This is a genomic window from Bradyrhizobium huanghuaihaiense (genome assembly GCF_007830635.1).
Lineage (GTDB): Bacteria > Pseudomonadota > Alphaproteobacteria > Rhizobiales > Xanthobacteraceae > Bradyrhizobium > Bradyrhizobium huanghuaihaiense.
Window position 1 is genome coordinate 1 of the sequence record NZ_VLLA01000010.1, and the last position, 111,961, is coordinate 111,961.

A 111,961-nucleotide genomic window follows, 5' to 3' on the forward strand; every position below is an offset into this window, starting at 1 on the left:
CGGTCAAATACGAAGAAGTTTATCTCCGCGCCTACGACAGCGTGTCCGAGGCGCGAGCGTCAATTGCCAAGTATCTGGCCTTCTACAATCAGGGACGCCCTCACTCGAGCCTTGACGGGCGCACGCCCGACGAGGCTTACTTCGGCACGCAAGCTATGGTGATGGCCGCATGACCGTCGCCGACGATTTTGTCGTCGCTCTGGTCGGGCTACGCCCTCCCGACGCAACGACAAAATCGTAAAGCCCCGCGTTCAGCATAACCCGGCAGGAATCCACTTAAATCCAGCGGGGCGCTGTCCAAACAACCGGGGCCAGCTCTGAAGGCAATGCCGTTGCCGCCATAGCCAAAGGCGGCGAAGATATTCCTGCAGCCGGGCACGGTGCCAGTCAACGGCAAGCCGTCAATCGCTGTCCAGCTTGGGAGCGATTGGGTGGTCCGGTAAGGCCGCCGCCTCACCGGACCGATGAAGCCTCTACCGTTTTAGTTGAATGTTTGCAGCCTCAATTTGAGCGATCCGTCGGCTTGGCGTTCGAAGACGTGCGTCGCTAAACCACTGAAGGGAGATGGCTTGCCCTCCTTGTCCTTACCCGTGGCGCTCCACTTGGCTGTGCCGAACACAATTTTGTCGTCTCCGCCGGCGTCGATCATCTCCAACTTGTGATCCGTCACACCGTTGGCGAAGAGTCCGGCAAAGAACTTCTCGATCTCAGCCGGACCCGACGCGACCTGATGTGTGGGCGGCATCAATTTTGCCGTCGCGACATAGGAGGCGCCGATGGCTTTCTCGTCGCGCTTGTTGAATGCGGCATCCCAGGCGGCGTAAGCCTTCTCCACGTCCCCCTTGGCGTCCGCGGCCAGCGAAATTCCCGGCGCGCCGAGCAGAAAAATGACTAGTGCTGATGTTTGAGCCAACTTCATAGGTTACTCCTCTGTTGGATAACGCCTTTCCCAATTGCTCAGATAATTAATCCCGTCGTCCGCCGCGGCTGCGCTCCCGCCAGCATGACGACACCGTCGCCGGTCGCGCTGTTGCCGGCCATTGGATCATTAGGGAAGAGGTGCGGGCGACGGTAACTTCAACGGCGCTATTCACCTCGGAGTCCATATCGCGCGCCATGACACCGCTAATGCAGCCGGTCACACATGCGCCGAATTTCAACCACCATGACCAGTTCTGCGAAGGCAAATTCATCATGGCTGGTTGCCGGAAGACTCCATCCAATAGTTCGCGGAACAGCAATTCCGGGCAATTACCGTCAACCACGTTGACAAATGGGAGAGCGACGCCGCACACCGTTGCCTAACCTGGGATTCCGTGCGCTGGTTACGCTGTAATTCGCCTTTTGGCCCAAATGCGAACTGTGAGCGGCGCTTCTTCCCCGCACAATCCGCTGCGCTGTTACTGCGTCAGAAATCTATATGCGACAATCAGTGCCACCATGCTCGCGAAAATCAGCAGTGCCGAAAGCGATTTTCTGATCATTGGCCTCGTCGAATGGCGCGCAGCCGATAGACCGGGCTGATGTTTAGGCCCTGTCTGGAACCGCACGCCTTTTCTCTCTGTCGTTGGTGTGCGAGCCTTTAGTTCCGGCGGCGCGCCCACGCCTCCCATCTCGCTGTAATATGCGCTGTAGATTTCGCGAACGGCCAGGGCCGTGGACTCGGCCTCGCTCATCGTCTCAAGTCGGGTTCGAAAGTTTGTCAGAAAACTCTGTGCGTTTGACGGAAGGTCATCGAAACCACCGAGCTTGGCCATCATGAGCCAGGTGGCAAAATCCGCCTCGGCCTTCGTGCGAGCTCTCTTGGCGATACTGGTGTTGGAGCTAGAGGACATGGTGGTCCGATTGGCGAAACCTGATAATTTGCACCTATCTCCTCAAGCTGAGATGAGGATTGAGTGAAACGTAGGGAATTTATAGCAGTACTGTGACGCCACTGGTTTGTCACGGCATTCGCGAGCGCAGGGGACGTCTCGCTTCACGGGCGACCAGCGAGACCGATGCTATAAGGGCTAGTCAGGAGCTGGGAGGCCACAATGGTTGATCTCCACCATTGGCAACTCGACGTGCGGCGGAGCTGTACGAAAGATACTTAGTGCCGGCGATTACATCGAAAATGGGCGCATGACCTTGTAAGTCGAGCCCAGAGATCTGCGACGCTCGTATCCAGAATTAACTGCTGATATTTGGGATCGGGTTCTTCGGCTCGGAGCTAGCCGTGGTCTCTTGAAGTATTGCTCTGGCAGTCTGTAGGTCCAGACTCCCAAAACCCTCGGTGAACTGGCTATAAAGTGGTGTGAGCAGGTCGCGAGCCTCGCCGCACCGCCCCTGCTGTTTCCATAGTCGTGCAAGATGTGTCGCTGCGCGCAATTCCCAGAGCTTGGCGCCTTGCTGGCGCGCCCTTGCAGCGGCATGCCCGAACCGTGCTTCCGCGGCGGTTGGGTCGGGCTTAGGCAACCGCAACATCAGCTCACCCATAATTCGATGGAGTTCGGCCTCGAACCATCCCTCGCCGGTTTCTTCCACGCGGTCCAGCGCCTTTGCAACCATCTCCAAACCTTCCTCCACTGCGCCCAAACAGCCGCACGCCTCAGCCTGCAGACCAAGGAAATACGGCTCATAGAGACCAGCCCCGGTGGCACGCCATCCGGGCAGGCCCTGCCGAAGCTGCGCGAGCCCTGTCTCCGCTTCCCCCGACTGGGTCAGAGCCCAACCCCGGATTACCATGGCGGGCGCTAGAAAATGCGGAAATCCCTGTTCGGTCGAGAGCTCAACCAGTGCTTCCGCTCGGTCCTTCGCTTCGCGCCACGCCAAACGATACTGCTCGAAGAAAGACGCGAACAAAAGGGCGTACGCCACTGTGCTGAGGTGAGCGAGCTCACGTGCCGCATCGAGGGCTTCGCGGCTCCGCGTCCGGGCCTGCTCCGGATAGCCCAGCGCAAACAACGTCCATGAGAGCCCCGATAGCGCCGCCACCCGCGGATCCTGCACGTAGAGCGAGGCGAGCGAGTGATGCTCCTGCCGATCGTAGAGGGCAAGCGTCTGCTGCAGATGGATGCGGGCAGCAGACAGCTCTCCGCGCCATAATGCACCGGTCCCGCAGATGCGGTGAGCAACTACCGCTGCGGACGTGTCATGATGGTCCTGCGCCCGGCGAAGAAACTCGTCTGCCACATTTTGCGCGGCGTTGTGCTCGCCCCGCACGCCGTGGAACACCCATTGACCGTAGAGCACGGGCCAGAGCTGGGCGGTGGCGCCGAGCTGCTCGCAGAGTTTGCGAGCACGGGCGTTGGCCCGCCCGGCTTCCGGCGCTGCCCAGCCTTGCGTGGCCATCAGCGCCACACCCGACGCCACCTGGAGGTCGAGTTCTCGCCGCGCGCGATCGACTTCCGGCAGATCCGCGAGCAGGTCCAACCCATTCCGCAACTGCGCCAGCGCTTCGGTCATAGCCGAGCGCGTGATGGCTCGCTGTCCCGCCCTCAGCCAATAGTCGATCGCCGGTTCGGCCAGTCCTGCTTCCATGTAATGGTGGGCCAGAAGTTCGGGCTGCGCCTGCACCCTCTCTGGAAAATGCTGCTCAAGCGCGGCAGCGATCCGGGCGTGCAAGCGCTGCCGCTTCGCGCGAACCAGTGTTGCATAGGCGGTGTCCTGCACGAGTACATGCTTGAAGCTATAGGTCGCTTGAGGTGGCGTTCCCCGCCGGAAGACCAGGCCCGAACCGACGAGGTCGTCCAATCCCGCCTGCAGATCGCTCTCCGGCAGCGCGGCCGCAATCGCGAGCAGTTCGTGAGAGAATTCCCGGCCAATAGCGGCTGCGACCTGGGCCACCTCCCGGGCCGGAGCTAGCCGGTCGAGCCGCGCCAACAGCGACTCCTGAAGCGTGGCAGGGATCGCCATCGGCGGCAGCGGCCCCGCGAGCGCGTAGTGATCGCCCTCATCGCGGAGGAGATTGGCCTCCAGCACGGTCCGCGTCAGCTCCTCGACGAACAGCGGGACGCCGTCCGTCTTGGCAACGATCTGGTCGAGCACCGCAGGAGGCAGTGCCTTGCCGCCACTCAGCCGTGCGACCATGGCCGCACCCTGCCGGCGGCTCAACCGGCTGAGGGTCAGCGCGGTGACATGGGCATGGCGCGTCCAGGGCGGCGCGAACTCGGGCCGGAAAGTGATGAGGACGAGCACGGGGGCGTCTTGCACCCGGTCGACCAGAAAATCGAGCAGCTCGAGCGAGGTTGGATCGGCCCAGTGCGCGTCCTCGTACATAGCAAGCACGGGCCGCCGTGCTGCGAGGCCGAGAACCTGATTGACCAGCGCCTCGAGCGTCCGCTCCTTCTGCCGATGCGGGCTCATCTCAAGCGGCGGGTAGCGCGCAGCCGTCTCGAGCGACAGCAATGCCGCAAGCAGCGGGGCCACCGCGATGACATCATCGGCCGAGAGCGCAAGCAGCGCCTCGAGCTTGTCGAGCCGCGTCGCGGCGGGATCGTCGGCGGCAAAGCCCGCCGCCCGCTCCAGCAGGCCGATCACCGGATAGAGCGGGCTGGTCTGATGGTGCGGTGAGCAGTAGTGGCTCAGCGCCGTATGCGGCTCATTTTCAAGTCGCCCGCGCAGCGCGCGCACGAGGCGCGACTTGCCGATACCAGGCTCGCCCGCCAGCAGCACCACCTGGCCCTCACCCTCCTTGGCGCGCTCCCAGTGCTCGAGTAGCAGGCCGATCTCATGCTCGCGACCGACGAGCGGCGTCAGGTCGGACCCGTGCAACGCCTCGAACCGGCTCTCCGCGGCGCCTTCCCCGACCACGCGCCACGCCCGGACCGGAACGGGAAATCCCTTCAAGATCTTCATGCCGAGCTCGGCGAGATCGAACAGCCCGCCAATGAGCTCCCGGGTCCGCGCGCCGATCACCACCGTGCCCGGCTCGGCCAGGGTTTGCAGTCGCGCCGCGAGGTTCGGCGTGTCGCCGACCACCGTTTCCTCGCGCGCTGCACCTTCGCCGATCAACTCGCCGACAACCACCGGGCCGGTCGCGATGCCGACTCGCGCCGCCAGCGTTTCGCCGGGCGGTGAAAGGAGGCCGTGCACCGCTACGACCGCGGCAAGTCCAGCGCGCACGGCGCGTTCGGCCTCATCCTCGTGGGCGCGCGGATAGCCGAAATAGGCCAGCACACCATCGCCCATACGTGCCCTTCGAACCGCGCGATCGCGCCCGCCACTGCACTCTGATAGGTCCGCAGGACCTCGGCCATCTCCTCCGGATCGAGCTGCCCTGCGAGGGCGGTCGAGTCGACCAGGTCGACAAACATCACTGTGAGTTGGCGGCGCTCGCCCTCAGGCGCAAGCAAGGCCTTCCCGGGGACCGCGGCGGACGACGGCGCAGCAGGTGCGGTCTCCGGAACTGAGCCGGAGCGCAGAGTGGCGATCGCCGCGAGTAATTTGCGACGGTGGCCGATCGAGGTGATGCCGAGCTCAATCAGATCGTCAGCTGTGAGGTCAGCGAGGACCCCGGCGTCGACGTCGTTCTCGCGGAAAGCGTGCTCGTACCGTCCCAGCCCCAGACCATGCAGCCAAGCCGCGACGTCCATGGGCTCCTCCCGGCTTACACTCTTCAGAGGCGCTAGGTGCTCCACCTTATCTCAAAACGGTATGGCGGAGGGCGCGGTGAAACGTCACGACGAGAGGAATGTCAGATTCCGGAACCAAGTCCGACTTGCAGCCGTGTCGGCTTCAGCGTCGCCCATCGCAAATGGATGAAGCTGATATCGAGTGTACGAGCGACGAAGCCTCCAGCGAAGTCACCTTACGCCGGCTCCGTTCAGTGCAGTCCGGCGCAAGGGGAGTGGCCAATTCAAAGCTGTCCGTCCGGCTGTCGCCAGACTGCGCTACTCCGCAGATGATCGACTGAGACTGGTCGCGCGGATGTCACTTACGCACATCCATACGCCAGTCGATCAGCCCATCAGAAATGCGCGCGCACAGCGGTTGACGCTCATTTGTTAGGATCAGGTCGCGCACTTCCAACGGTAGCCGGAATTTTGTACTCGCCGCGGAGTTCATCCCACAAGGCCGTGTCGCTGACGAGCACGACGTGATATTCACCGCGGCCCGTAATCCCTGCATATTTGCCCGTGCCACCAGTGAACTCGAAGGTACCGCGGAACTCTTTCGGCTTCGCGTCTTTCAGGACGTACTTGGCAAACACTTTAGATCCATCGGCCTCTGTGAAGGTCTTGTGGCCGCCGCTGGAGGTGCCAGCATCCGTTAGATCAACCACCTGATAGCGGGCTTTGTCGAGGAAGGGTTTGCCGTCGGCATTGAACACGGCGCCGTCGTATTCGGTGACCGACACCGCATGGTCAGCCCGGTCTTCCACCTTCACGCTCTTGCTGGACAGCGCGACCAGAACAGCTCGACCAAACCATTGACCCGATTCTTCCGCTTTCGCGGGGACAGCGGCCGACGAGCCTGCCAAAGCAAGCAAAACACAACCCGACATCCACGATGGATTGAGATGATACCTCATCGTTTCCTCCCAGATCAGTTGCGGGGTTACGCATCGTCGAGCAAAAACCTCCATCTTTGAATTTCCAATGCGTCTATTGGACGCGCAATCTCCATGCATCAATGGTCCGCTGCACTGACCCAGCGAGCGCCAAGCGCCGATACTTTCCATGGATCTGCAACTGCGATGGCGGCGCTCGGCGGCGTATTGCCGAAGCTTCTCTCGCCGGCCCGCTATCTTTGATTTGCGCCTCAATGTTCCCTGACAGGAACATTACAATTACTTCTTTAGGTCACAAGTGCACACAACGAAGTTGCCGATTGGACTTAGACTTCGCTCGCATGGCGCAACCATCCTCGCGCGCCAGCCGTCGGGCCGCCTGGCCCCGCACTCCCTCTCCGCAAGAGGGCCAGGCTGGCTCGAGGCGGCCTTTGCGCAACATCAAGGCGAAGTCCGGCTAACTCGAATAGACTGGAAGCGTAGCCGAATAACCTGTTGTCAGGCTGCTGAGGTTATGAGGCTCGGCCTCGTAGGCAGACCGAGCCTCGCCTAACTGCCGATCCGCGTCGCACATGCATTACGGAGTATTGGTCTCGCCGGACAAGCGCGCGACAGGAGGCCAGATATGTTCGCTAAAGATTACACCGACGAGCTTAGCGCCACCGTGCGGTATGCCTTGGAAACAACTCGTGCAATCGCGAGCTGTCCCTTTCACCCTGAAGTGATTATCCGCATAGGTGACGATGCGGCCGAGAGCCATGCCTTGGAGCGGGCGAAGAAGATCGTCAAGCGCGATGGCACCAACTGGGAGCCCGCAAATCTTAGGAAAGAGATCGGACGACAGCTCGCGGAAGCAGCAGATGGCGAATGCCCGCGCTGCGCGTCGCATTGAACCAGTGCCACGGTGCTGCAAGTCACACGCAACGATCGTCTTAAGGACCACTGCTATTGCAAGTAGGTTTATGCGACGGTCGCCCAACCTGTCGGTTCTTAAATAGTCGTTAGCTTCTCTGTGCCCAACTAGAAGCGTGCCGATTACCGCCGATGCGGCACATTGGAATGGGAATGCCGGCCCCGGCTGTTACCCCAATCCTGCGGCTGGGGCCGTTTTGAACTTTCACAGCATCGTTCAACCCGGACCACAACCATGTTTAGAGGCATTGCTATAGCACTATTTGGAATGAGCATTCTGTCTCAGTTTGACAAGTTGCTTTTGTATGGTCGCCATACCGACGCTGCACTCAGGTTCGCTCGGGAGATTGGTCGCGGATTTGGCTTCTAGTCCCGGCCCGCAAAGATTGTGGAGTTTCCTCTGAGCTTGGCTCACAAGCACAAGCATGCTTTTCCGAGATTTTTTCCCTCCCCCTCCCCCTGGGCACAAGAAATCATCCGCCTACCAAAGGCGCGCTGGGATGGAGGCCCTTCAAGGTCCCATGTCATTCGCTTGGCTCGCGGCCGACCGAGACGAACGGCTGATGGCGCTGGCCCGGTCTAAACTACCGGAGGAGACGCTCGAACAGGAGTAGACGGCTACTCGCCAGCGCATAGCGCGGGTACGCACGACGCACGTCCGTCGTAGCACGCCGTCGAACGCATCCTCGAGTTGGTGATGCGCTGACGGCGGCCGGAGTGCGGCTCAATCGCGGTTTCAGAAGAAAGAGGATTCCGAATTGCGTTTTCGTTCGCTAGACTCGCGGTGTTTACAGATAGACGTTCAATCGCTTGTAAACTTTGGGAGGAAGAACATTCTATGCGACCCGCCGTTTCCTACATCCGCGTTTCAAAACCCAAGCAAGGCCGCAGCGGTCTCGGGCTAGAGGCTCAGCAGGCTGCTATCAAGGCGTTCTGCGCGCAGCACGGCTACAGCATCGAAGCCGAGTATCGTGAGGTCGAGACCGGCAAGGGCGCAGACGCGCTGGAGCGTCGTCCTGAGCTCGCAGCAGCCATGAAGTTCGCCCGCAAGCTTGGCAAGGGTGGAAAAACTGGCGCCGCCCCGATCATCATTGCCAAACTGGACCGGCTGAGCCGCGACGTTCATTTCATCTCCGGCCTGATGGTGCAGCGCATCCCCTTCATCGTGACCGAGCTCGGGCCCGACGTTGATCCGTTCATGCTACACATTCACGCTGCTGTCGCGGAGAAGGAGCGCGAGCGTATTGCCCAGCGCACAAGAGAAGCCCTCACCGCGGCCAAGGCTCGCGGTCAGTTGCTCGGCAATCCTGGTATCGGAGAAGCTCGCAAGGCCGAAGCAGACCAGCACGCGGAGCATTTTCGTCCCATTATCGAGCCGATACGTAATCTGCCTGCGAAGCGGATCTCGATGATCCTGAATGATCGAGGCGTGACAACGCCAAGAGGTGGCAAGTGGCAGGCTACTCAGGTGATCAGGCTGCTCAGTCGCTTGCAGTTCTCAGGTGACGTGCCTAGCGTCAACTCGGATCGTCCGACCTGACCTTCGCCGGCGGCAGCAGCAACATCGTGTCCGGGCTCAGTCCCCCACCCGCCGCGATGCGATACAGCTCGGCATCGCTCAACTGGTCGATTGGCACGTCGCGCCGGTCAACAACCTGGACCGGCTTGCCATCCAGGCGATCAACAAGCTCGCGAATGTAGGCGAGATTGCCCTGCTCCGCCTTGTCGAGCAGCTGGTCCGCCACCCTGCGCAGCGCCAGGGGACGGTTACGCAGCGCGATCCTGAGCGCGTCCTGAAACGGCTTTTCCCTGTTCGGGCTTCCGAGCGGTCGTCCCATTGGCTCCTCGGCATTTTCGCCGGACGTAAGAACCTGATCTTATTCTGAAAGCCGCCCTCAATCTACAGACTTGCTACAGCCAACATCACCAGACCGCTCGATATGGAGCTTCAGTGAGGCGAGCGTGGTTACGGTGGTTACGCATGAGCACCTGCGCCGTGGCAGCTTACGAAGCCGCGTACCCACCCAGGTACGGCCCATAGCCGCATTCCGGATCTCGAGCGATATGAAGGGGATCGGTGTCGCGCAGCCAACGCTTCATCAAAGTGCTGGCGTCCTGTGCGATTGATCTACCCTCGGTCCGGCCGGAAACGTCCTGGATCAACATCTTGAGAAAGAGTTCAGCCGTAGCAACGTCCTCGCGGGGAACCGAGTCGGCAGAAGCCGCGCCGAGTACGTCGAGCAGCCGCTCGCCTACGAACTTGGGATCATAATTGACGGCAATCCACGTCAACTTTTCCAAAGTGACTGGCTGGATCTCATCGACCGTCGAGAGCAGCAAGCTGAGGTACTCGAGATGGCAGCGGCGCCAGATGCGCCACGTGTTGTCCGAGTAATCGTCTAGGAAGGCCTCTGGCGGCAATGCGTCCACCCGAAGCTGATCCAGCTCGATTGCCACGACGAAGCCCGCGAACAAATCCCGGATGTCGTCTTTCATAATGTCCGTTTGCATCGATTTCGCTCCCCTTATCGCATCATCTGCCCCTCAGAATGGCCGAGAGAACAGCGGCGGCCATAGCATTCCGGTTGCCATGCCATGCTGCCCAGCACCGTGAATGCAACCAGACGTGACCACTCAGCTCCGTACCGAATGGCACCAGTTCGTCGAGCGTGGCTTCGCTGCCGCCGCAGTGCAGACACCGTCCGGGAGGAGAGCAGACCGGATTGCGGTTCAGCCATTCGACGACGCAACATTCAAGAGCGCGCGCCTCGGCATCCCGACGCTCCATTCCGCCATCAAACTCGGCAATGCCCGCCCGCTCGTCGAAGAAAGCCAGCCAATCCTCCTCCGACCAGCGCTCGTGGGTGGACCGCAGCAGCGTGACGATTTCAGGCTTGTGGCGGGACAGCGCGCTGAGCACCTCATCCGGAGGTGCCTCGGCTGCCGTCAGCAAGAGATCGTGGCCGTCGAGCACCAGGCAAATGCCTGCGGCACGAGCCGCACTGAGAGCTTCGCAAACCGTCATAACCGCATCCTCCAGCCTGGTGCCTGCGACGGGCTGGGCTCAAAGTGCTGGGGAAGAGTTGCGTCCGCATCGTCCGTTGCGTCCTCAGCCTTGTCTTCGCGGGAGTTGTCGCGGACGATCTGATGATCGCGCTCACTGACATCGTCCGCATGCGGGCCTTCCGTCCGCGCCCCATCGAGGATCTCGTTGGTGATACCAGCGAGGTTGCCAACATAGGCTGACATGAACGTGCCGGCGGACCAGATCGCCGTCTCACATGCTGTAGCCCACAGGGCGAAGTCCGCCATGCGCGGCAACTTCGGCAGACGTGTCTCAGGCATGCGTTTCAGGCCGACCACAAGGGCATCGAGGAGAGCGCCGAGAATCTTCGGGCGCTCAGCCTCGAATGCAGCCCACAGCTCCCGTTCCGGCCGGCGGAGCTCCTCGGGGATCGGTTGCAGCGTCAAGAACAAGGCGCGGTCAGCGAGGTCGGGCCGAGTGACAATTTCCTCAATCCCGTTAAGGATCACCGGGCGGGTGGCGTCGAACAGTACCTCATCGTGATCCGTGTAAAGCTGGCGGACGGCAAAGCCACCGCCGGTCGCCAGCCGGCAGAGCGTGTCCGAGATCCAGGCCGGCAGACCTGAGACATTGTCGAAGGCCAACACGTGGCTGTTGCTGGCAGCAATGAAGAGGTCGCGATCCTCACGCGGCAGCGCGCGCAAGGGAGCGGAGTTGGGATCAAGCAGCGACCGCAGGATCGCCGAAAAAGTGGACTTGGCCGAGCCCTGCTCCCCTGCCAGCGCAATCACCGGATAAGGACCACGATTGCGCAGGCAGGCCAGCGCCCAGGACACGGCCAGAACGAAGTCCTTGTTGGAATGCACATTCAAGAAGCGCTGCAGCGCTTCGACCGACCCACCCCGCACAGGATCCGGCAAGCGTTGCATCCCGGTAGCGCGACGAAAACGCACCGGCGGGTCATTGACGATCCGCCAACCAGTGGAATCGATCTCGATTGCGCGCCACTCTTCATCACCAAGATCCAGGTAGAGACGACCCTCAAGCGCCCCTACCCGAATGCAGACGCACCTCTCGGGTGAACCGAAGTGTGCCCTTGCTTCCACAAGGTTCAGTGCCGACTGCATTGCTTCGGAGTTCGGCGCTCCTCCCTTTTCTTCGAAAAACCGACGCGTGAGCCAACGGCGAAACCCCTTGGAGCGGATCGGCCAAGTCTCGCGGTGACCATTGATGTCCAGATCGGCGTAGCCGGTTCCGTCGGGCGCATGAAACAATTCGGCGCTCTGCGCGACCTCGGCCAGAATATTGGCCTGCGTCGGTCGCGTCCTAACGGCAGTGTCCTGAGGCGCGCCGGCCCGTTCGAGCCCACCTTCCAAGGGGGCGTACACCTCCTCAGCGGCGGCAATCGTCGCCGCAATGCGACGCTGCGCAACTTGAGACGTTCCACGTGCAACATTGATCAGATCGGTGCGGAGCGAAAAGACTCCTACCGCGCGACCGTTTTGCTCGCACCGCTGGCAGAGAAACCGCGGGAGCCCGTGCTCGCAATTCACTGCGTGTACCAACATGGCATGTCCCCGTCACCGCGCAGACCGCTCGACGGTTCGCAAGCGATCAGCATGTCGTTGAAATCCAGTCCCGGCGGCGGGCGAGCGATCCGGACGCGGCGCCCTTCGAGCACCCAGCGGTGCGCCGCGTTTTTGGCCGCCGCCTCCCCTGCCCGGTCGGCGTCGGCAAGGATGACAATGTCCTGCTCGTCATCAGGCAGAGCGATCGTCCGCAGGCCTGAAGTCGAGAGCGCCGCCCACGTCCGGTGTCCTGTTGCCTGCATTGCCGAGAGGCAGGTCTCGATCCCCTCGCCAATCAGAAGGACGTTTCCCCAACCACCAAGGCGCACGATCCCGCCGCGGCAGGGTCCCAACATCATCTTGGTGGTCTGCAAAGGAGCCTTGGAGGTGCCATCGCGCGAGAGAAACGTGCGGTGGATAGCGGTCGGAGTGCCGCCGAGTGCGTCGGACACCAATGCAATCATTGCCGGCCAGCTCGACCCTTCCGGGTGCCTCAGACCATGGTGAAACCGAATGGCCGAGGGAATTGAGACCGTGAGGCCACGCCGCCGCAGATAGATCTCAACCAGCGAGCCTTTTGCGCAAGTTGAGGCATTCCAAATCCGTGCTGCCCACGAAGCAGAGCTGCAAACGCCGGCATCTTTCGACACCGGCGTTTTCGACACGTTGCGCGGCCCGACGACGTGCGGCCCCGGCCACACGCCGAGGCCCTTGAGCGCATCAATGACTGACGCCTGGCTGCAGCCGCCGAAGCAATGGACGAGGACGATCCCGTCGCGGCCGTATCCGAGCGAGAGACTGCCAGTCCTCTCCTCGTGGGCCGGACAGCGACACATGAAACCGCGAGCCGTCCGCTTAGCATGGCCGCAGGCCGAAGCGATCTGCTCAATAGAATTCACATGCGCTCTCCCGTTAGCGCCCGATCACTTTCAATCCGCCCGCTTCGTCAACCGCTCAGCATGCGTTCCAGCGCGTGCCGCGGCACGATCCAACGGCGCCCCACCCGGATCGCCGGCAACTCGCCGGAGTTCGCGGCGGCGTAGGCACTGCACTTCGAGAGGCCCAGGATTTCGCATCCCGCCTCTTCGACGGTGAACGTCGAGCGACCGTCCCAGCGCTGATCGAGGACGCGGTGGATGGTGTTTTCTGGACTATTCATTGCAGTTTAGGTTCCAATTGACCCTTAACTGCGTATCATTGTAAGGTCCTGAATATTAATAACAAGGGTCCTCTAGGTTGAAACAGCACCAGTTCAAGATCACCCTGGGTGATGAACTTCGCGCGAAACTTGATGACTCTAGTTCACGCAACTTCCGGTCGGTCGCGGAAGATATTCGCCAGCGCCTCGAAATGTCCTTCGACATCGAGGGTGACGGTCACACGCTCGATCTGATCTACGCGATCTTGTTTCTGGCGCACGAGACCATGCGCGATTTCGGCACGACGTGGTGGGGCGATGAACGCGCGCGCTCTGCATTCATGGCGGCCATTGCCGACCAGGTGATGAGCTATCCCATCAGCCCGTCCGACCTGGCTGCGAAGCCATTGATCACGTTGGGAACGCGAGAGCAGCAGGCCGGCCCCGAAGATCCTCCTGAGGCTATCGGACGCGCTATAGCCCGGAATTACCGTCGCAGGGTCAGACCGCTCGGCTTGCGATCTGACGAGTTCGATATCCGTCGTTTTCGACAATTAATGCGAAACGAGAAAAAGAACGACGACTGAGTAGCAGACCGGGCTTTGAGGAGGTTCGTAATGACCGCAGCAAAGCCAGCGCCCACCGAGATGAACGGAGAGCCCAAGTGCGCCCCCCGTCGCATGCTCAACGAGCAGCAGGTGTTGGAGATCATCCCCGTCAGCCGCACCACGCTCTACCGCATGGAGAAGGCTGGCAGGTTTCCGAAGTCCACGTACATCAGCCCCAACCGCCGCGTCTGGTACGAGGACCAGATCGTCACGTGGCAGAACGCAGTGAATGAATTCGACCCGCAGCGGGCTCGGGGTAAGGGGCGGCGCCGGCGCAGCGACTAGAGTATGACGAGGAACCGGTGTCCGGCCTGATCCAAGTGCGGCGACTTGTTGCGGACATTACTAACCGGCGGCCCGCCGGTGCGCGTGGTGGCGGCATGCCCCACCGCATTGTGAATCCCGGCGCGATATAGTCTGGAAACACTCCCTCATCGGCGCGAGGTTTCCGACGTGGCAGTTGACCAGGCGGAACAGACGAATGATGGCCTCTTGGCCCTTGTGATGCTGTAGAGGGCCGCAAACGCCAAGATCGAGCCCGCTTGCAGAATGGTCTTACTTCTTGAGAATGCCGATATCCGTGTTGCCTAAGTTCTTTATGGCGCGCTCGGCGGCGGGCGTATCCACCGCGTTGTCGTGGGAGGCTGGAGCCGGACTAACGGAGGAAGCATCCACGTCACCGCTCGCTGCGTGGCTGAGCGCATTGCCAACGTTGGGACCGGAGGAGCCCGCCGTGCCGCTTATGGCATGCCCGGTCGATAAGGTGCCGCCGGCATAACCTGTGGAGCCGGTGGCCGCGCTTCCACTCGCCGCGGAGCCGCCACTGCTCGATCCACCCGCACTTTGGCCGAACGCGAGCGAAGCGCCGCCAACGAGTAAGATCAAGATAACGGCGAAGTGGTTCACAGAGCGTCCTCTACGTGAATAACCGCTCAATAAGTTGCACGTTCCGAAGGTTCCATAGGGCCAGGCGTTCGAGATAGCAGTATCCAGCATTGAGCGCGTCGCCCAACGTCGGCGTCGGCTGCGCCGGACCCTTGAAGCCGAGCATGCGGGGTCCATGCCTCGCAGGCAAGCCGGTCGGCTCGCTTGCGTGCTTCCACCGCCTGCTCCGCAGCCGCCTGACCGAGCCGCGTAAATGGGTCTCACGTGATTTGGTGCCCATGCCAGCAGGGAGGATCGCCGGACCGCAAGCCGCTACAGACTGCGGTGGACAACGTGCCGGGCACAAACGGAGGGAGGCTCCAGAGCGCGCGGCCACGAGACCAGCACTTGATCGTTCGAGCATCGCGAACGCACACCAGGAGCTCCTATCCGGTTTCTGGTCCTTTGGGCCCGGCCCTCCGATAGGCCTGTTCGCGGGCGAAACATTCGCCCAGCTCATGTGCTTTATCGCCGCTATCTCTGCCTAGGAAGTGCGGATGTGACATTCGAAGGGAGCGTGCGGGATTTGCGCCTGAGATCGAAACGGTGTCACCTCTTCCGCGAGGACAGTTAAACGTCCTGGCCTGATTGAGGAGTGTTCTGATGCGCCTTCCAGTCCTTGAAATTCTCGTGAGCGGCGCACTCTGCGCCGCCACATCCGTGCAAGCGCAGACCTACGATCCCGCCTACCCGGTTTGCCTTCAAGTCTATACGGGCGGCTTCATGGATTACTATTTCGAGTGCGCCTACTCCAATATCGCCCAGTGTCAGGCCTCCGCATCGGGCCGCGCTGCATCATGCGTGGTCAATCCCTACTATGCCGGGAAAGGCGGAAAGCCCGCAGTGCGTCACAAGCGAACGCATCATCAGTGACGACGTAATGCCGTCTGCTCCCGGTGCGCGCCGCCTGCCGCCAGGTGACGCAGATCCAAATCCAATGGCTGTGACGGATTTGCCCAAGATCGTGACGCGGGTCGATGACGATGCCGCGCGATCGCCCGCTTCGCGGGGTACGCGCGACCGCGCCGTGTGAGGATATTTGCGGTTTTTGATTTCGCGCTTTCGTTTTGTACCAATTCGCACAGAAATGCGGTGCGCGGAGTGGCTTACGCACGCCGTGATCTTCACGGTTGGAACGCGGAGACCGACATAAGGTTTGCTTTTTGCGCATCATCGCGCTGCGCTGACGGACGCGCGCTGCATTGGAGGCGCCGCATGAAAGTCATCGTTGATGAAACCGGCGAGGTCATCGCCATAGCAACGGATGATCATATTCTGCTCGGGGGCCACCATCGCCTGGCGGTGGCGGGCAGCATGGGCAAAAGATTGTTCTGGCGAGATACCGGCGAACCCGTGAAGCTTGATCTCTTCTTCAAGCACCATCCGCATGGAAATTCCCGCCGTTCAGCCTGAGCCGTTCGCCCTAGTACCCTTTGAGTGGGTGAAGAACGCGAAGCATCCGGCATAGCGGCGCGTGCAGGATCAGTTCTGAGCCCGCATCCGGTTTGGCGGCTTAGGGGAACCGCCACAAGGCCACTAGACGCCTCAGAAGCTTCCAGACTGGCAGGAATGCAGACGCGTCCCCGCCGTTAGGAGCGATTGAGGGCGCGCCGCCGTCCAACTCGGCAAGCCGCTCGACCAAACCTTCCAGTCGCATCGGTAGCGGCTCGACATCCTCCGCGAGGGCACCACGAAGCCGCTCACCGATCTCCTTGCGGATCGCTTGGCATTGCTCTGGGTCTGGGGAATGGTCAGGCGTGAAGTAGGTTGCAGGGACCTCGACCATGACGGCCACCCTCGGCTTCGTGGGCTTCGTTGCCCGGACTTCCGCGCTCTTGCGCTCACAACGCGCATCGGACTTGCTCAGGTCCGGCACGACCGGATATTTTTGTCATAGGTAAATCTGCGTGGGCGTTAGGCACAATCCGCGTCCGCACAATTCGGTAAAACAGACTGATCTTTCTTCTAGGAACCTACTCGGTTCGGTCCTATTGTTATTCGCATCACCGGCCGAGGCACTGCCCGTAGGCGTCGGTGGCTGAGAGACCGATTGCGCTCCCGCCTGTACAATGAGGGGGATCGCATGCTGGCACACAGCGATATCAGCACTATCAGAGCTGGCTCTTCCGAGATCGCGGAAATCTGCGCGCGTACGCGTGAGACAGTGGCAAACTCTCGGGAAATACTAAAGTCGCCAGCGCCCGGCACTTTCGTTGGTCGCCAGCACTACGCGATCCTATCGCTGCCTGAGCGAGACGAGGATGACACGTCGGCCGTTTCCATCTTGCCCATTGCCAAGGCCGAGGAGCAGTGAGATGGCGATTTACCGCCTACTACAAAACTCCGGCATGAGGCCGGAAGAGATTAGCTCGATCACGGCAGCTTACGAGCAAGCCCTCCACAACCTTTGCGTCAAGGATCGCGATGATCCCCTGACCGAAATGATCGCAAAAAGGATCATCAAGATCGCGCAAACCGATGTCCGTGACCCCGCAGTGATATCGGCTCTGGCGATCAAAGAACTAAAAATGCGGTAGCGGATCGCCCGCGCAAGTAAGCCCTGCCGAAGGATCACCGGGTTTTTCGCTTGCGGCGTGTTTGTTTGCGGCTGAGCCGTTTGGCATTGGCCGCCACCTTCCTTCGATACTGCGCAACAATCTTGTCTCCGGATGCGCCAGCGATCAGGCTTTTACCGGCCTTCGCCGCCGCAAAGATTTTCTCGCTTACCATCAGTTGGGCTTCACGTTGAGCGGCTTTGCCGCCGCGCATTAGCTTCGCCATCCGCAGGCCGATCACGCGGTTGCTTTCCAGCCCGAGCATCATCCAGTTCCACATGCGGCGATATCCTAGCAAGCAATAGCCTCAGATCACATGAACGACCCCGGTGTGAGCAGGGTCCAATCAAAGCCACGTAGCTTATCGCGACGGCAATCGCTGCCGATCATTCTGCCGGTAATGCGCCTCCCTACGAGCTAAAGAGTTCCTTCACCTTGCTCTAGGGAACACCTGAACTGGTAATAGCTCGGCCCCATTTCGCGCCGAATATCAGACCGCTGCTGCTGGGGGCCAAACGGAGATGTCCGATGGGTGCGGCAGGCTTGCGTTTCGCGCAGCTGAAACGATCGTCCCGTGTTCGAGCGGCCGTTGTCGGCGTGCTCGAAGAGTTGCCGTTTGTCTGCCCGGTGGTCGTCGCAATCGGCTCGATGATCATGATCGTGATCAAACTCTGCAAGGATTTGCCGCAGTAACGCGGTCGGAGCTCGAGATCAAAAAAAGCCGAGATTGCGCGACTGCGTCTGGGACGATTGACGCACGATCACCCATGAGCGTCGCCAATCCCTGGGTCGATATGGACCGATGGGTTGCTCTTCTGCAGTGCATCGAGCGCGCGGCGAGCATGCTTCACGGCTTCCATGCTGCCAGCCTTTTCGATTTCTTCCAGGGCCCAAACCAAGAGCTGCACAGCAGCCTCGGCGTGGGGATTGGAAGGATCGGTCATGCTGACGGTGTGCACTGGATTGTAGCTTGGGTCGTCCTTTGCACGCGCATAGAGGACATGCACTGAGCAAGGGTCCGTGCCAAAGTGAACAGTTCACACGGCTAGAGGCCCCAAGCCCATCCGCGGGGCTGGTAGGGGACGAGCCGGGGCCGCCAGCGCACGCTAACCCGACGCATGCGCTGGCAGTAATCTCGGCCTTTGGATTTCTCTTCGTCTGTACGAAATGAACCGGATCGCAGATTAACATTCGAGGCGACCGACTTAGAGGAAAGACGGCCCCGGTTGACCCGGGGGACCCGAGCCGTCCCGCCAACCCTTCAGGCCAGCCCGCGAGAAGGGCCAACGAGCAACCAAATTTCACAGCCGGTGTGTTGTTCCTGCTGGTCCGTGATCAGCCGTGGGCTTCAATGTCGGCCGACCTAATCATTTAAAGCAAGTTGGGCGCGATCAGAACAAAGGCGATCGCGAAGCGTTTATGCCGCGCAACTCAAACCGGAGGTTGTCATGATCAAGAAGGCGTTTTTCGCTCTCATTGTCGCAGCGGTGCTTGCCATGGCGGCTTTCATGGAGGATGGCACGGCGGCGGTTGGCATGGCGGCGGTTGGCGCGGCGGCGGATGGCGCGGCGGCGGATGGGGTGCACCAGCTGTGGGCATAGGTCTCGGCCTTGGGCTAGCCAGCGCGGCAGCTTGGGGACCCGGCTGGGGGTGGGGAGGACCCGCTTGGGGACCCGGCTGGGGAGCGCCGGGTTGGAGTTACGCAGCGTATGGCGGTTGCACACGATGGCGTCGCGTCTGGACTGGCTGGGGTTGGAGGCTCAGGCCAGTGAACGTGTGTTGGTGAGAACTCGTTATTTGAGCAGCTCATGATGCCCGCGCCAAACTCCGGGCCGCTGGCCTTGAGCTGGTAAAGAAACGGCACGTTGATCTTCTCGATATGGATGCACTCGTCTGGACCGGCGGAATGCTGGCGGCGAGTTCGACCAGCTTGCGCGCGGCTGCCTCCGGTCTTGCCGTAGGCGGGGATTACAAGTTAGTCGCGCCCCGCCGTTTGTGAAATAGGGCCTAATAGGGCCCGGCAAGTTTCCGGAGGGCCGTCTGCAACTTCGCAAAAATCGAGAAATACCTTTATTTGAAAATACTTAATCGCACCTCCGCAAGATCGAAAAACAGCTGGCGGAAAGGACCACACGGTTTTGCCGTACGCGCGGCCCGCCATTTCCGCCGCAGTTTTTCCAGCCCCGTCGACGAAGCCGGAAACTTACAGACGAGACGAACCTGTCAGCGCCGTTCGTCCGCGCGCGGCCGCGGGCTCACCGGGGACTACCCTCCCTGCCCGCACCTTTCGCGCCCGACGCTGCCGCGTCCACCGCAAGCCCAGCTCGCGAAAATGACGACCTCATGATCGCCCCTCAAGAATGAGCCGGGATGGGCGACACATACGACATTTCCGAATTTCGGTAAAACGGAATATTTTGCACCGGTCGATTGACCCAGCGATCGCGTGTTTTGCCTGACAGGCAGCCCAAGGTCTTGTAGCCCGGGTGGGCGAAGCGATACCCGGGACAGAATCCACGCCGCCCCCGGATGTCGCTTCGCTCATCCGGGCTACAAGCTGGTCGCGCTATTCCAACGGCGCAATGTCGGCGCCTGCAGGACGTTGATGTGAAAGTGGGAATGCTGCGGACCTAGCTTCCCGACACGACTGCGAAGCGACAAACAAAAAGGAGTGGGTTCCGCTTTCGCGAACCCACTCATGGCAATCCCTGCGAAGCTGTCCGGCCCGACAGCCGCGTCCGAACTCAATGGTCGTAATTGCCGCAGACGGCCGAGGGGCCTCCGCCGGCACAATAGCCCCCAGGGATGTAAGGGCCCGAAGGACGGTTCGGCCCCCGGTAATAGTGGGAGCCGCCGTAATAGGCCGGACCACCGTAATAGCCAGGGCCCCGATCGTAATAATAACGATCCTCGTAATAGTCGCGGCGCCGGCTTTCGGCGATCGCGCCGATGGCCAGACCGGTCGCCGCGCCCATGATGCCGAGGGCGGCAGCATTCGGTCCGCGGCGATAATAACGGCGCCTGGCCGCGCTGAAATCGGTGGCGTCGGACGCAGCGTGGCCAGCGACGGCCGCCTTGGAAGGAGTCCCGGACGAGGCTGCAGCGGACGGCGTCGCGGAGGCCGCGACCAGGGCGAGGCTTGCGAACGCGGCCAGCACCGTATTGCGGCCGGCTGCTGAAATCATAGGGCCAATCATCTTAACCTTCCTCTGTTCTCGCCCAAAGTGACATGTGCAAACGAGCCATAACGCGCAAACCACTGAAATGGTTTCATGATCGCGGCAATCTGCCACGCTTTGAGCGATTGTAAACCGAACGATCCGATGCAGCTTGCGCCACTCAACCTGAGCGGATAATGAACGGCCGCGCCGTTTTTCGGTCGCCGTAAGCGTTTCACGTGAACCAACGCATCAACCGACGCCGTCGGGATCGATGCCAATTTTTGGGTTCAACGTGACTGACGCGTCCTATTCTTCAAGAGAAATCAGATGATTGCGGTTCGCAAACTGCCGGCGCGCTATGCGCCGTTCGTGATGCCATTCGTGCTGTCCATCCTCATGACAGCCGTGGTGTCGATCATTTCGACACTCCGGAGCCTTGGCGCAACGCCAGCGTTCCTGGCGACGTGGCCGGGCGCCTGGGGGCTGTCATGGCTCGTCGCCTTTCCGACGCTGCTGATGGTGCTGCCACTGGTCCGCCGGATCGTAGCCTGCCTTGTCGCGTCCCCATCTCAACCAGGCCGATAGAAGGCGCGGGCGGCGCGCATGAAGCACGCCGTCCCGCTTCCATGATTACTCGACACCTTGGATCGAGCTTCCACTCTCTCTACCCGTTGCCTTGTCGCGACATCGTCGACTGCTGCTCTACATCGCGTCGCGAACCCTGTCGGAATGCTCCTATCAAGTCGCTCACCGCGGCGATTGGCTGGCAGATCTGTGCACGAACCGGCAGCGCCTATTCTCTCGGCCTCGCAGGGCTCGATCATCACGCGGATGGCGATGGGCGCCATACGATCAGCGGCGTGACCGCCGTCTTACTCGGCGCGATGCCGGCGGTAGTTCTCGGCGGCGTCGGCACCATCGATGTGGGGCGATCGTTGTCGTGAATGCGGCCGCGACTACGGGCCCATATCGATCGCGACTATTGTCGCGCCGATTGCAGCAGGACCGGGGCCGCCCGTCGCACCGCGGCATGCGGTGACGACGTTGCCGGCGCCGGCTTGGGCGTCTGGGCCGCAGCCGGACGTGGCGCAGGCACTGGTGCTGCGCTCGTCTTCTGCCCCGCGTTCGACCGGTCGGTCGTTTTCCCGGCGATCTTGTTTTCAGACGCCTTGTCTTCAGGCATCTTGGCGACGAGCCGCGCCATTTGTTCCTGGCCTGCCTTCAACTCATCGGCAAGCCTGAGATTGTCGAGCGACATTTGCTCCTGGTTCGCTTTCAATTGCGCATGGCTCGCCTTGAGCTGATCGATGCCTTGCTGCACGTTTGCGAGATCGCTCGCTAGCTTCTGCAGCAATTCGGTCAACTCCGGCGGGAGCGTGCTGCCGGTTGGCGCGACTACCTCCGGTATGGTTTCGGCGGCAGATGCCGGTTGCGGCGATGCCTCGGCCAATTGAGCAGTCGGGCTCGTCTCAGCTTCGCGCGCCGGCTCTGCTTGCAACTGCGACGATGTCTCAGCGTGCAACGGCGCCCAACCTGCGATCATCTGCCTGACCGTATCACCGTGGGATGATTGCGAGACCAAGGCAGCGATGCCAATCCCCGCAGCCAGCCCGAGACCGACGAGGCCGCGCAGCGCTGGCCCGCCACGCCGCGGGCGACTGCGCACGGGATCGCGCTCCAGCCGGGCAAGCTGCTCGCTGGCGCGCGCGATCTCTTCATCCACGCTCTTGATTTTCTCGAAGGTATGCGTGAGCTCTGCGTCCATGCGCGCGGACAGCGCATAACGCGGCTCGATCGGTGTCGTTACGGAGTTCATTGGCGCTCCCCTTCCCAGCCCAATGTCGCCCGAAGGCGTCCGTCGCATTTGCTTGCCCTGATCATCGCTGACGCGGTTTGTCCAAAGCAAGACGCCTTCAAGGAAATTCGGAGGCCGGGTGACTACGGGTGCCATGGTCCCCTCCCCCAATACCTCTCTCGCCCCCGAGGCCGCAGACCCTTACGACAATGCCCCGAGCACGCCGCGCGTCGCCTTGTCGATCTCCTCGACATAGCGGCGGCGGGCGAAGGTCTCGGTGAGGAAGCCGACCACCTTGCGGCTGTCGGTGGAATCGACAACCGCCAGCATCTCTGCCTCGGCCTCGTCGAACACCGCCATCGCCGATTTCACGTTCATTTCCGGAATCAGCACGATGTCGATCAGCCGGGCCAGCTCGATCACCTGGATGTCGTCGGCGATGGTGTCGAGATCGCTGGAGTACAGGTCGGGCAGCAGGACGAGGCCGACATATTCGTCCGCGTTGTTGACGATGACTATACCGGGCCGCGACCCCAGCGCGAATTCGCGGCGCACGGCCGCGATCGTCGTGGTCGAAGGCACCTTGCCGACATCCGAGCGCATCAGGCGCTCGACCGTGAGATTGCGCAGCCAGCCGACGTCGTTGGCGCTGCGGATGGTCTCGCCGCGCAGATGCAGGCGCCAGGTCGAGAAGGAGTGGCCGAACATGAAGCGCACGCAGATCGAGGTGACGATGCAGCCGGCCAGCACCACGGCGGTGACGTCGACATTGCGGGTCATCTCGAGAACGAGGAACGACATCGTCAGGGGGCCGCCGACGATGGCGACGCCGAGCGTCGCCATGCCCGTCAGCATCGCCACCAGCGGATCGATCACGAAGTTCGGGCTGATCAGCTCCAACAGCTCGGCGAAGAACTTCCCGATCAGACTGCCGACGAACAGCGAGGCGAAGAACAGACCGCCGCGGAAGCCCGAGGCGAGCGAGATCAGGCAGGCCGTCACCTTCAATGCGATGATCAGCGCGATCAGGCCGATCGTCATGTCGTGAAACAGATCGAGCACCATGGCGCCGTGGCCGGCCGCCAGCACCTGAGGCGTGACAATCGCAAAGCCGCCGACGATGAGGCCGCCCGCCACCGGACGGAGCCAGACCGGCAGCCAGGCGAACAGGCGCTCGAACATCGGCGAGGAACGCATCACGGCGATGCCGACGCCGCTGGTGATGAGCGCAAGCCCGATCAGCGCCAGATATTGCTCGACGCCGACGGCGCTGACCTTGGGGATCTCCAATGAATACGGTGCGCCGCCGAGCCATTGCGCGGTCAGCGCGCCCGCCAGCGAGGCCGCGAGGATCGGCGCAGCGCTGCCGACCGAATAGACGCCGACGATCAGCTCGCAGGCGTAGAAGGCGCCGGTGATCGGCGCACCGAACGCCGCCGCAATCGCGGCGGCCGCACCGCAGCCGACCATCAGGCGCAAATCGTTGCGGCGCAGATTGAAGAACTTGCCGAGCAGCGAGGCGATGCCGGAGCCGATCTGGGTATAGCCGGCCTCGAGGCCGACCGACGCACCGCAGCCGTTGGAAATCAGCGTCTGGCTCGACACCACCACGCTGTCGCGCATCGAGAGATTGCCGCCGCGCAGCGCGTTGGCCTCGATCGGGTCGACCGCGTTGGAGATCTTCATGCGCCGCCGCGACCATTCCATGATGCCGAGCGCAAGTCCGCCGAGCGCAGGTGCGAGCAGCGCGGCCCAGGGGCTCACGCGCGCATTGGCCGACAGGCGAACGTCGACGGGGATGCCGTAGATCACCACATGGGCGATCTGCGCGATCTCGGCCATCAGCGTCACGATCGCGCCGGCAAGCGTGCCGATCACGAGCGCCAGCGGGATCAGGTAGAACTCGTTGCTGCGCAGCAGCGCGCGCAGCCGAACCATGGTGCGGTTCGTTCCCTTGCGATCGACGAGACGCCTGAGCCGTACGAACACCTTCTACCCGCCCCTACCCTTCCGACAGGCCGTAGCCGGTCATGCGCTGGCGGACCCGTTCGATCTCGTCGCTGGAAAGCAGCGGCGGTTGTCCGATCTGGAGGCAGCCGTGATATTGCCGCGCGAGCGTCTCGACCTCGACTGCGAGCCACATCGCCTTGTCCAGCGTCTTGCCGATCGCGATCATGCCGTGATGGTCGAGCAGGCAGGCGAGCCGCCCCTCCAGCGCCCGCACCGCATGCTCGGACAGTTCCTCCGTTCCGAAGGTGGCATAGGGCGCGCAGCGGATGCTGTCGCCGCCGGCAGCCGCGATCATGTAGTGCACGGGCGGGATCTCCATGCCCATGATCGCCAGGATGGTGCAATAGGTCGGATGGGCGTGGACGACGGCGTTGACGTCGGGCCGCGACTTCAGGATGTCGCGATGGAAGCGCCATTCGCTGGACGGCTTTTGATGGCGTGCGTGCGAGCCATCCATCGCCATGAACACGATCTGCTCGGGCGTCATGGCGTCGTAGGGCACGCTGGTCGGCGTGACCAGAAGCCCGTCCGCATGCCGGACACTGATATTGCCTGAGGTGCCCTGGTTGATGCCGAGCGCGTTCATGCGACGGCAGGCGTCGATGATGGCCTGTCTCTTGGCGAGTTCGTCCGCTGTCATCGACATCCCGATGTCCTGGCGCTGGTGAAAGGGGAAGTACGTCAAAGCAACGTGGCAGTGCAAGCGAAAGCGACCGGTCCGTCCCACCGCTGGACGGCGCGCATGCCCGCTCTCGAAATAGGTCGTAAAATCAACAAATTAACAGATTGTCGCAGGCCTAGGCGAGGCTCGCCCGGACGGCCGCTATGCCGTTGATCACGAACTGCACCGAATAGGCCGCGAGCAGCATGCCGAGCACACGCGAGAGCACGGCATTTCCGGTGCGCCCGAGGGTGCGGGCGATCAGGTTTGCGGAGAGGAAGCAGAGCATGCAGAGCAGGCACACCGCGAGCACAATCGCGATGATGATCGCGAGCCGCGCGCCGTAGCCGGCGTCGCCCGACAGCAGCAGCGTGGTCGCGATCGCGCCGGGGCCGGCCATCATCGGGATGGCCAGGGGAAACACCGCGACGTCGGAGGCATGCTCCGAGGTCGCCTTGTCGGCCTCGCGCGCCTCGCGATGCGGACGGTCGCCGAAGATCATCTGGTAGGAGACGCCGAACAGCAGCAGCCCGCCCGCGATCTGGAAGGCGGGGATGCCGATCCCGAGCTGGCGGAGCAGCCAGTTTCCGACCAGCGCGATCACGACCAGGATCGAGGCCGCGATCAGCGGCGCCCGCAGCGCGATCGTCCGCTTGACCTTGTCAGGCATGCCGGAGGTCGCGGCCAGGAAGGCCGGCGCAAGGCCGACCGGATCGACCACCAGCAGCAGCGTCACGAAGGCGGACAGGGCGAAGTCGAGCATTGGAAAGCGTCTCTGGCGTAGCTCAGGCAGGAAGCCATAGCGGCTCGCGGCCGCCTTCGCGAGGAACATTTGCCCATCCCGACTCTTGATCGCCTGTGGATTTGAGGAAGGCGACGCCTTCCCGTGTCACCTCAAGAGGAGGATGTATGGCTAGACGAGCGAAGAAACGCACGAGCAAGACCGCGGCGCGCCGGCCGCGTCAGGCGCCGAAGATGCTCAGCGACCTGTTCCTGGCAACGCTGAAAGACATCTATTTCGCCGAGAACAAGATCATCAAGACCCTGCCCAAGATGGCCAAGGCCGCGCAGTCGAAGGACCTCACGGCTGCCTTCAACAAGCATCTGCGCGAGACCCAGGGGCAGGTCAAGCGTCTCGACCAGATCTTCAAGATGCTGGGCAAGCCCGCACGCGGCAAGCCTTGCGAGGCCATCAACGGCATCGCGGACGAGGGCGCCGAGATCATGAAGGAGTTCAAGGGAGCCCCCGCCCTCGACGCCGGACTGCTCGCAGCGGCGCAATCGGTCGAGCATTACGAGATCTCCCGCTACGGCACGTTGCGCACCTGGGCCGAGGAGCTCGGCATGCAGGACGCAGCAAGGCTGCTCCAGGAGACGCTGGACGAGGAAGAGGCGACCGATCGCACGCTGACCGAGCTCGCCACCTCCGTCATCAACCTCGAAGCGGAAGACGAGTATCGCGCCGCTGCCTGATGCCGCGCGGCGCTCTCACGACAGAACGCCGCGGCCAGGCCGCGGCGTTTGCTTGTTGGATCGCACGATGGCGCATGGCACGTCAGCGCCACTGCACTGGATTTCCGGGGAACCAGCCCCATATGCAGGCTTTCCCAGCCCGAGTCCGCATCATGCAACCCAAAAATCCCCTCGACTGGATGCTGTCCGAAGCCCTGGACTCGCTGACCCGCGCCGAACGGCTGCGGCACCAGTTCGGCCGCCAGGAAGCCTGCTGGGAGCCGCCGATCGACGTGCTCGAGACCGAGCATGAGCTTTTGATCCTGGTCGCGCTTCCCGGCGTCAATCCGGACAATGTCGAGACCGTCATCCATGACGGCGTGCTCGTGATCTCCGGCCAGCGCACGCTTCCGCCGGAGCTTCGCAACGCCCGCATCCACCGGCTCGAGCTGCCGCAGGGGCGTTTCGAGCGCCGCATCGCATTGCCCCTTGGCCGCTACGCCATCAGCCGCTTCGTGATGGACGGCTGCGTCGCACTGCGCCTCGCCAAATCCTGAGGTCGATCATGGCCACCGAACAGATGAATACCGCACAGACCAATTCCCAAAACGGCTCCGACGTGAAGATCCCCGAGGACGCACTGATCATCATTCCCGTGCGCGAGATGGTGCTGTTCCCCGGCGCCATCGCGCCGATCGCGATCGGCCGCGCGAAGTCCATCGCCGCCGCGCAGCAGGCGCTGCGCGAGCAGCGCCCGGTCGGCATCGTCCTGCAGCGCAGCCCCGAGATCGAGGAGCCCGGCCCGGACGATCTCTACCGGGTCGCGACCATCGCCAACATCGTGCGCTACATCACCGCGCCCGACGGCACGCATCACATCGTCTGCCAGGGCGTGCAGCGCGCGCGCATCCTCGACTTTCTGCCGGGGACGCCGTTCCCGGCTGCGCGGATCCAGCAGATTCCGGAGCCGACCACGAGCTCGCCCGAGATCGAGGCGCGTGCGCTGAATTTGCAGCGCCAGGCCATCGAGGCGATCGAGCTGCTGCCGCAGGCGCCGCCCGAGCTGGTCGCGATGTTCCAGAGCACGAGCGCGCCCGGCGCGCTGGCGGATCTGGCGACCTCGTTCATGGACATCAAGCCGCAGGACAAGCAGGAGGTGCTGGAAACCATCGACCTCGCGCTGCGCGTCGAGAAGGTGTCGAAGCATCTGGCCGAGCGGCTGGAGGTGCTGCGCATCACCAATGAAATCGGCCAGAAGACCCGCGCCACGTTCGACGAGCGGCAGCGCGAGGCGATCCTGCGCGAGCAGATGGCGACCATCCAGCGCCAGCTGGGCGAAGGCGACGGCAAGGCCGCCGAGGTCACCGAGCTGACGGCCGCGATCGCCAAGGCCAACATGCCGCCGGAGGCGGAGGCGCATGCCAAGAAGGAGCTGCGCCGCTACGAGCGCATGCCCGAGGCGGCCGGCGAAGCCGGCATGGTCCGCACCTATCTCGACTGGCTGATCGAGCTGCCCTGGGCGCTGCCTGCGGAGAAGCCGATCGACATCAAGGAGGCACGCCGCATCCTGGATGCCGATCACTTTGGCCTGGAGAAGATCAAGAGCCGGATCATCGAATATCTGGCGGTGCGCAAGCTCGCTCCGCAGGGCAAGGCCCCGATCCTGTGCTTCGTCGGCCCGCCCGGCGTCGGCAAGACCTCGCTCGGCCAGTCCATCGCACGCGCGATGGATCGCCCCTTCGTGCGCGTCAGCCTGGGCGGCGTGCATGACGAGGCCGAGATCCGCGGTCACCGGCGTACCTATATCGGCGCGCTGCCCGGCAACATCATCCAGGGCATCAAGAAGGCAGGCAGCCGCAACTGCGTCATGATGCTGGACGAGATCGACAAGATGGGCCGTGGCGTGCAGGGCGATCCCTCCGCAGCCATGCTGGAGGTGCTCGACCCCGAGCAGAACGGAACGTTCCGGGACAACTACCTGGGCGTGCCCTTCGACCTGTCGCGCGTGGTGTTCATCGCGACCGCCAACATGCTGGATCAGATCCCGGGTCCACTCCTGGACCGCATGGAGCTGATCAGCCTCGCCGGTTACACCGAGGACGAGAAGCTGGAGATCGCGCGGCGCTATTTGGTGCGGCGGCAGCTGGAGGCCAACGGCTTGACGGCCGAGCAGGCCGAGATCGAGCCGGAGGCGCTGAAGCTGATCGTCAAGGGCTACACCCGCGAAGCCGGCGTGCGTAACCTCGAGCGCGAGATCGGCAAGGTGTTCCGCCATGCCGCGGTGCAGGTCGCCGAAGGCACGACTACCAAGGTCGTGGTGAGCCCGAAGGACATCGCCACCGTGCTCGGCCAGCCGCGCTTCGAGGGCGAGATCGCGCAGCGCACCAGCATTCCGGGCGTGGCCACCGGCCTTGCCTGGACGCCGGTCGGCGGCGACATCCTGTTCATCGAGGCCTCGCGCGTGCCCGGCCGCGGCGGCATGATCCTGACCGGCCAGCTCGGCGAGGTCATGCGCGAGAGCGTGCAGGCTGCGCTGACGCTGGTGAAGAGCAGAGCCTCGCAGCTCGGCATCGATCCGTCCGTGTTCGAGAAGAGCGACATCCACGTTCACGTTCCGGCGGGTGCGACCCCGAAGGACGGACCGAGCGCAGGCGTCGCCATGTTCACGGCGCTGACGTCACTGCTCACCAATCGTACGGTGCGCAGCGACACCGCGATGACCGGCGAGATCTCGCTGCGCGGCCTGGTGCTGCCGGTCGGCGGCATCAAGGAGAAGGTGGTGGCTGCGGCCGCCGCCGGCTTGAAGCGGGTGATGCTGCCGGCGCGCAACAAGCGGGACTATGACGACATCCCGCAGAGCGCACGGGACAATTTGGAATTCATCTGGCTGGAGCGCGTCGACGAGGCCATCGCCGCAGCGCTCGAGCCGGCGGAAGCCCAAGTCGATGCGAACGTCGAAGCGGCGGAGTGATGCGATGAAGAAACTGCTGGAAGAAGCGAAGAGATCGCGGAAGACGCAGCGGCTGCGCCAGCTGCTCGATCGCGCCATCGACCGGGTTCGCGATGCGCTCGCAGGCCCCGGGCCGCGGCTTCAGCCGGTCCCGGTCCGGGTGAAGCGCCGCAAGGGTTGAGCCCTCCGTCTCAGGCCCTCGCGGCTGCCCCAAATAAAAGGCCCCCTCGTTGCGAGGGGGCCTTTGCGTTTATCAGGCCACGGCGTCCTTGGCAGCCTTGACCGGGCGGGCGCGGACGATCTTCCGGGCCGGCTTGGCCTTGAACATCATCTCTTCACCCGTGAACGGGTTGGTGCCCTTGCGCGCCTTGGTCGCGGGCTTCTTGATGACCACGAACTTGGCGAAGCCCGGCACCAGGAACAGGCCGTTCTTCTTGAGCTCCTTGTGACCGACGTCGGTCAGCGTCTCCATGACGCTCTTGACGTCGCGCTTGGAAAGCTCGGTGGCGGTCGCAATCTTTTCGATCAACTGCGATTTGGACATTTGGGCTGGCATCGTGTCTCCTCTGATTCGTTGCCGGTTGCATATTAGACCAAGCGGCGAAGGCCTATAGCCTTCTGCACAGTTTTGTCGCGATTTTACGGGCTTTTTTGGCCCCCTGTGGCAAAAAACCCTGCTTTTTAGCTACTTCCGGAGCGGAAGAAGCCTCGGGCAGCGGATTTTACCTTGTTTCAAAGGCCCGCACGCAACCTTGCTAAAGCTGATTCGCGGCTTTCGACAAGCGACGACCGAACGTCAGCACGCGATTCACCCTGAAAAATAAGGGTGGATCGCACTGCAGCCGCTTTTTCTCCCCGTTTTTACGGGGAGAAGTGAAGAGGAGGAGGCTAGACGCGCTCGATGATGATGGCGGGCGCCATGCCGCCGGCGGCACACATGGTAACGAGACCGCGCCTCAAGTCGCGCCGTTCGAGCTCGTCGAGCACGGTGCCGATCAGGATCGAGCCGGTCGCGCCGATGGGATGGCCGAGTGCGATCGAGCCGCCATTGACGTTGACCTTGGCGCGGTCGAGCTTGAGGTCGCGGATATATTTTTCCGCCACCACCGCAAAGGCCTCGTTGATCTCGAACAGATCGATGTCGTCGATGGAGAGGCCTGCCTTGGCCAGCACCTTTCGCGTCGCCGGCACCGGCGCGTTGAGCATCAGGGTCGGCGAGTCCCCCATATTCGCCATCGCGACGACACGGGCGCGGGCTTTAAGGCCATGCGCCTTGGCATAGGCAGGCGAAGCCAGCAGGATCGCGGCGGCGCCGTCGACGACGCCGGATGAATTGCCGGCGTGATGCACGAAGTCGATCTTCAGGTCCGGATATTGCTGCAGGATCAGGCCGCGATAGGTGGTGCCCTTGTCGTCGAGCGCATAGTCGGCGATGGCAGGGAACGCCGGCTTCAGGCTGCTGAGGCCTTCCATCGTGGTCTGTGGGCGCGGATATTCCTCGTGGTCGAGCGCGAGGCTGCCGTCCTCGCGATGCACGGGCACGAGGCTCTTCTTGAAGTGGCCGTTCGCCATCGCGTGCGCGGCGCGCTTCTGGCTTTCGAGACCGAGCGCATCGACGTCATGGCGCGTGATGCCTTCCAGCGTCGCGATCGCGTCGGCGCAGACGCCCTGATGCGACTGCGGATGCTTTGCCCGCAGGCGCAGATTGCCGGAGTCCATCATCATCGGCCCGCCGCCGCGCCGTCCTTCCATCGACATCATCTCGCAGCCGCCGGCGATGACGAGGTCTTCGGCGCCCGCCATGATCGAGGATGCCGCCATGTTGACGCTGGTGATGCCGGAACCGCAGAAGCGATCCAGCGTCACCGCGCTGGCGCGCACGTCATAGCCGGCATCGAGCGCCGACATGCGGCCGAGATCGCCGCTTTGCGTTGCGACCTGCGCGCTGCAGCCCCAGACGATGTCGTCGACGTCGGCGGTATTGATGCCGGTGCGCTCGGCGAGCGCACGCAGCACGGTTGCACCGAGCTGCTGCGGATGAATCCCCGAGAGTGCTCCCTTGCCGGCCTTGCCGACGCCCCGCGGGGTACGGCAGGCATCGATGATCAGCGCGTCGGTCATGGGCGTTGTCCTCTTGTTATGAGTGTTGAGGACGTTTTGAATAAGGGGGAGAGTGGTGTCAATGCGGGACCCCTGCCCTTCGCCTCTCCCCGCTTGCGGGGAGAGGTCGGATTTTACGCGCAGCGGAAAATCCGGGTGAGGGGGAGCTTCGGCAAGGACGGTGACAGATGGACTCGCGGAGAGAGCCCCTCACCCCTACCCTCCCAGCGCGAGCGACGCTCGTCGCGCCCCCGTAAGAACGGGGAGAGGGAGAAGAGCTACACCCCCGCCGCGTTCTTCGCGATCACGTTGCGATAGAAACTCGCGCTCAGCTTTGCGGTGCGGACCTGGGTGTCGAAATTGACGTGGTAGAGGCCGAAGCGCTTGCTGAGGCCGAACACCCATTCGAAATTGTCCATCAGGCTCCAGAGGAAATAGCCGCGCACCGGCACGCCCTCGGCGGTGGCGCGCTGCAGCTGGGCGAGATAGTTGCGCAGGTACATGATGCGGTCGGTGTCGTAGATCTTGCCGTCGGGCGAGACCACATCGTCGCCGGAGGTGCCATTCTCGGTGATGTAAATCGCGTCCGTCTTCCAGATCTTCGCCGCAAGCTTCGGCACCCAGTACATCGTCTCTGGCGCGATGCGCAGCCAGTCCGAACTCATGTGCGGGAACGATTTCGGGATCGGCAGCGGCCTGAAGCCCGCACCCTCCTCGGACGGAACCACATAGTTCTGCGGCGCGTAGATGTTGAGACCGAGGAAATCGACCGGCGAGGAGATGATCTTCAACTCGGCGTCGGTGTATTTCGGCGCATCGGCGCCGGCATATTTCAGGAAAGCGTCGGTGTAACGGCCTTCCATGATGACGTTGAGATAGCCGGCATTCATCTCGCGCAGCGCGATCTCGGCGGCAACGACATGCTCGGGCGTGTCGATGGCGGGAACGCAGACGTCGATGTTTTCGGCAGGTCCCACCCTGGTGCCGTGGCGGCCATGGGCCCGCACCGCCTGCACCGCGAGCCCATGCGCGAGCGCGCTGTTGTGCCTGATCTGGTTGACCTCTCGTTGCGGCAGCGTCAGGCCGGGCGCGTCGATGCCGAGGCCATAGCCGAACTGCACGAAGCGGCCGCTCTCGTTCAGCGTGAACACGTTCTTGACGCGATCGGTCAGGTGCTCGGCGACATAGGCCGCATAGTCGCCGAAGATCTTGCAGGTCTCGGTCGAGCGCCAGCCGCCGAAGCGGTCCTGCAGCGATTGCGGCAGGTCCCAATGATAGAGCGTCGCCCACGGCTCGATGCCGTTCCTGAGCAGCTCGTCGATGAGGCGATTGTAGAAGTCGAGCCCGCCAGCGTTCGGCTTGCCGTCCCCATCCGGGAACACCCGCGGCCAGGCGATCGAAAAGCGATAGGCTTTGCAGCCGAGCTCCTTGATGAGCGCGATATCTTCCTTGTAGCGGTGGTAGTGCTCGTTGGCGCGGTCGCCGGTCGAGCCGTCCTCGATCTTGCCGGGGATGCGCACGAACTTGTCCCAGATCGAGACCCCTCGCCCGCCCTCATTGACCGCGCCCTCGACCTGATAGGACGAGGTCGCCGTGCCCCAGAGAAAGCCTGCCGGAAAGCCGCTCTCGCGCGACGCCGCGGCCGCCGCCTTGGCGTCGGCGCCGTCCAGAGGGTTTGCGATTGCTGCCGCGGACAATCCCGCCAGCGCGGCAAACTGGCGACGCGAGACCTTGTCCGACATGTGATGCTGCCCCGAAATGGTTGTTGCAGCCGCACAATGACCGGTCACGGGCAATTTGAGAAGCAGTGGAGGCAGGAGCTGACGATGCAAAAATGCAGAAGCGCGCCCCCGCGCCGCAGCGCACTATTCAGGCTCGATGCCGAGCCCCTGGATGATCTTGCCGGACGAGGCGAGCTGGTCGTCGAGGAAGCGTTTTGCGCCTGCCGTCGTGACGGCATCGCCGACACGGACATCGAAGCCGAGCGTCGGCGCGCGCTCGCGCACATCGGACGATTCCAGGGCGCGTGCAATCTCGGCGCTTAGTTTTTCGACGATATCGGCCGGCGTGCCGACCGGGGCCATGAACATGAACCAGCCCTGGAGATCGACGCTTTGCAGCATCTCCGCGATCGCAGGAACGTCCGGCAGGGAGTCGACCCGTTTGGAACCTGCAACGGCAACAGGTCGCAGCGTACCTGCCTTGATGAAGGCCTCGGCGATGGATGCCGATTGGATCGTCACCTGGATACGGCCGGAGATGGCGTCCTGCACCGCATTCGTGGTCGTATTGTAGGGGATGAGGACAAAACCGGTCCCGGCGCTCTTGTTGATGGCTTGAGCGATCAGGCCCGAGAGGTTGCGCGCACCGTCGACGGCGAGGCTCAGCGAACCTGGCGCCGATTTTTCGAGCTTGATCAATTCCGGCAGCGTATTGGCCTTCACCTCGGGATTGACGAGGAGGACGTGGTTGCTTTTGGCCACCATCGCGACCGGCACGAAGTCTTTCACGGGATCGTAGGGGAGCTTCTTGAATGTGTAGGGATTGGTGACGAGCGCCGCCGATGTGGCGAACAGGAACGTGTAGCCGTCTGGCGCTGCACGGGCGACCGCCTGCGTGCCGACCAGGTTTGCGGCGCCCGGACGATTCTCGACGACGAACTGCTGCCCGAAGGTCCGGGAGAGTTTTTCGGTGATGAGGCGACACATCACGTCCGGGCTGTTGCCCGCCGGCTGCGGCACGACGACGGTCACGGGCCTCTGCGGCCACGATTGCGCGAAGGCCGGAAGAGAGAAGCAAAGCGCAACGCCGGCGAGCAGCAGACGACGGGATAGTCCGGACATGGGTGTTCCTCCCTGAAAGATGCCGCTTTGCGGGCTTTATTGGTCGTTCGCAGGCCGCAGCCGTTGCCGGCTGCGGCTGATCGATCAGGTTTCGTCTGTGACGACATTCCTGAGCACGCCGAGGCGCTCGACCTCGATCTCGACGACATCACCGGGCTTCATCCAGAGCGGCGGCTCGCGCCGCGCACCGACGCCGCCCGGCGTTCCGCTGACAATGACGTCGCCGGGCTCGAGCCGGGTGAAGGTCGAGCAGTATTCGATCTGGCGCGGGATATCGAAGATCATCTGCTTGATCAGTGCTTCCTGCATGACCTGTCCATTGAGGCGGGTCTGCAGCTTGAGCTCACCGAGCGGACCGAGCTCGTCCGGCGTCATCATCCAGGGCCCGAACGCGCCGGTATCCGGAAAATTCTTGCCCGGCGTGAATTGATGGGTGTGACGCTGGAAATCGCGGATGCTGCCGTCATTGTAGCAGGAGTAGCCCACGACGTGGTCCATGGCGTCGACCCGGGAGATATAGCGGCCGGCCTTGCCGATGATGACCGCGAGCTCTCCTTCGAAATCGAGGTGGGTCGAGACGCGCGGCCGCACGATCGGCTGCAAATGTCCGGTCTGGCTGTTGGCGTAGCGCGAGAAGATGGTGGGATGATCGACCTCGGCGCGGCCGGTCTCCTTGCGGTGGGTCTCGTAGTTCAGGCCCACGCACAGGATCTTGTCCGGGTTCGGGATGACCGGCAGCCAAGTGACTTTTGAGGTCGGAACGGCAGCGGCGGAAGACTTTGCATCCGCAACGCCGGCGAAGGCGGCGCCGATGGCGGCCTTGAGATCGGCATAGCGCGCTTTGAGCGCAGCGCCGACATCAAGAAAGGTCTCGCCTTCGACGATGCCCCAGGTGGTGCGGCCGTCGATCGCTACGGTGGCAAGTTTCACGGTGTTCTCTCCATTTTCAGATCGGGAATCTTGTCTTGCTCGGCCGGGACGTCGCGACGACGCAACTCGACCTCGCGCAGGAGGTCGCCGAGCTCGGTGGCATCGCGCGCGGTTCCGAAGACGTAATGGTCGGGTCGAACGACCGCCGCGACGACAGCGTGACGGTCGAACCAGTTCGCGAGCACGCCCTCGGCCTCTTCGAGCGCATTCGGCAGACCTGCGCCGGCAGGCGCGACTGCCGTCGCCGATACGTCCGGGCACACGGCACGGAGTGCGAGCATCGAAGCGGCATCATTGCTGCGGCCGTCGATCAACACGCGCCAGCCGGGGCCGGTCACTTCGTCCAGCAAGCGAGTCGTACTGCCGTTCGCGATGCGCGGCTGCGGAAACAGAGTGCCGCGAGCCGGCGTTTCGTGATGCGACAGGCATCCTGCGCGGAGCGGCGGAATGATTTCCTGCCGCGTCAGCAGCAGCGGCTTGCCGCCACCTTCGGCCAGGATGTGCGCATCGCGCCGCCGGGCGGCGGCCGGATCGCGCTCGCAGATCGACTGGCCGATCGCCTTGATCTTGCCGGTCAGCTCGATGACGTGCTGCTTACGTTCGACCGTGTAGCTGTCGAGCAGGCTGCCAGAGGAGACGCCCTTGAGCACATGATCCAGCTTCCAGACGAGGTTCGTGGCGTCGCGCAGGCCCTGGCACATGCCCTGGCCAATGAAGGGAGGCTGCTGATGCGCGGCGTCGCCGGCAATCAGGATCCTGCCGCTGCGCCAGTCGGCGGCAACGAGGGCGTGGAAGCGATAGGAGGCTGCGCGCCACAATTCCCCGTCCTGCGGCGTGAGCCATGGCGCAAGCAGCTTCCAGACATTGTCGGGCCGTTCCATCTGCCGCGCGTCTTCGCCCGGCAGCAGCATGATCTCCCAGCGGCGGTGGTTCTTCGGGCCGATCAGGAAGCTCACGGGGCGCGCCGGATTGCAGAATTGTGCGGAGCATTGCGGCAGACGGGCAAGCGCACTCTCGTTCACGCGCACGTCGACCACCAGCCAGGGTTCATCGAAGATGAGATCCTCGAGCGCAAGACCTGCGATCTGACGCACGGTGCTCGAAGCGCCATCACAGCCGAGCACATAGCGCGCCGTCACGGAACGATGCCGTCCATCGCTGTCCTTCAGACGCGCCTCGACGCGATCGGACGTTTGCACGAGATCGAGCAGCTCGACGCCGAGCTCGGCCCGCACATTGGAAAAGCTGGTCGCATGGCGGCGCAGCTCGGCCTCGACCGCGGGCTGGCTGAACACCATGCTCGGCGTGTAGCCGAGCGGATAGGGCTTTGCGACCATGTCGATGCGGCGGATCAACTGGCCGTCGACGCCAAAATGCTCCGATGCGGTGAAAGGCTCGATATGGGGCGAGATCGCCTCGGTGAGGCCCATATTGTCGAAGTGACGGAAAATCTCGTGATCGAGCGCGATCGCGCGCGGCTTGTCGTACACGTCGGTCAGCCGGTCGATGACCAGCGTGCGATGACCGAGGCGGCCGAGCAGGCCTGCGGCAACGGCGCCGGTCGGCCCGAAGCCGACGACGAGCACGTCATAGTCAATGGCGCCAGCCGTATCCGTCATGCGCGCGCCGCCGCGAAGGGAATGGCGAGCTGCGCCGCTTTACAGGCCTCCGACTTCGGCGGGGCGATGCCCCATTGATCGGTTCGGCCGGGAGGCCAGACCCAATCGCTCGGACCTTTCGCGACATAGCTGTCGTCGATCTGCAAGACCTCGGCGGTGTATTCGATCACGCACCCGGCCGGATCGACGAAATAGGCGAACACGTTGTCGCCCGGTCCGTGACGGCCGACGCCCCAGCCGATCGGATGACCGTGATCAATCATGCGGCCGGAGCCGCGCATGACGGACTCCAGGTCAGGCATGAGGAAGGCCACGTGATTGAGGCCGTTGCGAGGGGCCTCCGCCAGCACGATCGCGTGGTGATCGCTGTTGCAGCACAGGAACGCCATCAGCTTGGACCGATCCGATAGCCGGAATCCCAAGGTCTCCTGGTAGAAGGCCGAAAGCTTTTCGATGTCGGCGCTGTTGATGTTGACATGTGCCAGCCGCTCGGGGCGATCGGCGATCACGCGCGCCGGCCTGGTGCGATCGCCATGAACGAACTCGATGACGCATCCCTGCGCTTCGCGAACCACGAAACTTGTCCCGCCCGACGGCGCTGGCGACGGCGCGGGTGAGCTGATCACCTCACAGCCGGCCTGCCGCGCACGCGCGAAAAGGTGGTGCAGATCATCGTGCGAGCGGGCGCGGAAGCTGATCTTGCGCAGCGATGTCGCCTCACCCGGCGTGAGCTCGAGGACGTGGAAGTCGCTGCCCGTCGCGGCAAGGTACACCGTGCCGCCCGCTTCCGCCGCGACGTCGAGGCCCCAGACCTTGCTGTAGAACTCGACCGAGCCGGCAAGCTGCGATGTCGTGACCTCGACGCTGCGCAGGGCCGTCACGGGAAAGTCGGGCATTGGGCGTCCTTATCAGGGGATGCGAACGTCACTTTCATTAATATGTACAAAATCGCACGTAAAGGAAAAATTTATAAATAATCACCGAGAACTCTGCTAATGTACATAAGTGCTGGAGATTCTGATGGATGCCCATGAGAACTGACATGAGCACTGACCTGCCAAGCCAGAGGGTCGAGCAACCGGCAACGCTGGCGACCACGATCTACGCACGCCTCAAGGCCGACATCCTGACGACGCGGCTCGAGCCCGGTCGCAAGCTCCAGTCGCGCTTCCTGATGGAGCAGTACAACGTCGGACAGACCCCGCTGCGCGAGGCGCTCAACCGCCTGACCACCGAAGAGTTCGTCGTCGGCATGGAGCAGCGCGGCTTCTATGTGAAGGAGGTCAGCAAGGAGGAGCTCCAGGAGCTGACCAAGACGCGGTGCTGGGTCGAGGGCCTGGCGCTGCGCGAGTCCATGCAGAATGCGACCCAGACCTGGGAAGAGGCTCTGCTGGTTGCGCATCACCGGCTCGATCGTACGCCGCGCTCGCTCAAGCCCGACACATTCGAGGACAATCCGGATTGGGAGAAGGTGCACCGCGCCTTCCACGCGACGCTGATCGGACTTTGCGGCTCACGGCCGCTGCTCGGCTTCTGCGAGCAGCTCGCCGACCGGCTCTATCGGTATCGCATGATGTCGATTGCGAAGGCCTATCCGGCGCGCAAGGTCGGCGCCGAGCACAGCGATATCCTCCAGGCGGTTCTCGCCAGGGACAGCGAGCAGGCCGTGCATCTGCTTCAGCAGCACTATCAGCGTACGGCCGACGTCATCTATTCCGATCTCGACGGATTGCTGGCCTAGCTTCGTCTTGGAGACATGGAGCGCTGCGGTCAGCGCGAGCGCTTCGGCAGCTTTGGAAGCTTGTGAGGATCGAACGCCGGCAGCTGTCCGGTTTGTTCGGGTACCGCCGGAGGCTGCTCCGTCAGAATGAGCGTGCCATGGAGGACCATTCCCGGCACTTGTTGTGCCGTCGCCGTGTAGGTCGCGATTTTGCCGGGGCAGCTTCCCTCGATGTCCAGCGTCAGCTCGTCCTCGATGCCGAAGACCGTTGCACGTCCGTCGGTATGACGCTTCGTCGACACGGTGGCGGTGAAGCGATCTCCGTCCACCTTGCAGGAGCCGTGATAGGTCATCAGGCTGTCGCGGCCTCAGATCTGGCCGTCTGCAACATGGACGATCCCGGTGCCCTGATCGATCGGCGTCTTGTACCAAGCCGCGTAGGTGCCGTCCTTCAGCATGGGAGCAGTCTCCCCTGGTAGTCCCACACAGACAATCCGCACGATCAGCGCTAAGAAAGCGTTAATCACGCGGCCCGTGACATTCCGGGACGTCCCTGCGCAGCTCCTCTTCAAGCTCCTCGATGATGCTGTGAAGCAGACACGCGGCAAGCGGGTCGGTCACTTCCAGCTCCAAACGCCGGTAACGCGCGATCTGGAATTGCCGCTCTTTCAACTGGTGCTCTGTCATCAGATGGGCCCTCCGACGAAATGACGCGGAGACAGCCCAGCAGTTTCGTTAAAGTTTTCGGATCATTTGACATGGTTTCCGATCGGTAAAAGCCAACGCGGCGCCGGCTTTCGCCCGCGCGCAGGAGCCTCTCAATCCTACGGCACCTCGCCGCTCCTGCGCCTCTCGCCGATGCTGTGTGGCTTGTTGAGGAAAAACTCCCGATTGCCGAGAGCTGCTTCCGCGTATTGATCGATCGCGACCTGGATCGCCTCGACGTGCATGCGGCACCAGCCTTCGAGGCAGGACAGGCGCCGCGCGTGCTCGAGAGCCTTCAGAAACTCCGGAGGCTCCTGCATGTCGGAGAAGTAGGTCGGCCTCTCTCCCTTCATGCCCGCGCCACCTCTCTTGGCGGAACAAGGCGGCGCTTCTCGACACCGATGCGCGATGGCGCCGGCCGCCGGCGGGGAACGAAGAGGCTGGCGACGACGATCGGGTCGGTGTCCCCGAGGGCAGCCCGCTCCTGGACGAGCCCGCTCATCACGGTGCGCATCTTCATGACCTCCTCGGCCACGAAAGTGCAGTCTTCGTCCCGATTGATTTGCTCATGCATGATGGCCTCGGCCTCACGCATGCTCACACGTAACGCCCTGATGATCTTGCGGATTTCATTGATGCGGTTGTCCATGGCTCGCTCCTTGGCTGGACGTGCAGCATAAGAACAAATCATGAACATTGAGTCAATCGGCCGGAAGTAGAACCCAGCCCGGCTCACGTCCCCTTACGGGAGGCGTCGCCGCGGCGAAGGGTGAGCCTCGCTAGGACGACAGTCGAAGCCAGACGTCCTTGCTCACCAGCGTACCGCTCGGCGTGGCGATCTCCATGTCCACGACATGCAGGGAGCCGGGCTCGTCTGCATAGATGTACCTGAGGTGCCACATGCGGCCGAGGTCCGGCGAAATGACGAAGTCGTCCAGTCCGTCGGTGATGGCCCTGATCGCCTCGCGGTGGGTCAAGGGCGCGGAAAACATCGCATCGATCAGGTTGGCGAGGCTCATGCCCTCGACGAGCATGAGGCGCGCGACCTCGTCACCGTAAATGTGTCGGAGCGCCGCGACGATCGCGGCGACGGCGTCCGGATTTTTCAATGACACGACAAAGCGAGCCTCCGGGCCCATGATGCCGGAGGCGGGATATTCTACGCAAGCTGTCTGCGCATGGCGGACGGAGTATGTCCGCCCTGAGCTCCCCTCCTCTCCGTCCGGGACCCTCGGCGCGCCTAGAACGTCACCCGCATCCCCGCATAGAACGCGCGCGGCCGGGCCGGGCTCAGCGAGCGCGGATCGGTGAAGTCGGCGCCGCCATTGGTGAAGTTGGGCAAGGCTTCGCGGTCGAAGAACTGTCCGTAGGTGGCGTAGCGCTTGTCGAAGATGTTGTCGACGCGGCCGTAGAGCTGGAAGTTCTTCGTCACCTGATAGGAGGTGTGGAGATTGAACACGGTGTAGGATGGCAGCTTCGAGTACTGGTTGGATTCGTCACCGACGAAATACTGGCTCGAGACGAACAGCGCGTTGCCGCCGACCTTCCAGACGTCAGTGACGTTGTAGTCGATACCGACCTTGACCCGGTGGCGCGGGATTGCGGGGATCTGATCGCCGGGCAGGACCTGGATCGTCTCGGTCACGGGATCCCTGAACGGGCTTTCAGAGCCGAGCTCGAAAGCGTCGAGATAGCGTGCGTCGACGAAGGCGTAGCTCGCCTGGAACTGAAGCGTGGGCGATTTGATGTTGACCTCGGCCTCGAGCCCCTGGCGCCTGGTGCGGCCCACGTTCGTGAAATAGCCGAAGCCGGTGCGCCCCACTGCGGGAACGGCGACAATGTCGTCATAGTTGGTGGCGCGGAATGCGCCGACCTTCCATCCGAGCGAGCCGATGTTCAGCTCCCTGGTGCCGCGGAAGCCGGCCTCCACGGTCTTGGACACGACCTGCTTCAGCGGCGGATCCGAAACCAGAAACGCTGCGAGCAGGCAGGGCCGGACCGGGTCGGCGCAGCCGAGCTCGAGCGGCGTCGGCACGCGGTTGGCCTCGGAATAGCCGGCATAGGCCGTCAGCTCCGGCGTGATCTTGTAGGTGCCGCCGATCACCGGATTGAAGCGGGTGAAGGTGTGGTCGCCGTTGAGGCTGGTGCCGAGCTGATCCTCCAGCGTGATGCGCGCCACGTTGAAGCGCCCACCGCCGGTGATGGCGAAGGCATCCGTGACGTTGAACGTGTCCATCGCGTAGAGGCCGTTATATTGATTGACGGTCCGCAGCGAGACGGGACCTGCGACGGTGTCAGGTACGCCGGTCGGCCCAAGGAAGATGCCGCTGCCGCTGACGACGTAGTTTTCTCCGATCGTGCCGATCTCGGCGGTCGCGTTGTAGCGCGTGACACTGGCGTCGTAGCTTGTGCCCATGACGAAACGGTTGTCGTGCCCGAACAGCTGATCGGTGTTGGTGGCCTGCCCCGACACGCCGAAGGTGGTCGAGCGTATCGAGCTGCGGTCGATCTCGCCGAGGATCGTTCCCGGCGCAAAAGGATTGGCAAGCTGCACGCCGTTGGTGCCGTTCGCGGGCGTCGTATCGTCGCCGAAGCAGAGCAGCGTTGGATCCGCACCGCATTCCTGCACGTCGGTCGGATTGCCGTCGACCAGCTTCTGCTCATATCTGCGCAGATGCGCGGTGCCTTCCAGCGTCCAGGTCGGCGTCGCATCGACTTTCCCGGTGAAATTGAGATAACCGACACGGTTGCTCGTGGTCTGCGGCGTCGTGTAGGTCGCGCCCCAATATTTCTCGAGCAGCTCGGCCGGAACGGTGGCGCTGGCGCCGAAATCGTTCTTGGCAAGGCCCATGTTGACGTGGAATTCGCTGTCGCCTTCCTTGTAGCCGACATCGCCGTAGAAGCGCCGCACGGTCGATTGGGAAAAATTGCGAAAACCGTTGTCGCGCAGGCCTTCGAGCGCGGCATAGACGCCGTAATTCTTGTCGACGGTCTTGCCCCATTGCGCCGAGCCCTGGACGCGGCCGAACGAGCCGCCCATCAGATCGAGCTCGGCACCCTGATAGGTGAAGCCGTCCTTCATCTGCAGATTGATCGCGCCGCCGAGCGCATTGAGGCCGAAAGCGGGGTTATTGGTGACGAGCGTTACCGACCTGATCGCGGCGGTCGGGATCAGGTCCCAGTTGACGGCGTCCGAGAAGGCCTCGTTGATGCGCACGCCGTTCTGGTACACCGCAAGGCCCTGCGGCGTGCCCGTCACGGGCGAGGCGACGAAGCCGCGGAATTCGACATCGGGCTGAAACGGATTGCCGGTGACCTCGGTGATGTTGACGCCGGCGATGTTGTCGCGCAGCGCGTCGGTGATGTTGAGCGAGCCGGTGCGCCTGATCTGGTTGGCATCGACCGCGTTGATGGCCGAAGGAACCTTGTCGACGTCGAGCCCCCTGCCGGTGCCCGGCGAGGTCGGGTAGACGTAGATTCGTGACTTGGGGCGATTCGACGACGAGGCTCCAGCTTGGGCCACCGGCCGCGTTGGCGTCGTGCGCCTCGCTATGGACGGCGACGGTGCCGACACTTCGACCGGCGGCAGGTTCTGGACGTTGGTTTCCTCGTCCTGCGCAGCCCCGGCAGGGCTCGCGACGACCAATCCCGACAGCAGCCCCGTCGACACCGAGGCCATCAACCAACGACGCTTGATCCGAAAACGCTTGCCCATCCCAGCCTTCCCACCCGTAACCACCGGCTGTTCTGATCTTCGCCGTTTGGTGCAGACGAGTGTAATCGGCAGCAGCTCACGCGCCAGCCACAAAAGGTCGGGCGATATCCGCACCCGTTTTCCCGACCAAATCGGGAATTTTTCCCGATCGTGTCGCGCCATCAGGCCGCCGCCGTCGGCACCAGCGCCTCGACGGTCAGGCCGCCATCGCCGGAGACGACATTGAGCGTGCCGCCCAGCGCCAGGATCCGCTCGCGCATGCCGACAAGGCCGAAGCCGAGCTTCTGGCCCGGCTCCATGCCGCGGCCATTGTCGCTGACGCGCACCCGGGCGCAGAGCCGGCCGTCGCGCGTGAGCTGCTCCGCCGGCTCGATGACGACATTGACCGCGGTCGCGCCGGCATGGCGGAACACGTTGGTGAGCGCCTCCTGCACCACGCGGTAGATGGTGAGGTCGGCGGTCTCGCCGGTCGCCCCAAGCCGCGGCGAGATCGTGGTTTCGATGGTGACGGCGGGATGCGACTCCCGCCACAGCCGGGACAGCGATTCCAGCGCCTGGCCGAGGCCGAGCTCGGCAAGGCCGACGGGGCGGAGGCGCTCCAGCACGCGGCGCGTGAATTGCTGGAGCGCGTTGATCTGCTCCAGGAGGGCGCTGCCATGCTTGCGCACCGCCTCTGCGCTTGGCGCCTTCCCGTCCGCGAGCTTTGCCAGCGCGCTGGCATGGGCGCGCAGCGAGAACAGATAGGGCCCGAATTCGTCGTGCAATTCGCGCGCAATCTCCTTGCGCTCGACGTCCTGCAGCGACACCGCGCGCTCAGCGAGGCGCCGCTTGTCCTCGACCGCCTCGCCGAGCGTCGCGGCAAGATGATTGAGCCTGGTGCAGATGGCAGCGAGCTCCGGCGCGCCGCCCGGCGCGACACGCGCCTCGTAGTGCCCGCCTTCGAGCTTCCCCATCACCTCCGTCAACGACTGGAGCGGTGCCAGCGCCCGGCCGACCACATTCATCATCAGGAAAAACAGCGCGAGCGCGATCACCGAGCCGACCTCCAGCTGGGTCACGATGCCGTCCCATATCTCGGCGATCTCGTCATCGGGATGCGAGGTGATCCGGAGCGAGCCCGGCCTGCCATGGATCGACGCCGGCACGCTCACCGCGGTCTGCTCGGGATGAACCAGGCTGACGAACCAGGCCGGCGGGGCGCGGGTGTCGTCGTCGGCATCGGGCCGCGGCGGCGTCAGCGGGTTCCCGCCGGCATCGTGAAGCGCGATGCTGACATGGCGCAGGCGGCTGAGATCGCGGGCGATCTGGTTCAGCCGCGCATCCGGATCGGGCGCCTCGTTGAGATCGGCAACGATCATCTCGATGAATTCGCGCGCGAGGCGGATCACGCTCTGGTCCTCGGCCTGCACGCGCGGGCCGGCCTCGGCGACCTGGCGGCCGATATTGACCGCGAGCCCCAGCGCCAGCAGCAGCGCCAGCAAGAGGTTGATGCGCCCGCGCAAGGATAGATTCTGCCACATTGATGTCGCCCATGCCTCGCGAAGGTTGGCCCGCGCCTGTCCGATGACGTTGACAGGGGCGAAGCGCCCGATATCTAATCGAAAGCGTACAGCAATCCCGACCGGGTTGCATGAGGCGACATGAGGGCGCGCGGCGCTCCTGTTCGGTATCATGCGGCGCGACAACAGGCCGGCGCTGTTACGGGGAAACGCCTATGCGCATTCTGATCGTCGACGATCATCCCATTGTCGCCTCCGGCTGCCGTGCCGTGCTGGCCGACGAGGGCGAGATCGAGATCCTGGAGGCCGCCGACGCCGAAGACGGCGAGAGCATCTTCATCGTCGAGCGCCCCGACCTCTGCATCATCGACATCAACCTGCCGACCGTATCCGGCTTCGAGCTCGCACGCCGCATCCTCGAGCGCGCGCCCGAGGCCCGCATCATCATGTTCAGCATGAACGACGATCCCGCCTTCGCCGCGCGCGCGATCGAATGCGGCGCCAAGGGCTACGTCTCCAAGACCGGCGATCCCGACGACCTCGTCGAGGCGATCCGCGCGGTGGGCGGCGGCGGCACCTATCTGCCTACCGCAATCGCGCGCAGCATCGCCTTTGCCGGACCGGCGCTGACGCAAAGTCCGCTGTCCAAGCTGAACGCACGCGAGATGGAGATCCTGCGGCTGCTCAGCGCCGGCAAGAGCCTATCCGAAATCGCCTGGCTGGTGCAGTCGTCCTACAAGACGGTGGCCAACACCTCCTCGATCATGCGACAGAAGCTCGGCGTGAAGACCTCGGTCGAGCTGGTCCGGCTCGCGATCGACAGCGGCGTCGCCTGACGACGCGCGCCGCCGCAAATTCGGTCACACAAGCGTTGCAATGTTGATGTGGTTAAGTGCCACTGGAGCTAAGGGCATGACGATTCAGACTGTCTCGACCAACAAATCCTACGGCGGCGTGCAGGGCGTGTATCGCCATGCGAGCCAGGCGACCGGCACCGACATGGTGTTCTCGGTCTATGTTCCGCCGCATGCCGACGGCGCCAAGCTGCCCGTGGTCTGGTACCTTTCCGGCCTCACCTGCACGCATGCGAACGTCACCGAGAAGGGCGAATTCCGCAAGGCCTGCGCCGAGCTCGGCCTGATCTTCGTCGCGCCCGACACCTCTCCGCGGGGGCCCGACGTGCCCGGTGATGCCAACAACGCCTATGATTTCGGTCTCGGCGCCGGCTTCTATGTCGACGCCACGCAGGAGCCGTTCGCGCGCAACTATCGCATGTGGAGCTATGTCACGGACGAGCTCCCCAAGCTCGTGGCGGAGAACTTTCCCGTCGATGCCAAGCGGCAGTCGGTGATGGGGCATTCGATGGGCGGCCATGGCGCGCTGACGGTGGCGCTGCGCAACCCGCACCGTTTTCGCGCCGCGAGCGCCTTCGCGCCGATCGTGGCGCCCTCGCAGGTGCCCTGGGGCATCAAGGCCCTGACCGGCTATCTCGGGCCGAACAAGGATGCCTGGCGCAACCACGACACCGTGGCGCTGATCGAGGACGGTGCGAAATTTTCCGGCTTCCTGGTCGACTATGGCGATGCCGACAATTTCCTGAAGGAGCAGCTCAAGCCGGAGCTGCTGGACGCCGCCTGCAGCAAGGCCAACATCCCGCTGACGCTGCGGCGCCAGGCGGGGTATGACCACAGCTATTATTTCATCTCGACCTTCATGAGCGATCATCTGCACTGGCATGCGGCAAGATTGACGGCGTGATCTTTCTTACCCTCCCCTGGAGGGGGAGGGTCGCTTCGCATCGAGCGAAGCGAGAGGTGAAGCGGGGTGGGGTGATCTCTCCACTCGGGCACCGCTTCAAGGGAGAGACTGTCACCCCACCCCGCTCGCGCTTCGCGCGATCGACCCTCCCCCTCCAGGGGAGGGTCAACAACCCCTACTCCGGCTTGCCGTAATTCGGCGCCAGCAGGCGGTTGCGGATCAGGTAGCTCATCGTGCGCGTCCAGGATTCGTCGGTGTTGCCGCGCATGTCGGCGCTGGCGGCGGTAATCATGTTGCCGGTCTTCACGTCGCGCAGATAGACGTTGAGATTGATGATCAGGTTCGAGACCTTCTGCACCATGCCGGTGATCTCGAGCTCGGCGCCGAGCTGGCCGGCAAGCTTGAGGTCGCAGCCGCCACAGGCCTGCAAATTGGCATGACGGGCGGCGTCCCTGACCGGCGCGATGTCGAGCACCTGGAACTTCCCCGACTCTGCCAATTCCTTGCGCAGCTGCTCGCTGATGCGCTGGAGCCGCGCCTCTTCCGGCTTGGAGCCGTAGAACTCGCCGGGCAGGCTGGTGTCGATCAGCTCGAAATCGAACACAGCAAGCTTCGGCGGGTCGGCGAACGCGGCCGAGCCCGTCAACAGCAAAGCGATGAAACATATCAGCGCTCGCATGATCGTGATTCCGCCTCCTCTCGCCGCGACGACGAAATGCGGGGTTGCATGCCCTGACAAATCGGTCATGCTTGAAGCAGAAACAATTCTCCACCGGCGGTCAAGCCGGGGAGAACGCCTGGAGGAAATATGATCCGATGGTTGGTCGGCCTGATCGGCTGGAGTCTTGCCGCGACGAGCGCGCTCGCGGCCGACCCTGTCACGATCGGCGTCGGCTATCTCGGAATCGCCGGCACCAGATCGACGCTGTCGCTGGTCGAGCAGCCCGCCGAAAATGACGGCGTCGCCGGCGCCCGCCTCGCCATCGAGGACAACAACACCACCGGAAAATTCACGGGCCAGCGGTTTACGCTGGAGGAGCGCCGCATCAGGGAAGGCGAGGACGCGGTGCAGGCCGCAACCGCGCTCGCCGAGAAGAATGGCTTCATCATCGCCGATCTGCCGGCCGATGCGCTCTTGAAGGTCGCCGACGCCCTGCGCGAGCGCGGCACGCTGCTGTTCAACGCCGGGGCGATCGATGAGCGGCTGCGCGAGGCCGATTGCCGCGCCAACGTCATCCACACCGCACCGACGCGCGCGATGCTGGCGGACGCGCTCGGCCAATATCTGGTGTGGAAGAAGTGGTCGCGCTGGCTTCTGGTGGTCGGCTCGCATGACGAGGACAAGCTGTTCGCCGACGCGCTCCGGCGCACCGCGACGCGGTTCGGCGCCAAGATCGTGCAGGAGCGGACCTTCGAGGACAAGGGCGGCGCGCGGCGCACCGACTCCGGTGTCACGCAGATCCAGCGGCAGATGCCGGTGTTCACGCAACAGGCGCCCGCCTACGACGTGCTGGTCGCTGCCGACGAGAGCGAAGTATTCGGCGCCTACCTGCCCTATCGCACCTGGGATCCACGGCCGGTCGCGGGCTCGGCCGGCCTCGTGCCGCGCAGCTGGGACGCATCGCAGGACCAGTGGGGCGCGATCCAGATGCAGAACCGCTTCATCAAGCTGAACGCGCGGCGCATGACTGCGCTCGACATGCAGGCCTGGACTGCGGTGCGCATGATCGGGGAAGCCACCTCGCGCACCAATTCCGGCGACGTCAAGAAGGTTACCGACTTCATCAAGGGCCCGGACTTCTCGGTCGCCGCCTTCAAGGGCACGCGGCTCACCTTACGCGACTGGAATCTGCAACTGCGCCAGCCCATTCTGCTGGTCGACGGCCGCATGGTGGTGTCGGTGTCGCCGCAGGAAGGATTCCTGCACCAGGTCTCCGAGCTCGACACGCTCGGCTACGACCGCCCGGAGAGCAAATGCAAGCTGAAATGAGCGATGTGATGAGATCGAGCCCTCGCCGCGACGACGCTGCGCTCCCTCCCCCGCCTGCGGGGGAGGGTTGGGGAGAGGGTGTCTCCACGCGCGATAACACCCAAGAGAAGAGAGCCCTCTCCCGTATCGCATCTAGCGATGCGATACGACCTCCCCCGCAAGCGGGGGAGGTGAAGACAGCTCGCGGACAGATGTCGCGCATGCTACGGGCGCCGTTGCTGTTGGCTCTCGCGCTCGCCGCCACGCCCGCGCATGCGTTCATCGCCTATGTCTCGAACGAGAAGAGCAACACGGTCTCGGTGATCGACACCGACAGCTGGACCGTGACCAAGACCATCAAGGTCGGCCAGCGCCCGCGCGGCATCGATTTCACGCGCGACGGCAAGTTCGTGATGGTCGCGGTCGGCGACGACGACACCATCCAGGTGATCGATGCGAAGACGCAAAGCGTGGTCGACAGCCTGCCCTCAGGTCCCGACCCTGAGCTGTTCGCGCAGGACGCCGCCGGCAAGATCCTCTACGTCGCCAACGAGAACGACAACACGGTGACGGTGATCGACCTCGAGAAGCGCGCGCGCCTCGGCGACATCCAGGTCGGCGTCGAGCCCGAGGGCATGACCATCAGCCCTGACGGCAAAACGCTGATCAACACGTCCGAGACCACCAACATGGCGCATTTCATCGACACTTCGTCGCGCCAGATCGTCGCCAATGTGCTGGTCGATGCGCGGCCGCGCTTTGCCGAATTCAAGCATGATTCTTCGGAAGTCTGGGTGTCCTCGGAGATCGGCGGCACCGTATCGGTGATCGATCCGAAGAAGCACGAGGTGATCGGCAAGGTCACCTTCGAGATCCCGGGCTTGCGGAAGGAGGCGATTCAGCCGGTCGGCATCGGCATGACCAAAGACGACAAGACCGCCTTCGTCGCGCTCGGCCCCGCCAACCGCATCGCCGTGGTCGATGTCGCCTCGCGCAAGGTGACGAAATATTTGCTGGTCGGGCAGCGCGTCTGGCACATGGCATTCACGCCTGACGAAAAATACCTGCTCACCACCAACGGCGTGTCGAACGACGTCTCCGTCATCGACGTTGCCGCGCAAAAGGTGATCAAGACCATTCAGGTGGGCGAACTGCCCTGGGGCATCACGATCGCGCCATGACCAGCCCTGCCCCCATCACCGAACCACGCGAGACGTCGAGGCCCGATCCGGCCACGGTGCCGGCGCTCGCGATCGATGGTGTCAGCCATTCCTATGGCCCGCGCCGTGCGCTGATGGACGTGTCTTTCAACGTGCAGCCTGCGAGTTTTACGGCGCTGCTCGGGCTCAACGGTGCCGGCAAGAGCACGCTGTTCTCGCTCATCACGCGGCTGTTCGGCATTCAGAGCGGCCGCGTCGGCATTTTCGGGCATGACGTCAGCAAAAGTCCCGGCGAGGCGCTGCGGCTGCTCGGGGTCGTGTTCCAGCCGCGCACGCTCGATCTCGACCTGTCGCTGACGCAGAATCTGCTCTATCACGCTGCGCTCCACGGCATTAGCCGCCGCGAGGCCTCAGCGCGCAGCGCCGAGTTGCTCGGCCGCATCGGGCTTTCCGATCGCGCCGGAAGCAAGGTCCGCGACCTCTCGGGCGGCCAGATGCGGCGGCTGGAAATCGCGCGTGCGCTCTTGCACCGGCCGCGCCTGCTCCTGCTGGACGAGCCGACCGTCGGCCTCGACGTCAAGGCGCGCGCCGACATCATCAGCCATGTCCGCCAGCTCGTGACCGAGCAAGGCATCGGCGTGCTCTGGGCCACGCATCTGTTCGACGAGATCATGGCCGGCGACGATCTCGTGGTGCTGCATCAGGGCAAGGTGCTGGCGCAGGGTCCGATGAGCCGCGTCATCGCGGAGGCCAGCGCGCAGGACGTCAACACCGCCTTCATGCGCCTGACCGGCGCGCAAACCATGCCGGGAGGCGGGGCATGAGCAGCATCACCACGCGCGATGCGCCGCGCGGCTTCTCGTTACAGGAGTACATGACCTGCCTCACCGGCATCGTCTGGCGCGAGGGACTGCGTTTCCTGCATCAGCGCGAGCGCTTCGTCTCGGCGCTGGTGCGGCCGCTGGTGTGGCTCTTCATCTTCGCCGCCGGCTTCCGCCAGGTGCTCGGCATCTCCATCATCCCGCCTTACGAGACCTACATCCTCTACGAGGTCTATATCGCGCCGGGCCTGATGGCGATGATCCAGCTCTTCAACGGCATGCAGTCCTCGCTGTCGATGGTCTATGACCGCGAGATGGGCAACATGCGCACGCTGCTGGTGAGCCCGCTGCCGCGCGGCTTCCTGTTGTTCTGCAAGCTGCTTGCGGGCACAGCGGTGTCGCTGCTCCAGGTCTATGCGTTCCTGCTGATCGCCTGGTTCTGGGACATCACGCCGCCGCCGTCGGGCTATCTCACGGTGCTGCCGGCGCTGATCCTGTCGGGGCTGATGCTGGGATCGCTCGGCATGCTGATCTCGTCGGGCATCAAGCAGCTGGAGAACTTCGCCGGCGTGATGAACTTCGTGATCTTCCCTATGTTCTTCGCCTCCTCCGCGCTCTACCCGCTCTGGCGGGTGCAAGAGGGCAGCCCCTATCTCTACTATCTCTGCGTGGCCAATCCGTTCACCCATGCGGTCGAGCTGATACGTTTTGCACTCTACGGGCAAATCAACTGGATTTCGCTGGCGGTGGTCGCAGCCTGCACAATCGTCTTCATGATCGGCGCAATTCTGGCCTATGATCCCTCGCGCGGGCTGGCGCGGCGAGGGCCCGCGGGAGGCGAAGGATGACGGTTCGGGTTCTGGCGACGGCTGTTCTGGCGCTTGCGCTTGCGAGCACGGCCGCGCGCGCGGCCGATCCGCGCTATCCGGACTGGCCGTGCACACAGGCAAAAGTGCCGGAGATCTCGCTTGCCGCTGTCTGGGCCGGTCCTGCGCTCGGTGACGCCGAGACAAAATGGAAGGACGACGCCAAGGTCAGCGCGCTGGTCTCGAAGCTGGCGGCGCGCAAGACTCCGCTGGATGAGGCCGAGAAATCAGTGAAGGAGTTCCTGAGCGGCTCCGCCGCCGACAAGTCCGCGAACGCCAAGCTGCTGTTCGCCGGCCTGTTCGACACGCTCAACGCCCAGCGCTCCCAGGTCATGCTCGGGCTCGAGCGCGTCAGCCGCAAGCAGCGCGACGCCGCCGACAAGATCCGCGAGGAAACGCTTCAGCTCCAGGCACTGCAGGGCGCGACACCGCGCGACGAAGCCAAGGTCGAGGCGCTCAGCAACGAGCTGATCTGGAAGACCCGCATCTTCGAGGACCGCCACAAGGTGGTGCGCTTCGTCTGCGAGGTTCCGACCTCGATCGACCAGCGCCTGTTCGCGCTCGGCCGCGTGATCCAGCAGGAAATGGAATAGCGTCAGCCAAGCTGACGGCTCACGAAAAGTTCCCGCGATCGCCTCGGGAGCGTTAACTTTTTGCCGCGCTATGTGCCGGAACCAAACCGATTTATGATGGCTTGTCGAAGTCAACTCCAGACGTCGGGAGACCTCGATGGGAACAACAAGATTCATTTTCGCGGGCGCCCTCGCCATGCTCGCATCCAGCGCTCTCGCTGACGACATGACCGGAATGGTCACGCGGATCGATCGGCTCAACGGCACGATTTCGATCCAGCAGACCCAGAAAGGCACGGTCGGCGCCAGCGCCGGCGGCGCCGGCGCGCTCCAGGAGTACAAGGCCAAGGATGCCGCAATGCTGGATGCGGTCCACGCCGGCGACAGGGTGACGTATTCCGCCACCGACACCAACGGCACGGGAACACTGACCAAGCTGCAGAAGCAGTAAGGTGATCTCTTCGCCTCTCCCCGCCGCGGGGAGAGGCCGGAATTCGCACGTAGCGCTCTGCCCACAACGTCATTGCGAGCGCAGCGAAGCAATCCAGCATCTTTCCGCGGAGGGACTCTGGATTGCTTCGCTGCGCTCGCAATGACGCGGAGAAGGCTGCGTATCTCTCTGACACCACCCCCGCGGAGACTCCCCTCACTCTGCAAGCGGCGCGAGGGAGCGGACTTGCAACGTGGCCACAGCCTCCTGCATCACTGCTCCGGCCGCGGTTCCGGCTGCGCCTCGTCCGTCGGAAGCTTCGCGTGCTCCCAGCCGTCGGTGCCGTCAGGATACCAGGCGATGTTGGAATAGCCGTAAGCCAAGGCGCGCTTGGCGGCGTTCCAGGACATCCAGCAATCGGCGAGGCAATAGATCACCAGCAGCGCGGCCTTGTCGCCGCGCGAGGCAGCCGCGAGGCCGCGCCGGAGATAATCGTCCATGGCCGGCGGCAAATTGCCGTAACCGGTATCGGGCAGCCACAGGCTGCCCGGAATGTTCCTGCGCGGCGCATCGCGCCACACCGTGCCTTCGGGCAGGTTCTTCGGCTTCGGCGGACGCGGCATCACGTCGATGAACACGCTGCTTTTCGCGCGCCATATGGCCTCGGCGTCAGCTGTGGTGAGCACGCGCGCGCCAGCGAGCGTCGCCGGCACCGGCGCGCGATAATTATCGGTGCGATAGCCCTCGGGCTCGAACGGCTCCTGCTGCTGCGCGAATGCCGGCGCCGCCAGAATGGCGGCAACCAGCACAGCGGCAAGACGCTGTCTCATGGCGTCTTCTTGGCGGTCTCCGCACCGAGCGGCCGGTCGCTCTCGTCCAGCAGCGGCACGCCGAAGTCGAGCAGGATCTTGTTGATCTCGCCCTGGTTCTCCTGGATCAGCTTGTTGAGCTGCCGCTTCCAGTTCTGATCGGCGGGCCGCACGCCCATGCCGATGCGATAGACCAGCTTCGGGCCCGTCGTTTCCTTCACCAGCGGCGTGACATGGAGCGAAGAGCCGGCCTTCTTGGCATAGTAGCCCGCCATCGGCCCCCACAGCACGCCGGCATCGATCTTGCCGGCGGCGAGGTCGTCGATCATCGCCTGCGCCGAATTGTCGAAGCGCGTATCGATCATCAGCGGATAGGGCTTTGCGTCGCCCATCAGGCCTGCAAGCGCCATGTTGGTCGCCGGCGGCGTGCCGGCGACGATGCCGACGTGCTTGCCCTTGAGGCGCGCGTCCTCGAGCGTGTCGACGTCCTCGAGCCCGCTGCCGGCCTTGGCGACGAGCGCGTAGGTCGTGCGGTAGTAGGGATTGGTGCCCTGCACGAGGTCGTCGCCTTGCGGGAAGCCCATGATGACGTCGCAGCGATGCGCGCCCAGCGTCATCCGCACGAAGCCGGTGGCCTGCGGGAAGAACACGTAGTCGAGCTTCTTCTGCAGCTTGTCCGCCAGGAATTCGGCGAGCTTGTTCTCGAAGCCCTCGCCCTTCTCGTTGGAGAACGGCAGATTGCGCGGGTCGGCGCAGACACGCAACACCTTTGGATCGACCAGTTCGAACGAGAGATCGCCGGTCTCATTCGTCTGCGCAACGGCGACATCGCCGAGTGTGCAGCATGCAACCAGGACCCATAGTGAAAACAACCAGCGACGATGTCGTCCGGCCTCCGTCATCGCGCTTCCTCCTCGTTTTGTTTGAATGTTATCCATGCAACGCATGACGCGCCATGTTTTGCCAAGCTTTGTGCTGGCTTCGCCTTGCTGCAGTGCAATGCGACAAACCTTTCGAACTGAGGCGGAAAAGTGTCTCGCATTGCTCTCGTGATCGCAGCCTTGTCCCTCGGAGCAGCGACGCTAGCACGCGCCGGAGCAGCCGAATTGCCTGTGAGCGAAGTCGCGCCGGGAATCTTCGTACACTCCGGGACCATCGCCCTGATGAGCCGCGAGAACGAGGGCGACATCGCCAATGTCGGCTTCATCGTCGGCGATGATGCCGTGGCCGTGATCGACACCGGCGGCAGTTTTCGCGAGGGCGAGGCGCTGCTGGCGGCGGTGAAGGCACGCACCACCAAGCCGATCCGGTACGTCATCAACACCCACGGCCATCCCGACCATGTCTTCGGCAACGCCGCCTTCGTAGCCGACGGAACCAGCTTCGTCGGCCACAGCAAGCTGCCGCAGGCGCTGGCCAGCCGCGGGCCGTTCTATCTCGACAATTTCAGACGCATCATGGGCGGCGAGCTGATCGATCCCGTGAAGATCGTGCCACCCACCCTGCTCGTCACGGACACACTGGCGCTCGACCTTGGCTCGCGCCGCCTGACCTTGCGGGCATGGCCGGCCGGACACAGCGACAACGATCTGACCGTATTCGATGAGACCACCAAAACCCTGTTCGCAGGCGATCTCGTCTTTCTCCGCCACATTCCGGTGATGGACGGCAGCATCCGCGGCTGGCTTGCCACGCTGAAGGCGTTGGAGGCCATCCCGGCACTGCGCGTCGTTCCCGGTCACGGCCCTGTGAGCGAGTGGCCTGCGGCGCTGAGTGATGAACGGCGTTACCTGTCAACGCTGTTGTCCGACGTCCGCGCACTGAACAAGAAAGGCGAGCCAATCCGGGCCGCCGCGGACAAGACGGCCGCTGAGGAGCGGCCGCACTGGCAGCTCTTCGAGGACTACAACGCCCGCAACGCAACTGCAGCATTTTCGGAAATTGAATGGGAGTAGCTGGCACGCTACGCTCAGGCTGAACTCTGCTTCGCGCGTAGGACCATGACCGGACCATAACCATGACGGGATGCACACGCCGCCTGCCCCTGATCGCCCTGCTCCTCGGCATCGCCTTCGCCCTGCCGGCGCAGGCTGAGGAGGCCTACGATCCCTGGCCGGGCCTGGTGCAGGACATCTTCAGCAACCGTCCGATGAACGACGGTGCCGACATCATCGGGATCGAGATGCCGTATCGTGCCGAGGATGCGGCGATCGTGCCGGTGACCCTGCGCAGCAAGCTGTCGCCGGCTGATAGCCGCCGCATCCGCTCGATCACCCTGGTGATCGACCGCAATCCGGCGCCGATGGCCGCGAAGTTCGAGCTCGGCCCGGAGGCCAATGTCACGGAAATCTCGACCCGCGTGCGCGTCAACAACTATACCGACGTCCACGCGGTCGCCGAGCTCAGCGACGGCCAGCTCTACGTCTCGAAAGTCTATGTGAAGGCCTCCGGCGGCTGCTCGGCACCGGCGGGAAAGAACATCGAGGAGGCCAGGAACCGTCTCGGCCAGATGCGCTACCGGCAATTCGTCCGTGAGGACGGTCCCGCGAGCCGCGTCCGCGAGGCGCAGATCATGATCGGCCATCCCAACAATTCCGGGCTACAGATGGACCAGGTCACGCAGCTCTACATTCCCGCCTTCTTCATCAACCAGCTGAGCCTGACGCAGGACGACAGCCCCGTGCTGTCGATGGAAGGCGGCATCTCGATCTCGGAAGATCCCAACCTGCGCTTCACCTACGTCTCCAACGGCGCCAAGCGTTTTCGCGCGGAAGCCAAGGACACGGACGGGCACGTGTTCCGGAATGAATGGGACGTGGAGAAGCCGGGGACCTAGCTGCGTTTCTTGCTGTCATTCCGGGGCGGTCCGCAGGACCGAACTATAGTGCGCAATTGCGCACCTGAGAATCTCGAGATTCCGGGTTCGATGCTTCGCATCGCCCCGGAATGACGGTGCAAGATCAAAAGCACCTCACCTCAGCTTCCGCCTGCGCCCGGCGCAAATCATTCACCGCCGAGTTCGCCTGCTCCGAGGTGCGAAACTGCACGCCGAGATTACCGCGGACCTGGGACATGCTGAGCGCAGTCTCTGCGGTCACATAGCGCTCGTAGGGCACGATCGAGGCGACCACGTCGATGGAGCAGGAACATTGCTCGATCGCTGACCGTGTCTCGCCATTGGCCTTCATGCAGCCATAGACATATTCCGCGCGCGCTGCGGTCGGATAGTCATTGGCCTCCCCGGCCCGCGCCACGCATGCGGTCGCCGCCAATACCGCCAATGCGGCGACAATCGGTCGTAGCTGCCCGGCCAGTTTCATGCGCGTCCTCCCGCTGGTTGCGACCAAAGCTATGCTATGCGTATTGTCCTGAAAAGCATTCTGTCAGAGGAAGCGGCTTACAAGGTGACGAGAGTTTTGGGACGACTATTAGCGCTCGCGGTGACGCTGGTGCTGACGCTGGCTGCACCGGCCCGCGCCGCGGATACCATCCGCCTTGCGGTGCAGAAGACCGGAACATTCTCCTGGGAGCTGGCCGCGATCCGCAGCACCGGCCTCGACAAGGAGGCCGACCTGTCGCTCGAGGTCACCGAGCTCGCGAGCACCGAAGCCGGCAAGATCGCGATGCGTGCAGGCAGCGCCGACATCATCCTGTCGGACTGGCTGTGGGTGTCGCGCGAGCGCGCGCTCGGCGCCAAGCTCACCTTCTATCCCTATTCCAGCGCGCTCGGCGCGGTGATGGTGCCGGCGTCCTCGCCGATCAAAACGCTCGCCGACCTCAAGGGCCGCAAACTCGCGGTCGCCGGCGGGGCGATCGACAAGAGCTGGCTGCTGCTGCAGGCGCGGATGAAGCAGGACGGCATCGACCTGAAATCGGACGCGACCATCGTCTACGGCGCCCCGCCCCTGATCGCGGCCAAGGCGCTCGATGGCGAAATGGATGCGAGCCTCAACTTCTGGAATTTCTGTGCCCAGCTCGAGGCCAAGGGCTTCAGGCGCCTCGCCGGCATCGAGGAGATTTTGCCGAAGCTCGGCGCCAAGGGCGCGGTATCTGCGGTCGGCTACGTCTTCGACGAGAGCTGGGCCGCGAGCCACAAGGATGCCGTCGCCCGCTTCATCGCGATGACCCGCAAGGCCAAGCAGCTGCTGGTGACGTCGGATGCCGCCTGGGACAAGGTCGCGCCGCTCACCGGCACGACCGATCCGGCCATGCTCAAGACCTACCGCGAGCGCTACCGCGACGGCATTCCGCACCGGAGCATCGACGACGAGGAGAAGGACGCGCGCGTGCTCTATCGCGTGCTGGCCGAGATCGGCGGCCGCGATCTCGTCGGCCCCGCGGCCGAACTCGATCCCGGCACCTTCTATCACGCAATCCCCGGAGACTGAGGTGCTGCGCCTTCTGTCGTTCGCCCTGTTTCTCGTGATCTGGTGGATTGCCGCGCTCCTCGTCGGCGGCGCAAAACTGCCCTCCCCGCCGGCCGTGCTGCAGGTGATGGTCGCGGAAGCATCAAGCGGCGCGCTGTTCCTGCATCTCGGGGCGACGCTGGCCCGCGTCGCGCTCGCCTTCATCTTGGCGATGTCGCTCGGCAGCGCCATCGGCTACCTGATGGGCCGGGTGAAGCTTGCTGATCGGCTCGGCGATCCCTGGCTGATCCTGCTGCTCAATTTGCCGGCGCTCGTCGTGATCGTGCTCGCCTATATCTGGGCCGGGCTCACCGAAGCCGCGGCCATCGCCGCGATCGCCATCAACAAGCTGCCGACGGCTATCGTCACCTTGCGCGAGGGTACGCGCGCGCTCGACCGGTCGCTGGACGAGATGGCGAGCGTGTTCGCGATGCCGCGCTGGCGCGCGTTCCGCCACGTCGTGCTGCCGCAGCTCGCGCCCTATATCGCGGCCTCGGCCCGCTCCGGCCTGTCGCTGGTGTGGAAGATCGTGCTGGTCGCCGAGCTGCTTGGACGGCCGAACGGCGTCGGCTTCGAGATCGGCATTGCCTTCCAGCTGTTCGACACGCCGCGGCTGCTGGCCTATTCGCTGACCTTCGCAGCCGTCGTGCTCGTCATCGAGACCTTGCTGGTGCAGCCATTCGAAGCCCGCGCAAACAGGTGGCGGCCCCGTGCGGCTTGAGGTCGATATCACAGGCAAGACCTTCAGGAGTGCCGCGGGCGGAACGCACGAGGTGCTGGCGCCGGTCAAGTTCGCGCTTCAGTCAGGCGAGGTCGGCGTGCTGATCGGCCCGTCCGGCTGCGGCAAGAGCACGATGCTGCGGATCATCCTGGGATTGGACCACGACTTTGCAGGCCGCATCGCGCGGCCGCCGGAGGCGCGGATCGGCATGGTGTTCCAGGAGCCGCGACTGCTGCCGTGGCGCTCGGTCGAGCAGAATGTGCGGCTGGCGGCGCCCGATGTCACCGAAGCCAAGCTGTCCGAGCTGTTCAGGATCTTGGAGCTGGAAGCCCATCGCAGCCACTTCCCCGGCGAATTGTCGCTGGGGCTTGCCCGCCGCGTCGCGCTCGCGCGCGCCTTCGCGGTCGAGCCCGATCTGCTGGTGCTCGACGAGCCGCTGGCCTCGCTCGACGACGCCCTCGCCGGCCGCCTGCGTGACGAGATCGCGACGCTGGTGGCGAGCCGTCCGGTGATGACGCTTTTGGTGACACACAGCCTGGACGATGCAGTGCGCCTGGGCGACCGGCTGTTCTTCCTGTCGCCACGGCCGGCGCGGATCGTGGCCGAGGTGCCTATCGGTATTCCGCGCGACAGGCGCGGCGACGCCGAGATTGCGGCGATCAAGACCGGCCTCGCCCAACGGATTCATGGCGACCGCACTGAGCGAGATGTCTCATAGCCGGTCGCCTGGCGGACGTGCTAGACAGGCCGGCGGCGGAGTTGACGATGACGCGAACGGCCACCCTCGCAACGCTTGGCCTTGCAGCGCTCAGCCTCGCGCTCGTCGCGATGACGGCGAGCGCGCAGGACATGATGCGCGACGTCGACCTCACCTCTCCCGCGATGGTCTCGGCCGAAATGACGAGGCCAGAGGTCGAGGCCGTGCTGGCCAAGGCGAGCGCCGCGCGGCCCGCCGATTTCACCGGCAAACGCCTGTCGGGCCTCGATCTCTCGGGGCTGGACCTGTCCAACGCAATTTTCCGCGCCGCGCGGCTCAACAAGACAATACTCCGAGACGCAAGGCTCGACCGTGCGATCCTCGATCAGGCGTGGCTGCTGGATGCGGATCTGACTGGCGCAAGCCTGAAAGGCGCCAATCTGTTCGCCTCGCAAATGGCCCGCGCGCGCCTCGACGGCGCGAACCTGTCGGGAGCGCGCATCGCTGCCGACCTCACCGGCGCCAGCCTGGTCGGCGCCTCGATCGCGGACGCGCATCTTGGCGCCGATATGCGTAACCAGTCGATGGGGCTGATGCGCGCGGTGCTGAGATCCGCCAACCTGGAACGGCTGAACGCGCGCAACGCCGATTTGTCGCGTGTCGACCTCGAATTCGCGGTCCTCAGGGGCGCCGACCTGAGCGGCGCATCACTGAAAAACGCCCAGCTCGGCGGAGCCGATCTGACCGGCGCCATCGTCATCGACGCGGACTTCGACGGCGCCGATCTCGTCTCGGCGAAGCTGATCGCACCGAACGGCCTTGACCGCGCCAAAAATTTCGACAAGGCAAAGAACCGCGAGCGCCTGATCAGGGAATGACGGCGCGCCTTTGGGAGGACTGGCTGATGCGTTGGGTTCTGGCTTTGATCGCGTTGTTGACGCTTGCGGGCGAAGCCGCCGCGCAGGCCAAGGGCAAGGGCATCCGGCTCTGGAATCTGACGACGGAAACGATCTCCGGCTTCCAGCTCTCGCCGGCCGGCAGGACCGACTGGGGACCGAACCAGTGCCTCAACGACAAGGACAAGGAGGTCGACCACGATGAGCGGCTGCGCATCACCGGCGTCGAGCCGGGCCGCTACGACGCCAAGGTCAGCTATCCCAATGCGCGGCAGTGCATCGTCCGCGACATCGAGATCAGGGCGGACGCTGTGTTCTCGATCGCCGACAAGGATCTGAAGGACTGCACGAAGTAGCGCGCCGCAAGCACTTCGCCTCATCCTGAGAGCCTGCGAAGCGGGCGTCTCGAAGGATGGCTGCGGGCGAGAGCCGGGCCTACATGGTTCGAGACGCGCTTCGCGCTCCTCACCATGAAGATCTTAGAGTAGCGCGCCCGACTTACGCCTTGTCGTTCGGGTGCGGATATTCGCAGCGCCAGCGCACCGCCTGCCATTTCGGATGCTCGCCGACCCATTGCGCGATATAGGGCGGCGCGGCCATCACGCATTGACGGGGCGACCCCGAATAGTTGAACACCAGATGCTGCTCCTCGCAGGTCGCAGGCGAGAGCACCGCACACACAGTCACCACTAGGTCAATCGGGTTCATGCCGGGATCCTGTCGCAAGGGGCGGTGGAGAATAGCATGAAGGGTTACGTTCCAGGGAGCGGGAAGTTTCAAACGGGGGTGAGAAACGGATGTTTCCCTCTCCCCGCACGCAAGGAGAGGCGAAGCAAGCACGCTAAAAATTCACGCCGAACACCAGTCGCGCCTGATGGCGCTCGAAATTGACGAGGTCCAGATTGCCGCCTGCGCCGGCCGGGCGACCCCAGGCCTGCATGCTCCAGCTCAGGGTCAGCCGCGACTTCTCCGATAGCTGGAAATAGGCCGTCGGCCCGACAAACAGAGCCTGGCCTGAGAACTCCCCGAGGCCGATGCCCTCATATTGTCGGAAATAGCGCATCTCGCCGCCGAGCAGCACGTTGGGGCGCACCCGCGCCAGGGCGGCAAACGCCGCGCCGATGGTCGAACTCTTCTCGGACGTCCCCGCCAGCTCGAAGCGTGCCCATTCCGGCTGATAGATCAAATTGAGCGCGCCGATGACGAAGTTCGGCACGAGCTCGCGGTCGAAGGCGAGCGTGAAGTCGGTGCCGTACATCCGCCCCTTGGCGCCGCTGGTCTCGTCGATACGGTCGCCATGGAGCTCGGCGGCGATGGTGAGACCGAACGGAGCACGCTCGCGATCAAGCAGGCGGTAACGCAGGTCGAGCGAGGCGCCCTGGAAATTGAACTGGCGGCGGTCGTCGATGTCGGGGACGCCGGTGATGTCGTGCAGGCTGGCCGTGCCGCCGAGCTCGATGCGGAAGTTCGGCAGCGGCACCACTTCGATCTCGACCTCCTGCGCGAGGGCACGATAGGCGCCGTCGCCCTTGCCGAAGCGGCCCGTGGTCTGGGTCTGAAATTCGCGCTCGCCGACGTTGCCGACATCGGTGCCGATCATGAAGCCGAAGATGTGCTCGGTATCAAAACCCTCTTCGGCGCCTGCGCATGCCGGCGCGAGCGCGACCGTGCACGCGACCGCCATCCAAATTGTGTGGGCTCCAATGCGCATCCGGCGAACACTACCACGGCTCCGATGGCATTCGCCACCGAAGCCGCGGCAGGTTCGTCAGTCTTACTTGCGCGCAGCGCAGGCGTACATGTTGATTTCCATGCCGACCGGCACTTCCACGATCTTCGGAGCTTTCCAAGCCATTCGGGGTCTCCCAAGGGATTGAGCGCGACATCGCGCGGGGCAAAACCTAGGGCTGCATCATGCACAGTGCAAGCTGGAATCGAACCGCTGTTACAGCGAACTGTCGAATATTGCTTGCGAATTTCGCTCTCGTGCAAATCGCCTTCGCTCCCAGTCAAGCGCTACCGCAGCAATCGCAGCAGCGCCCGGCCGGCGCGCGAGTTGAGCTCCTTTGCATCCAGCGTTCCGTCCTTGTCGGGATTGGCCGCATTGAAGCGCTGCTCCACCACGGACAGATATTCGTCGAGCGTGAGAGTCCCGTCGCGATCGGGATCGGCCGCGGCGAGCTCCTTCGCCGTTAACCGTCCGCGCAATTCGCGCGCGTCCAGCGTGCCGTCGTGATCGGGATCGAGCTTTGCGAACAGCGCGCTCGCAGCCTTCTTCACCTCGGCCAGATCGAGCGTGCCGTCATTGTCGGTATCGAACATCTTGACGGCGGATGCCGACCAGGCCGGGCCGGACAGAACTGCAAGCGTGAGCGCAAGTGCAACAGAGCGACGCGATATCATCAAGACCTCCCAGACCAAGAGCCCCGATTCGAGCGGGATCAGAGCAACATAAGTCGGCAAGGCGAGCCCAGGTTCAAGCAGAATTACAACCTGCGCGCCGCAACCTCAGGGAACCCAGGTGCCGCACCTGTGCCCGAGCACTGCGTCATGCCGCGGAATTTTTCCAGCGCCTGCACGCAAGTGAGAGTCGTCTGTAAGGTCTCCGTCAGGTGACTGGCATCCGGCGCTCAACATATCCGCGTCGCGATTACGACTTTCGTATTGACGCGTTTTGCATTCGGGCGGAGTGTTGCCGTCGCAGCGTCAAAAGGCGCGCATATTGGGAGGAACGGATGAAACGCTTTGCGATGGCCGCGGGCCTCGTCATGCTTGCATCGACGTGTGCGTACGCACAGACCACCGAGCAGCTGGTCAAGGGCGCGACCGATACATCGAACGTTCTCAACTATGGGATGGGCTACAATCTGCAGCGCTTCTCGACGCTGAACCAGATCAACAAGGACACCGTCAAGAACCTCGTCCCGGTCTGGAACTACTCCTTCAATGACGATCGCAGCGAGGAATCGCAGCCGCTGGTGTACCAGGGCGTGATCTACGTGACCTCCCACAACGCGACCATGGCGGTCGATGCCAAGACCGGCAAGCAGATCTGGAAATCCAAGATCGAATATCCCGCCGAGACGCCGCGTATCGTCTGCTGCGGCATCATCAATCGCGGCGCGGCGCTCTACGACGGCAAGGTGTTCCGAACCACGTTGGATGCCAACGTGATCGCGCTCGACGCCAAGGACGGCAAGGAGCTGTGGCGGCAGAAGGCGGCCGACATCAAGGAAGGCTATTCGATGACGGTGGCGCCGCTGGTCGCCGACGGTGTCGTCATCACCGGCATCTCCGGCGCCGAGTTCGGCACCCGCGGCTTCATCGACGGCTGGGATCCGGCGACGGGCAAGCATCTCTGGCGTACCCATTCGATTCCCTCGCCGGACGAGCCCGGCGGCGACACCTGGAAGGGCGACACCTGGAAGCTCGGCGGCGGCTCGACCTGGATCACCGGGTCCTACGATCCCGAGCTGAACACGGTGTATTGGGGCATCGGCAATCCCGGCCCGTTCAATTCGGCGGTTCGCCCCGGCGACAATCTCTATACCTGCTCCGTGCTGGCGATGGATCCCAAGACCGGCAAGATCAAGTGGCATTACCAGTTCTCGCCGAACAATCCGTTCGACTATGACTCGGTGGCCGAGATGGTGCTCGCCGACATGAACGTGGAGGGCAAGCCGACCAAGGTGCTGATGGACGCCAACCGCAACGGCTTCTTCTACGTGCTCGACCGCACCAATGGAAAGCTGCTCGCGGCCAACCCCTACGTAAAGGTCAACTGGGCGACCGGCATCGACATGAAGACGGGCCGTCCGATCGAGACCGATGTCAGCAAGGACGCGCGCGAAGGCAAGAAAGTGACGGTCTATCCGTCGATCCTCGGTGGCAAGAACTGGGAGCCGATGTCGTTCAACCCGCAGACCGGCCTCGCCTACGCCAACACCCTCGCCTTCGGCGGCAGGTACAAGACCGAGCCCGTTACCTTCAAGCAGGGTGAATGGTATCTCGGCATGGACCTCACCGACCTCTGGGAATGGGGTGACGGCGCGCGCGGTCATCTGAAGGCGATCGATCCCATGACCGGCAAGGCCAAGTGGGAAGCTCCCGCCGACATTCCGCGCTTCTCCGGCGTGCTGTCGACCGCGGGCGGCGTCGTCTTCACCGGCGCGCTGACCGGCGAGTTCGAAGCCTTCGATGCCGACACCGGCAAGAAGCTCTGGCAGTTCCAGACCGGCTCGGGCATCGAGGGACAACCGGTGACCTGGCAGCAGGACGGCGTGCAGTATGTCGCGGTCACGAGCGGCTATGGCGGCGTCTACTCGCTGTTCTCCGGCGACGAGCGGCTTGCCAAGGTGCCGCCCGGCGGCTCGCTGTGGGTTTTTGCGGTCAAGCAGTAACCACGGCACGATGCTGAAAGACGTAGCCCAGAAGACGGTGGCGACGATCGCCACCGTCGCGGTGCTGACGGTCGCGCTTGCGGCGACCGTCCGCGCCGCGGATGACGCAACCGGCAATCCCACCCAAATGCAGATCGACCACGGCAAGTCGACCTATGCTTCGAAATGCTCGCACTGCCACGGCCCGAACATGATGAACTCCGGCACCATCACGCCGGATTTGCGCGCCTTTCCCGACGACAAGACGCGCTTCGTCACCACCGTGAAGAACGGCAAGAACAACAAGATGCCGCCCTGGGGCGATATCCTGAACGACGACGAGATCGGTGATCTCTGGGCCTTCGTCTCGAGTCGGAGGAAGCCATGAGACGCTGGCTCGCGGTGTGGAGCGTTGCTGCGATGCTCGCGGCGGCCACCGCGCATGCGGCCGATGATCCGCTGAAAATCTGTCTCGACGAGGACCGGCCGCCGCTCTCGGTGCATCACAAGGGCAAGCCGGACGCCGGCTTCGACATGCTGCTGGCGCAGGCGATTGCGGAGCGGATGGGACGGCCGCTGAAGATCCAGTGGTTCGAAAGCAAGCTGGACGAGGATTCCAGCCCGCAGCTCGAGGCCAATGCACTGCTCTCAGACGGGCGCTGCGCGCTGGTCGGCGGCTACGCGCTGACGACGGATTCCCTCGTCAAGCCCGGCATGAAGACGGCGCGCCTGCCGGACTTCACTGGCGCCACCCGCGATGACCGGCGCCGCCGCGTCGCGCTCGGCGTGCTCACGCCGAGCCGGCCTTACGTCTATTCGCCCATGACGGTGGTGCTCGGGCCGAAGGCGCAGGGGCGCAAGATCGCCGACATCGGCGATCTCGCCGGCCTCCGCCTCGTGATCGAGAGCGGCTCGCTCGGCGATGCCATCCTGATGACCTTCGACAAGGGACGCCTGATCGACAGCATCACGCATCTCGTCCCCGGCCGCGGCGACCTGCTCGGCGCGCTCAACCGCGGCGACCATGACGCGACGTTGATCGACCTCGGTCGCTTCGACGCCTATCGCGCCGCGCATCCCGATACGGCGATCACCGCGTCCGGCTACTACTACCCGATCGGCGCCAATCGCGGCTATGTCGGGCTCGCCGGCGAGCCCGCGCTGATCGAGGCGGTCAACAAGGCGCTGACGGAGCTTGCCGCGGAAGACAAGATCGCAGAGTTCGGCAAGCAGGCCGGCCTGACCTATCTGCCGCCGCGCGAGCCGGCGATCCTGGGTGATGTCTGGATGAAGATCATTCAGCGGTGAGAGCTCTCGTGTCCCGGACGCGCTGCAACGCGCAAGCGTTGCTGCGCAGAGCCGGGACCCAGCAAGCTACGCAATTCGCTGCTGCGTAGGCCCCGGCTCTGCAGCGCACCGTCGGAGAGACGCTGCGCTGCGTCCGGGGCACGAGACCTGCGTTTTGCGCACGACTATTTCCGCATCGTCATTGCGAGCGAAGCGAAGCAATCCAGAGTCCGTTCGCGGAAAGATCCTGGATTGCTTCGCTGCGCTCGCAATGACGGCGCGTGGAGCCCGACATCGACTCGCCTAGCCCCGCCCTGAACGGCTATAATGTTCGCAATTCATTCGCCCTTTGTGTGCCCCGTGAATTCCCCCACCATGCCGCCTGCCGCCGACCTGCGCGACGTCCTCTCCCGCGAAATCAAGACCCGCGAGCTCTCTCGCGCGCTGATCGTCGTCGGCCCGATGGTCGCGGCCTATTTCATCGCGCGCGAGACGGCGCTGCTCAATCTCGCCCTGGTCGCGGTCTCGCTGCTCATTCCCGCGCTCAGGCTGCACCTGCCGCCCAAAGTGATCGCGTGGCACTACCTTGCCATTCTCGTCACCTTTTCCGCGCTCTTTCTCGCTGCTCCGATCAAGCCGTTGTTCGCGGTGCTGACGGCGCTCGCCGGCTTCCTGGCGGTGGCGGGGACGCGCTATGGCGAGCATTTCCGCACCCTCGGCAATTGGGTGTTCATTCCCGCCGTCTATCTCGCCTGTGAAGTGCGGGAGGGTGTCAGCGCGTCCGAGGCGCTGCGCCATGCCGGCGTGATCATCGTCTCCTCTCCGATCGCGCTGGCGCTGGTCTGCGCCATCCAGATTTACGACCGGCGCCGGCGCGACGGTGCCGCTTCGACCTCGTTCGGGTCGCCAGCGGACGCGTGGTTTCTGCCCGCGCTCGCAACCGCCATGGCGGTGTTCGCTGCGGCCGCGCTGGTCGAGATGCTCGACCTTGCGCAGGGGCAATGGGTGATGTGGTCGGCCGCAAGCGTCGTCGTCGGCGACCTCGCCGCCTCCACCGGCAAGCTGAAGCAGCGGGCGATCGGCGCCCTCGTCGGCGTGCCGCTGGGCTTCCTCGCCGGCATGGCGCTGCCGCAGAGCCGGGTCGGCTATGCGGTCGCTGTGCTCGCGGCCACCCTCACGCTGATCTCGTTCTCCCGCTACATCGTCGGCTTCGGCCTGCGCTGCTTCTTCATTGCGCTGGCTGCGTCTTTTGCCGGCGGCGCGAGCGGCATCGCCGAGGAGCGCATCGTCAACGTCCTGATCGGCGGCACCTTCGGCCTGATTGCAGTGGCGCTGACCGAAATCGTCTGGCTGCGGGTCGTACGAAAGGTGCGACCGTCCGGGTGACGCGCAAATGAGCAGCGCCGCTCTCTCGAATGCGCCAATCTGTCTCGCCCACCGGCCATGCCGGCGCCAGCCCGATGCAGTACCTTCGGCAAAAACCGGGAGAGAATCATGTCCGCCAAACTCGATCGCCGTCACTTTGTCGCCGCCGGCAGCGCCGCACTCGCGATGCCCTTTGTCTCGCGCAGCGCCTCGGCACAGGGCACATCGCAAGGCACCTGGCCGTCGCGGCAGATCCGCATGATTTGCAGCTATCCCGCCGGCGGGCAGACCGACCTGCTCGCACGCGCCTATGGCGAATTCATCTCCAAGCAGACCGGCAAGACCGTCGTCGTCGAGAACAAGCCCGGCGCCTCCGGGGCGATCGGCACCGCTGAGGTCGCCCGCGCGGAGCCCGACGGCCACACCATCCTGTGCTCGATCTCGACCACCTACATCATGAACCGGGTGGTGATGAAGAACCCGGGCTACGACATGGACAAGGATCTGACGCTGGTCAGCATCATTCCGGGCGCCGGCCTATTGCTGGTGGCGAACCCGAAAACCGGCGTCAAGACGCTGGAGGATTTCGTCGCCTTCGCGCGCAAGAGCGGCAAGGTGAATTTCGGCACCTACAGCGCGGGCTCGGCCCCGCACATGACGATCAACGAGCTCAACAAGCAGTACGGCCTCACCATCGAGCCGGTGCACTATCGCGGCGAGGCGCCGATGTGGACGGGCATGCTTGAGGGCACGCTCGATGCCGCCATGGGCAGCTACACGGCCGCGCAGTCGGTTCTGCAAAGCGACCGCGGCACCGTGTTCGCGGTGCATTCGAAGAAGGTCGATGCGATCCCGAACGTGAAGACGCTGCCCGAACAGGGCGCGACCTCAAAGTTCTTCACGGTGAGCGGTTTCTCGGGCTGGGCGGTGCCGAAGGCGACGCCACAGCCGGTGGTTGACCGCCTCGCCGAGCTCTGCGTCGCCGCCAACAACGATCCGAAGGTGAAGGAGGTTCTCGCGACCTTCGTGCTCGAACCCGCGATCGGCTTCAAGGAGACCAACGAGCTGTATCAGCGCGAGCTGCCGATCTGGATCGAGAGCGCAAAGTCGCTCGGGCTCGAGCCGGCCTGAACCTTGGGCAAGGCGCAGCGGAAAAGCGTCCGCTGCGCGGCCCGGCGTCCGACCAAAGCCTAGTGTTGGAAACGCATTTTCACGCTATGATTGTGCCGTTGCCGTGGGCCGCATGGGGCGGACAAGAAGGGCCGATCGCATGACACCGGATGCAGTCGCCGTCGCCGTTATGGTCATCCTGCTCTTTCCGATGGGCTATTTCACGCTGGCATCGCCCGCCTTCCTGCTGGTGAAGCTCGATATCCAGCCCGTCGCGCAGTTGCTGCGCGGAATGTTCAACGCCCATTTCCTGGTGATGCGCGTTGCCGGAATCATCGGAACGGTGATTCTCCTGCTCGACGGCCGCCTGCTTGCCGCGATGGGCGTCGGCGTGCTCGCGGCCCTGGCGATCTGGGGACGCCGCTGGTTCATGCAACGGATGGACGACCAGCTCAGCGCGAGGGACGCCGGCGATACCGAGGCTCCGCGTCGGTTGCGCCGGCTGCATTGGAGCGGAATGCTGGGCAACGCGGCGCTGCTCGTCGCTCTCGTGGCCAGCATTCCCTATATTGCGACGGCTGCGTAAGCGCGTCGGCCGACGCGCCGGAAGTTCTCCGGCGTGCGCCTAATGCTCGCCCGAGGCCGCCGTGCCCTGCTGGGCCTTGTGGATCGAGGACGGCACCACGCCGAAATACTTCCGGAACACGCGGCTGAAATGCGATGAGCTGGAGAACCCCCAGGAGAACGCCACGTCGGTGATGGTCTTGCCGGCGTGCGCCTCGAGCTCCTGGCGGCAGTTCTGCAGGCGCGCCTGCCAGATGTAGTCGCTCACCGTGGTGCCGCGCTCGGAGAACAGCATGTGCAGATAGCGCTTGGAGCAGCCGAGCTCGGCGGAGATCTGATCGATGCAAAGATCCGGATCGCGCAGGTGCTCGCGGATGAAGAACTGGGCGCGCACATACATCGCTTCGGGCCCGACGCGGTCGAACATCGTGTCGGCTTCGCGCAGCGGCAGCAGCAACAGGTCGATCAGCGAATCGGCGACGCCGACCGCGCTGTTCGCGGACAGTTTTGCCGCCTCGTCGAAGGTCGCATGGACGAAATCATGGGCGATCCGCCCCGTCCCCGTCTTCGCCGACAATTTGCACGCGGGCATCCGCTGCGAGGGGAAGCCGCGGTCGCGCAGCAGCGCCTTCGGCACGATCACCACATCGTGACGCGTGAAGGCGGGGCTGATGATCGAATGCGGGCAGGAGACGTCATAGGCGATGATGTCGCCCGGATTGATTTCGATGTGGCGGCCTTCCTGCTCGAAATAAGACACCCCGTAGGTCTGGAAGTGAATTTTTATGTACGGGTGTTCATTGGCCTTGGCGCGCGCCATCGTGTGCGCGATGCGATGCTGGCTGACCTCGATCTGACAGAGCTTCAGGCGCGAGACCGTGGTGTAGTCGATGCGGCCTTCGAGAGAGGACGCCTCCAGCGGATCGACGTCGAAATACCCGCACAGGCTCGTCAGCCCGTCGATCCAACTCTGGATCTGCCGCTTCGGCGTCATTCCAGTCGTCGAAAGCGTGTGAATGGTGTCGGACATTAATCCAGCCACTGGTTTGATCCGGAGATTCGACGCGAATCGCGACCAGCGCCACCGGAGCCCTCAGCCGTGATTGCGTGACGTTTACCTCGAATTTGAGCGGTCTTTTGCAACGAGCGCCATCGTTCCATTGCCACTCTTGAAACTTAATCCTCCGCCTTAGTTGCAGCGCCGTCAAGGGGAACCTGAGCGTTGAAGGCGGTGCAAAAGGCTTACCGAAGCCGCTGAATTCGCTACTGCAAAATCAAAATCTTCGCCTCCGTGCGCTGTCAAGCAAACCGCCTTCTCTCTTGGGCAAGTTTCCCGATGGCGAAGTGGTTAGGGATTGCGGCAGGAACAACAAGAACGGGCCGCTCCTGCACGTGGACCCGTGGCTCTCATCAGGAGGAGGAAACACCACAGCATCGTTTCTGGTCCCAAAGTGACCGCCCTGCACGAGCAGACGCCGGACGAGAAGCCCGGTGATTGAGCAATGCTTCGGAAACAATAAACGAGACCAACGGAGGAAATGACTATGCGCAAGGTGCTACTGGCGACCTATCTTGGCTCCGCGGCGGCTCTCGCCGTCGGCAGCGCTTCAGCCAATGACGAGCTGATCAAGATGTCGCAGAACCCGAAGGACTGGGTAATGCCGGCGGGGGACTACGCCAATACCCGCTATTCCAAGCTGAACCAGATCAACGCACAAAACGTGGGCAAGCTCCAGGTGGCCTGGACCTTCTCGACCGGCGTGCTGCGTGGCCATGAAGGCGGCCCGCTGATCATCGGCAACGTCATGTACGTCCACACGCCGTTCCCGAACAAGGTCTACGCTATTGACCTTTCCAATGAGAACAAGATCATCTGGAAGTACGAGCCCAAGCAGGATCCGAACGTCATTCCGGTGATGTGCTGCGACACGGTGAATCGCGGCTTGGCCTATGGCGACGGCAAGATCATCCTGCATCAGGCCGACACCAACCTCGTCGCGCTCGATGCCAAGACAGGCCAGGTGGCCTGGAGCTCGACCAACGGCAACCCTGCGAAGGGTGAGACCGGCACCTCGGCGGCGCTCGTCGTCAAGGACAAGGTCCTGGTCGGCATCTCCGGCGGCGAATTCGGCGTGCAGTGCCACGTCACCGCTTACGATCTGAAGAGCGGCAAGCAAGTCTGGCGCGCCTTCTCGGAAGGTCCGGATGACCAGATCAAGGTCGATCCGGCCAAGACGACGTCGCTCGGCAAGCCGGTCGGAGCCGACTCCTCGCTGAAGACCTGGCAAGGCGATCAGTGGAAGATCGGCGGCGGCTGCACCTGGGGCTGGATGTCCTACGATCCCGCTCTGAACCTGGTCTATTACGGGTCGGGCAACCCCTCGACCTGGAATCCAAAGCAGCGTCCGGGCGACAACAAGTGGTCGATGACCATCTTCGCGCGCGACGCCGACACCGGCATGGCCAAGTGGGTCTATCAGATGACGCCCCACGACGAGTGGGACTATGACGGCGTCAACGAGATGATCCTCTCGGATCAGCAGATCAACGGCCAGGCGCGCAAGCTCCTGACCCATTTCGACCGCAACGGTCTCGCCTACACCATGGACCGTGAGAACGGCGAGCTGCTGGTCGCCGAAAAGTACGATCCGAAGGTGAACTGGACCTCCGGCGTCGACATGGACAAGAACTCGCCGACCTATGGCCGTCCGAAGGTGCTCGACGCAGCTTCGACCGACAAGGCCGGTGAAGACCACAACGTGAAGGGCATCTGCCCGGCCGCGCTCGGCACCAAGGACGAGCAGCCCGCAGCCTACTCGCCGGAGACGCAGCTGTTCTACGTCCCGACCAACCACGTCTGCATGGACTACGAGCCGTTCAAGGTGAGCTACACCGCGGGCCAGCCCTATGTGGGTGCGACGCTCTCGATGTATCCGCCGCAGGGTGAAAGCCACATGGGCAATTTCATCGCCTGGGACGGCAAGACCGGCAAGATCGTCTGGTCGAACAAGGAGCAGTTCTCGGTCTGGTCGGGTGCGCTCGCAACAGCCGGCGGCGTGGTGTTCTACGGCACGCTCGAAGGCTACCTGAAGGCGGTCGACGCCAAGTCCGGCAAGGAGCTCTACAAGTTCAAGACTCCCTCCGGCATCATCGGCAACGTCACGACCTATGAGAACGGCGGCAAGCAGTATGTCGCAGTGCTCTCCGGCGTCGGTGGCTGGGCCGGCATTGGTCTGGCCGCAGGCCTGACCGATCCGACCGCCGGGCTCGGCGCAGTCGGCGGCTACGCGGCCCTCAGCAACTACACGGCGCTCGGCGGTACGCTGACCGTGTTCTCGCTGCCGACGAACTAGGCCCGTTCAGTATCGCTCCGGCGCGTGGATCAACTCCACGCGCCGGCTCGTCTCCACCGAACGCCTTCGAGGAAAAATCTCTTGCGTAAAATCTGCTTTGTCATTGCTGCGATGATCTTCGTTGGGTCGGGAGGAATTGCGACCGCGGACGGTCCGGGCGACCCGGCCGCCGTGAAGAAAGAAGACGACGGGAAATGGCTCGATAAGGAAGGAAACCCGACCTACAAGATTTCGGCCGACGGCACCGTGGACTGGTTCACCTATTCCGGCTACCGCCGCTATCACTCCGACTGCCACGTCTGCCATGGCCCCGACGGCATGGGATCCACCTACGCGCCGGCGCTGAAGGATTCGGTCAAGACGATGAGCTATGGCGACTTCCTTGGAGTCGTCGCCTCCGGTCGCAAGAACATCTCGACTGCGCAGGAGAACGTCATGCCCGCCTTCGGCGACAACCCCAACGTCGCCTGCTACATGGATGATCTCTATGTCTATCTGCGCGCGCGCTCCGACGAGGCGTGGGGCCGACAGCGTCCCTCCAAGAAGGAGGAGAAGAATGAGGCCTATACCAAGGCCGAAGACGCCTGCATGGGCAAGAAATGAACGTTGCGAGGACCGCCGAGACTACGTCCTGGCGTCTTACGAGAATTTGAGGAGCTACCAATGAAGACACGTGCCGCCGTCGCTTTCGAAGCAAAGAAGCCGCTCGAGATCGTCGAAGTCGACCTGGAAGGGCCCAAGGCCGGCGAGGTCCTGGTCGAGATCAAGGCAACGGGCATCTGCCACACCGACGCCTACACGCTCGACGGTTTCGACAGCGAGGGAATCTTCCCGTCGATCCTGGGCCATGAGGGCGCGGGCATCATCCGCGAGATCGGCCCCGGCGTGACCTCGGTGAAGCCGGGTGACCACGTCATCCCGCTCTACACGCCGGAATGCCGGCAGTGCAAAAGCTGCCTGAGCCAGAAGACCAATCTCTGCACCGCGATTCGCGCGACGCAGGGCAAGGGCGTGATGCCCGACGGCACCAGCCGCTTCTCCTACAAGGGCAAGCCGATCTACCACTACATGGGCTGCTCGACCTTCTCGAACTTCACCGTGCTGCCGGAGATCGCGGTCGCCAAGATCCGCGAGGACGCCCCCTTCGACAAGAGCTGCTACATCGGCTGCGGCGTCACCACCGGCGTCGGCGCCGTGGTCAACACCGCCAAGGTCGAGCCGGGCGCCAACGTGGTCGTGTTCGGCCTCGGCGGCATCGGGTTGAACGTGATCCAGGGCGCCAAGATGGCCGGCGCCGACAAGATCATCGGCGTCGACATCAACGACTCCAAGGAGGATTGGGGCCGCCGGTTCGGCATGACCCACTTCGTCAACCCGAAGAAGGTCACCGGCGACATCGTCCAGCACCTGGTCGGCCTCACCGATGGCGGCGCCGACTACACCTTCGACTGCACCGGCAACACCACCGTGATGCGCCAGGCGCTGGAAGCCTGCCATCGCGGCTGGGGCACCTCGATCATCATCGGCGTCGCCGAAGCCGGCAAGGAGATCGCCACCCGCCCGTTCCAGCTCGTCACCGGGCGCAACTGGCGCGGCACGGCGTTCGGCGGCGCGCGCGGCCGCACCGACGTGCCGAAGATCGTCGACTGGTACATGAACGGAAAGATCCAGATCGATCCGATGATCACCCACGTGCTCAAGCTCGAAGAGATCAACAAGGGCTTTGACCTTATGCACGAGGGAAAATCCATCCGTTCAGTCGTCGTGTTCTAGCTCGAAATCGTCACCCCAAAGGAGGATCGACCCATGACTGTTGCACTCCATCCCTCGATCGATAACGGCGTCAAACAGGGCAGCGGCAGCTTTGCCGGCGGCACGTTGGCCTGCAAATGCGCGGACCATCAGGTCAAGGTCGCCGTCAAGGGCGACGTCGCCCACAACCACGCGTGCGGCTGCACCAAGTGCTGGAAACCGCAGGGCGCGATCTTCTCGGTCGTGGCCGTGGTGCCGCGCCAGAACATCACCGTGCTCGAGAACGGCGACAAGCTTCAGATCGTCGATCCCTCCGCGGTGATCCAGCGCTACGCTTGCACCGGTTGCGGCACGCACATGTACGGCCGCATCGAGAACAAGAACCATCCGTTCTACGGCCTCGACTTCATCCACGCCGAACTGTTCCAGGAGCAGGGTTCGGCAGCGCCGCAATTCGCCGCCTTCGTCTCGTCGGTGATCGAATCGGGCGTGAAGCCGGAGCAGATGGGCGGAATACGGTCTCGGTTCAAGGAGCTTGGGCTTGAGCCCTATGACTGCCTGTCGCCTGCACTGATGGACGCGATCGCGACCCACGTGGCCAAAGCCAAGGCCGCCTGAACAAGGCAGCTTGAACTGAACGGGCCGCCTCAGCCGGCGGCCCACGCTCTCGCCACGCCCGTCCGATCGCTGGTTGCCCCACTCCCAGCGAACCGGACGGGCCTGGCCCTGGACGATCGCGGCGAAGCCGCCTCCTCGCCTTCGATGGACTGGCGAGAACCATCGGCTCCCTCAGTCCTGGTCTCTGAATGACTGCGCAGGGCCGCCAGCTTCCGTCTTGAAGTTTGCGGCGCTTGCGTTTCTCCCTCCCTCGACTGAGGCATCCTGCTTCGTCCGCGCAGTCTTCCTGGCGGACGAAGCCTTTTTTCGTTACCCATCCGCGGGCGCACGGTGCGCGTGGCGCGATGTCGCGCCCTGCTTTTGACAAACCATCGATGCAATCTTTTCCCGGTGAGAACACTCGGCTGTGAACGCCGGGCCGGTGCGATCTCTGCTAGGTTCGTACCGTCACGATGCCGCACGAAATTCAAACAATTAAGAACAACACGGGGAGGTATCGAGCACATCCAGACATCGCCATCGGCGTTCCTGCCTCCCTCCGGGATTTGCCCGCGCGGGATGATGGCGGGATGTGGCGCCACGACGCACGAACCACCGCCGACTCACGTCGGCGATTTGAATTTGGCATGCTTATGAAGAGCGAGGGACGATCATGATCAAGGTGAAGATCAACGGCCAGGAACAGAGCTGGGACGGCGACCCGGATCTCCCGCTACTCTGGTTCCTGCGTGACGAGGCAGGGCTGACCGGCACCAAGTTCGGCTGCGGCCAGGCCCTGTGCGGCGCCTGCACCGTCATCATCGACAAGCAGGCCGTGCGCGCCTGCATCACGTCGGTGAACGACGTCGCCGGACGCGAGGTCACGACGATCGAGGGGCTGCACCCGAGCGGCGATCACCCGGTTCAAAAGGCCTGGCGCCAGGTCAACGTTCCCCAATGCGGCTTCTGCCAGGCCGGCCAGATCATGCAGGCCGCCGCGCTTCTGATGGACAATCCAAAGCCGTCGCACGACCAGATCCGCGAGGCGATGGCCGGCAACATCTGCCGCTGCGGCTGCTATCAGCGCATCGAGAACGCGGTCCATCTCGCATCGACGGGAGTGTGACATGAATTTCATCGACAATCCCCGCAAGCTTCGCGGCTTCGAAAAGCATATCAGGGTCGAGAAGGTCTCGCGCCGCAGCATCCTGAAGGGGCTCGGCGTCACCGGTGGCTTCGTGCTTGCCGCGCCCGTGATGTCACGCCAGGCCCTCGCCTATGAGACAGGCGCCGGCAAGATGCCGCACGGCGTCGTGATCGATCCGCGCGTGTTCGTTTCGGTTGCGCCGGATGGCATCGTCACCATCGTCGGGCACCGCTCCGAAATGGGCACGGGCGTGCGCACCAGCCTGCCGCTGATCGTGGCCGAGGAAATGGAAGCCGACTGGTCCAAGGTCAAGGTGCAGCAGGCCCATGGCGACGAGGTCAAGTTCGGCAACCAGGACACCGACGGCTCGCGCAGCACGCGGCACTATCTGATCCCGATGCGCCAGATCGGCGCCTCCGCCCGCACCATGCTGGAGCAGGCCGCGGCGAAACGCTGGAAGGTGCCGGCGACCGAGGTCAAGGCTGTCAATCACGAGGTCGTCCACAGCGCCAGCGGACGCAAGCTCGGCTTCGGCGAGCTTGCTGCCGACGCCGCCAAGGAATCGGTGCCTGCTATCGAAGGCCTCAAGCTGAAGGACCCCCGGGATTTCCGCTATCTCGGCAAGGGCCAGATCGGCATCGTCGATCTTCACGACATCACCACCGGGAAGGCGCGATACGGCGCCGACGTGCGCTTGCCCGGCATGAAGTACGCGGCGATCGCGCGGCCGCCGGTGACCGGCGGCAAGCTGGTCAAGTTCGAGCCGGACGAGGCGCTGAAGGTGCCCGGCGTCGAAAAGGTGATGCAGGTGCAGGGCTGGCCGTGGCCGTCGAAATTCCAACCGCTCGGCGGCGTCGCCGTGATCGCGCGCAACACCGGCGCGGCGATCAAGGGCCGCGATGCGCTGAAGCTGACCTGGGACGACGGCCCCAACGGCAAGTACGAGTCGGCCGCCTATCGCAAGGAGCTCGAGGAGGCCTCGCGCAAGCCCGGCCTGGTCCTGCGCCAGGAGGGCGATGCGGACGCCGCCCTGAAGGGCGCCGACAAGGTCATCGTGGGCGAGTACTACATCCCGCACCTCGCCCATGTCAGCATGGAGCCGCCGGTGGCGGTGGCCGACGTCAAGGGCGACAAGGCCGAGATCTGGGCGCCGGTGCAGAGCCCGGGCGGCACGCGCGAGGATGTCGCCAAGACACTCGGCATTCCGGAAGCGAACGTCACCGTCAACGTGACGCTGCTCGGCGGCGGTTTCGGTCGCAAGTCGAAATGCGACTTTGCGCTCGAAGCCGCGCTCCTGTCGAAGGAGCTCGGCGCACCGGTGAAGGTGCAGTGGACGCGGGAGGACGACATCCACAACGGCTTCCTGCACACCGTCTCGGTCGAGCGGATCGAGGCCGGTCTCGACAAGAGCGGCAAGGTGGTCGCCTGGCGCCACCGTAGCGTGGCCCCCAGCATCGCCTCGACCTTTGCGGCCGGCACGGTGCATCAGGCGCCATTCGAAATCGGCATGGGCCTCGTCGACATGCCGTTCGAGATCGCCAACATCTCTTGCGAGAATCCGGAAGCGGCTGCGCACACCCGTATCGGCTGGTTCCGCTCGGTCTCGAACATCCCGCGCGCCTTCGCGGTGCAGTCGATGGTCGGCGAGATCGCGCAGGCCACAGGCCGCGACCAGAAGGAGACGCTGCTCGCGCTGATCGGCAGCCCGCGCATCGTCAAGCCGGCGGTGAAGGACCTCTGGAACTATGGCGAGCCCTTTGACAGTTACCCGATCGATACCGCGCGCCTGCGCAAGGTGGTCGAGCTGGTCGCCGAGAAGGGCGAATGGGGACGTCAGGTGCCGAAGGGGCACGGTCTCGGCATCGCCGTGCACCGCAGCTTCGTCAGCTACATCGCGACCATCGTCGAGGTCGCCGTCGATGAGAAGGGCAAATTGACGGTGCCGCGGGTCGACACCGCGATCGACTGCGGCACTTATGTCAACCCCGAGCGCATCGCCTCGCAGATCGAGGGCGCGGCGATCATGGGCCTGAGCATCGCCAAATACGGCGAGATCACGTTCAAGGACGGCAAGGTGCAGCAGAAGAACTTTGACGACTTCCAGGTCGTCAGGATGGATGACTCTCCTGTGGTGACCAACGTCTACATCGTGCCGCCTGGCCCGGACACGCCGCCGAGCGGCGTCGGCGAGCCCGGCGTACCGCCTTTGGCGCCGGCGCTGATCAACGCCATCTTCGCGGCGACCGGGAAACGCATCCGGAGCTTGCCGATCGGCAAGCAATTGGAGGCATAAGGGAACGGAACAGAGGCGGCCTCGCGCCGTTTCCATCGATCTGACAGGAGCAGATCGATGATCAACATCTCAAGGGCGCTCGCAGTCTCGCTGTCGGGCGCCTTTCTTTTGGCTGCCGCAGGCGCATCCGCCCAGAGCAGCGCCACGCCCCCGACCACAGCCACGCGCCCCACCGCGCCGGACCAGAACTCGCTGCCCAACGCCAACGCTCCACCGGCGTCGACGACCCAGACCACCGGGCAGAGCAGTCCGGATCCGAAGGTTCGGGAGATGAACCAGAAGGAGAAGGACAAGGTGGATCGCCAGGGGAAGTAGCGGTTTGGCGCCTGCGCATTGATATGTCCCTTCCGCTTGCGGGCAGGGCTGAAGAAGCGTGGCGGATAGCTCGCCCGCGGCCCATCCTTCGAGACGCCTGCCGATGGCGGGCCCTCAGGATGAGGACGGAGTGTGCGGCAGCAATCTCAGCGGGCCAATGCTGCTTAGCCTCATCCTGCCTTGTGGGGAAGGCGACGACGCTTGTTGCCAAGGGGAAGGACGCAGGCCCACGCAAAAATGCGGCGGACGTTGCCGTCCGCCGCATTCGCCACCCCCCTGCTGCTCCGCCTTCGTCGATCCGCCCGCGGAGCTATTTCTTCAGCGCGAACACCCAGATCACGCCGCCCTGCGGCACGTTGGCCTCGATACCGATGTTGTTGGTGACCAGCGCATCCTGGATGCGCTGCGCATCCACGCCCCATCCCGACTGGATCGCGATGTACTGGACACCGTCGACCTCATAGGACACCGGCATGCCCATGATGCCGGAGTTGGTCTTCTGCTCCCACAACAGCTCACCGGTCTTGGCGTTGAAGGCGCGGAAGTTGCGGTCGTTGGTACCGCCGGCGAAGACGAGATCGCCCGCGGTTGCCGTGACCGATCCGAACAGCTGCGACTTCGGGAAATTGTGCTGCCACACCTTCTTGCCGGTGACGGGATCCCACGCCTGCAGCTCGCCGAAATGATCGGCGCCAGGCTTTGTCTTCAGCCCGATGTCTTCGGGCTTGGTACCGAGCCAGAGCTCACCCGGCTTGAGCGCAACCTTCTCGCCGGTGAAGCCACCGCAGAAGTTCTCGTTGGCGGGCACGTAGACCAGCTTGGTCCGTTCGCTATAGGCGGCCGACGGCCAATCCTTGCCGCCCCACAGCGACGGGCAGAATTCGACGCGCTTGCCGATGACGGGCTTGTGCGCGGGATCGACGATCGGCTTGCCGCTCTCGGCATCGATGCCCTTCCAGACATCGGTCGAGACGAATGGCCAGCCGGCGACATAGTTGATCTTGGTCGGCGTGCGCTCGAGCACCCAGAAGATCGCGTCGCGTCCCGGGTGGACCAGGCTCTTGATGTTGCGGCCATCGCGTTGCAGGTCGATCAGCATCGGCGCCTCGACCTCGTCCCAATCCCAGGAATCGTTCTGGTGATATTGGTGATAGGTCTTGATCTTGCCGTTGTTCGGATCGAGCGCGAGCACCGACGAGGTGTAGAGATTGTCGCCGGGATGAGTCTCGCCGGGCCATGGCGCCGCATTGCCGACGCCCCAATAGATCGTCTTGGTGTCCTTGTCGTAATTGCCGGTCATCCAGGCTGAGCCGCCGCCGTTCTTCCAGTCGTCGCCCTGCCAGGTGTCGTGACCGGGCTCGCCTTCACCGGGAATGGTGTAGGTCCGCCACAGCTCCTTGCCGTCCTTGGCGTCATAGGCGGCGACATAGCCGCGCACGCCGAACTCGCCGCCGGAGCCACCGACGATGACCTTGCCGTCGACGATCAGCGGCATCAGGGTCATGTACTGGCCCTTCTTGTAGTCCTGCACCTTGGTGTCCCACACCACCTTGCCGGTCTTGGCATCGAGCGCGACGACGTGGTCGTCGGTGGTGGCGAGATAGAGCTTGTCCTCCCAGAGGCCGACGCCGCGGCTGGTCGGATGCAGCTGGAACAGATCATCCGGAAGTTGCCGCTTGTAGCGCCAGTATTCGTCGCCGGTCTTCGCGTTCAGCGCGATCACCTGCCCCATCGGGGTCGCCACGAACATCACGCCGTTGTTGATGATGGGCGGCGCCTCGTGGCCTTCGACCACGCCGGTGGCAAAGGTCCAGACCGGCGTGAGATTCTTCACGTTCGAGGCGTTGATCTGGTCGAGCGGGCTGTAGCCCTGCCCGTCATAGGTCCGCCTGTAGAGCATCCAGTTGGCGGGTTCCGGATTTTCCAGCCGCTGCGCGGTGACCGGCGTGTAGCTCTCGATCGGGCCGGCGATTGCGGCGGTCGCGGCAAGACAGGTGAAGGCGACGAAGCCGGACAGGTACCATTGCTTCCTGGTCATGGACGTTCCCCTTTTCATCCGTTTGAATTCTTGTGAATTCTTGTCGTTCGTCCCGTCGTCCGCCCGTCGGCGGATGCGGCCTCTCGTGACGCGGGCATACCCCGCACCGTCCATCATCCCGGCTGCGCGCCACCTACCTTTCCGACGAAGTTGCCGGCGACGCTGAGTGATCCATCAGCGAGCGCGAGCGGCAGCGCCGCGAGCCGCCGCGGCGCCGGTCCGAACACGACCTGCGCGCCCGCGCGAGGATCGTATTCGGAGTTGTGGCACATGCACTTGAACACCTCCTTGTCGCCGACATCGCTCTTGACCCAGGCGGTGACGGGACAGCCGGCATGCGAGCAGATCGCCGAATAGGCGAGGATGCCATCGACGGCACGCTCACGGGTCTTTTCGTCGAGCTCGTTGGGATCGAGGCGGATGATCAGGATCTCGTTGAGCCGGGATGCGCTGCGCACCACCGACGTCTTGGGGTCCTTCGGCCAGGCATGCACCGGCGGCCCGCCGGCCGCCAGATCGGCCAACGTGACCGGCTTTCCTTCCTGGTCGCCTTCGGAGAAGACGAGCACGTCACCTTTCTGAGGCCGTTCGTCGGAGCCAGGCGCATCCTCGCCGGCGCGCGCCTGGGTAGAACAGCCGAGGCATGCGGTGGTGGCGAGTGCACCGAGCAGCAGCGTTCGCCGCGTCTGCTCGGTGCCCGCGTCAACTTCAGGTTCCGCAGCACTCTCGGAGGGTGAAGATGTGGTGTTGAACGATGCGCGAGCCATGCCCGCTAGCAGGCGCTGGAACTCTGCCGAAAACAAGGCGAAGAATTGGCGCCGCAGTGCATCAATATGGCTTTGCTCGCGTTGATTGAATGAGAATGAACGCGAGCAAGCGTGTTTTCGCAAATTCTACTTCGCATTGCGCGAACAGCATGATGATTTTGCAGATCAGACCGATGCTACAGGAATTGGTGCAACGCGCCATCACGCGATGCGTGCTGCACATTTCTCAGGCACGCATTTTGTATTCACGACCTGAGCACGTGACGCGGTGAAGCGATGCGGCCTGCAACAGTTGCCGACGCCATCTCAAAACTGTCGGCGATACGACGGGCCTTGTCGATGAAGAGCGCGGCCGCCGGAGGCGGGCAGACTTCGCGTGCGGTCTGTTCGAACAGATCGAGCCAGCGATCGAAATGGCCGCCGACCAGGCTCAGCGGCAGATGCGCCCGCATCGGCGAGCCATGATAGCGGCCGCTCATCAGCACGACCGACGACCAGAAATCCGTGAGCTTGGCGAGATGCTCGTCCCAATTCTGCACGATCGCGAACACCGGCCCCAGCAGCGCGTCCTTGCGCACGCGCCCGTAAAAGCGGGTGACGAGCTCCCCGATCATCTCCTCAGTGATCCCGGTGCGCTCGATCGCATCCTGGGTCAACAGGTTCCGTCGCACAGCCGCAGCTTCGCGCTCGGCCTTCAGTCGATCCGACATGTCCTTTGTTTTCCGTTCCGTTGTTCCCGCAAGGCCGCCCGTTCGACATTGTCGGGCCAATCGCGCGCGGCGTCTTTGTCGCAGCGCAAATTGCGGGATCTGGCGGCGGACGCTCGACGCCCGCCGCCGACGCCTTGATCAGGCGTTGTAAGTGTAAAAACCCTGCCCGGTCTTGCGACCGAGATGGCCGGCATCGACCATCTCTTTGAGCAGCGGCGCTGGCCGATATTTAGGATCGTTGAAGCCTTTGTAAAAGACCTCCATGACCGAGAGCATGGTGTCGAGGCCGACGAGATCGGCGAGCGCCAGAGGCCCGATCGGATGGTTGCAGCCGAGCTTCATGCCGGCGTCGATCTCTTCCGCGGTCGCGATGCCTTCCTGGAGCGCGAAGATCGCTTCGTTGATCATCGGGCAGAGGATGCGGTTGACGGCGAAGCCCGGGCTGTTCTTGGCGGTGATCGCCACCTTGCCGACGCGCTGGGCGAAATCGAGCGCCTTGGCGTGGGTGTCGTCGGAGGTCTGCAAGCCCCGGATGAGTTCCAGCAGCGCCATCACCGGCACCGGGTTGAAGAAGTGCATGCCGATGAAACGGTCGGGACGATCGGTCGCCGCCGCGAGCTTGGTGATCGAGATCGAGGAGGTGTTGGTGGCAACCAGCGTGCGCGGCGACAGGTTGGCGCAGAGATCCTTCAGGATCTTGACCTTGAGCTCCTCGTTCTCGGTGGCGGCCTCGATGACGAGGTCGCAATTCGACAGCTTCGCGCGGTCGGTCGTGCCGGTGATGCGCTTGAGCGTCGCCTCGCGGTCGGCCGCCGACATCTTCTCTTTCTTGACTAGCCGCTCGAGGCTACCGCCAACGGTCGACAGGCCGCGGTTCACCGCCGCGTCGGAGATGTCGACCATCACGACCGAGAGCCCAGCCGCGGCGCAGATCTGCGCGATACCGTTCCCCATGGTGCCTGCCCCGATGATGCCAACGCTCTGGATCATTGCCTCATATCCTTCATCCTAGCGGGCCAGCCGGCTACCGGCCCGGCCCCATTGTTTCTGCATCAGGGTCTAGCACCGCCAAGGGGCGCCTGCGACCTGATCCTGCCTCTTCCTTAAAGCATCCAAGGAGGGAATAAAGCCGTTCGTCCGCGGCGAAAAGGCATGATTTGGCACCGTTGGAGCCTGTTTTGCCCGGGTTTGCACCACATCCCACCTCCGCCGACCCTCATCTCACCCGAGACGCAGCACCTTGCCCGGATTCATGATGTTGTCGGGGTCGAGCGCCCGCTTGATCGTACGCATGATGTCGAGCTCGGTCCTGGCGCGATAGTGCTGGAGCTCGTCGAGCTTCTCGATGCCGATGCCGTGTTCGGCCGAGATCGAGCCGCCCATGGACGTGATGAGGTCGTTGACGGCCCGTGTGATCGCCGGCGAATACTGGCCGAGCGTGGCGCGATCCATGCCCTTCGGACCCATGAAGGAGAAGTGCACATTGCCGTCGCCGATGTGGCCGAGCGGATAAGGGCGGATCGTCGGCAGGATGTCGAGCGCGGACTTCAGACCCTTGTCGATGAATTCGGGAATCCGGGAGATCGCGACCGACACGTCGTAGCTCAAACCGGGCCCCTCGGCGCGCGAGGCCTCGGCCACGCTTTCGCGGATGCGCCACATGTTGCGCGACTGCGTTTCGGTTTGCGCGATCACCGCATCGAGCACCCGGCCCGCATCGAGCTGATCAGCCAGAAACTGCTCCATCCTGTCCGACATGCCTGCACCGCCGTCCTGCCGCGGGCGGGCCGACGACCATTCGAGCAGGAGATACCAATCGGTCTCCGCCTTGAGAGGATCCTGCGCGCCGGGAATATGCCGCAGCACCATATCGATGCATGCGCGGCTCATGAGCTCGCAGGAACTGACATTGTCGTCGGAGGCCGCATGCGCCTCCGACAGGAGCTCGATCGCGGCGCTGGGATCGCGGATTGCGAGCCACGCCGCGCAGACGTCCTTCGGCGTGGGCCAGAGCTTCAGCACCGCCTTGGTGATGATGCCGAGCGTGCCTTCAGCGCCCATGAACAGGTGCTTGAGGTCGTAGCCGGTGTTGTCCTTCTTGAGCGCACGCAGCCCGTCCCAGACATCTCCGTTGGCCAGGACGACCTCGAGGCCCAGCACCAGATTGCGCGCATTGCCGTAGCGCAACACCTGCACGCCGCCGGCGTTGGTAGAGAGATTGCCCCCGATCATGCACGAGCCCTGCGCGCCCAGGCTGAGCGGAAACAAGCGATCATGGCGCGCGGCCGTGTCCTGAAGCGTCTGGAGGATGCAGCCCGCCTCCACGGTCATGGTGTAGCCGACGGAATCGACATGCAGCACGTGGTTCATGCGGCCGAGCGAAAGCAGGATGCCGCGATGCACGGGCCACGGCGTGGCACCGCCCATCAGGCCCGTGTTGCCGCCCTGCGGCACGATGGCAATGCCATTGTCGTGGCAGAGCTTGACGACCGCGGAGACTTCCGCGGTGCTGGCTGGTCGCACGACCGCTGCAGCCTGCCCGGTGAGCTCGCCGCGCCAGTCGGTCACGAACGGCCGTTTGTCGTGCTCATCCAGGATCAGGCCCTTGTCGCCCACGATGGCTCGCAGGCGGTCGAGAACGGCCGGCGTCACGGGCACGGTCGGAATGGAGGGAGCGGTGACAAGGGCAGCACCCGGCATGTGTTCCTCTCTTTGCGGCTCTTCTGCGCAGCCTTGGGCTGCGCCGGCCTTCTTTGTTGTTTTCAGGTCTTGCGTTTGCACGATGAGGCTAGCATGAAGGCCGCGCTTGGGGGAACGTCGCCCGACATGAGGCCCGCGCGGATCTGTCGAGGATGCCGACGGCAAGTGCCCTTCCTCCGAGGCCCCGCATCCCCTACTGTGCCGGATCAACCCGGATTGGAGATCATGAGCCGCTTCTGGAGTCCGGTCGTCCACACGCTTTCGCCCTACGTGCCGGGCGAGCAGCCGAAGCAGGACGGCGTCGTCAAGCTCAACACCAACGAGAATCCCTATCCGCCCTCGCCGCGCGTGCTGACGGCGATCGCATCGGCTGCGGAGCGGCTGCGCCTCTATCCCGACCCGCACGCCACCCGCTTGCGCGAGGCGATCGCGGCCTACAGCGGCGTTGCGCCCGAGCAGGTGTTCGTCGGCAACGGGTCGGACGAGGTTCTGGCTCACACCTTCCAGGCGCTCCTGAAGCACGATAAGCCGCTTCTGTTTCCCGATGTCACCTACAGCTTCTACCCGGTCTATTGCCGCCTCTATGGCATAGCGCATGAGGAAGTGCCGCTCGATGCCGCGATGAGGATCGAGACCGCCGGCTACAGGCGGCCGTCGAGCGCCATCCTGCTCTGCAATCCCAACGCGCCCACCGGTATCGCCCTTTCGCGCGAGGCAATCGCCGCACTGCTCGCGGAAAATCCGGACCGGCTGGTGGTGGTGGACGAGGCCTATGTCGATTTCGGCGCCGAGAGCGCCGTGCCGCTCGTTGCGCGCCACGACAATCTGCTGGTCATCCAGACCTTCTCGAAGTCGCGCTCGCTCGCGGGCCTCAGGGTCGGATTTGCCATCGGCCAGCGGCCGCTGATCGAGGCGCTGGAGCGCGTGAAGGACAGCTTCAACTCCTATCCCGTCGATTGTCTCGCCATCGCCGGCGCCGTCGCCGCCATCGAGGACGACGCATGGTTCCTCGAGACCCGCGCCCGCATCATTGCAAGCCGCGACGTGTTGGCGCGCGATCTCGGGCAACTCGGCTTCGAAGTATTGCCGTCGCTTGCGAACTTCGTGTTCGCACGTCATCGCAGCCGGAGTGGCGCCGATCTCGCGACCGCCCTTCGCCAGCGTGGTGTACTGGTCCGGCACTTCAAGAAGCCGCGCATCGAGGACTTCCTGCGCATCACCGTCGGAACGGAGGCAGAGTGTAGCCGGCTGATCGACGTGCTGCGTGGGTTGATCTAGCTCAGCGAAGGCGGCGGCCGCCGCTTGAACACAATGGCATTTGCAGGGACCAGTCCGTGACGCACCTTCGCCGCCTCGACATCGACGCCCCGGAGGCACGCGCTCGAACATCGAAGCGCGGGCGCGGATGAACGACTTCGCGCGATCCATCGGCGCCGCCTTCACGCTGATCGGCGAGGCCGACGCCGAGCTTCTCGGCATCGTCGCATTGTCGGTCCGCGTCAGCCTGACCGCAAGCATCGTCGCGCTGCTGATCGGCGCGCCGATCGGCGCACTGCTCGCGATCAGCCGTTTCCGCGGACGGCAGGTCATCATCGTGCTGACCAATGCGCTGCTCGGCCTGCCGCCCGTCGTGGTAGGGCTCGCGCTCTATCTGCTGCTGTCACGGTCCGGCCCGCTCGGAGCGGCCGGGCTGCTGTTCACGCCCACCGCCATGGTGATCGCGCAGACGCTGCTCGCCACGCCGATCGTGGTGGCGCTGGTGCATCGGCCGGCAAGCCTGCTCTGGGCGGAGTATGGCGATCTGGCGCGGATCGACGGTCTGTCGGCCCTGCGCAGCATGGCGCTCCTGCTCGCGCTGGGACGGACCTCGCTGCTGACGGCCTTTCTCGCGGCCTTCGGCCGCGCCATCGCGGAGGTCGGCGCCATCATCATCGTCGGCGGCAACATCCGCGGCTTTACGCGCACGATGACGACCGCGATCGCGCTGGAGACCAGCAAGGGCGACCTGCCGCTGGCGCTGGGTCTCGGGCTGATCCTGCTCGCACTCAGCGTTGCGGTGTCGACCGTCGCCTTTCTGCTAGTTGGCCGCGTTGGGGAAAAATAGCTGCTCGCCGCCGACCTTGTAGCCGGCAATCGCCTGCTGTCCTTTGGGAGACACCAGCCAGTCGATGAAGGCCTGCCCGTCCTGTGCCTTCACATTCGGATGCTTGGCCGGATTGACCAGCATGACGCCGTACTGGTTGAAGAGCCGCTTGTCGCCCTCGGTGAGGATGGCGAGTTCGCCGCGATTCCTGAACGACAACCAGGTACCACGATCCGACAGCAGATAGGCGTTCGAGGACGAGGCCATGTTCAGCGCGGGCCCCATGCCCTGGCCGATCTCGCGATACCAGCTGTCCTTGCCGGAACTGACATCGACACCCGCCTCCTTCCACAATCTCAGCTCGGCTGCGTGGGTGCCGGACTTGTCGCCGCGCGAGATGAACGGCGCCTTTGCCGCCGCGATCCTGCGCAGCGCATCGGTGACGTCCTTGCTGCCGGCGATCTGCGCCGGATCGCTTTTCGGGCCGATGATGACGAAGTCGTTGTACATCACGTCAAAGCGCTTCACGCCCTGCCCTTCCGACATGAACTTGTCTTCGGCAGGCCTGTCATGGACGAACACCACGTCGGCATCACCGCGCCGCCCGATGTCCAGCGCCTGGCCGGTGCCGACGGCAACGACTTTCACGTCGATGCCCTCGGCCTTCGAGAACAGCGGCAGCAGATGGCCGAACAAACCCGACTGTTCGGTCGACGTCGTCGAGGCCACCGTGATGGTGCGATTCTGCGCGAATGCAATGGTGGACCAGAGCAGAACCGCTCCGATGGCGACTATTCTTTTCATGCCTCGTCCTCACACCAGATGCCCGGGAGTTCCAAGTTAACCTTGAGACCGCACCACAGGGAACCCCCACATTCGGCACAACTCACATTGCTGCGACGCGCCACGCCCGAGTTTGGAACGCCCCCTCCACGCACAGGTTGTCTCGGGCAATGCAGGAGTACAACATGAAGAAGATCATTTTGGCATCGGCGTGCATCATGGCGCTGGCAACCGGCGGCGCCTTCGCGCAGACACAACCCGCTCCAAGCGCATCCAGTCAGGGCGAGGTCGGTCCCTCATCGCGAGGCCCTGCCACCAAGGGGATGACGACGGGGCGTTCCTCGAACACGCAGAACGAGGCCGCCGACAGCAAGGGCAAGCAGTCGCCTTCGGCCGGCGGCAGCAACACCAACAACATGGACAGCCAGGCCGGCGGTGGCGCAGGCTCCGGGAAGTAACCGCGATATCGTGAGAGGGGGCGGATGTTCCCTCCTCTCCCACGGGAAGGCAAGATCGATCGGCAGTGTCGCGCCGCGCCACAGATTCGAATCGAGAGGCTAGCCAGCGGCGCGCGCATGTTCTGCAATTGGTCCCACCTACATTGACATCGGTGTGACGGCCGGGGCAGTTTTTCACATTGCTGACGAATCAGCGATTGCCTCACGCCGAGTACCTCTTGGACAACTCCCAGTGCTTTCGAGACTGATATCGTTGCTGCACCGCATCCCTGCGGTGAAATGGGCGTTGACCCGGCTTCGGCCCACGCCGCACGGCGGCAGCATCGACGCCGCCCCGATTGCCGCAGAAAGCTCGCCAGTTCTCATCGTCGACGCTGCAGAAACTGCGCCGGCTCCGAGCATCAGCGCCGATCCACCGCCCAGCGCCGCAGTCGTCGCGGACGAAGCCGCGATCCCTGTCGTCGCGGAGAGCCCATCGGCCGCGCCGGCTGATGTGAACGTCACCGACAATTCATTGCCGGAGACGCCGACAGAAGCCGAGCCGGTCGTCGTGGCCGAGGCTGCAATCTCACCGGTCGACATCGCACCCGAGCCGACCGATGTCCCCGAGCTCATCATCGACAACGATCCGCCGGCGGAAGATTCGGCTGACGTTGCGCCCGACGAGACCGAGCAAACCGTGGTCGCATGTGGCGAGGCCGACGAAGAATCGGTCGACGCCGAGCCCATTGCTATCAGCAGCGATCCATCTCCCGAGCTTCCGGCCGGCATCGAGCCCGTCGTCGCGGAGGAGACCGAGGTCGTGTCCGTCGACGTCGCGATCGCGCCGGTTGACGCCCTCAGCGTCAACGACGATCACTCCCCTGGCATTCCCGCTGCTGTCGAGCCCGCCGTCGCCGACGCGCTCTGCGTCGCGCTTGGCGACAGCGAAGCCCCGGTGGAGGACGTCTCCGAAAGCGGCATCGACAACGCACCGTCCTCCAGCGTCGCGGTCGAGATCGAGTCGGTTCCCGCCAACGATCCTGCGCCGGTCGTCGCCGCAGTCGTCACTGAGACCTCCTCGGAGGACTCGCCCGGCGTCGTCGCGGACATCGCGCCGGAGCAGGACTCGGCGCCTCCAGCGCCGGAGGTCCGCAGCACACCGAAAGTTCGCGCCAAGCCCGCGGAACCGGCCGATCGTGCCGCGCTGATCCGGCAGCGCTGGGCCGAGACCGGGATCAGGATGTGGAATCCGCGGCTTCACGGCACCGGCGATGCCACGCTGAACATCCAGGGCAGCATCGAGCTGCTGCCGCCCGCCCCCGGCGAGACCCTGCCGCGCTACGACAAGCTGGAATTCAGGATGCTCGGCGGTCAGATCGTGTGCGAGGGCGTCATCGTCGAGGCGCCCGTGCAGGCGAGCCATCGCAGCTTCACCCGGCTCGCCGAGCCGCGAGTTCCGGACCGGGTCCGTGAATCCGTGCGGGAGCGCCAGGCCGCACTCGCCTGATCCTTTTCTACGAAGAATGCTTGCCATATGCTAGGCTGATGCCCCGGCTATGGGAGATCGCATGCGCGCGACATCGTTGCGATTGATCGTCATCGCGGCCCTCTGCTTCTCGCAAGGAGCCTTTGCAGCGTCCAGCAAACGGCCGCGTCACGTGCCGCCAACCGCGCATGCCGCCGATGTCGCAGCGAGCTACAAAGCCGACCGGCTCTCGTCCTCGCGTGGCGAGACGATCCTCAACACGCCCGGACAGACCACCGTGCTGACGCGAGAAGTCCTCGACGACAAGAAGGCGACGAGCCTGCGGGACGCCATGCGCTCGACCGCGGGCGTGACGATCGGGCGATAGGCTCCCGCTCCGCTTTCAGCAAACCCGCCGCTATTCCCGCAAGGCCCACGCATTTTTTGCGGACACAAGACTGTTGCCCTCAACGCCGGCCACGACGTAACTTGCGCACCGCCCGGGCCACGACGTCCGCGCCCGACCAAAATGACAAGAACACTGTGGGAGGCAGACTATGAGAAGGCTCGCGGCCGCGCTTTGTGCACTGGCCCTGCTCTCGACTGGCGCGCAGGCGCAGACCATCAAGGATTTCCTGGCAATCGCCATGAAGAAATGGACGGCGCCGTTCGAGCCGTTCCAGCTCATCGGCAACATCTACTATGTTGGCACCGACGGCATTGCCGTCTACGTCATCAAGACGTCGCAGGGGCTGATCCTGATGGATACGGCGATGCCGCAGTCTACCGGCATGATCAAGGACAACATCGCCAAGCTCGGCTTCAAGGTCGCCGACATCAAGATCATCCTCAACTCGCACGCGCATCTCGACCACACCGGCGGCTTTGCCGAGATCAAGAAGGAGACCGGCGCACAGCTCATCGCCGGCGAGCGCGACAAGCCGCTGCTCGAAGGCGGCTATTATCCGGGCGACGAGAAGAACGAGGATCTCGCCTTCCCCGCGGTGAAGGTCGACCGTACCGTCAAGGAAGGCGACAAGGTCACGCTTGGCGACACAACGCTCACCGCGCATGCAACGCCCGGCCATTCACCGGGTTGCACCAGTTGGGAGATGACCGTCAAGGACGGCAGGGAGGACCGCGAAGTGCTGTTCTTCTGTAGCGGCACGGTGGCGCTGAACCGGCTGGTCGGCCAGCCCACCTATCCCGGCATCGTCGATGACTACCGCGCGACCTACGACAAGGTGAAGGCGATGAAGATCGACGTGCTGCTCGGACCGCATCCGGAAGTCTATGGCATGCAGGCCAAGCGCGCGGAGATGAAGGACGGCGCACCGAACCCGTTCGTCAAGCCGGGCGAGCTCGTAACTTACGCAACCAGCCTCTCCGAGGAATTCGACAAGCAGCTCGCGAAGCAGACCGCTGCGCTGGAGAAGAAATAGCGGCCGGCAGGTGCTGCCCGCCTCTCCCCGGCGAGGGAGGGGGCGCGGCAACACGTTGTGCCGGCGCCATGGTTAGCAGAGCGTAGCCGCGGCTCTACAGCACTTCGCAGTTGATATGGCTCGCCTCCCCCGCCTCGTATCGTTAACGCAGCCTCACCAATGCACGCGGCCTGAAATTCCTGCGGCCGCGTGCAACCTGTGCTGGCCTTTTCGCATGGAACCCGTCTAACGCGCCCTTTACCCCCGCCGTGCAAGATCGTCCCCGTTTTGAAGGGACCCCGGGGCGCGTATTGCAATGCCTGTCGTCGATTTGAAGTCTCACCTTGCCGCCGCGATGCGGCTGTTTCGCGTGCCGGCCGACAATCCGGACCTGACGCGCGCGCAGTTCGACGCCTTCTCCAAGCAGATCCCGCTGCTCTACTTCATCCTCATGAGCAATACGATCGCCGTCGCCTACACCTACCTGAACGTGGCGCCGGACTGGCTGACGATGATCGTGCCGAGCGTGCTCACCGTGCTGGCGGCGCTGCGCACCTTCTGGTGGCTGCGGCAGCGCCATCTCGTGCGCAGCGACGCCGACATCCTGCGCAATCTGCGCGCCACCAACTGGATGACGCTGCCGATCGGCGCGGGCTTCACCGCCTGGTCCTTCGCGCTCTTCCCTTACGGCGATCCTTTCGCCAAGAGCCAGGTCGCCTTCTATATGGCCGTCACCGCGATCGGCTGCATCTTCTCGCTGATGCATCTGCGCTCCGCGGCGCTGATCGTGACGCTGGTCGTCGACGTGCCCTATGTGCTGTTCTTCTGGGCCACCGGCGAGCCGACGCTGAAGGCGATCGCGATCAACAACCTGCTCGTCTCCGGCGCGATGGTGACGGTGCTGGTCATCTACTATCGCGACTTCGCCGATCTCGTCGCCAGCCGCAAATCGCTGCTCGCACAACAGGCTGCGACGCAAGCGCTGTCGGACGAGAATTTCCGCCTCGCCAATCTCGATTCCCTCACCGAGCTGCCAAACCGCCGCCGCTTCTTCGCCGAGCTGTCGAGTGCCTTCACCGATGCCGAGCGCAGGAACGTTCGCGTCGCGGTCGGCATCATCGATCTCGACGGCTTCAAGCCGATCAACGACAATTACGGTCACTCGGTCGGCGATCGCGTGCTGATCGAGGCCGGCCGGCGCATCCGCGAGGTCTGCGAGGGTTTTGGTCCGCAGCGGGTGGAATTCGCCCGGCTCGGCGGCGACGAATTCGGTCTCGTCGTGTGCGGCGATCCCGATGATGCGGATCTGCTCCGGCTTGGCCAGCGCATCGGCGACCAGGTCAAGCTTCCCTATCAGCTCGACACCGCCCATACGGGGCTGTCCTGCTCGATCGGCTTTGCGCTGTTCCCGCAATCGGCAACGACGGCCGAAGCGCTCTACGAATGCGCGGATTATTCGCTCTATCACGCCAAGCGCCATCTGCGCGGCCGCACCGTGATCTTCTCGAGCGAGCTCGAGGCCGAGATCCGCAGCCGCGGCGTGATCGAGAATCTGCTGCGCACCGCAGATTTCAGCACCGAGATGGACCTGGTGTTTCAGCCGATCGTGGACGCCATGAGCGAGCACACCGCCGGCTTCGAGGTGCTCGCGCGCTGGCACAGCTCCCGCCTTGGCCTCGTGTCGCCGGCCGACTTCATCCCGGCCGCCGAGCGCATCGGCCTGATCCGGCCGCTGACCCAGGCGCTGCTGGTTCGCGCGCTCGCGGCGGCCAAGACCTGGCCCGACCACATCCGCCTGTCGTTCAACCTCTCCGCTCACGACGTCTGCGCGGCCGAGGGCATCCTGCCGCTGATCTCTATCATCGAGAAGAGCGGACTGCCGCCGCACCGGATCGATTTCGAGATCACCGAGACCGCCGTTACCTTCGACTTCGTGCGCGCACAGCAGTCGATCGCAACGCTGAAGGCGATGGGCTGCGGCATTTCGCTGGACGATTTCGGTACCGGCTACTCCTCGCTGAGCCACGTGCACCGGCTGCCGCTCGACAAGATCAAGATCGACCGCAGCTTCGTCGCCGACATCAACGACAATCCGGTGAGCCACAAGATCATCAAGTCGCTCACGGGCCTGTGCGACGACATGGAGATCGCCTGCGTCGTCGAGGGCGTCGAGACGCGCGCCCAGCTCGATACCCTGCGGCGGCTGGGATGCGACTTCATCCAAGGCTATTATTTCGCAAAGCCGATGCCGGGCGACGCGATCGGCGACTACCTCGCGAACGAAGGCCAGCGCCTCGGCGGCGCGGGAGCCAAGGTCGTGGCCTGAGGCGCGGCTACTTCGAAAGGCTCGGCAGATCGAGCCCCTTGTCGCGGGCGCAGTCGATCGCGATGTCGTAACCCGCGTCCGCATGGCGCATGACGCCGCTGGCGGGATCGTTCCAGAGCACGCGCTCGATGCGCTTTGCAGCCTCAGGCGTGCCGTCGGCGACGATCACCATGCCCGCGTGCTGCGAATAGCCGATGCCGACGCCACCGCCATGATGCAGCGAGACCCAGGTCGCGCCACTGGCGCAATTGAGCAGCGCGTTGAGCAAGGGCCAGTCGGACACCGCATCCGATCCGTCCTTCATCGCCTCGGTCTCGCGGTTGGGGCTCGCCACCGAGCCGCTGTCGAGATGATCGCGGCCGATCACGATCGGCGCTTTTAACTCGCCGCGCGCCACCATCTCGTTGAACGCAAGACCGAGGCGATGGCGATCGCCGAGGCCGACCCAGCAGATGCGCGCGGGCAGGCCCTGGAACTTGATGCGCTCCTTGGCCATGTCGAGCCAGTTGTGCAGCTGCTTGTCGTCGGGCATCAACTCCTTGACCCTGGCATCGGTCTTGAAGATGTCCTCGGGATCGCCCGACAGCGCGGCCCAGCGGAACGGCCCGACACCGCGGCAGAACAAGGGGCGGATATAGGCAGGAACGAAGCCCGGGAAATCGAAGGCGTTCTTCAGGCCCATGTCCTGCGCCATTTGGCGGATGTTGTTGCCGTAGTCGAGCGTCGGGATTCCTTGCGCGTGGAAATCCAGCATGGCCTGGACGTGCTCGACCATCGACGTCTTCGAGGCGCGCTCGACCGCCTTTGGGTCAGAGGCGCGCTTGGCTTCCCAATCGGCGAGCGTCCAGCCCTTCGGCAGATAGCCGTTGATCGGATCATGCGCGCTGGTCTGATCGGTGACGATGTCGGGCTTGACGCCGCGACGGACCAGCTCCGGGAAAATCTCTGCGGCATTGCCGAGCAGGCCGACCGAGACAGCTTTCTTCGTCTTTGCGGCGTCCACCATGATCGCGAGCGCTTCATCGAGCGTTGCAGCCTGTCGGTCGAGATAGCCGGTGCGCAAGCGCATCTCGATGCGGCTCGGCTGGCATTCGACCGCAAGCATCGACGCGCCGGCCATGGTCGCGGCCAGCGGCTGCGCTCCGCCCATGCCGCCGAGGCCGGCGGTGAGGATCCATTTGCCGGCGAGGCTGCCGCCATAATGGCGACGGCCGACCTCGACGAAGGTTTCGTAGGTGCCCTGCACGATGCCCTGGCTGCCGATATAGATCCACGACCCCGCCGTCATCTGGCCGTACATCATCAGGCCCTGGCGATCGAGCTCGTTGAAATGATCGAGCGTCGCCCAATGCGGCACGATGTTGGAGTTCGCGATCAGCACGCGCGGCGCATCGGCATGGGTGCGGAAGACGCCGACCGGCTTGCCGGACTGCACCAGCAGCGTCTGGTCGCCTTCGAGCTTGCGCAAGGCGGCCGTGATCCGGTCGAAGCTCTCCCAGTCGCGCGCGGCGCGGCCGATACCGCCGTAGACAACCAGCTCGCTCGGACGCTCCGCCACGTCAGGATCGAGATTGTTCATCAGCATGCGCAAGGGCGCTTCCGTCAGCCAGCTCTTGGCGCTGATGTCGCTGCCGCGCGGTGCGCGAATGGTGCGGTCATTGTCCAGTCGGCGGTTCATGCGGAACACCCTTTAGTCAAATCGCGGAAATGGATCGGTTGAAAGCTTGGTGAGCGCCACGGTCGGCAGCGCATCGGCTTCGATCAGCGCAGCGGCCTTGGCGAGATCGCCGGCCATGTAGCGGTCGGCGCCGAGTGCGGGCACCTGCTCGCGCAGCGCGGCGATGACGGCGACCAGCGGCGCGCTGGTCGCATGCGGCGCACGCAGCGTGATGCCCTGGGCTGCCACCAGCAGCTCGATGCCGAGAATGGCGGCGAGATTGTCCGCCATGTCGGAGAGGCGCCGCGCCGCATGCGCGGCCATCGAGACGTGGTCTTCCTGATTGGCGCTGGTCGGCGTCGAATCGATCGAGCATGCGAGCGCGCGCTGCTTGTTCTCGGCGTAGAGCGCGGCCGCCGTCACCTCGGCGATCATGAAGCCGGAATTGAGGCCGGGATCGGGGGTGAGGAACGGCGGCAGGCCGAAATTCAGCGCAGGGTCGACCAGCGTCGCGATGCGCCGCTCGCTGATCGCGCCGATCTCCGACAGCGCCAGCGCGATCGCATCGGCGGCGAAGGCGACCGGCTCGGCGTGGAAATTGCCGCCGGAGACGATCTCCCCGGTCTCGACCAGTACCAGCGGATTGTCGGTGACCGCATTGGCCTCGACGATCAGGGTGCGTGCGGCCTGCGCGATCAGGTCCAGCGCGGCGCCCGCGACCTGCGGCTGGCAGCGCAGGCAATAGGGATCCTGCACCCTCTCATCGCCTTCGAGATGCGACAGGCGGATGTCGCTGCCGTCGAGCAGCGCGGTCAGCGTCGCGGCCGCCGCGATCTGCCCGGCATGACCGCGCAACGCCTGGATCTCGGGGCGGAACGGCGCCGTCGAGGCCATCGCCGCATCCACCGACAGCGCGCCCGTCACGAGCGCGGCACGGGCGAGGCGAAATGCGCGCAGCACGCCCGATATGGCGTAGGCGGTCGAGAACTGCGTGCCGTTGATCAGCGCGAGGCCTTCCTTGGGTCCAAGCGTCAGCGGCGCGAGACCGGCGGCGGCGAGCGCCTCGTTGCCGGACACCGTCTTACCGTCAACGATCGCCTGCCCCTCGCCGATCATCACCGCCGTCATATGCGCAAGCGGCGCGAGATCGCCGGAGGCGCCGACCGAGCCCTGTTGCGGCACCAGCGGATAGACGCCCCGCGCCAGCATGCCCTGCAATTGCTCGATCACCGCGCGCCGCACGCCGGAAGCACCGCGTCCCAACGAAACGATTTTCAATGCCATCATCAGGCGGACAATTGGTTCCGGCGTTGCCGGGCCGACGCCACAGCAATGCGAGACGATGAGGTTGCGCTGGAGCAGCGCGGTCTGGTCGGGTGGAATGCGCTTCGAGGCCAGCTTCCCGAAGCCGGTATTGATACCATAGACGGGAACATCGGCCTGCGCGGCTCGCGCAACGATCTGCGCAGCCGCCTCCACACGCGGCCAGAACGACGGATCGAGGACGACGGGGGCGCCTTCGAGCACGCGCACGAAATCCTCGAGGCTCACTGTCCCCGGCTTGACGACGATCGCCGCGCCCTGCTCGGTCACTGTGCCCTCCATACGCGCCGATGCAGCGGATTGAAGCCGATGCGGTAGACGAGCTCGGCGGGACGCTCGATGTCCCAGATCGCGAGATCGCAGCATTTCCCGGCTTCCAGTGTGCCGGTCTCATCCAGCACACCGAGCGCGCGCGCGCCTTCACGGGTGACGCCCGCAAGACACTCGGCCACATTCATCCGGAACAGCGTTGCGCCCATGTTCATGGCGAGCAGCAACGATGTCAGCGGTGAGCTGCCGGGATTGCAGTCGGTCGCGAGCGCCATGGGAACGCCATGCTTGCGGAACACCTCGACCGGCGGCTTCTGCGTCTCGCGGATGAAGTAGAACGCGCCGGGCAGCAGCACGGCCACCGTTCCGGCTTTCGCCATGGCGGCAGCGCCGGCTTCATCCGTGTGCTCGAGGTGATCGGCCGACAATGCGGCGTATTTTGCGGCAAGCGCGGCGCCGCCGAGATTCGAGAGCTGATCGGCGTGGAGCTTTACCGGCAGGCCGAGCCCTCCCGCGGCCTCGAAGACCCGCGCGGTCTGCTCTGCCGAGAACGCGATGCCTTCCATGAAGGCGTCGACGGCGTCGGCAAGGCCAGCTTTTGCGACCGCCGGCAGCATCTCCTTGCAGACCAGATCGATGTAGCGATCCTTGTCGCCCTCGGCCTCCACCGGCAGCGCATGGGCGCCGAGGAAGGAAGTGCGGATCGCGACCGGCCGCTGACGACCGAGGCTGCGCGCGGCCGCGAGCTGCCGCATCTCGGTTTCGGCATCGAGGCCATAGCCGGACTTGATCTCGACCGTGGTCGCGCCCTCGCCGATCAGCGCATCGAGCCGCGGCAGCGCGCTTGCGACGAGCTCGGCTTCGCTCGCCTTGCGCGTCGCGGCCACCGTCGAAACGATGCCGCCGCCGGCGCGGGCAATCTCTTCGTAGCTTGCGCCCTTCAGGCGCAGCTCGAATTCATGCGCGCGGTTGCCGCCATAGACGAGATGGGTGTGGCAGTCGACGAGACCCGGCGTGATCCAGCGTCCCTCGCAATCGATCCGATCGATCGCGTCAGCATCGACAGGAAAATCCGCCTCCGCGCCCGCATAGGCGATGCGGCCGCCGCGCGCGGCGATGACACCATGCTCGATCTCGCCGAGATCGGGACGGTCGGCGCGCATCGTGGCGAGCCGGGCATTGTGCCAGATCCGGTCGAAGCGCTCTGCCATGCGGGTATCCATTCGCCGTCGGATGCTTGACTTATATGTCTAGACATATAATCGTAAGGCGGTTCTGTCCAGCCGGCGTGTCATCATGTCCCGACTGCATTTCGCTTCCGCGCTCCTGCCTTCGGGCTGGGCCAATGACGTGCAGGTGGTCGTCACCGCCGGCGCGATTGCGGCGGTGACACCGGGCGTAGCGCCGGCCGCCGGCGACGAGCGTCACGCCATCGCGCTTCCGGGACTTGCGAGCCTGCACAGCCACGCCTTCCAGCGCGGCATGGCGGGGCTCGCGGAACTGCGCGGCGATTCCACCGACACATTCTGGACCTGGCGCGAGACGATGTATCGCTTCGCCCTCGCAATGACGCCGGACGACGTCGCGGCTGTTGCGACGCTGCTCTATGTCGAGATGCTGGAGCAGGGTTTTACCCGCGTCGGCGAATTCCACTATCTGCACCACGACCGCGACGGTTCGCCCTATGCCGATATCGCGGAGACGGCCGCGCGGATCGCGCAGGCAGCCGAGGCCTCCGGCATTGCGCTCACTTTGCTGCCGAGTTTTTATGCGCATGGCTCCTTTGGAGGCGCAGCGCCTCATGCCGGCCAGCGCCGCTTCATCTGCTCGGTCGATCAGTTCGCCGAATTGATGGCGGCCTCGCGCAAGGCCATCGCAAATTTGCCGGGCGCAAATATCGGCATCGCGCCGCACAGCTTGCGCGCGGTGGCACCGGACGAGCTGACCGCGATCATTCCGCTCGCCGAAGGTGGACCGGTGCATATCCACGCCGCCGAGCAGGTCAAGGAAGTCGAGGATTGCCTGGCCTGGTCGGGCCGGCGCCCGGTGCAATGGCTGCTGGAACACGCACCCGTCGATCAGCGCTGGTGTCTCATTCATGCGACCCACATGACGACTGAGGAAGTGACGGCATTCGCGAAGACCGGCGCGGTCGCTGGCCTCTGCCCGATCACGGAAGCAAGCCTCGGCGACGGCATTTTTGCGGCACGCGAATTTCTCGACGCGGGCGGCCTCTTCGGTGTCGGCACCGATTCCAACGTGCTGATCGGCGCCGCCGACGAATTGCGCCAGCTCGAATACGGCCAGCGCCTCAAGCATCGGCAGCGCAACGTCCTCTCCCGCGGCGCAGGCCGCTCGACCGGACGCACGCTGTTCGACGATGCCCTTGCCGGCGGCGCGCGGGCGCTGGCGCAACCGACTGAGGGTCTCGCGCCCGGCGCACGCGCCGACATCGTCACGCTCGACGCCGCGCATCCGTCGCTGGCGGGACGCACGCACGACGCTGTCATCGACGGCTGGATCTTTGCCGCGGGCGGCGGTGCGGTCGATTGCGTCTGGGCCGGCGGCAACAAGGTGGTCGAAGGCGGGCGGCACAGACTGCGCCAGACGGCGCGCGAGCGCTTCAACGCAGCGGTGCGGGGGCTCGTCGCATGAGCCTCACCGCAGACGCAGCCGACCAGCCGACGCTCTACAAGCGCATCCGCGCCGATATCGAGAAGCGCATCCTGACCGGCGAATGGCCGCCCGGCCATCGCATTCCCTTCGAGCACGAGCTGGTCGCGCGCTACGGCTGCTCGCGCATGACCGTCAACAAGGCACTGTCGGAACTCGCCCAGGCCGATTTGATCGAACGACGGCGGCGCGCCGGCTCGTTCGTGCGCCGGCCGCAGCATCAGTCGGCGGTGCTCAAGATCGCCGACATCCGCGCCGAGATCACCGCGCTGGGGCGCGCCTACGGCTACGAGCTGATCGGCCGCAAGCTGCGTGCGGCAACCGCTGCCGACCGCGACCGTCTCGGCGTGAAGAAGGCCGGCAAGGTGGTCGCGATCACCTGCCGGCACAGCGCCGACAAGGTACCGTTCGCGGTCGAGGACAGGCTGATCGATCTCTCATCCGTGCCGAATGCTGCGACCGCTGATTTCTCGCGCGAGCCGCCCGGTTCCTGGCTGCTTCACCATGTCCCATGGACAGAGGCCGAGCATACGATCAGCGCCATCGTTGCGGATGATCGCACGGCGGAAGCGCTCGACATCGCCGTCGGCGCGCCATGCCTCGTGATCGACCGCTACACCTGGCGTAGCGCGCGCACCATCACCGCGGTGCGGCTGCTTTATCCCGGTGACTCTCACCGCCTTGTCGCCCGATTCAAGGGAGGCTGAGGGGAGAATGTCGGCACAATTCGTGCAATGCTTCGGGCAACGGTCTGCGTGGACCAATAGGGATCAACAGGACGTCAATCCATCGATCGGCAAGAGGACGACAATCATGCGTAGTTCGACAATTTTTGCGACAATCATTGCACTTGCGGCTGCCACTCCGGTGCTGGCCGACGACGTCAAGGTCGGCGTCGGCATCTCCGGGTGGACCGGCTTCGCGCCGCTGACGCTGGCGAAGGAAGCCGGCATCTTCAAGAAGAACGGCCTCGACGTCACCATCAAGAAGATCCCGCAGAAGGACCGCCACCTCGCCATCGCCTCGGGCGACATCCAGTGCGCGGCCACCACGGTCGAGACCTGGATCTCCTGGAACGCCAATGGCGTTGCCACCAAGCAGATCTTCCAGCTCGACAAGAGCTATGGCGCCGACGGCATGGCCGTGCGCAACGACGTCGCCGCGATCAAGGACCTGAAGGGCAAGACGGTCGCAGCGTCCGCGCCGGGCACGTCGCCCTATTTCGCGCTGGCCTGGATGCTCAAGAAGAACGGCCTCACCACGAAGGAGGTGACCGTCGTGAACCTCGAGCCGGCAGCCGCAGCGCAGGCCTTCGTCTCCGGCCAGAACGACGCCGCGATGACCTATGAGCCGTATCTGTCGACCGTGCGCGCCGCCCCCGACAAGGGCAAGATCATCGCGACCACGCTGGACTATCCGATCGTGATGGACACCTTTGGCTGCACGCCGAAATTCCTGAGCGAGAACCCGAAGGCCGCGCAGGCGCTTGCCAACAGCTATTTCGAGGCGCTCGACATGATCGCCAAGGACCAGGCCAAGGCCTATGAGATCATGGGCGCGGACGTGAAGCAGACCGGCGAGCAGTTCGGCAACTCGGCAAAGTACCTGCGCTGGCAGGACAAGGCCGCGAACCAAAAGTTCTTCGCCGGCGACTTCCTTACCTTCAACAAGGACGCTGCCGAGCTCCTGCTCGAGATCGGCATCATCAAGGCCGCGCCGAAGGTCGAAGACCTCTACGACGCCAGCTTCATCAAGTAAGCTTCACCGAGCTGCCGGTCCCGCCACGAGGCGGGATCGGCGCGTGATCGACCACCCGGATAGACAGTTTGATGCGTCCCCTGGATCCCGTGACATCGAGGCAGCGCGTGGCCTTTGGCCTCACGTTCTTCGTGCTTTTCGTTGCCCTCTGGTCCTGGGCGACCTTCGGCGGCCATGTGTCGAAGACCTTCCTCGCCAACCCGCTGACCATGGTGCAGGAAGGTTATGACTTGCTTGCCAAGCAGGGATTCCTGTTCGACATCGGCATGACGATCTGGCGCGTCGTCGGCGGCTTTGCGCTCGCGGCGATCATCGCGGTGCCGCTCGGCGTTCTGATGGGCGCCTACAAGCCGGTCGAGGCCTTCCTCGAACCCTTCGTCTCCTTTGCACGCTATCTGCCCGCGTCGGCCTTCATTCCGCTGCTGATCCTGTGGGCCGGCATCGGCGAGTTGCAGAAGCTGCTCGTCATCTTCATCGGCTCGGTGTTCCAGGTCATCCTGATGGTCGCCGTGACCGTCGGTGCCACGCGACGCGACCTGGTCGAGGCGGCCTACACGCTGGGCGCCAAGGACCGCGGCATCATCCGGCGTGTGCTGCTTCCTTCCTCTGCGCCGGAGATCGCTGAGATCCTGCGGCTGGTGCTGGGCTGGGCCTGGACCTATGTCATTGTCGCCGAGCTGATCGGCTCATCATCCGGCATCGGCCACATGATCACCGACAGCCAGGCGCTGCTCAATACCGGCCAGATCATCTTCGGCATCATCGTGATCGGATTGATCGGGCTCGTCTCCGACTTCCTGTTCAAGGCGTTCAACGCCTGGCTGTTTCCGTGGAAGCTCGCATGACCATTCTCAAGATCGAACAGGTCTCGCGCACCTTCCCAGCACGCCACGGCAACGCGCCGACCAGGGCGCTGGAGCCGACCGACCTCACCATCGGCAACAACGACTTCGTCACCATCCTCGGCCCGTCCGGCTGCGGCAAGTCCACGCTGCTGCGCATCGTTGCCGGCCTCGACCGCCCGACCGGCGGCCGCGTCACGCTCGACGGGCGCGAGGTAACCGGCCCCGGCGCCGATCGCGGCATGGTGTTCCAGTCCTACACGCTGTTCCCCTGGCTGACCGTGCGCGAGAACATCGCCTTCGGCCTGCGCGAGCGCGGCGTGTCCGAGCAGGACCGAAACAAGATCGCGGATGCCTTCATCCGCCAGGTCGGACTGTCCGGCTTCGAGAACCACTGGCCCAAGCAGCTCTCCGGCGGCATGCAGCAGCGCACCGCGATTGCGCGTGCGCTCGCCAATGATCCAAAAATCCTGCTGCTCGACGAGCCCTTCGGCGCGCTGGACAACCAGACCCGCGCCTTGATGCAGGAAATGCTGCTCGGAATCTGGGAGCGCGACCAGAAGACCGTGCTGTTCGTGACCCACGACATCGAGGAGGCAATCTTCCTCGGCAGCCGCGTCGTCGTCATGAGCGCCCGCCCCGGCCGCATCAAGGCCGAGATCAATGTAGACCTGCCGCATCCACGCTCGTACAAGATCAAGACCACGCCCGAATTCGTCCAGCTCAAGGAGCGGCTGGTCGAGGAGATCCGCACCGAGGCGCTGAAGGTTGCCGAACATGCCTGACACTCAGACCAACGCCAATGGCGAGCGCGTCCTCGCCGATCTCAATGCACTGCGCGCCATCGGTGCCTACAAGACCGGCGTGCACAAGCCGACCTTCTCCGAGCCGCACAGGCAATCGCTGGACTGGCTGGTTCAGAAGCTGCCCGACGCGGGCCTCTCGGCTACGATCGACGGCATCGGCAATGTGTTGGGGACGAGCACGAAGGCTGGACCGAAGCTTCTCGCCGGCTCGCATCTGGAGAGCCAGAACTACGCCGGCTGGCTCGATGGCCCGCTCGGCGTCATCTATGCGCTCGAAGCCGCCCGCGTGCTCAATGCCGACCCTTCCGTGAAGGGCGCCGTCGAAGTCGCCGCCTGGTGCGACGAGGAAGGACATTTCGGCAGCTTCCTCGGCTCGCGCTCCTATGTGGGGCAAGTGACGGAGGCTGAAATCGACGCCGCGCGCGATCGCACCGGCGGTCGCGCCATGCGCGATGCCCTCGCCGAGATGGGTCTCTCGGGGCGCGCACGTGTCGCCGTCGAACCGGGCCGGCACGTCGGGTATCTGGAGGCGCATATCGAGCAAGGCGACACGCTCGAAAGCAGTCATCTTGCGGTTGGCGTCGTGACCTCGATCGTGGGCATCTGGCAATACCGGATCAATTTCAGCGGCGAGCAGAACCACGCCGGCACCACGCGCATGGCCGTGCGCAAGGATGCCGGCCTCGCGCTGGCAAAATTCTGCGTCGCGATCGACGAACGTTTCCCTGATACCTGCGGTCCGCGCACGGTCTGGACCACCGGCCGCATCACGCTCGAGCCGGGCGCGCCGAGCATCATTCCGGGCGGCGCCGAAATGCTGTTTCAGATCCGCGATGACAATCCCGCCGTCATCGCACGGCTGGAGGAGCTGCTGCGGACCATGGCGGATGAGGCCAGTGCGAAGGGCCCCTGCACCGTCAGCGTCGAGAAAATCCGCACCGGCGCACCGGCGATGATGAACGCGGGCTTTCAGGACGCGATCGAAGCTGCGAGCAAGGCGGTTGCCGGCGGCCGATCCATCCGCATGCCCAGCGGCGCCGGCCACGACGCGCAGATGCTCGCGACCGTCATGCCGGCCGGCATGCTGTTCGTGCCGTCGATCGGCGGCATCAGCCATCACTGGACCGAGAATACCGCAGACGTCGATATCGTCACCGGCGCGCAGGTCTTCGTCGATGCCTGCCGGCGCATCCTGAGCGCTTAGCCAGGGACGCGGTCCTCCGCATCGCGCCGACAGGACGGCAACCAATCACATTCGTTCCACCTTGAACGCGCCTTGAGCAGGATCGTGCAAGGCCCGATCGCTTTGGGAAAGACGCCGGTTCGCACAACGCCTAGCCTGCCCGCCCCACGCGAGAAGGCTCACATGTCCGACGTCCCCGCCGCAACGCCCGCATCCATCGTCGACGCCCTCAAAGCCGTCGCCGGTAATCCGCCGAAGGTCCGCGCCAGCTTTGCCAAGGGCTGGTGCGTTCGCGGCACCTACACACCGTCGGACCGGGCGGGCGAAGTCACGCGATCGCAGAGCTTCACAAGGCCATCGCGCGTGCTGGCACGCTTCTCGGTCGGCGGCGGTAACCCTGCCGTCGCCGATACCAACAATCTGGTGCTGCGCGGCTTCAGCTTCAAGCTCGGCGACGACGATCACCGCTCGGATATCCTGGTGGAGAGCGCGCCCGTGCATTTTGCGCGAACGCTCGACCAGATGCTGGCCTTCCTCGAGGCACGCAGGCCGGGGCCGGATGGCAAGCCTGATATGGCCAAGGTCAAGGCTTTCTCGGCGGCCAATCCTGAGACGCTCAACCAGGCGAACTACATCGCCGCGCGTCCGGTGCCCGGAAGCCTTGCCGGCACGACCTATTGGGGCGTGCATTCCTTTCCTGCGACGAATGTCGCGAATGAGACGCGCTTCATCAAATTCAAGGTCGTTCCGGCCGGCGGCGAGATCACGCTCAACGCGGACGAGGCCAGAACGAAGCCGGCCGATTTCCTGCGCGACGATCTGGGTGCGCGGATCGCTACAGGCAATGTCCGCTTCAACGTCATGGCGCTGCTCGACCGCCCGGGCGATCCGACCATGGACGTGACCATACGCTGGCCGGATGAGGATCATCGCGAGGAGGTGCGGCTCGGCACGATCGTGATCACGGGCTTCGAACCGGATCAGGCCTGCGACGCCTCCATCTTCAATCCGGCCAATCTCGCCGACGGCATCGGTCACCCGCCGGACGAGATCTTTGCCGCGCGACGCGCCGCCTACACCATCTCTCTCGCGAAACGCCGCTGACGACGCAGGCGTCCGGCTTCACGCCTCGCCGCTGGAAGCACCGAGCGCCTCGCGACGCCACACGGCCGGGCTGACCCCGGCGATCGAAGAGAATACGCGCGTGAAGTGGCTCTGGTTGGCGAAGCCGGCCGACATCGCGATCTCCGACAGCGGCAGATCGCGGACGCCCATCAATTGCTTGGCCGCCTTCACGCGCTGATGCAGCAGCCATTGGTGCGGTGGCATGCCGACGGAGATGCGGAACGCGCGCGAGAAGTGGCTGACCGAGAGATCGAGCTCGGCCGCAACCTTCTGCAGCGAAAGCTTGCCGCCGAGATCCGACTCCAGCCGCTCGCACGCGCGCTTCGCCTGCCAGGGTGCAAGACCGCCGCGCGCGGGCGCGGACTTACGCTGCAGCCCGCCATAGATCTGGGCGACATGGGCGGTGAGCCCGAGCATCATGTGGTCGATGAAGAGCTGATTGGCCTCGTCCGGCCTGCGCAGCCCTTCCTGCAGCGACGCGCCGATGTGGCGGATGATTCCGTCATCATGGCCGACACCGACCTGGCAGTCGAGATCATCGACCCGCGGTACATGACTCTGTTCGGCGATGCTGTCGAGTGCCGAGCGTGGAATATAGAAGAACAGCGAATGGAACGGCTTGTCGATCACGTAGCGCGGATCGCGCTTGAGGTCATAGAGGTAGGTCGTACCGGCGCGAACGTCCGCCCTCATGACGGATTTGCCGCGCTCCCAGAGCTCGCAATCCGGGTAATCGTGCAGCTTCAGGCTGACCAGGAAGGCGTCCTCCGCGGCCAGCGAGCCGGACAGGCCGCGCTCCGGATGGTCGTTCCGGGTCTCGGTGACTGCCAGCTCGGCACTACGCAGCGAGCGCGCCACCAGCGCGGGCGGCGCGTCCTTCAAGCGCAGGAACTGCCCAAGCCTCTGCCCGTAGGCGCCAGCCTGTGTCATCGGGATCGTCCTTCTGCGGAAGCTCAAGTGCAGGCCCCAGGGCCCACAATTTGCAGGACACATTATCGGACATTCGCCAAGGGCTGTCCACGCACTCGCGCACCGGCCCTATCACAGATTTTCACAAATGCACGACGGATGCCGAGACTCCCCGCCGCAGCGCCGCGACCTAGAAAGAGGTGCCGCCTCCGAACCTGAACTCCTGGACAATGTCGTATTTGCCCTTCGTGATCGGTACGGCGTAGTCGAAGCGCAGCGGTCCGAACGGCGAGGCCCAGATCAGGCCGACGCCGACCGAGGAGCGCACCACGTTGCCGTCGTCATATTGCAGCCCGCAGGTCGGACAGGCCTTGGTGTTGACCTCGCCGGTGGCCGTCCACGACGTCGGCCCCTGGTAGCCCCAGAGCGAACCGGCATCGGCATAGACCGCGCCCTTCAGACCGACCTCCTTCGGCAGGAACCAGAATGGCATCTGCAATTCCATGGACGCGCCCCAGTATTTCGTGCCGCCGAGCGCATCACCGTTGGAGCCGTAATTATAGTAGGTGATGTCGCGCGGGCCGATGCCGTTGGAGGCGAAGCCGCGCACGAGGTTCGGGCCCATCTGGAAATGATCGAGCATGCGCAGATCGTTGTTGCCGATCTTGTTGAGGATGCCGCCCTGCAGATGGATCACGTTGACGATCTCGGACACCAGCGGCGTGTAGTATTTGGTGTCCACCGCAGTCTTGAGATAGGTGACATCGCCGCCGACACCGGCGAAATCCTGGCGGAAGTCGACCAGCAAGCCGTCCGTGGGGTTCTTGGTGTTGTCGAGCGTGTTGTAGTTAAGCGTGTAGCCGAGCGCCGACGTCCAGGTCGCGCCGTTCGCCAGTTCTTTCCGGACCGGCAGGCTCGACTCGCCGTCGCCGTAGCAGCCATAGCCATAGACGCCGGAATCCGTGGCGTTGGTCGGGTCGACGCCACCCAGGACATTCTTGATGTAGGCCGGCGTCGGGTTGTAGGCGAGCGACGTATTCGATGCGTTGTTGTTACAGTTATTGTACGCGCTGGCGAGCGTGATGCTCTGCTGATAGAGCGAATAGCGGAGCTGGAGCGAGAGATCCTCGCGCAACGCAAAGCCCAGGCGCGGCGAGAAGCCCAGCGTCGTCACGCCGTAGCTCGTATAGCTGTTCGACAATTGCTGGCGCCAGTAGGTGTCGAATCCAAGCGCCAGCCGGTAATCGAGCAGATATGGCTCGACGAAGGACAGCGAGATGCCACGCGAGTACTGGCCGTAGCTGACGGACGCCTTGGCGTAGAGGCCCTTGCCGAGCAGGTTGCGCTCGGAGACCGAAACCTCGGCCAGGGCTCCATCGGTCGTGGAATAGCCGCCGGAGATCGAGAAGTCGCCGGTCGACTTCTCCTCCATATCGACGATCAGGATGACGCGGTCGCTGGAGGAGCCCGGCTCGGTGACGATCTTGACGCTCTTGAAGTAGTCGAGATTCTTCAGCCGACGCTCGGCACGATCGACAAGCGCGCGGTTGTAGGCATCTCCTTCCGCGATGTCGAACTCGCGGCGGATGACGTAGTCCCGCGTGCGGGTGTTGCCGCGCAGATTGATGCGCTCGATATAGGAGCGCGGGCCTTCGTCGATGTTGAACACGACGGACACGGTGTGCGCCTCGAAGTTGCGGTCGCCGCTCGGCCGCACCACGGCGAAGGCGTAGCCGCGACGCGAGGCCTCGATCTGCATCTCCTCGGTCGACTTCTCGACCGATTCGACGTTGTAGAGCGAGCCGACACCGACGCGCGAATAGGAGCGCATCGCGCTCGCGTCGAAATTGGCGATGCTGGAGCGGAAATCGACCGAACCGACGCGATATTGCTGGCCCTCCTCGATCTTGAAGGTGACGTTGAAACCCTTCTTCTCCGGATCATATTCGGTGAGCGCGGCCACGACCTGGGCGTCGGCGAAGCCGTTCTTGAGATAGAACCGGCGGATCAGGTCGCGATCGGCCTCGATGCGGTCGGGGTCGTAGATGTCGTTGTTGCCGAGGAAGCTGAGCAGATTACTCTCATGCGTCTTGATCACGTCGCGCAGGCGCGCGGCCGAGTAGGCGCTGTTGCCGATGAACTCGACCGACCTCACTCCGGTTTTGACGCCTTCCACGATCGTGAAGATGAGATCGACGCGGTTGCTCGGCTGCTCGATGATCTCGGGTGTGACGCGCACGTCGTAGCGGCCCGAACGGCGGTAGATCTCGGCGATTCGCAGCGTGTCGGACTGCACCAGCGCCCGCGAGAAGGTCCCGCGCGCCTTGGACTGGATCTCGGCCGAGAGCTGCTCGTCCTTGATCTTCTTGTTGCCCTCGAAGGCGATGCGCCCGATCACGGCATTCTCGACCACCGACACGACGATGCGACCGCCGGCCTGGTTGATCTTCACGTCCTGGAACAAACCTGTCGCGATCAACGCCTTGAGGCCGTCGTCGATCGCCGGCTGGTCAAGGCGCCCGCCCGGGCCGGGCCTAAAATAGGAGCGCACGGTCTCGGCCTCGACGCGGCGATTGCCCTCGACGACGATCGTCTCCACCGCCTGTGCGGCCGCCGGCTGCGGCAACAGCGCGACAGGACCCGAACTCGCAATCGATACACCGCACATCACCACCGCGATCAGCCAGGGCCGCAAAAACGACATTCCACACCTCAAGAGCACCTAGCCTGCTCTGAAACGAGACGGCTGTGGCCGCGGTGTGGCTTTGTGATTTCTGCATTGTTTCCGGTCGTTCAATTTGATTGGCGGATCAGTACGCAAACGCAGCAGCCGTGACGATCGCGCGGGCCTGCCGGCGGTGACCGAATGGCATGGCGCCCGCTGCGCATACGGCTTGCCCATGCAGACCTTCAGCAACATCGCGCAACGCCCGGATTCTTTACAGAGGCTTAAGCCGGTGCGAGAGGCGACGACATCAGGAACTTGCATGGGTATTCGTCGATGAACGCGCTTGTCATGACCAGAACGGTACTGGTCGCCCTCCTCGCCTCGACCTTGGCCGCTCATGCCGGGACGACCGGCAAGCTCGATCAACGACAGACGGCACAAAATGCGGTCTATGAGTACGGTCCGCGCGGCCCCAACCAGTCCTATCAGTCCGGCCCGCACACGCGCATCTATGTCAGCAAGCGGTCCTGGCTGGACGGAGGGACCGAGTTGCTCCCCGGCGAGCGCAAGTTCAGCGACTACGCCTTCCCGCCCGGCATCTCGTTCGCACGCGAGAACAACAACCGGCCGCTCGATCGCCAGCCGCTGAGCCCCGACTCGGATTTTGGCGGGTTCGTATCGAGAATCCCGATCTCGTGGTGATCGGCTTGCGAAATCTCTGCTCATCTCCTCGATGAGCGAAACGACAGTCAATGCGTTGCTTCCATCGGTATTGCGTCGGTCGTCCGCTGGCAATCGCGCACGAGCGGAGATGACGTGCGCGTGCGCGCATCTGCCGCACGCGACTTCATGTTCTCCACATTCATCTCGAACCATTCCAAATCCGCTCATCGCAGCTTCAAGCAATTCTATTTTGCGCGTGTGGAATTCCGATCGCTTCACCCATAGAAGTCCGCATCGCTCGACGCGCATCAGCACGCAGCTGCGCGCGTTCGCGTGATTCAGTTCGGCGAAATTGGGGATCATCATTGGTGGGCGTTGCTTTGTCGGAGAGGAAACTTCGTTGGTTTGGAAGCGCAGCAGCGATCAACGCCACGATGTTCGGTTCGATCGTTTTCGTATCTGTTGACGTCCTGGCTTCCCGGGCACAGGCCCAGAGCAGCGACCTGCCACCGGTCACCGTCGAAGCACCGAGCGCGCCGAAGACGCGCAACAGCACCGCGTCCAATCAGCGCGCGCGGTCGCAACGCGCAGCCACGACGAATCGGCGCGGCAATTTGGCAGCCGATCAGAATCGCGCACCGCAGGCGGCTGGAGGCGCGACTGGTACGACGACCGGCTACGTCGCGACCAGCGGCACTGCAGGCACCAAGACCAACACGCCGCTGATCGAGACGCCGCAATCCCTCTCCGTCGTGACGAAGAAGGAGCTCGAAGATCGCAACGTTCAGACGCTCAAGGACGCCGTGAACTACACACCCGGCGTCACGACCACGGCATTCGGTTACGATCCGCGCTTCGACGCCTTTTCCATCCGCGGCTTCGACGTGACCTATACCGGCATCTATCGCGACGGCCTGCGGCAGGGCGGCGGCAATTTCGCCATTCCCAAGATCGAGCCCTATGGAATCGAGCGCGTATCTATCCTCCGCGGCCCGGCCTCCGGCCTTTATGGCCTCGGCTCCCCCGGCGGCATCGTCGACGTCACGACGAAGCGGCCGCCGCAGACGGCGTTCGGCGAGGTGCAATTGCAGGCCGGCAATTACGATCGCTACCAGGGCGCCTTCGACGTCGGCGGCCCGGTCCCCGGCAGCGACCAGTTGTATTACCGGCTGACGGGCCTGCTGCGCGACGCAAAAACGTGGTTTCCCGGCAATGACGACGACCGCGCCTATATCGCGCCTGCCCTGACCTGGAAACCGAACCTCGATACGACCTTCACGATCCTCGGCGAGTATCAGACCAGCCGCACCGCTGCGAGCATCGGCAACGCGCGCACGGTGGATGGCAAGCTGACCAACATCTACTCGAACGATCCGGCGTTCAGCGCGATGGACCAGAAGCAGTTCCGCGTCGGCTACGCATTCGAGCACAACGTCAACGACACCTGGACCGTCCGGCAGAATTTCCGGTTCTATCAGGTCAACACCGACGCGAAATACTCCCAGATCGATAATCTCGACTTCGCGACCCAGACCGCGACGCGTTCGGCCTGGCGAATTCTCGACAATTTCAAGACCGCCACGCTCGACAACCAGGCCGAAGCCAAGTTCATGCTCGGCGCGGTCAAGAACACCGTCCTGTTCGGCGTCGACTACAGCAATTCCCGTTACGACGACAAGATCGGGTACGGACCGGCGCCCGACCTCAATCTTGCGACCATGAACTACGGCACGCAGGCGATCGCCACGCCGGCATTCTCGATTTTCACCAAGCAGTCGACCAACGAGATCGGAGTCTACGCGCAGGAGCAGGCGAGGCTCGGCGGATTCATCCTGACGCTCAACGGGCGTCAGAGCTGGGTCTCGCAGAGCACGACGACCACCCTGGACGGGCCCCCGGACACCCAGAAGCCGTCGGCCTTCACCGGTCGCGCGGGCCTGAGCTATGTGTTCGACAACGGCGTTGCACCCTATGTCAGCTACGCCACCTCGTTCAGCCCGCAGACGGGCGTCGACGTGACGGGAGCCGCCTTCAAGCCGACCACCGGGGAGCAATCGGAAGTCGGCGTCAAGTATCAGATGCCGAACGTTCCGCTGCTGCTCACCGCCGCCGTGTTCGACATCAAGCAGGACAATGTTCTGCGCACCAACCCCGACAACATCGCAGTCTTGGCGGCCACCGGACAGATCGAATCGAAGGGGCTCGAGCTCGAGGCCAAGCTGGCGCTCACACCCAGCTTCGACCTCACCGCGGCCTACACCCATCTCAACGTCGTGATCACGCGGGGCAATTCCGATACGACGGGCCATGAGTATTCCGGCATCCCGAGAGACTCGTTCGCGGCGTTCGGCAAGTACACGTTCCAGTCCGGCACACCGGTGGAAGGACTGGGACTTGGCCTCGGCCTGCGCTATATCGGCGCGAACTTCGGCAACGACCAGAATACTTTCGAGAATGCCGCTGTCACGTTGTTCGACGCCGTGGTCGACTACGATCTCGGCAAGCTCGACCGGAGTTTTCGCGGCGCCTACATGCGCGTGAACGCCACCAACCTGTTCGACAAGAAGTATGACACCTGCCAGTCCGGCTATTGCTACGCCAGCGCACGGCGTCAGGTGATCGGGACGTTGAGCTATCGGTGGTAGCGCCATTGGCCACGCTCGTGTCCCGGACAAGCCGCAACGCGCGAAGCGTTGCGGCGCAGAGCCGGGACCCAGAAGGCGACACGGCCCCGCGCCGATAGATGGGCCCCGGCTCTGCAGCGCACCGTCGCTCCGGACGATGCTCCGCATCGCCGGGAGGACGCTGCGCTGCGTCCGGGGCACGAGAGCGGAGTGTGGCGCTCGCTACCTCCACATCGTCATTGCGAGCGCAGCGAAGCAATCCAGAGCCTTTCCGCGGAGGGATTCTGGATTGCTTCGCTACGCTCGCAATGACGGAGCTATCAATTCCGTCATCCTGAGGTGCGAGGCATGGGACGCAACGCGTCCCATGCGGAGCCTCGAAGGATGAGCGGCCCCAGATGCAGCCGGGCCGTCGCCCTTCGAGGCTTGCTCTGCAAGCGCTGTGCGCAGCAGAGCGCGCACCTCAGGGTGACGGTCATAAATTTGAACCCGCATCATTGATTTTGAAATTCTCGAAGAGGACACGCCTTCGCATCCTCGCGGCTGGTTTCGCCCGAGCTTTGCTTCGTCGCTCCACCCTCTCAATCAAGAGGGCGCAGGGAAGGCCAGGTGCTGACCTCGCACCCGCGGTCCGCTGCGCGAAGATGTAGCGCAAAGGAACCGCACAGCAGCATACAGGTGGTGCCAATCACTCGGCCTTCCCTGCGCGATGGTCGGACGGCTTATGCCGCGCTCTCCCGGGAGCCGAATTCCCTCTGGCCTCCCTCACTCCCGCGAAATTCACCAGCACCGCGCCGGTTGACGCGATCACCGCCTCCGCAAGAGCTTGACCGTAGCAACGACGGCCAGGACCACACGGTTTTGCCGTACGCGCGGTCCGCCATTTCGCCGCAGTTTTCCCAGCTCCGTCGACAGAGCCGGAAACTTACAGACGAGACCAACCTGTCAGCGCCGTTCGTCCGCACGAAGTTTTGGGCTCACGGAGAGCAATCCGCCCTGCCCACACCTCTCGCGCCCGACGCTGCCGCGTCCACCGCAAGCCCGACTCGCGAAAATGACGACCACATGATCGCCCCT

110 protein-coding genes and 4 pseudogenes are annotated in these 111,961 nt (G+C 64.0%); 60 read left to right on the forward strand and 54 right to left on the reverse strand.

All coding sequences use genetic code 11. The features are described 5' to 3' along the window. Positions 1 to 173: integrase core domain-containing protein (locus IQ16_RS20520; protein ID WP_145831711.1), on the forward strand; the 173-nt coding region annotated here is incomplete at its 5' end. 308 nt (positions 174 to 481) lie between these two features. Here IQ16_RS20520 and IQ16_RS20530 read toward each other — a convergent pair. From IQ16_RS20530 to IQ16_RS20545, 4 genes and pseudogenes are all read right to left on the reverse strand, one after another. After that, a complete protein-coding gene (locus IQ16_RS20530) occupies positions 482 to 919 on the reverse strand; it encodes a YybH family protein (RefSeq protein WP_018644856.1) in 438 nt (145 codons plus the stop codon). A 481-nt stretch (positions 920 to 1,400) separates the two neighbouring features. Further along, a complete protein-coding gene (locus IQ16_RS20535) occupies positions 1,401 to 1,835 on the reverse strand; it encodes a hypothetical protein (protein ID WP_018644858.1) in 435 nt (144 codons plus the stop codon). A gap of 337 nt (positions 1,836 to 2,172) precedes the next feature. After that, positions 2,173 to 5,576: pseudogene (locus tag IQ16_RS20540) on the reverse strand (AAA family ATPase). 404 nt (positions 5,577 to 5,980) lie between these two features. Further along, positions 5,981 to 6,514 carry a hypothetical protein gene (locus tag IQ16_RS20545; protein WP_145831713.1) on the reverse strand — a complete coding sequence of 178 codons (534 nt, stop codon included), beginning with the start codon at positions 6,512 to 6,514 and terminating at the stop codon, positions 5,981 to 5,983. A 604-nt stretch (positions 6,515 to 7,118) separates the two neighbouring features. Here IQ16_RS20545 and IQ16_RS20550 point away from each other — a divergent pair. Both IQ16_RS20550 and IQ16_RS20555 read left to right on the forward strand, forming a co-directional pair. Further along, entirely contained in the window at positions 7,119 to 7,385 is a 267-nt protein-coding gene (locus tag IQ16_RS20550) for a hypothetical protein (RefSeq protein ID WP_018644861.1), read from the forward strand. Positions 7,386 to 8,243: 858 nt separating this feature from the next. Continuing rightward, positions 8,244 to 8,945, forward strand: a complete 702-nt coding sequence (locus IQ16_RS20555) for a recombinase family protein (RefSeq protein WP_018644864.1) — start codon at positions 8,244 to 8,246, stop codon at positions 8,943 to 8,945. Here IQ16_RS20555 and IQ16_RS20560 read toward each other — a convergent pair. The 6 genes from IQ16_RS20560 to IQ16_RS20585 all read right to left on the reverse strand — a co-directional run bounded on the left by IQ16_RS20560 (position 8,923) and on the right by IQ16_RS20585 (position 13,157). Further along, complete coding sequence (locus IQ16_RS20560; protein WP_018644865.1) at positions 8,923 to 9,243, reverse strand: hypothetical protein; 321 nt, start codon at positions 9,241 to 9,243, stop codon at positions 8,923 to 8,925. The two genes, IQ16_RS20555 and IQ16_RS20560, sit on opposite strands and share 23 nt — an antisense overlap. A 166-nt stretch (positions 9,244 to 9,409) precedes the next feature. Next, positions 9,410 to 9,916 carry a hypothetical protein gene (locus IQ16_RS20565; protein ID WP_018644866.1) on the reverse strand — a complete coding sequence of 169 codons (507 nt, stop codon included), beginning with the start codon at positions 9,914 to 9,916 and terminating at the stop codon, positions 9,410 to 9,412. Between the two features lie 22 nt (positions 9,917 to 9,938). Further along, positions 9,939 to 10,430 (reverse strand): hypothetical protein, encoded by a 492-nt coding sequence (locus IQ16_RS20570; RefSeq protein ID WP_051123015.1) that lies wholly within the window; start codon positions 10,428 to 10,430, stop codon positions 9,939 to 9,941. After that, a complete protein-coding gene (locus tag IQ16_RS20575; protein ID WP_244635774.1) occupies positions 10,427 to 11,998 on the reverse strand; it encodes a hypothetical protein in 1,572 nt (523 codons plus the stop codon). The genes IQ16_RS20570 and IQ16_RS20575 overlap by 4 nt, the downstream gene beginning before the upstream one ends. Next, positions 11,980 to 12,897 (reverse strand): DUF7146 domain-containing protein, encoded by a 918-nt coding sequence (locus IQ16_RS20580; RefSeq protein WP_244635775.1) that lies wholly within the window; start codon positions 12,895 to 12,897, stop codon positions 11,980 to 11,982. Before IQ16_RS20580 ends, IQ16_RS20575 begins: the two co-directional genes overlap by 19 nt. Positions 12,898 to 12,944: 47 nt before the next feature. Next, a complete protein-coding gene (locus IQ16_RS20585; protein WP_018644870.1) occupies positions 12,945 to 13,157 on the reverse strand; it encodes a helix-turn-helix domain-containing protein in 213 nt (70 codons plus the stop codon). 77 nt (positions 13,158 to 13,234) lie between these two features. Here IQ16_RS20585 and IQ16_RS20590 point away from each other — a divergent pair, with 77 nt between their 5' ends. Both IQ16_RS20590 and IQ16_RS20595 read left to right on the forward strand, forming a co-directional pair. Next, positions 13,235 to 13,723: a hypothetical protein gene (locus IQ16_RS20590; protein ID WP_018644871.1), complete on the forward strand. Its 489-nt coding sequence runs from the start codon at positions 13,235 to 13,237 to the stop codon at positions 13,721 to 13,723. 30 nt (positions 13,724 to 13,753) lie between these two features. Next, positions 13,754 to 14,029, forward strand: a complete 276-nt coding sequence (locus IQ16_RS20595; RefSeq protein ID WP_092219821.1) for a helix-turn-helix transcriptional regulator — start codon at positions 13,754 to 13,756, stop codon at positions 14,027 to 14,029. A 270-nt stretch (positions 14,030 to 14,299) separates the two neighbouring features. On the opposite strand, the gene IQ16_RS20605 is transcribed toward IQ16_RS20595, so the two are convergent. Continuing rightward, entirely contained in the window at positions 14,300 to 14,650 is a 351-nt protein-coding gene (locus tag IQ16_RS20605) for a hypothetical protein (protein ID WP_018644873.1), read from the reverse strand. Between the two features lie 67 nt (positions 14,651 to 14,717). Continuing rightward, positions 14,718 to 14,909: pseudogene (locus IQ16_RS46605) on the reverse strand (hypothetical protein); the annotation flags it as partial. Positions 14,910 to 15,271: 362 nt separating this feature from the next. Here IQ16_RS46605 and IQ16_RS20615 point away from each other — a divergent pair. The 3 genes from IQ16_RS20615 (at position 15,272) to IQ16_RS20625 (ending at position 17,205) form a co-directional block, all read left to right on the forward strand. Further along, the gene (locus IQ16_RS20615; RefSeq protein ID WP_018644875.1) at positions 15,272 to 15,541 is read left to right on the forward strand and encodes a DUF3551 domain-containing protein; all 270 of its coding nucleotides are present in this window, start codon (positions 15,272 to 15,274) and stop codon (positions 15,539 to 15,541) included. A gap of 342 nt (positions 15,542 to 15,883) precedes the next feature. Then, positions 15,884 to 16,081 carry a hypothetical protein gene (locus IQ16_RS20620; protein ID WP_080648101.1) on the forward strand — a complete coding sequence of 66 codons (198 nt, stop codon included), beginning with the start codon at positions 15,884 to 15,886 and terminating at the stop codon, positions 16,079 to 16,081. Positions 16,082 to 16,983: 902 nt separating this feature from the next. Continuing rightward, positions 16,984 to 17,205, forward strand: coding sequence for a hypothetical protein (locus IQ16_RS20625; RefSeq protein WP_018644879.1), 222 nt, complete (start codon positions 16,984 to 16,986; stop codon positions 17,203 to 17,205). 34 nt (positions 17,206 to 17,239) lie between these two features. Here the strand turns inward: IQ16_RS20625 and IQ16_RS20630 are convergent, their stop codons facing one another. Beyond that, positions 17,240 to 17,503 carry a hypothetical protein gene (locus tag IQ16_RS20630; RefSeq protein WP_018644881.1) on the reverse strand — a complete coding sequence of 88 codons (264 nt, stop codon included), beginning with the start codon at positions 17,501 to 17,503 and terminating at the stop codon, positions 17,240 to 17,242. A 248-nt stretch (positions 17,504 to 17,751) separates the two neighbouring features. Between IQ16_RS20630 and IQ16_RS45710 the strand changes: the two genes are divergently transcribed. Beyond that, positions 17,752 to 17,916 (forward strand): hypothetical protein, encoded by a 165-nt coding sequence (locus IQ16_RS45710; RefSeq protein ID WP_018644883.1) that lies wholly within the window; start codon positions 17,752 to 17,754, stop codon positions 17,914 to 17,916. A gap of 68 nt (positions 17,917 to 17,984) precedes the next feature. Here the strand turns inward: IQ16_RS45710 and IQ16_RS20635 are convergent, their stop codons facing one another. Continuing rightward, positions 17,985 to 18,230 (reverse strand): hypothetical protein, encoded by a 246-nt coding sequence (locus IQ16_RS20635; RefSeq protein ID WP_244635776.1) that lies wholly within the window; start codon positions 18,228 to 18,230, stop codon positions 17,985 to 17,987. Positions 18,231 to 18,671: 441 nt separating this feature from the next. Between IQ16_RS20635 and IQ16_RS45220 the strand changes: the two genes are divergently transcribed. Next, on the forward strand, positions 18,672 to 18,824 hold the full coding sequence (locus IQ16_RS45220; RefSeq protein ID WP_018644886.1) for a hypothetical protein: 153 nt from the start codon (positions 18,672 to 18,674) through the stop codon (positions 18,822 to 18,824). Between the two features lie 1,143 nt (positions 18,825 to 19,967). Here the strand turns inward: IQ16_RS45220 and IQ16_RS20645 are convergent. Further along, positions 19,968 to 20,408, reverse strand: a complete 441-nt coding sequence (locus tag IQ16_RS20645; protein WP_260389312.1) for a hypothetical protein — start codon at positions 20,406 to 20,408, stop codon at positions 19,968 to 19,970. A 303-nt stretch (positions 20,409 to 20,711) separates the two neighbouring features. On the opposite strand from IQ16_RS20645, the gene IQ16_RS20650 reads away from it, so the two are divergent. Then, positions 20,712 to 20,969 (forward strand): DUF2798 domain-containing protein, encoded by a 258-nt coding sequence (locus IQ16_RS20650; RefSeq protein ID WP_018647942.1) that lies wholly within the window; start codon positions 20,712 to 20,714, stop codon positions 20,967 to 20,969. Positions 20,970 to 21,363: 394 nt separating this feature from the next. Here the strand turns inward: IQ16_RS20650 and IQ16_RS20660 are convergent, their stop codons facing one another. The 4 genes from IQ16_RS20660 to IQ16_RS20675 form a co-directional block, all read right to left on the reverse strand. Continuing rightward, positions 21,364 to 22,200 (reverse strand): hypothetical protein, encoded by an 837-nt coding sequence (locus IQ16_RS20660; protein ID WP_018647941.1) that lies wholly within the window; start codon positions 22,198 to 22,200, stop codon positions 21,364 to 21,366. 180 nt (positions 22,201 to 22,380) lie between these two features. Continuing rightward, a complete protein-coding gene (locus IQ16_RS20665) occupies positions 22,381 to 24,168 on the reverse strand; it encodes a chloride channel protein (RefSeq protein ID WP_018647940.1) in 1,788 nt (595 codons plus the stop codon). A 13-nt stretch (positions 24,169 to 24,181) separates the two neighbouring features. Further along, entirely contained in the window at positions 24,182 to 24,835 is a 654-nt protein-coding gene (locus IQ16_RS20670; protein WP_018647939.1) for an L-fuculose-phosphate aldolase, read from the reverse strand. 151 nt (positions 24,836 to 24,986) lie between these two features. Further along, the gene (locus tag IQ16_RS20675; RefSeq protein ID WP_026312812.1) at positions 24,987 to 25,613 is read right to left on the reverse strand and encodes a MarC family protein; all 627 of its coding nucleotides are present in this window, start codon (positions 25,611 to 25,613) and stop codon (positions 24,987 to 24,989) included. Between the two features lie 146 nt (positions 25,614 to 25,759). Here IQ16_RS20675 and IQ16_RS20680 point away from each other — a divergent pair, with 146 nt between their 5' ends. The 4 genes from IQ16_RS20680 (at position 25,760) to IQ16_RS45715 (ending at position 29,433) form a co-directional block, all read left to right on the forward strand. Further along, the gene (locus tag IQ16_RS20680) at positions 25,760 to 26,323 is read left to right on the forward strand and encodes a YciE/YciF ferroxidase family protein (RefSeq protein WP_018647937.1); all 564 of its coding nucleotides are present in this window, start codon (positions 25,760 to 25,762) and stop codon (positions 26,321 to 26,323) included. Positions 26,324 to 26,475: 152 nt separating this feature from the next. Then, a complete protein-coding gene (locus IQ16_RS20685; protein WP_018647936.1) occupies positions 26,476 to 26,859 on the forward strand; it encodes an Hsp20/alpha crystallin family protein in 384 nt (127 codons plus the stop codon). An 8-nt stretch (positions 26,860 to 26,867) separates the two neighbouring features. Beyond that, positions 26,868 to 29,273, forward strand: coding sequence for an endopeptidase La (gene lon, locus IQ16_RS20690; RefSeq protein WP_018647935.1), 2,406 nt, complete (start codon positions 26,868 to 26,870; stop codon positions 29,271 to 29,273). 4 nt (positions 29,274 to 29,277) lie between these two features. Next, the gene (locus tag IQ16_RS45715; protein ID WP_018647934.1) at positions 29,278 to 29,433 is read left to right on the forward strand and encodes a hypothetical protein; all 156 of its coding nucleotides are present in this window, start codon (positions 29,278 to 29,280) and stop codon (positions 29,431 to 29,433) included. Positions 29,434 to 29,505: 72 nt separating this feature from the next. Here IQ16_RS45715 and IQ16_RS20695 read toward each other — a convergent pair whose 3' ends face one another. The 7 genes from IQ16_RS20695 to IQ16_RS20725 all read right to left on the reverse strand — a co-directional run bounded on the left by IQ16_RS20695 (position 29,506) and on the right by IQ16_RS20725 (position 37,640). Further along, positions 29,506 to 29,808, reverse strand: coding sequence for an HU family DNA-binding protein (locus IQ16_RS20695; protein ID WP_008139488.1), 303 nt, complete (start codon positions 29,806 to 29,808; stop codon positions 29,506 to 29,508). 332 nt (positions 29,809 to 30,140) lie between these two features. Continuing rightward, the gene (locus IQ16_RS20700) at positions 30,141 to 31,373 is read right to left on the reverse strand and encodes an acetyl-CoA C-acetyltransferase (protein ID WP_018642709.1); all 1,233 of its coding nucleotides are present in this window, start codon (positions 31,371 to 31,373) and stop codon (positions 30,141 to 30,143) included. Positions 31,374 to 31,630: 257 nt separating this feature from the next. Further along, entirely contained in the window at positions 31,631 to 33,094 is a 1,464-nt protein-coding gene (locus IQ16_RS20705) for a GH1 family beta-glucosidase (protein WP_018642708.1), read from the reverse strand. 123 nt (positions 33,095 to 33,217) lie between these two features. Continuing rightward, complete coding sequence (locus tag IQ16_RS20710) at positions 33,218 to 34,195, reverse strand: Bug family tripartite tricarboxylate transporter substrate binding protein (RefSeq protein ID WP_018642707.1); 978 nt, start codon at positions 34,193 to 34,195, stop codon at positions 33,218 to 33,220. Between the two features lie 84 nt (positions 34,196 to 34,279). After that, positions 34,280 to 35,125: a fumarylacetoacetate hydrolase family protein gene (locus IQ16_RS20715; protein WP_018642706.1), complete on the reverse strand. Its 846-nt coding sequence runs from the start codon at positions 35,123 to 35,125 to the stop codon at positions 34,280 to 34,282. Then, positions 35,122 to 36,744, reverse strand: a complete 1,623-nt coding sequence (locus IQ16_RS20720) for a bifunctional 3-(3-hydroxy-phenyl)propionate/3-hydroxycinnamic acid hydroxylase (RefSeq protein ID WP_018642705.1) — start codon at positions 36,742 to 36,744, stop codon at positions 35,122 to 35,124. Before IQ16_RS20720 ends, IQ16_RS20715 begins: the two co-directional genes overlap by 4 nt. Beyond that, positions 36,741 to 37,640 carry a VOC family protein gene (locus IQ16_RS20725; protein WP_018642704.1) on the reverse strand — a complete coding sequence of 300 codons (900 nt, stop codon included), beginning with the start codon at positions 37,638 to 37,640 and terminating at the stop codon, positions 36,741 to 36,743. Before IQ16_RS20725 ends, IQ16_RS20720 begins: the two co-directional genes overlap by 4 nt. Before the next feature lie 146 nt (positions 37,641 to 37,786). Here IQ16_RS20725 and IQ16_RS20730 point away from each other — a divergent pair, with 146 nt between their 5' ends. After that, the gene (locus tag IQ16_RS20730) at positions 37,787 to 38,485 is read left to right on the forward strand and encodes a GntR family transcriptional regulator (protein WP_018642703.1); all 699 of its coding nucleotides are present in this window, start codon (positions 37,787 to 37,789) and stop codon (positions 38,483 to 38,485) included. A gap of 29 nt (positions 38,486 to 38,514) precedes the next feature. Here IQ16_RS20730 and IQ16_RS20735 read toward each other — a convergent pair. The 7 genes and pseudogenes from IQ16_RS20735 to IQ16_RS20755 form a co-directional block, all read right to left on the reverse strand. Beyond that, a pseudogene (locus IQ16_RS20735) lies at positions 38,515 to 38,922 on the reverse strand (hypothetical protein). Positions 38,923 to 38,983: 61 nt separating this feature from the next. After that, the gene (locus tag IQ16_RS45720; RefSeq protein ID WP_018642702.1) at positions 38,984 to 39,151 is read right to left on the reverse strand and encodes a hypothetical protein; all 168 of its coding nucleotides are present in this window, start codon (positions 39,149 to 39,151) and stop codon (positions 38,984 to 38,986) included. Positions 39,152 to 39,288: 137 nt separating this feature from the next. Further along, positions 39,289 to 39,522 (reverse strand): hypothetical protein, encoded by a 234-nt coding sequence (locus IQ16_RS45725; protein WP_018642701.1) that lies wholly within the window; start codon positions 39,520 to 39,522, stop codon positions 39,289 to 39,291. Continuing rightward, on the reverse strand, positions 39,519 to 39,818 hold the full coding sequence (locus IQ16_RS45730) for a hypothetical protein (RefSeq protein ID WP_018642700.1): 300 nt from the start codon (positions 39,816 to 39,818) through the stop codon (positions 39,519 to 39,521). Before IQ16_RS45730 ends, IQ16_RS45725 begins: the two co-directional genes overlap by 4 nt. 130 nt (positions 39,819 to 39,948) lie before the next feature. Continuing rightward, entirely contained in the window at positions 39,949 to 40,308 is a 360-nt protein-coding gene (locus IQ16_RS20745) for a hypothetical protein (protein WP_018642699.1), read from the reverse strand. A 101-nt stretch (positions 40,309 to 40,409) separates the two neighbouring features. Continuing rightward, positions 40,410 to 42,884, reverse strand: coding sequence for a TonB-dependent receptor (locus IQ16_RS20750; protein WP_026311945.1), 2,475 nt, complete (start codon positions 42,882 to 42,884; stop codon positions 40,410 to 40,412). Between the two features lie 161 nt (positions 42,885 to 43,045). Continuing rightward, positions 43,046 to 44,404, reverse strand: coding sequence for a histidine kinase (locus tag IQ16_RS20755; protein WP_020607857.1), 1,359 nt, complete (start codon positions 44,402 to 44,404; stop codon positions 43,046 to 43,048). Between the two features lie 194 nt (positions 44,405 to 44,598). On the opposite strand from IQ16_RS20755, the gene IQ16_RS20760 reads away from it, so the two are divergent. Together IQ16_RS20760 and fghA are read left to right on the forward strand one after the other, a co-directional pair. Beyond that, positions 44,599 to 45,219, forward strand: a complete 621-nt coding sequence (locus IQ16_RS20760; protein WP_018642696.1) for a response regulator — start codon at positions 44,599 to 44,601, stop codon at positions 45,217 to 45,219. A 76-nt stretch (positions 45,220 to 45,295) separates the two neighbouring features. Next, positions 45,296 to 46,141 carry an S-formylglutathione hydrolase gene (gene fghA, locus IQ16_RS20765; protein ID WP_018642695.1) on the forward strand — a complete coding sequence of 282 codons (846 nt, stop codon included), beginning with the start codon at positions 45,296 to 45,298 and terminating at the stop codon, positions 46,139 to 46,141. A 175-nt stretch (positions 46,142 to 46,316) separates the two neighbouring features. On the opposite strand, the gene IQ16_RS20770 is transcribed toward fghA, so the two are convergent. Next, positions 46,317 to 46,889 carry a DUF3280 domain-containing protein gene (locus IQ16_RS20770; protein WP_018642694.1) on the reverse strand — a complete coding sequence of 191 codons (573 nt, stop codon included), beginning with the start codon at positions 46,887 to 46,889 and terminating at the stop codon, positions 46,317 to 46,319. A gap of 60 nt (positions 46,890 to 46,949) precedes the next feature. On the opposite strand from IQ16_RS20770, the gene IQ16_RS20775 reads away from it, so the two are divergent. The 6 genes from IQ16_RS20775 to IQ16_RS20800 all read left to right on the forward strand — a co-directional run bounded on the left by IQ16_RS20775 (position 46,950) and on the right by IQ16_RS20800 (position 51,980). After that, complete coding sequence (locus IQ16_RS20775; RefSeq protein ID WP_018642693.1) at positions 46,950 to 48,131, forward strand: ABC transporter substrate-binding protein; 1,182 nt, start codon at positions 46,950 to 46,952, stop codon at positions 48,129 to 48,131. Between the two features lie 191 nt (positions 48,132 to 48,322). Beyond that, entirely contained in the window at positions 48,323 to 49,291 is a 969-nt protein-coding gene (locus IQ16_RS20780) for a YVTN family beta-propeller repeat protein (RefSeq protein ID WP_018642692.1), read from the forward strand. After that, positions 49,288 to 50,094 carry an ABC transporter ATP-binding protein gene (locus tag IQ16_RS20785; protein WP_018642691.1) on the forward strand — a complete coding sequence of 269 codons (807 nt, stop codon included), beginning with the start codon at positions 49,288 to 49,290 and terminating at the stop codon, positions 50,092 to 50,094. The genes IQ16_RS20780 and IQ16_RS20785 overlap by 4 nt, the downstream gene beginning before the upstream one ends. Further along, complete coding sequence (locus tag IQ16_RS20790) at positions 50,091 to 50,939, forward strand: ABC transporter permease (RefSeq protein ID WP_018642690.1); 849 nt, start codon at positions 50,091 to 50,093, stop codon at positions 50,937 to 50,939. Before IQ16_RS20785 ends, IQ16_RS20790 begins: the two co-directional genes overlap by 4 nt. Continuing rightward, the gene (locus IQ16_RS20795; RefSeq protein ID WP_018642689.1) at positions 50,936 to 51,550 is read left to right on the forward strand and encodes a hypothetical protein; all 615 of its coding nucleotides are present in this window, start codon (positions 50,936 to 50,938) and stop codon (positions 51,548 to 51,550) included. Before IQ16_RS20790 ends, IQ16_RS20795 begins: the two co-directional genes overlap by 4 nt. A gap of 136 nt (positions 51,551 to 51,686) precedes the next feature. Further along, positions 51,687 to 51,980 carry a copper-binding protein gene (locus IQ16_RS20800; protein ID WP_018642688.1) on the forward strand — a complete coding sequence of 98 codons (294 nt, stop codon included), beginning with the start codon at positions 51,687 to 51,689 and terminating at the stop codon, positions 51,978 to 51,980. Positions 51,981 to 52,231: 251 nt separating this feature from the next. Here the strand turns inward: IQ16_RS20800 and IQ16_RS20805 are convergent, their stop codons facing one another. Continuing rightward, positions 52,232 to 52,789, reverse strand: coding sequence for a PQQ-dependent catabolism-associated CXXCW motif protein (locus IQ16_RS20805; protein WP_018642687.1), 558 nt, complete (start codon positions 52,787 to 52,789; stop codon positions 52,232 to 52,234). After that, positions 52,786 to 53,670 (reverse strand): substrate-binding domain-containing protein, encoded by an 885-nt coding sequence (locus IQ16_RS20810; RefSeq protein ID WP_026311944.1) that lies wholly within the window; start codon positions 53,668 to 53,670, stop codon positions 52,786 to 52,788. Before IQ16_RS20810 ends, IQ16_RS20805 begins: the two co-directional genes overlap by 4 nt. 129 nt (positions 53,671 to 53,799) lie before the next feature. Between IQ16_RS20810 and IQ16_RS20815 the strand changes: the two genes are divergently transcribed. Next, entirely contained in the window at positions 53,800 to 54,723 is a 924-nt protein-coding gene (locus tag IQ16_RS20815; RefSeq protein WP_018642685.1) for a quinoprotein relay system zinc metallohydrolase 2, read from the forward strand. A gap of 62 nt (positions 54,724 to 54,785) precedes the next feature. Then, complete coding sequence (locus IQ16_RS20820) at positions 54,786 to 55,604, forward strand: quinoprotein dehydrogenase-associated SoxYZ-like carrier (protein WP_018642684.1); 819 nt, start codon at positions 54,786 to 54,788, stop codon at positions 55,602 to 55,604. 124 nt (positions 55,605 to 55,728) lie between these two features. On the opposite strand, the gene IQ16_RS20830 is transcribed toward IQ16_RS20820, so the two are convergent. Continuing rightward, a complete protein-coding gene (locus IQ16_RS20830; protein WP_018642683.1) occupies positions 55,729 to 56,088 on the reverse strand; it encodes a hypothetical protein in 360 nt (119 codons plus the stop codon). Positions 56,089 to 56,124: 36 nt separating this feature from the next. On the opposite strand from IQ16_RS20830, the gene IQ16_RS20835 reads away from it, so the two are divergent. Genes IQ16_RS20835 through IQ16_RS20855 form a run of 5 tightly spaced genes read left to right on the forward strand, consistent with a single transcriptional unit; the run spans position 56,125 to position 59,844 of the window. After that, a complete protein-coding gene (locus tag IQ16_RS20835; RefSeq protein WP_244635778.1) occupies positions 56,125 to 57,156 on the forward strand; it encodes an ABC transporter substrate-binding protein in 1,032 nt (343 codons plus the stop codon). A 1-nt stretch (position 57,157) separates the two neighbouring features. Then, a complete protein-coding gene (locus IQ16_RS20840; RefSeq protein WP_018642681.1) occupies positions 57,158 to 57,895 on the forward strand; it encodes an ABC transporter permease in 738 nt (245 codons plus the stop codon). Further along, positions 57,885 to 58,613, forward strand: a complete 729-nt coding sequence (locus tag IQ16_RS20845; RefSeq protein ID WP_018642680.1) for an ABC transporter ATP-binding protein — start codon at positions 57,885 to 57,887, stop codon at positions 58,611 to 58,613. The genes IQ16_RS20840 and IQ16_RS20845 overlap by 11 nt, the downstream gene beginning before the upstream one ends. Positions 58,614 to 58,660: 47 nt before the next feature. Continuing rightward, positions 58,661 to 59,470: a pentapeptide repeat-containing protein gene (locus tag IQ16_RS20850; RefSeq protein ID WP_020607856.1), complete on the forward strand. Its 810-nt coding sequence runs from the start codon at positions 58,661 to 58,663 to the stop codon at positions 59,468 to 59,470. A gap of 26 nt (positions 59,471 to 59,496) precedes the next feature. Further along, on the forward strand, positions 59,497 to 59,844 hold the full coding sequence (locus IQ16_RS20855) for a hypothetical protein (protein WP_145831723.1): 348 nt from the start codon (positions 59,497 to 59,499) through the stop codon (positions 59,842 to 59,844). 142 nt (positions 59,845 to 59,986) lie between these two features. On the opposite strand, the gene IQ16_RS20860 is transcribed toward IQ16_RS20855, so the two are convergent. The 4 genes and pseudogenes from IQ16_RS20860 to lanM form a co-directional block, all read right to left on the reverse strand. Beyond that, on the reverse strand, positions 59,987 to 60,196 hold the full coding sequence (locus tag IQ16_RS20860) for a hypothetical protein (protein ID WP_018642677.1): 210 nt from the start codon (positions 60,194 to 60,196) through the stop codon (positions 59,987 to 59,989). A 133-nt stretch (positions 60,197 to 60,329) separates the two neighbouring features. Continuing rightward, positions 60,330 to 61,237: pseudogene (locus tag IQ16_RS20865) on the reverse strand (DUF6662 family protein). Positions 61,238 to 61,262: 25 nt separating this feature from the next. Next, entirely contained in the window at positions 61,263 to 61,343 is an 81-nt protein-coding gene (gene pqqA, locus IQ16_RS20870; protein WP_012029362.1) for a pyrroloquinoline quinone precursor peptide PqqA, read from the reverse strand. 161 nt (positions 61,344 to 61,504) lie between these two features. Beyond that, positions 61,505 to 61,891 carry a lanmodulin LanM gene (gene lanM, locus IQ16_RS20875; RefSeq protein WP_026311941.1) on the reverse strand — a complete coding sequence of 129 codons (387 nt, stop codon included), beginning with the start codon at positions 61,889 to 61,891 and terminating at the stop codon, positions 61,505 to 61,507. Positions 61,892 to 62,223: 332 nt separating this feature from the next. On the opposite strand from lanM, the gene IQ16_RS20880 reads away from it, so the two are divergent. From IQ16_RS20880 to IQ16_RS20905, 6 genes are all read left to right on the forward strand, one after another. Beyond that, a complete protein-coding gene (locus tag IQ16_RS20880; RefSeq protein WP_018642675.1) occupies positions 62,224 to 63,888 on the forward strand; it encodes a methanol/ethanol family PQQ-dependent dehydrogenase in 1,665 nt (554 codons plus the stop codon). A gap of 10 nt (positions 63,889 to 63,898) precedes the next feature. Beyond that, positions 63,899 to 64,255 (forward strand): c-type cytochrome, encoded by a 357-nt coding sequence (locus IQ16_RS20885; RefSeq protein WP_018642674.1) that lies wholly within the window; start codon positions 63,899 to 63,901, stop codon positions 64,253 to 64,255. Then, positions 64,252 to 65,175: a substrate-binding periplasmic protein gene (locus tag IQ16_RS20890; protein WP_018642673.1), complete on the forward strand. Its 924-nt coding sequence runs from the start codon at positions 64,252 to 64,254 to the stop codon at positions 65,173 to 65,175. Before IQ16_RS20885 ends, IQ16_RS20890 begins: the two co-directional genes overlap by 4 nt. Positions 65,176 to 65,514: 339 nt before the next feature. Further along, positions 65,515 to 66,540, forward strand: coding sequence for an FUSC family protein (locus tag IQ16_RS20895; RefSeq protein WP_035666273.1), 1,026 nt, complete (start codon positions 65,515 to 65,517; stop codon positions 66,538 to 66,540). A gap of 108 nt (positions 66,541 to 66,648) precedes the next feature. Beyond that, positions 66,649 to 67,650 carry a Bug family tripartite tricarboxylate transporter substrate binding protein gene (locus IQ16_RS20900; protein ID WP_018642671.1) on the forward strand — a complete coding sequence of 334 codons (1,002 nt, stop codon included), beginning with the start codon at positions 66,649 to 66,651 and terminating at the stop codon, positions 67,648 to 67,650. Positions 67,651 to 67,789: 139 nt separating this feature from the next. After that, on the forward strand, positions 67,790 to 68,215 hold the full coding sequence (locus IQ16_RS20905; RefSeq protein ID WP_018642670.1) for a hypothetical protein: 426 nt from the start codon (positions 67,790 to 67,792) through the stop codon (positions 68,213 to 68,215). A 39-nt stretch (positions 68,216 to 68,254) separates the two neighbouring features. On the opposite strand, the gene IQ16_RS20910 is transcribed toward IQ16_RS20905, so the two are convergent. Beyond that, the gene (locus tag IQ16_RS20910) at positions 68,255 to 69,223 is read right to left on the reverse strand and encodes a helix-turn-helix domain-containing protein (protein WP_018642669.1); all 969 of its coding nucleotides are present in this window, start codon (positions 69,221 to 69,223) and stop codon (positions 68,255 to 68,257) included. A gap of 514 nt (positions 69,224 to 69,737) precedes the next feature. Here IQ16_RS20910 and xoxF5 point away from each other — a divergent pair. The 7 genes from xoxF5 to IQ16_RS20950 all read left to right on the forward strand — a co-directional run bounded on the left by xoxF5 (position 69,738) and on the right by IQ16_RS20950 (position 77,650). Beyond that, positions 69,738 to 71,546, forward strand: coding sequence for a lanthanide-dependent methanol dehydrogenase XoxF5 (xoxF5, locus tag IQ16_RS20915; protein WP_018642668.1), 1,809 nt, complete (start codon positions 69,738 to 69,740; stop codon positions 71,544 to 71,546). 111 nt (positions 71,547 to 71,657) lie between these two features. Further along, positions 71,658 to 72,149: a c-type cytochrome, methanol metabolism-related gene (locus IQ16_RS20920; protein WP_026311940.1), complete on the forward strand. Its 492-nt coding sequence runs from the start codon at positions 71,658 to 71,660 to the stop codon at positions 72,147 to 72,149. A 60-nt stretch (positions 72,150 to 72,209) separates the two neighbouring features. Continuing rightward, on the forward strand, positions 72,210 to 73,319 hold the full coding sequence (locus tag IQ16_RS20925) for an S-(hydroxymethyl)glutathione dehydrogenase/class III alcohol dehydrogenase (protein ID WP_018642666.1): 1,110 nt from the start codon (positions 72,210 to 72,212) through the stop codon (positions 73,317 to 73,319). 33 nt (positions 73,320 to 73,352) lie between these two features. Continuing rightward, complete coding sequence (gene gfa / locus IQ16_RS20930) at positions 73,353 to 73,916, forward strand: S-(hydroxymethyl)glutathione synthase (protein WP_018642665.1); 564 nt, start codon at positions 73,353 to 73,355, stop codon at positions 73,914 to 73,916. 652 nt (positions 73,917 to 74,568) lie between these two features. After that, the gene (locus IQ16_RS20940; protein WP_018642664.1) at positions 74,569 to 75,021 is read left to right on the forward strand and encodes a (2Fe-2S)-binding protein; all 453 of its coding nucleotides are present in this window, start codon (positions 74,569 to 74,571) and stop codon (positions 75,019 to 75,021) included. 1 nt (position 75,022) lies between these two features. Then, positions 75,023 to 77,335, forward strand: coding sequence for a xanthine dehydrogenase family protein molybdopterin-binding subunit (locus IQ16_RS20945; protein WP_018642663.1), 2,313 nt, complete (start codon positions 75,023 to 75,025; stop codon positions 77,333 to 77,335). Positions 77,336 to 77,392: 57 nt separating this feature from the next. Beyond that, positions 77,393 to 77,650, forward strand: a complete 258-nt coding sequence (locus IQ16_RS20950; RefSeq protein ID WP_018642662.1) for a hypothetical protein — start codon at positions 77,393 to 77,395, stop codon at positions 77,648 to 77,650. A gap of 310 nt (positions 77,651 to 77,960) precedes the next feature. On the opposite strand, the gene IQ16_RS20955 is transcribed toward IQ16_RS20950, so the two are convergent. From IQ16_RS20955 to IQ16_RS20975, 5 genes are all read right to left on the reverse strand, one after another. Next, a complete protein-coding gene (locus IQ16_RS20955) occupies positions 77,961 to 79,688 on the reverse strand; it encodes a methanol/ethanol family PQQ-dependent dehydrogenase (RefSeq protein ID WP_018642661.1) in 1,728 nt (575 codons plus the stop codon). A gap of 113 nt (positions 79,689 to 79,801) precedes the next feature. Then, a complete protein-coding gene (locus IQ16_RS20960; RefSeq protein WP_018642660.1) occupies positions 79,802 to 80,455 on the reverse strand; it encodes a QcrA and Rieske domain-containing protein in 654 nt (217 codons plus the stop codon). Between the two features lie 245 nt (positions 80,456 to 80,700). Next, positions 80,701 to 81,165, reverse strand: coding sequence for a group III truncated hemoglobin (locus tag IQ16_RS20965; protein ID WP_018642659.1), 465 nt, complete (start codon positions 81,163 to 81,165; stop codon positions 80,701 to 80,703). Positions 81,166 to 81,303: 138 nt separating this feature from the next. Then, the gene (locus IQ16_RS20970) at positions 81,304 to 82,155 is read right to left on the reverse strand and encodes a 3-hydroxybutyryl-CoA dehydrogenase (RefSeq protein WP_018642658.1); all 852 of its coding nucleotides are present in this window, start codon (positions 82,153 to 82,155) and stop codon (positions 81,304 to 81,306) included. Positions 82,156 to 82,386: 231 nt separating this feature from the next. Beyond that, positions 82,387 to 83,865: an FAD-binding oxidoreductase gene (locus IQ16_RS20975; RefSeq protein WP_018642657.1), complete on the reverse strand. Its 1,479-nt coding sequence runs from the start codon at positions 83,863 to 83,865 to the stop codon at positions 82,387 to 82,389. 225 nt (positions 83,866 to 84,090) lie between these two features. Between IQ16_RS20975 and hisC the strand changes: the two genes are divergently transcribed. Together hisC and IQ16_RS20985 are read left to right on the forward strand one after the other, a co-directional pair. Next, positions 84,091 to 85,143, forward strand: coding sequence for a histidinol-phosphate transaminase (gene hisC, locus IQ16_RS20980; protein WP_018642656.1), 1,053 nt, complete (start codon positions 84,091 to 84,093; stop codon positions 85,141 to 85,143). A 127-nt stretch (positions 85,144 to 85,270) separates the two neighbouring features. After that, on the forward strand, positions 85,271 to 85,969 hold the full coding sequence (locus tag IQ16_RS20985; protein ID WP_018642655.1) for an ABC transporter permease: 699 nt from the start codon (positions 85,271 to 85,273) through the stop codon (positions 85,967 to 85,969). Here the strand turns inward: IQ16_RS20985 and IQ16_RS20990 are convergent. Next, positions 85,943 to 86,752 carry an ABC transporter substrate-binding protein gene (locus IQ16_RS20990; protein WP_018642654.1) on the reverse strand — a complete coding sequence of 270 codons (810 nt, stop codon included), beginning with the start codon at positions 86,750 to 86,752 and terminating at the stop codon, positions 85,943 to 85,945. The genes IQ16_RS20985 and IQ16_RS20990 overlap by 27 nt on opposite strands. A gap of 164 nt (positions 86,753 to 86,916) precedes the next feature. Here IQ16_RS20990 and IQ16_RS20995 point away from each other — a divergent pair, with 164 nt between their 5' ends. From IQ16_RS20995 to IQ16_RS21015, 5 genes are all read left to right on the forward strand, one after another. After that, entirely contained in the window at positions 86,917 to 87,189 is a 273-nt protein-coding gene (locus tag IQ16_RS20995; RefSeq protein WP_026311938.1) for a hypothetical protein, read from the forward strand. Between the two features lie 232 nt (positions 87,190 to 87,421). Continuing rightward, positions 87,422 to 88,678 (forward strand): hypothetical protein, encoded by a 1,257-nt coding sequence (locus tag IQ16_RS21000; protein ID WP_244635782.1) that lies wholly within the window; start codon positions 87,422 to 87,424, stop codon positions 88,676 to 88,678. Between the two features lie 61 nt (positions 88,679 to 88,739). Beyond that, entirely contained in the window at positions 88,740 to 89,024 is a 285-nt protein-coding gene (locus tag IQ16_RS21005) for a TonB-dependent receptor plug domain-containing protein (RefSeq protein ID WP_018642651.1), read from the forward strand. Between the two features lie 169 nt (positions 89,025 to 89,193). After that, a complete protein-coding gene (gene blaBJP, locus IQ16_RS21010) occupies positions 89,194 to 90,078 on the forward strand; it encodes a BJP family subclass B3 metallo-beta-lactamase (protein ID WP_018642650.1) in 885 nt (294 codons plus the stop codon). 295 nt (positions 90,079 to 90,373) lie between these two features. Further along, a complete protein-coding gene (locus IQ16_RS21015) occupies positions 90,374 to 92,383 on the forward strand; it encodes a putative bifunctional diguanylate cyclase/phosphodiesterase (protein ID WP_018642649.1) in 2,010 nt (669 codons plus the stop codon). Positions 92,384 to 92,390: 7 nt separating this feature from the next. On the opposite strand, the gene hutU is transcribed toward IQ16_RS21015, so the two are convergent. From hutU to hutI, 3 genes are read right to left on the reverse strand one after another with little or no spacing between them, the layout of a single operon-like run. Next, positions 92,391 to 94,061 (reverse strand): urocanate hydratase, encoded by a 1,671-nt coding sequence (gene hutU / locus IQ16_RS21020; protein ID WP_018642648.1) that lies wholly within the window; start codon positions 94,059 to 94,061, stop codon positions 92,391 to 92,393. 12 nt (positions 94,062 to 94,073) lie between these two features. Beyond that, complete coding sequence (hutH, locus tag IQ16_RS21025) at positions 94,074 to 95,633, reverse strand: histidine ammonia-lyase (RefSeq protein WP_026311937.1); 1,560 nt, start codon at positions 95,631 to 95,633, stop codon at positions 94,074 to 94,076. Beyond that, on the reverse strand, positions 95,630 to 96,844 hold the full coding sequence (hutI, locus tag IQ16_RS21030; protein WP_145831724.1) for an imidazolonepropionase: 1,215 nt from the start codon (positions 96,842 to 96,844) through the stop codon (positions 95,630 to 95,632). Before hutI ends, hutH begins: the two co-directional genes overlap by 4 nt. Positions 96,845 to 96,929: 85 nt before the next feature. On the opposite strand from hutI, the gene IQ16_RS21035 reads away from it, so the two are divergent. The 7 genes from IQ16_RS21035 (at position 96,930) to IQ16_RS21065 (ending at position 103,999) form a co-directional block, all read left to right on the forward strand. After that, positions 96,930 to 98,288 carry a formimidoylglutamate deiminase gene (locus IQ16_RS21035; protein WP_018642645.1) on the forward strand — a complete coding sequence of 453 codons (1,359 nt, stop codon included), beginning with the start codon at positions 96,930 to 96,932 and terminating at the stop codon, positions 98,286 to 98,288. After that, positions 98,285 to 99,013, forward strand: coding sequence for a histidine utilization transcriptional repressor HutC (gene hutC, locus IQ16_RS21040; RefSeq protein ID WP_018642644.1), 729 nt, complete (start codon positions 98,285 to 98,287; stop codon positions 99,011 to 99,013). The genes IQ16_RS21035 and hutC overlap by 4 nt, the downstream gene beginning before the upstream one ends. Positions 99,014 to 99,119: 106 nt before the next feature. After that, positions 99,120 to 100,064, forward strand: coding sequence for an ABC transporter substrate-binding protein (locus tag IQ16_RS21045; protein WP_018642643.1), 945 nt, complete (start codon positions 99,120 to 99,122; stop codon positions 100,062 to 100,064). A 71-nt stretch (positions 100,065 to 100,135) separates the two neighbouring features. Beyond that, the gene (locus tag IQ16_RS21050; RefSeq protein WP_018642642.1) at positions 100,136 to 100,909 is read left to right on the forward strand and encodes an ABC transporter permease; all 774 of its coding nucleotides are present in this window, start codon (positions 100,136 to 100,138) and stop codon (positions 100,907 to 100,909) included. Further along, positions 100,906 to 101,691 carry an ABC transporter ATP-binding protein gene (locus tag IQ16_RS21055; RefSeq protein ID WP_020607852.1) on the forward strand — a complete coding sequence of 262 codons (786 nt, stop codon included), beginning with the start codon at positions 100,906 to 100,908 and terminating at the stop codon, positions 101,689 to 101,691. Before IQ16_RS21050 ends, IQ16_RS21055 begins: the two co-directional genes overlap by 4 nt. Further along, positions 101,684 to 102,916, forward strand: a complete 1,233-nt coding sequence (locus IQ16_RS21060) for a Zn-dependent hydrolase (RefSeq protein ID WP_018642640.1) — start codon at positions 101,684 to 101,686, stop codon at positions 102,914 to 102,916. The genes IQ16_RS21055 and IQ16_RS21060 overlap by 8 nt, the downstream gene beginning before the upstream one ends. Positions 102,917 to 103,078: 162 nt before the next feature. Continuing rightward, a complete protein-coding gene (locus IQ16_RS21065) occupies positions 103,079 to 103,999 on the forward strand; it encodes a catalase family peroxidase (protein WP_018642639.1) in 921 nt (306 codons plus the stop codon). Positions 104,000 to 104,017: 18 nt separating this feature from the next. Here the strand turns inward: IQ16_RS21065 and IQ16_RS21070 are convergent, their stop codons facing one another. After that, positions 104,018 to 104,950, reverse strand: coding sequence for a helix-turn-helix domain-containing protein (locus IQ16_RS21070; protein WP_018642638.1), 933 nt, complete (start codon positions 104,948 to 104,950; stop codon positions 104,018 to 104,020). Positions 104,951 to 105,119: 169 nt separating this feature from the next. Further along, positions 105,120 to 107,633, reverse strand: coding sequence for an outer membrane protein assembly factor BamA (bamA, locus tag IQ16_RS21075; RefSeq protein ID WP_018642637.1), 2,514 nt, complete (start codon positions 107,631 to 107,633; stop codon positions 105,120 to 105,122). Positions 107,634 to 107,945: 312 nt separating this feature from the next. On the opposite strand from bamA, the gene IQ16_RS21080 reads away from it, so the two are divergent. Next, a complete protein-coding gene (locus tag IQ16_RS21080; protein ID WP_244635784.1) occupies positions 107,946 to 108,299 on the forward strand; it encodes a hypothetical protein in 354 nt (117 codons plus the stop codon). A 196-nt stretch (positions 108,300 to 108,495) separates the two neighbouring features. Here IQ16_RS21080 and IQ16_RS46610 read toward each other — a convergent pair whose 3' ends face one another. Further along, on the reverse strand, positions 108,496 to 108,825 hold the full coding sequence (locus IQ16_RS46610; protein ID WP_244635786.1) for a hypothetical protein: 330 nt from the start codon (positions 108,823 to 108,825) through the stop codon (positions 108,496 to 108,498). Positions 108,826 to 108,874: 49 nt separating this feature from the next. Here IQ16_RS46610 and IQ16_RS21085 point away from each other — a divergent pair, with 49 nt between their 5' ends. Continuing rightward, complete coding sequence (locus tag IQ16_RS21085; RefSeq protein ID WP_244635787.1) at positions 108,875 to 110,905, forward strand: TonB-dependent siderophore receptor; 2,031 nt, start codon at positions 108,875 to 108,877, stop codon at positions 110,903 to 110,905. Positions 110,906 to 111,961 lie beyond the last annotated feature (1,056 nt).

Coding starts and splice junctions, on each gene's coding strand:
- IQ16_RS20670 (WP_018647939.1), bottom strand. CDS start 24,835: ATGTCGATGACAGCGGACGAACTCGCCAAGAGACAGGCCATCATCGAC.
- IQ16_RS20585 (WP_018644870.1), bottom strand. CDS start 13,157: ATGAATAGTCCAGAAAACACCATCCACCGCGTCCTCGATCAGCGCTGG.
- IQ16_RS20920 (WP_026311940.1), top strand. CDS start 71,658: ATGATCTTCGTTGGGTCGGGAGGAATTGCGACCGCGGACGGTCCGGGC.
- IQ16_RS20645 (WP_260389312.1), bottom strand. CDS start 20,408: ATGATTTCAGCAGCCGGCCGCAATACGGTGCTGGCCGCGTTCGCAAGC.
- IQ16_RS20675 (WP_026312812.1), bottom strand. CDS start 25,613: ATGCTCGACTTCGCCCTGTCCGCCTTCGTGACGCTGCTGCTGGTGGTC.
- IQ16_RS45220 (WP_018644886.1), top strand. CDS start 18,672: ATGATCAAGAAGGCGTTTTTCGCTCTCATTGTCGCAGCGGTGCTTGCC.
- IQ16_RS20820 (WP_018642684.1), top strand. CDS start 54,786: ATGACGGGATGCACACGCCGCCTGCCCCTGATCGCCCTGCTCCTCGGC.
- IQ16_RS20560 (WP_018644865.1), bottom strand. CDS start 9,243: ATGGGACGACCGCTCGGAAGCCCGAACAGGGAAAAGCCGTTTCAGGAC.
- IQ16_RS20710 (WP_018642707.1), bottom strand. CDS start 34,195: ATGTCCGGACTATCCCGTCGTCTGCTGCTCGCCGGCGTTGCGCTTTGC.
- IQ16_RS20755 (WP_020607857.1), bottom strand. CDS start 44,404: ATGTGGCAGAATCTATCCTTGCGCGGGCGCATCAACCTCTTGCTGGCG.
- IQ16_RS20985 (WP_018642655.1), top strand. CDS start 85,271: ATGAACGACTTCGCGCGATCCATCGGCGCCGCCTTCACGCTGATCGGC.
- IQ16_RS20750 (WP_026311945.1), bottom strand. CDS start 42,884: ATGGGCAAGCGTTTTCGGATCAAGCGTCGTTGGTTGATGGCCTCGGTG.
- IQ16_RS20940 (WP_018642664.1), top strand. CDS start 74,569: ATGATCAAGGTGAAGATCAACGGCCAGGAACAGAGCTGGGACGGCGAC.
- IQ16_RS45725 (WP_018642701.1), bottom strand. CDS start 39,522: ATGAAGGGAGAGAGGCCGACCTACTTCTCCGACATGCAGGAGCCTCCG.
- IQ16_RS20800 (WP_018642688.1), top strand. CDS start 51,687: ATGGGAACAACAAGATTCATTTTCGCGGGCGCCCTCGCCATGCTCGCA.
- pqqA (WP_012029362.1), bottom strand. CDS start 61,343: ATGGCTTGGAAAGCTCCGAAGATCGTGGAAGTGCCGGTCGGCATGGAA.
- IQ16_RS20785 (WP_018642691.1), top strand. CDS start 49,288: ATGACCAGCCCTGCCCCCATCACCGAACCACGCGAGACGTCGAGGCCC.
- IQ16_RS20660 (WP_018647941.1), bottom strand. CDS start 22,200: ATGAACTCCGTAACGACACCGATCGAGCCGCGTTATGCGCTGTCCGCG.
- IQ16_RS20805 (WP_018642687.1), bottom strand. CDS start 52,789: ATGAGACAGCGTCTTGCCGCTGTGCTGGTTGCCGCCATTCTGGCGGCG.
- IQ16_RS20795 (WP_018642689.1), top strand. CDS start 50,936: ATGACGGTTCGGGTTCTGGCGACGGCTGTTCTGGCGCTTGCGCTTGCG.
- IQ16_RS20620 (WP_080648101.1), top strand. CDS start 15,884: ATGAAAGTCATCGTTGATGAAACCGGCGAGGTCATCGCCATAGCAACG.
- IQ16_RS20900 (WP_018642671.1), top strand. CDS start 66,649: ATGTCCGCCAAACTCGATCGCCGTCACTTTGTCGCCGCCGGCAGCGCC.
- IQ16_RS20850 (WP_020607856.1), top strand. CDS start 58,661: ATGACGCGAACGGCCACCCTCGCAACGCTTGGCCTTGCAGCGCTCAGC.
- IQ16_RS20790 (WP_018642690.1), top strand. CDS start 50,091: ATGAGCAGCATCACCACGCGCGATGCGCCGCGCGGCTTCTCGTTACAG.
- IQ16_RS20575 (WP_244635774.1), bottom strand. CDS start 11,998: ATGTTGGTACACGCAGTGAATTGCGAGCACGGGCTCCCGCGGTTTCTC.
- IQ16_RS20965 (WP_018642659.1), bottom strand. CDS start 81,165: ATGTCGGATCGACTGAAGGCCGAGCGCGAAGCTGCGGCTGTGCGACGG.
- IQ16_RS20880 (WP_018642675.1), top strand. CDS start 62,224: ATGAAACGCTTTGCGATGGCCGCGGGCCTCGTCATGCTTGCATCGACG.
- IQ16_RS20830 (WP_018642683.1), bottom strand. CDS start 56,088: ATGAAACTGGCCGGGCAGCTACGACCGATTGTCGCCGCATTGGCGGTA.
- blaBJP (WP_018642650.1), top strand. CDS start 89,194: ATGAGAAGGCTCGCGGCCGCGCTTTGTGCACTGGCCCTGCTCTCGACT.
- IQ16_RS20885 (WP_018642674.1), top strand. CDS start 63,899: ATGCTGAAAGACGTAGCCCAGAAGACGGTGGCGACGATCGCCACCGTC.
- IQ16_RS20725 (WP_018642704.1), bottom strand. CDS start 37,640: ATGCCCGACTTTCCCGTGACGGCCCTGCGCAGCGTCGAGGTCACGACA.
- IQ16_RS20555 (WP_018644864.1), top strand. CDS start 8,244: ATGCGACCCGCCGTTTCCTACATCCGCGTTTCAAAACCCAAGCAAGGC.
- IQ16_RS20745 (WP_018642699.1), bottom strand. CDS start 40,308: ATGGGCCCGGAGGCTCGCTTTGTCGTGTCATTGAAAAATCCGGACGCC.
- IQ16_RS20950 (WP_018642662.1), top strand. CDS start 77,393: ATGATCAACATCTCAAGGGCGCTCGCAGTCTCGCTGTCGGGCGCCTTT.
- bamA (WP_018642637.1), bottom strand. CDS start 107,633: ATGTCGTTTTTGCGGCCCTGGCTGATCGCGGTGGTGATGTGCGGTGTA.
- IQ16_RS20730 (WP_018642703.1), top strand. CDS start 37,787: ATGAGCACTGACCTGCCAAGCCAGAGGGTCGAGCAACCGGCAACGCTG.
- IQ16_RS21015 (WP_018642649.1), top strand. CDS start 90,374: ATGCCTGTCGTCGATTTGAAGTCTCACCTTGCCGCCGCGATGCGGCTG.
- IQ16_RS20685 (WP_018647936.1), top strand. CDS start 26,476: ATGCAACCCAAAAATCCCCTCGACTGGATGCTGTCCGAAGCCCTGGAC.
- IQ16_RS20695 (WP_008139488.1), bottom strand. CDS start 29,808: ATGCCAGCCCAAATGTCCAAATCGCAGTTGATCGAAAAGATTGCGACC.
- IQ16_RS20705 (WP_018642708.1), bottom strand. CDS start 33,094: ATGTCGGACAAGGTCTCGCGTCGCCAGTTTGCCGCGCTGGCGGGATTG.
- IQ16_RS20835 (WP_244635778.1), top strand. CDS start 56,125: ATGCGTATTGTCCTGAAAAGCATTCTGTCAGAGGAAGCGGCTTACAAG.
- IQ16_RS20630 (WP_018644881.1), bottom strand. CDS start 17,503: ATGTGGAACTGGATGATGCTCGGGCTGGAAAGCAACCGCGTGATCGGC.
- IQ16_RS21055 (WP_020607852.1), top strand. CDS start 100,906: ATGACCATTCTCAAGATCGAACAGGTCTCGCGCACCTTCCCAGCACGC.
- IQ16_RS20810 (WP_026311944.1), bottom strand. CDS start 53,670: ATGACGGAGGCCGGACGACATCGTCGCTGGTTGTTTTCACTATGGGTC.
- IQ16_RS20625 (WP_018644879.1), top strand. CDS start 16,984: ATGGCGATTTACCGCCTACTACAAAACTCCGGCATGAGGCCGGAAGAG.
- IQ16_RS20970 (WP_018642658.1), bottom strand. CDS start 82,155: ATGATCCAGAGCGTTGGCATCATCGGGGCAGGCACCATGGGGAACGGT.
- IQ16_RS20720 (WP_018642705.1), bottom strand. CDS start 36,744: ATGACGGATACGGCTGGCGCCATTGACTATGACGTGCTCGTCGTCGGC.
- IQ16_RS20650 (WP_018647942.1), top strand. CDS start 20,712: ATGATTGCGGTTCGCAAACTGCCGGCGCGCTATGCGCCGTTCGTGATG.
- IQ16_RS21065 (WP_018642639.1), top strand. CDS start 103,079: ATGTCCGACGTCCCCGCCGCAACGCCCGCATCCATCGTCGACGCCCTC.
- IQ16_RS21045 (WP_018642643.1), top strand. CDS start 99,120: ATGCGTAGTTCGACAATTTTTGCGACAATCATTGCACTTGCGGCTGCC.
- IQ16_RS20615 (WP_018644875.1), top strand. CDS start 15,272: ATGCGCCTTCCAGTCCTTGAAATTCTCGTGAGCGGCGCACTCTGCGCC.
- IQ16_RS20565 (WP_018644866.1), bottom strand. CDS start 9,916: ATGCAAACGGACATTATGAAAGACGACATCCGGGATTTGTTCGCGGGC.
- IQ16_RS20760 (WP_018642696.1), top strand. CDS start 44,599: ATGCGCATTCTGATCGTCGACGATCATCCCATTGTCGCCTCCGGCTGC.
- IQ16_RS20945 (WP_018642663.1), top strand. CDS start 75,023: ATGAATTTCATCGACAATCCCCGCAAGCTTCGCGGCTTCGAAAAGCAT.
- fghA (WP_018642695.1), top strand. CDS start 45,296: ATGACGATTCAGACTGTCTCGACCAACAAATCCTACGGCGGCGTGCAG.
- IQ16_RS21080 (WP_244635784.1), top strand. CDS start 107,946: ATGACCAGAACGGTACTGGTCGCCCTCCTCGCCTCGACCTTGGCCGCT.
- IQ16_RS20550 (WP_018644861.1), top strand. CDS start 7,119: ATGTTCGCTAAAGATTACACCGACGAGCTTAGCGCCACCGTGCGGTAT.
- IQ16_RS20855 (WP_145831723.1), top strand. CDS start 59,497: ATGCGTTGGGTTCTGGCTTTGATCGCGTTGTTGACGCTTGCGGGCGAA.
- IQ16_RS20780 (WP_018642692.1), top strand. CDS start 48,323: ATGTCGCGCATGCTACGGGCGCCGTTGCTGTTGGCTCTCGCGCTCGCC.
- hisC (WP_018642656.1), top strand. CDS start 84,091: ATGAGCCGCTTCTGGAGTCCGGTCGTCCACACGCTTTCGCCCTACGTG.
- IQ16_RS20770 (WP_018642694.1), bottom strand. CDS start 46,889: ATGACCGATTTGTCAGGGCATGCAACCCCGCATTTCGTCGTCGCGGCG.
- IQ16_RS20595 (WP_092219821.1), top strand. CDS start 13,754: ATGACCGCAGCAAAGCCAGCGCCCACCGAGATGAACGGAGAGCCCAAG.
- IQ16_RS20910 (WP_018642669.1), bottom strand. CDS start 69,223: ATGTCCGACACCATTCACACGCTTTCGACGACTGGAATGACGCCGAAG.
- lon (WP_018647935.1), top strand. CDS start 26,868: ATGGCCACCGAACAGATGAATACCGCACAGACCAATTCCCAAAACGGC.
- IQ16_RS21060 (WP_018642640.1), top strand. CDS start 101,684: ATGCCTGACACTCAGACCAACGCCAATGGCGAGCGCGTCCTCGCCGAT.
- IQ16_RS20545 (WP_145831713.1), bottom strand. CDS start 6,514: ATGAGGTATCATCTCAATCCATCGTGGATGTCGGGTTGTGTTTTGCTT.
- IQ16_RS20535 (WP_018644858.1), bottom strand. CDS start 1,835: ATGTCCTCTAGCTCCAACACCAGTATCGCCAAGAGAGCTCGCACGAAG.
- IQ16_RS20700 (WP_018642709.1), bottom strand. CDS start 31,373: ATGACCGACGCGCTGATCATCGATGCCTGCCGTACCCCGCGGGGCGTC.
- IQ16_RS20995 (WP_026311938.1), top strand. CDS start 86,917: ATGAAGAAGATCATTTTGGCATCGGCGTGCATCATGGCGCTGGCAACC.
- IQ16_RS20890 (WP_018642673.1), top strand. CDS start 64,252: ATGAGACGCTGGCTCGCGGTGTGGAGCGTTGCTGCGATGCTCGCGGCG.
- IQ16_RS20925 (WP_018642666.1), top strand. CDS start 72,210: ATGAAGACACGTGCCGCCGTCGCTTTCGAAGCAAAGAAGCCGCTCGAG.
- IQ16_RS20990 (WP_018642654.1), bottom strand. CDS start 86,752: ATGAAAAGAATAGTCGCCATCGGAGCGGTTCTGCTCTGGTCCACCATT.
- IQ16_RS20975 (WP_018642657.1), bottom strand. CDS start 83,865: ATGCCGGGTGCTGCCCTTGTCACCGCTCCCTCCATTCCGACCGTGCCC.
- lanM (WP_026311941.1), bottom strand. CDS start 61,891: ATGATATCGCGTCGCTCTGTTGCACTTGCGCTCACGCTTGCAGTTCTG.
- IQ16_RS20860 (WP_018642677.1), bottom strand. CDS start 60,196: ATGAACCCGATTGACCTAGTGGTGACTGTGTGTGCGGTGCTCTCGCCT.
- gfa (WP_018642665.1), top strand. CDS start 73,353: ATGACTGTTGCACTCCATCCCTCGATCGATAACGGCGTCAAACAGGGC.
- IQ16_RS20775 (WP_018642693.1), top strand. CDS start 46,950: ATGATCCGATGGTTGGTCGGCCTGATCGGCTGGAGTCTTGCCGCGACG.
- IQ16_RS20905 (WP_018642670.1), top strand. CDS start 67,790: ATGACACCGGATGCAGTCGCCGTCGCCGTTATGGTCATCCTGCTCTTT.
- IQ16_RS21035 (WP_018642645.1), top strand. CDS start 96,930: ATGTCCCGACTGCATTTCGCTTCCGCGCTCCTGCCTTCGGGCTGGGCC.
- IQ16_RS20530 (WP_018644856.1), bottom strand. CDS start 919: ATGAAGTTGGCTCAAACATCAGCACTAGTCATTTTTCTGCTCGGCGCG.
- IQ16_RS20570 (WP_051123015.1), bottom strand. CDS start 10,430: ATGACGGTTTGCGAAGCTCTCAGTGCGGCTCGTGCCGCAGGCATTTGC.
- IQ16_RS45715 (WP_018647934.1), top strand. CDS start 29,278: ATGAAGAAACTGCTGGAAGAAGCGAAGAGATCGCGGAAGACGCAGCGG.
- IQ16_RS45710 (WP_018644883.1), top strand. CDS start 17,752: ATGGGTGCGGCAGGCTTGCGTTTCGCGCAGCTGAAACGATCGTCCCGT.
- IQ16_RS20960 (WP_018642660.1), bottom strand. CDS start 80,455: ATGGCTCGCGCATCGTTCAACACCACATCTTCACCCTCCGAGAGTGCT.
- hutI (WP_145831724.1), bottom strand. CDS start 96,844: ATGGCAGAGCGCTTCGACCGGATCTGGCACAATGCCCGGCTCGCCACG.
- IQ16_RS21050 (WP_018642642.1), top strand. CDS start 100,136: ATGCGTCCCCTGGATCCCGTGACATCGAGGCAGCGCGTGGCCTTTGGC.
- IQ16_RS45720 (WP_018642702.1), bottom strand. CDS start 39,151: ATGACAGAGCACCAGTTGAAAGAGCGGCAATTCCAGATCGCGCGTTAC.
- IQ16_RS21005 (WP_018642651.1), top strand. CDS start 88,740: ATGCGCGCGACATCGTTGCGATTGATCGTCATCGCGGCCCTCTGCTTC.
- hutU (WP_018642648.1), bottom strand. CDS start 94,061: ATGAACCGCCGACTGGACAATGACCGCACCATTCGCGCACCGCGCGGC.
- IQ16_RS21070 (WP_018642638.1), bottom strand. CDS start 104,950: ATGACACAGGCTGGCGCCTACGGGCAGAGGCTTGGGCAGTTCCTGCGC.
- IQ16_RS20680 (WP_018647937.1), top strand. CDS start 25,760: ATGGCTAGACGAGCGAAGAAACGCACGAGCAAGACCGCGGCGCGCCGG.
- IQ16_RS20955 (WP_018642661.1), bottom strand. CDS start 79,688: ATGACCAGGAAGCAATGGTACCTGTCCGGCTTCGTCGCCTTCACCTGT.
- xoxF5 (WP_018642668.1), top strand. CDS start 69,738: ATGCGCAAGGTGCTACTGGCGACCTATCTTGGCTCCGCGGCGGCTCTC.
- hutC (WP_018642644.1), top strand. CDS start 98,285: ATGAGCCTCACCGCAGACGCAGCCGACCAGCCGACGCTCTACAAGCGC.
- IQ16_RS45730 (WP_018642700.1), bottom strand. CDS start 39,818: ATGGACAACCGCATCAATGAAATCCGCAAGATCATCAGGGCGTTACGT.